Annotated in this window: 119 protein-coding genes and 1 riboswitch (2 of these 120 cut by a window edge); of the genes, 73 read left to right on the top strand and 46 right to left on the bottom strand. The window is 64.0% G+C overall.

Translation table 11 applies throughout. The features are described 5' to 3' along the window. The 30 genes from LB572_RS01145 to LB572_RS01000 all read left to right on the top strand — a co-directional run. Positions 1-228, top strand: the 3' portion of a protein-coding gene (locus tag LB572_RS01145) for a DUF2303 family protein (protein WP_224666363.1). Its footprint begins 708 nt before the window's first position; 228 of the gene's 936 nt are visible here — the last part of the coding sequence; its start codon lies beyond the left edge, outside the window; its stop codon occupies positions 226-228. Beyond that, the gene (locus LB572_RS01140) at positions 228-1,424 is read left to right on the top strand and encodes an MT-A70 family methyltransferase (RefSeq protein ID WP_224666362.1); all 1,197 of its coding nucleotides are present in this window, start codon (positions 228-230) and stop codon (positions 1,422-1,424) included. The genes LB572_RS01145 and LB572_RS01140 overlap by 1 nt, the downstream gene beginning before the upstream one ends. Further along, a complete protein-coding gene (locus LB572_RS01135; protein WP_224666361.1) occupies positions 1,421-1,957 on the top strand; it encodes a phage N-6-adenine-methyltransferase in 537 nt (178 codons plus the stop codon). Before LB572_RS01140 ends, LB572_RS01135 begins: the two co-directional genes overlap by 4 nt. After that, the gene (locus tag LB572_RS01130) at positions 1,954-2,703 is read left to right on the top strand and encodes a DNA-methyltransferase (RefSeq protein WP_224666360.1); all 750 of its coding nucleotides are present in this window, start codon (positions 1,954-1,956) and stop codon (positions 2,701-2,703) included. Before LB572_RS01135 ends, LB572_RS01130 begins: the two co-directional genes overlap by 4 nt. Next, positions 2,700-3,029 carry a hypothetical protein gene (locus tag LB572_RS01125; RefSeq protein ID WP_224666359.1) on the top strand — a complete coding sequence of 110 codons (330 nt, stop codon included), beginning with the start codon at positions 2,700-2,702 and terminating at the stop codon, positions 3,027-3,029. Before LB572_RS01130 ends, LB572_RS01125 begins: the two co-directional genes overlap by 4 nt. Continuing rightward, positions 3,026-3,361, top strand: coding sequence for a hypothetical protein (locus LB572_RS01120; protein WP_224666358.1), 336 nt, complete (start codon positions 3,026-3,028; stop codon positions 3,359-3,361). The genes LB572_RS01125 and LB572_RS01120 overlap by 4 nt, the downstream gene beginning before the upstream one ends. After that, positions 3,354-3,674, top strand: a complete 321-nt coding sequence (locus LB572_RS01115) for a hypothetical protein (RefSeq protein ID WP_224666357.1) — start codon at positions 3,354-3,356, stop codon at positions 3,672-3,674. Before LB572_RS01120 ends, LB572_RS01115 begins: the two co-directional genes overlap by 8 nt. Continuing rightward, a complete protein-coding gene (locus LB572_RS01110) occupies positions 3,671-3,964 on the top strand; it encodes a hypothetical protein (protein ID WP_224666356.1) in 294 nt (97 codons plus the stop codon). The genes LB572_RS01115 and LB572_RS01110 overlap by 4 nt, the downstream gene beginning before the upstream one ends. Next, complete coding sequence (locus LB572_RS01105) at positions 3,961-4,464, top strand: hypothetical protein (protein ID WP_224666355.1); 504 nt, start codon at positions 3,961-3,963, stop codon at positions 4,462-4,464. The genes LB572_RS01110 and LB572_RS01105 overlap by 4 nt, the downstream gene beginning before the upstream one ends. Then, entirely contained in the window at positions 4,461-5,009 is a 549-nt protein-coding gene (locus LB572_RS01100) for a hypothetical protein (protein WP_224666354.1), read from the top strand. Before LB572_RS01105 ends, LB572_RS01100 begins: the two co-directional genes overlap by 4 nt. Before the next feature lie 26 nt (positions 5,010-5,035). After that, positions 5,036-7,054 (top strand): DNA cytosine methyltransferase, encoded by a 2,019-nt coding sequence (locus tag LB572_RS01095; RefSeq protein ID WP_224666353.1) that lies wholly within the window; start codon positions 5,036-5,038, stop codon positions 7,052-7,054. Beyond that, a complete protein-coding gene (locus tag LB572_RS01090) occupies positions 7,051-8,154 on the top strand; it encodes a helix-turn-helix domain-containing protein (protein WP_224666352.1) in 1,104 nt (367 codons plus the stop codon). Before LB572_RS01095 ends, LB572_RS01090 begins: the two co-directional genes overlap by 4 nt. Further along, the gene (gene nusG, locus LB572_RS01085) at positions 8,123-8,782 is read left to right on the top strand and encodes a transcription termination/antitermination protein NusG (protein ID WP_224666351.1); all 660 of its coding nucleotides are present in this window, start codon (positions 8,123-8,125) and stop codon (positions 8,780-8,782) included. The genes LB572_RS01090 and nusG overlap by 32 nt, the downstream gene beginning before the upstream one ends. A gap of 127 nt (positions 8,783-8,909) precedes the next feature. Then, complete coding sequence (locus LB572_RS01080; RefSeq protein ID WP_224666350.1) at positions 8,910-9,203, top strand: HNH endonuclease; 294 nt, start codon at positions 8,910-8,912, stop codon at positions 9,201-9,203. Positions 9,204-9,257: 54 nt separating this feature from the next. Next, entirely contained in the window at positions 9,258-9,821 is a 564-nt protein-coding gene (locus tag LB572_RS01075; protein WP_224666349.1) for an AraC family transcriptional regulator, read from the top strand. Next, positions 9,808-11,511 (top strand): terminase TerL endonuclease subunit, encoded by a 1,704-nt coding sequence (locus tag LB572_RS01070; protein WP_224666348.1) that lies wholly within the window; start codon positions 9,808-9,810, stop codon positions 11,509-11,511. The genes LB572_RS01075 and LB572_RS01070 overlap by 14 nt, the downstream gene beginning before the upstream one ends. An 8-nt stretch (positions 11,512-11,519) precedes the next feature. Beyond that, entirely contained in the window at positions 11,520-12,773 is a 1,254-nt protein-coding gene (locus LB572_RS01065) for a phage portal protein (protein WP_224666347.1), read from the top strand. Beyond that, positions 12,770-13,624, top strand: a complete 855-nt coding sequence (locus LB572_RS01060; RefSeq protein WP_224666346.1) for a head maturation protease, ClpP-related — start codon at positions 12,770-12,772, stop codon at positions 13,622-13,624. Before LB572_RS01065 ends, LB572_RS01060 begins: the two co-directional genes overlap by 4 nt. Before the next feature lie 10 nt (positions 13,625-13,634). Further along, entirely contained in the window at positions 13,635-15,050 is a 1,416-nt protein-coding gene (locus LB572_RS01055) for a phage major capsid protein (protein ID WP_224666345.1), read from the top strand. 78 nt (positions 15,051-15,128) lie between these two features. Then, complete coding sequence (locus tag LB572_RS01050) at positions 15,129-15,566, top strand: hypothetical protein (protein WP_224666344.1); 438 nt, start codon at positions 15,129-15,131, stop codon at positions 15,564-15,566. 65 nt (positions 15,567-15,631) lie between these two features. Beyond that, positions 15,632-15,823 carry a hypothetical protein gene (locus LB572_RS01045; protein WP_224666343.1) on the top strand — a complete coding sequence of 64 codons (192 nt, stop codon included), beginning with the start codon at positions 15,632-15,634 and terminating at the stop codon, positions 15,821-15,823. Between the two features lie 15 nt (positions 15,824-15,838). Then, positions 15,839-16,426: a head-tail connector protein gene (locus LB572_RS01040; RefSeq protein ID WP_224666342.1), complete on the top strand. Its 588-nt coding sequence runs from the start codon at positions 15,839-15,841 to the stop codon at positions 16,424-16,426. 33 nt (positions 16,427-16,459) lie between these two features. Next, positions 16,460-16,870: a hypothetical protein gene (locus LB572_RS01035; protein ID WP_224666341.1), complete on the top strand. Its 411-nt coding sequence runs from the start codon at positions 16,460-16,462 to the stop codon at positions 16,868-16,870. Beyond that, positions 16,871-17,083 carry a hypothetical protein gene (locus LB572_RS01030; protein ID WP_224666340.1) on the top strand — a complete coding sequence of 71 codons (213 nt, stop codon included), beginning with the start codon at positions 16,871-16,873 and terminating at the stop codon, positions 17,081-17,083. Next, positions 17,061-17,405 carry a phage head closure protein gene (locus tag LB572_RS01025; protein ID WP_224666339.1) on the top strand — a complete coding sequence of 115 codons (345 nt, stop codon included), beginning with the start codon at positions 17,061-17,063 and terminating at the stop codon, positions 17,403-17,405. The genes LB572_RS01030 and LB572_RS01025 overlap by 23 nt, the downstream gene beginning before the upstream one ends. Next, positions 17,402-17,827, top strand: coding sequence for an HK97-gp10 family putative phage morphogenesis protein (locus LB572_RS01020; RefSeq protein ID WP_224666338.1), 426 nt, complete (start codon positions 17,402-17,404; stop codon positions 17,825-17,827). The genes LB572_RS01025 and LB572_RS01020 overlap by 4 nt, the downstream gene beginning before the upstream one ends. Further along, on the top strand, positions 17,824-18,213 hold the full coding sequence (locus tag LB572_RS01015) for a DUF3168 domain-containing protein (RefSeq protein ID WP_224666337.1): 390 nt from the start codon (positions 17,824-17,826) through the stop codon (positions 18,211-18,213). The genes LB572_RS01020 and LB572_RS01015 overlap by 4 nt, the downstream gene beginning before the upstream one ends. Before the next feature lie 36 nt (positions 18,214-18,249). Further along, on the top strand, positions 18,250-18,687 hold the full coding sequence (locus tag LB572_RS01010) for a phage tail tube protein (RefSeq protein ID WP_224666336.1): 438 nt from the start codon (positions 18,250-18,252) through the stop codon (positions 18,685-18,687). Then, entirely contained in the window at positions 18,687-19,094 is a 408-nt protein-coding gene (locus tag LB572_RS01005) for a gene transfer agent family protein (protein ID WP_224666331.1), read from the top strand. Before LB572_RS01010 ends, LB572_RS01005 begins: the two co-directional genes overlap by 1 nt. Further along, on the top strand, positions 19,094-19,252 hold the full coding sequence (locus tag LB572_RS01000; protein WP_224666329.1) for a hypothetical protein: 159 nt from the start codon (positions 19,094-19,096) through the stop codon (positions 19,250-19,252). The genes LB572_RS01005 and LB572_RS01000 overlap by 1 nt, the downstream gene beginning before the upstream one ends. On the opposite strand, the gene LB572_RS00995 is transcribed toward LB572_RS01000, so the two are convergent. Next, positions 19,253-19,495, bottom strand: coding sequence for a hypothetical protein (locus tag LB572_RS00995; protein WP_224666327.1), 243 nt, complete (start codon positions 19,493-19,495; stop codon positions 19,253-19,255). A gap of 26 nt (positions 19,496-19,521) precedes the next feature. Between LB572_RS00995 and LB572_RS00990 the strand changes: the two genes are divergently transcribed. From LB572_RS00990 to LB572_RS00915, 16 genes are all read left to right on the top strand, one after another. After that, a complete protein-coding gene (locus LB572_RS00990; protein WP_224666326.1) occupies positions 19,522-21,510 on the top strand; it encodes a phage tail length tape measure family protein in 1,989 nt (662 codons plus the stop codon). Then, positions 21,510-22,118, top strand: coding sequence for a hypothetical protein (locus LB572_RS00985; RefSeq protein ID WP_224666325.1), 609 nt, complete (start codon positions 21,510-21,512; stop codon positions 22,116-22,118). The genes LB572_RS00990 and LB572_RS00985 overlap by 1 nt, the downstream gene beginning before the upstream one ends. Continuing rightward, entirely contained in the window at positions 22,115-22,681 is a 567-nt protein-coding gene (locus LB572_RS00980) for a hypothetical protein (RefSeq protein WP_224666324.1), read from the top strand. The genes LB572_RS00985 and LB572_RS00980 overlap by 4 nt, the downstream gene beginning before the upstream one ends. A gap of 8 nt (positions 22,682-22,689) precedes the next feature. After that, positions 22,690-23,106 carry a DUF6950 family protein gene (locus tag LB572_RS00975; RefSeq protein WP_224666323.1) on the top strand — a complete coding sequence of 139 codons (417 nt, stop codon included), beginning with the start codon at positions 22,690-22,692 and terminating at the stop codon, positions 23,104-23,106. A 3-nt stretch (positions 23,107-23,109) separates the two neighbouring features. Then, positions 23,110-25,587 carry a hypothetical protein gene (locus tag LB572_RS00970; protein WP_224666321.1) on the top strand — a complete coding sequence of 826 codons (2,478 nt, stop codon included), beginning with the start codon at positions 23,110-23,112 and terminating at the stop codon, positions 25,585-25,587. Continuing rightward, a complete protein-coding gene (locus LB572_RS00965; RefSeq protein ID WP_224666320.1) occupies positions 25,587-27,017 on the top strand; it encodes a hypothetical protein in 1,431 nt (476 codons plus the stop codon). The genes LB572_RS00970 and LB572_RS00965 overlap by 1 nt, the downstream gene beginning before the upstream one ends. A 26-nt stretch (positions 27,018-27,043) precedes the next feature. Next, positions 27,044-28,720: a hypothetical protein gene (locus LB572_RS00960; protein WP_224666319.1), complete on the top strand. Its 1,677-nt coding sequence runs from the start codon at positions 27,044-27,046 to the stop codon at positions 28,718-28,720. An 11-nt stretch (positions 28,721-28,731) separates the two neighbouring features. Continuing rightward, positions 28,732-29,112 carry a hypothetical protein gene (locus LB572_RS00955; protein WP_224666318.1) on the top strand — a complete coding sequence of 127 codons (381 nt, stop codon included), beginning with the start codon at positions 28,732-28,734 and terminating at the stop codon, positions 29,110-29,112. Between the two features lie 39 nt (positions 29,113-29,151). After that, a complete protein-coding gene (locus LB572_RS00950) occupies positions 29,152-30,183 on the top strand; it encodes an acyltransferase family protein (protein WP_224666317.1) in 1,032 nt (343 codons plus the stop codon). A 155-nt stretch (positions 30,184-30,338) separates the two neighbouring features. After that, on the top strand, positions 30,339-31,436 hold the full coding sequence (locus tag LB572_RS00945) for a peptidoglycan-binding domain-containing protein (RefSeq protein ID WP_224666316.1): 1,098 nt from the start codon (positions 30,339-30,341) through the stop codon (positions 31,434-31,436). 103 nt (positions 31,437-31,539) lie between these two features. Further along, positions 31,540-31,833: a hypothetical protein gene (locus tag LB572_RS00940; protein ID WP_224666315.1), complete on the top strand. Its 294-nt coding sequence runs from the start codon at positions 31,540-31,542 to the stop codon at positions 31,831-31,833. Next, entirely contained in the window at positions 31,769-31,987 is a 219-nt protein-coding gene (locus LB572_RS00935) for a hypothetical protein (protein ID WP_224666314.1), read from the top strand. The genes LB572_RS00940 and LB572_RS00935 overlap by 65 nt, the downstream gene beginning before the upstream one ends. 19 nt (positions 31,988-32,006) lie before the next feature. Next, positions 32,007-32,348 (top strand): DUF1515 family protein, encoded by a 342-nt coding sequence (locus LB572_RS00930; protein WP_224666313.1) that lies wholly within the window; start codon positions 32,007-32,009, stop codon positions 32,346-32,348. A 48-nt stretch (positions 32,349-32,396) separates the two neighbouring features. Next, positions 32,397-32,654 carry a hypothetical protein gene (locus LB572_RS00925; RefSeq protein WP_224666311.1) on the top strand — a complete coding sequence of 86 codons (258 nt, stop codon included), beginning with the start codon at positions 32,397-32,399 and terminating at the stop codon, positions 32,652-32,654. A gap of 324 nt (positions 32,655-32,978) precedes the next feature. Further along, on the top strand, positions 32,979-33,863 hold the full coding sequence (locus LB572_RS00920) for an ATP-dependent DNA ligase (protein ID WP_224666310.1): 885 nt from the start codon (positions 32,979-32,981) through the stop codon (positions 33,861-33,863). Further along, on the top strand, positions 33,850-34,074 hold the full coding sequence (locus LB572_RS00915) for a hypothetical protein (protein ID WP_224666308.1): 225 nt from the start codon (positions 33,850-33,852) through the stop codon (positions 34,072-34,074). The genes LB572_RS00920 and LB572_RS00915 overlap by 14 nt, the downstream gene beginning before the upstream one ends. Here the strand turns inward: LB572_RS00915 and LB572_RS00910 are convergent. Together LB572_RS00910 and LB572_RS00905 are read right to left on the bottom strand one after the other, a co-directional pair. Further along, complete coding sequence (locus tag LB572_RS00910; RefSeq protein WP_224666306.1) at positions 34,071-34,280, bottom strand: hypothetical protein; 210 nt, start codon at positions 34,278-34,280, stop codon at positions 34,071-34,073. The two genes, LB572_RS00915 and LB572_RS00910, sit on opposite strands and share 4 nt — an antisense overlap. A 7-nt stretch (positions 34,281-34,287) precedes the next feature. Continuing rightward, the gene (locus LB572_RS00905; protein ID WP_224666304.1) at positions 34,288-34,467 is read right to left on the bottom strand and encodes a hypothetical protein; all 180 of its coding nucleotides are present in this window, start codon (positions 34,465-34,467) and stop codon (positions 34,288-34,290) included. A gap of 79 nt (positions 34,468-34,546) precedes the next feature. Here LB572_RS00905 and LB572_RS00900 point away from each other — a divergent pair, with 79 nt between their 5' ends. Beyond that, a complete protein-coding gene (locus LB572_RS00900) occupies positions 34,547-34,813 on the top strand; it encodes a hypothetical protein (RefSeq protein ID WP_224666303.1) in 267 nt (88 codons plus the stop codon). A gap of 25 nt (positions 34,814-34,838) precedes the next feature. Then, complete coding sequence (locus LB572_RS00895; protein ID WP_224666301.1) at positions 34,839-35,111, top strand: hypothetical protein; 273 nt, start codon at positions 34,839-34,841, stop codon at positions 35,109-35,111. Positions 35,112-35,289: 178 nt separating this feature from the next. Here the strand turns inward: LB572_RS00895 and LB572_RS00890 are convergent, their stop codons facing one another. From LB572_RS00890 to LB572_RS00880, 3 genes are read right to left on the bottom strand one after another with little or no spacing between them, the layout of a single operon-like run. After that, complete coding sequence (locus tag LB572_RS00890; protein WP_224666299.1) at positions 35,290-35,835, bottom strand: rhodanese-like domain-containing protein; 546 nt, start codon at positions 35,833-35,835, stop codon at positions 35,290-35,292. Positions 35,836-35,874: 39 nt separating this feature from the next. Next, entirely contained in the window at positions 35,875-36,690 is an 816-nt protein-coding gene (locus LB572_RS00885; RefSeq protein WP_224666298.1) for a quinoprotein dehydrogenase-associated SoxYZ-like carrier, read from the bottom strand. 18 nt (positions 36,691-36,708) lie between these two features. Continuing rightward, a complete protein-coding gene (locus LB572_RS00880; RefSeq protein ID WP_224666580.1) occupies positions 36,709-37,620 on the bottom strand; it encodes a quinoprotein relay system zinc metallohydrolase 2 in 912 nt (303 codons plus the stop codon). Positions 37,621-37,799: 179 nt separating this feature from the next. Between LB572_RS00880 and LB572_RS00875 the strand changes: the two genes are divergently transcribed. Next, positions 37,800-38,252 carry a hypothetical protein gene (locus LB572_RS00875; protein WP_224666296.1) on the top strand — a complete coding sequence of 151 codons (453 nt, stop codon included), beginning with the start codon at positions 37,800-37,802 and terminating at the stop codon, positions 38,250-38,252. A gap of 83 nt (positions 38,253-38,335) precedes the next feature. On the opposite strand, the gene LB572_RS00870 is transcribed toward LB572_RS00875, so the two are convergent. Continuing rightward, positions 38,336-39,325, bottom strand: a complete 990-nt coding sequence (locus LB572_RS00870; RefSeq protein ID WP_224666294.1) for a LysR family transcriptional regulator — start codon at positions 39,323-39,325, stop codon at positions 38,336-38,338. Positions 39,326-39,617: 292 nt separating this feature from the next. On the opposite strand from LB572_RS00870, the gene chvE reads away from it, so the two are divergent. The 5 genes from chvE to LB572_RS00845 all read left to right on the top strand — a co-directional run bounded on the left by chvE (position 39,618) and on the right by LB572_RS00845 (position 45,381). Beyond that, entirely contained in the window at positions 39,618-40,688 is a 1,071-nt protein-coding gene (gene chvE, locus LB572_RS00865; RefSeq protein WP_140802801.1) for a multiple monosaccharide ABC transporter substrate-binding protein, read from the top strand. 199 nt (positions 40,689-40,887) lie between these two features. Then, positions 40,888-42,420: a multiple monosaccharide ABC transporter ATP-binding protein gene (mmsA, locus tag LB572_RS00860; RefSeq protein ID WP_224666292.1), complete on the top strand. Its 1,533-nt coding sequence runs from the start codon at positions 40,888-40,890 to the stop codon at positions 42,418-42,420. Then, positions 42,417-43,709: a multiple monosaccharide ABC transporter permease gene (gene mmsB / locus LB572_RS00855; protein ID WP_140802799.1), complete on the top strand. Its 1,293-nt coding sequence runs from the start codon at positions 42,417-42,419 to the stop codon at positions 43,707-43,709. Before mmsA ends, mmsB begins: the two co-directional genes overlap by 4 nt. A gap of 202 nt (positions 43,710-43,911) precedes the next feature. Beyond that, positions 43,912-44,904: an AraD1 family protein gene (gene araD1, locus LB572_RS00850; RefSeq protein ID WP_224666290.1), complete on the top strand. Its 993-nt coding sequence runs from the start codon at positions 43,912-43,914 to the stop codon at positions 44,902-44,904. A gap of 24 nt (positions 44,905-44,928) precedes the next feature. Continuing rightward, positions 44,929-45,381, top strand: a complete 453-nt coding sequence (locus LB572_RS00845; protein ID WP_140802797.1) for a hypothetical protein — start codon at positions 44,929-44,931, stop codon at positions 45,379-45,381. Positions 45,382-45,394: 13 nt separating this feature from the next. Here the strand turns inward: LB572_RS00845 and LB572_RS00840 are convergent, their stop codons facing one another. After that, positions 45,395-46,489, bottom strand: a complete 1,095-nt coding sequence (locus tag LB572_RS00840) for a 2'-deoxycytidine 5'-triphosphate deaminase (protein WP_140802796.1) — start codon at positions 46,487-46,489, stop codon at positions 45,395-45,397. Positions 46,490-46,566: 77 nt separating this feature from the next. Beyond that, a riboswitch (SAM riboswitch) is annotated at positions 46,567-46,644 on the top strand. Positions 46,645-46,700: 56 nt separating this feature from the next. Between LB572_RS00840 and LB572_RS00835 the strand changes: the two genes are divergently transcribed. Then, a complete protein-coding gene (locus LB572_RS00835; protein WP_224666288.1) occupies positions 46,701-47,891 on the top strand; it encodes an O-succinylhomoserine sulfhydrylase in 1,191 nt (396 codons plus the stop codon). An 83-nt stretch (positions 47,892-47,974) separates the two neighbouring features. Here LB572_RS00835 and LB572_RS00830 read toward each other — a convergent pair whose 3' ends face one another. Continuing rightward, positions 47,975-49,120 (bottom strand): ceramide glucosyltransferase, encoded by a 1,146-nt coding sequence (locus LB572_RS00830; protein WP_224666286.1) that lies wholly within the window; start codon positions 49,118-49,120, stop codon positions 47,975-47,977. A gap of 320 nt (positions 49,121-49,440) precedes the next feature. Here LB572_RS00830 and apaG point away from each other — a divergent pair, with 320 nt between their 5' ends. Continuing rightward, on the top strand, positions 49,441-49,833 hold the full coding sequence (apaG, locus tag LB572_RS00825) for a Co2+/Mg2+ efflux protein ApaG (RefSeq protein WP_140802793.1): 393 nt from the start codon (positions 49,441-49,443) through the stop codon (positions 49,831-49,833). A 50-nt stretch (positions 49,834-49,883) separates the two neighbouring features. Here the strand turns inward: apaG and LB572_RS00820 are convergent, their stop codons facing one another. From LB572_RS00820 to LB572_RS00810, 3 genes are all read right to left on the bottom strand, one after another. Beyond that, positions 49,884-50,912, bottom strand: a complete 1,029-nt coding sequence (locus LB572_RS00820; RefSeq protein WP_224666285.1) for an Hsp33 family molecular chaperone — start codon at positions 50,910-50,912, stop codon at positions 49,884-49,886. 122 nt (positions 50,913-51,034) lie between these two features. Beyond that, positions 51,035-51,946, bottom strand: a complete 912-nt coding sequence (argF, locus tag LB572_RS00815) for an ornithine carbamoyltransferase (protein WP_140802791.1) — start codon at positions 51,944-51,946, stop codon at positions 51,035-51,037. 17 nt (positions 51,947-51,963) lie between these two features. Beyond that, complete coding sequence (locus tag LB572_RS00810; protein ID WP_140802790.1) at positions 51,964-53,163, bottom strand: aspartate aminotransferase family protein; 1,200 nt, start codon at positions 53,161-53,163, stop codon at positions 51,964-51,966. 357 nt (positions 53,164-53,520) lie between these two features. Here LB572_RS00810 and LB572_RS00805 point away from each other — a divergent pair, with 357 nt between their 5' ends. Further along, positions 53,521-54,039 (top strand): GcrA family cell cycle regulator, encoded by a 519-nt coding sequence (locus tag LB572_RS00805; protein ID WP_140802789.1) that lies wholly within the window; start codon positions 53,521-53,523, stop codon positions 54,037-54,039. A gap of 103 nt (positions 54,040-54,142) precedes the next feature. Here the strand turns inward: LB572_RS00805 and LB572_RS00800 are convergent, their stop codons facing one another. The 3 genes from LB572_RS00800 to LB572_RS00790 all read right to left on the bottom strand — a co-directional run bounded on the left by LB572_RS00800 (position 54,143) and on the right by LB572_RS00790 (position 57,429). Further along, positions 54,143-55,147, bottom strand: a complete 1,005-nt coding sequence (locus LB572_RS00800) for a magnesium and cobalt transport protein CorA (protein ID WP_140802788.1) — start codon at positions 55,145-55,147, stop codon at positions 54,143-54,145. Positions 55,148-55,332: 185 nt separating this feature from the next. Then, complete coding sequence (phoU, locus tag LB572_RS00795; RefSeq protein ID WP_140802787.1) at positions 55,333-56,055, bottom strand: phosphate signaling complex protein PhoU; 723 nt, start codon at positions 56,053-56,055, stop codon at positions 55,333-55,335. Between the two features lie 108 nt (positions 56,056-56,163). After that, positions 56,164-57,429 (bottom strand): sensor histidine kinase, encoded by a 1,266-nt coding sequence (locus tag LB572_RS00790; protein ID WP_140802786.1) that lies wholly within the window; start codon positions 57,427-57,429, stop codon positions 56,164-56,166. Between the two features lie 202 nt (positions 57,430-57,631). Between LB572_RS00790 and ppk2 the strand changes: the two genes are divergently transcribed. Next, positions 57,632-58,537 carry a polyphosphate kinase 2 gene (gene ppk2 / locus LB572_RS00785; RefSeq protein ID WP_224666283.1) on the top strand — a complete coding sequence of 302 codons (906 nt, stop codon included), beginning with the start codon at positions 57,632-57,634 and terminating at the stop codon, positions 58,535-58,537. A 146-nt stretch (positions 58,538-58,683) separates the two neighbouring features. Here ppk2 and LB572_RS00780 read toward each other — a convergent pair whose 3' ends face one another. The 3 genes from LB572_RS00780 to LB572_RS00770 form a co-directional block, all read right to left on the bottom strand. Further along, a complete protein-coding gene (locus LB572_RS00780; RefSeq protein ID WP_224666282.1) occupies positions 58,684-59,433 on the bottom strand; it encodes an enoyl-CoA hydratase-related protein in 750 nt (249 codons plus the stop codon). 11 nt (positions 59,434-59,444) lie between these two features. Beyond that, on the bottom strand, positions 59,445-60,083 hold the full coding sequence (locus tag LB572_RS00775; RefSeq protein WP_140802783.1) for an acyl-homoserine-lactone synthase: 639 nt from the start codon (positions 60,081-60,083) through the stop codon (positions 59,445-59,447). A 98-nt stretch (positions 60,084-60,181) separates the two neighbouring features. Next, positions 60,182-60,913: a helix-turn-helix transcriptional regulator gene (locus tag LB572_RS00770; protein WP_263497757.1), complete on the bottom strand. Its 732-nt coding sequence runs from the start codon at positions 60,911-60,913 to the stop codon at positions 60,182-60,184. A gap of 279 nt (positions 60,914-61,192) precedes the next feature. On the opposite strand from LB572_RS00770, the gene LB572_RS00765 reads away from it, so the two are divergent. Continuing rightward, positions 61,193-62,014 carry a transporter substrate-binding domain-containing protein gene (locus tag LB572_RS00765; RefSeq protein WP_224666579.1) on the top strand — a complete coding sequence of 274 codons (822 nt, stop codon included), beginning with the start codon at positions 61,193-61,195 and terminating at the stop codon, positions 62,012-62,014. Here the strand turns inward: LB572_RS00765 and LB572_RS00760 are convergent. Then, entirely contained in the window at positions 62,011-62,424 is a 414-nt protein-coding gene (locus LB572_RS00760) for a tellurite resistance TerB family protein (protein WP_140802780.1), read from the bottom strand. The genes LB572_RS00765 and LB572_RS00760 overlap by 4 nt on opposite strands. Before the next feature lie 211 nt (positions 62,425-62,635). Here LB572_RS00760 and LB572_RS00755 point away from each other — a divergent pair, with 211 nt between their 5' ends. Next, a complete protein-coding gene (locus LB572_RS00755; RefSeq protein ID WP_224666279.1) occupies positions 62,636-64,285 on the top strand; it encodes a lysine--tRNA ligase in 1,650 nt (549 codons plus the stop codon). Here the strand turns inward: LB572_RS00755 and LB572_RS00750 are convergent. From LB572_RS00750 to LB572_RS00740, 3 genes are all read right to left on the bottom strand, one after another. Further along, on the bottom strand, positions 64,248-65,105 hold the full coding sequence (locus LB572_RS00750) for a thermonuclease family protein (RefSeq protein ID WP_224666277.1): 858 nt from the start codon (positions 65,103-65,105) through the stop codon (positions 64,248-64,250). The genes LB572_RS00755 and LB572_RS00750 overlap by 38 nt on opposite strands. Before the next feature lie 10 nt (positions 65,106-65,115). Beyond that, positions 65,116-65,757, bottom strand: a complete 642-nt coding sequence (locus LB572_RS00745) for a helix-turn-helix transcriptional regulator (protein ID WP_224666276.1) — start codon at positions 65,755-65,757, stop codon at positions 65,116-65,118. Positions 65,758-65,884: 127 nt separating this feature from the next. Beyond that, complete coding sequence (locus LB572_RS00740) at positions 65,885-66,127, bottom strand: hypothetical protein (protein WP_224666275.1); 243 nt, start codon at positions 66,125-66,127, stop codon at positions 65,885-65,887. A gap of 337 nt (positions 66,128-66,464) precedes the next feature. On the opposite strand from LB572_RS00740, the gene LB572_RS00735 reads away from it, so the two are divergent. Beyond that, complete coding sequence (locus LB572_RS00735; RefSeq protein ID WP_224666274.1) at positions 66,465-68,114, top strand: hypothetical protein; 1,650 nt, start codon at positions 66,465-66,467, stop codon at positions 68,112-68,114. A 114-nt stretch (positions 68,115-68,228) separates the two neighbouring features. Here LB572_RS00735 and LB572_RS00730 read toward each other — a convergent pair whose 3' ends face one another. From LB572_RS00730 to LB572_RS00700, 7 genes are all read right to left on the bottom strand, one after another. Further along, positions 68,229-68,771 (bottom strand): thioesterase family protein, encoded by a 543-nt coding sequence (locus tag LB572_RS00730; RefSeq protein WP_224666272.1) that lies wholly within the window; start codon positions 68,769-68,771, stop codon positions 68,229-68,231. Positions 68,772-68,780: 9 nt separating this feature from the next. After that, a complete protein-coding gene (locus LB572_RS00725; protein ID WP_224666271.1) occupies positions 68,781-71,000 on the bottom strand; it encodes a 3-hydroxyacyl-CoA dehydrogenase NAD-binding domain-containing protein in 2,220 nt (739 codons plus the stop codon). A 13-nt stretch (positions 71,001-71,013) separates the two neighbouring features. Then, positions 71,014-72,222: an acetyl-CoA C-acetyltransferase gene (locus tag LB572_RS00720; RefSeq protein ID WP_224666270.1), complete on the bottom strand. Its 1,209-nt coding sequence runs from the start codon at positions 72,220-72,222 to the stop codon at positions 71,014-71,016. 33 nt (positions 72,223-72,255) lie between these two features. Beyond that, entirely contained in the window at positions 72,256-73,425 is a 1,170-nt protein-coding gene (locus LB572_RS00715) for an acyl-CoA dehydrogenase family protein (RefSeq protein ID WP_224666269.1), read from the bottom strand. After that, entirely contained in the window at positions 73,422-73,679 is a 258-nt protein-coding gene (locus LB572_RS00710) for a DUF559 domain-containing protein (RefSeq protein ID WP_318013972.1), read from the bottom strand. The genes LB572_RS00715 and LB572_RS00710 overlap by 4 nt, the downstream gene beginning before the upstream one ends. Positions 73,680-73,988: 309 nt before the next feature. Next, complete coding sequence (locus LB572_RS00705; protein WP_224666267.1) at positions 73,989-75,785, bottom strand: acyl-CoA dehydrogenase; 1,797 nt, start codon at positions 75,783-75,785, stop codon at positions 73,989-73,991. Between the two features lie 229 nt (positions 75,786-76,014). Then, positions 76,015-76,479 (bottom strand): MerR family transcriptional regulator, encoded by a 465-nt coding sequence (locus LB572_RS00700; RefSeq protein ID WP_224666577.1) that lies wholly within the window; start codon positions 76,477-76,479, stop codon positions 76,015-76,017. A gap of 453 nt (positions 76,480-76,932) precedes the next feature. Between LB572_RS00700 and LB572_RS00695 the strand changes: the two genes are divergently transcribed. The 4 genes from LB572_RS00695 to LB572_RS00680 all read left to right on the top strand — a co-directional run bounded on the left by LB572_RS00695 (position 76,933) and on the right by LB572_RS00680 (position 84,366). Further along, a complete protein-coding gene (locus LB572_RS00695; RefSeq protein WP_224666266.1) occupies positions 76,933-81,021 on the top strand; it encodes an SEL1-like repeat protein in 4,089 nt (1,362 codons plus the stop codon). Positions 81,022-81,213: 192 nt separating this feature from the next. Beyond that, positions 81,214-82,137, top strand: coding sequence for a sulfite exporter TauE/SafE family protein (locus LB572_RS00690; protein ID WP_140542037.1), 924 nt, complete (start codon positions 81,214-81,216; stop codon positions 82,135-82,137). Continuing rightward, on the top strand, positions 82,137-82,928 hold the full coding sequence (locus LB572_RS00685; RefSeq protein WP_224666265.1) for a TIGR02186 family protein: 792 nt from the start codon (positions 82,137-82,139) through the stop codon (positions 82,926-82,928). The genes LB572_RS00690 and LB572_RS00685 overlap by 1 nt, the downstream gene beginning before the upstream one ends. Before the next feature lie 181 nt (positions 82,929-83,109). Next, positions 83,110-84,366, top strand: coding sequence for an Hsp70 family protein (locus tag LB572_RS00680; protein WP_224666264.1), 1,257 nt, complete (start codon positions 83,110-83,112; stop codon positions 84,364-84,366). Between the two features lie 320 nt (positions 84,367-84,686). Here LB572_RS00680 and LB572_RS00675 read toward each other — a convergent pair whose 3' ends face one another. Next, complete coding sequence (locus tag LB572_RS00675) at positions 84,687-85,574, bottom strand: LysR family transcriptional regulator (protein WP_224666262.1); 888 nt, start codon at positions 85,572-85,574, stop codon at positions 84,687-84,689. Positions 85,575-85,629: 55 nt separating this feature from the next. Further along, the gene (locus LB572_RS00670; RefSeq protein WP_181179256.1) at positions 85,630-85,776 is read right to left on the bottom strand and encodes a hypothetical protein; all 147 of its coding nucleotides are present in this window, start codon (positions 85,774-85,776) and stop codon (positions 85,630-85,632) included. A 77-nt stretch (positions 85,777-85,853) separates the two neighbouring features. On the opposite strand from LB572_RS00670, the gene LB572_RS00665 reads away from it, so the two are divergent. Genes LB572_RS00665 through LB572_RS00655 form a run of 3 tightly spaced genes read left to right on the top strand, consistent with a single transcriptional unit; the run spans position 85,854 to position 90,460 of the window. Next, entirely contained in the window at positions 85,854-88,784 is a 2,931-nt protein-coding gene (locus tag LB572_RS00665; RefSeq protein ID WP_224666261.1) for a molybdopterin oxidoreductase family protein, read from the top strand. Further along, the gene (locus tag LB572_RS00660; RefSeq protein WP_224666259.1) at positions 88,781-89,515 is read left to right on the top strand and encodes a 4Fe-4S dicluster domain-containing protein; all 735 of its coding nucleotides are present in this window, start codon (positions 88,781-88,783) and stop codon (positions 89,513-89,515) included. The genes LB572_RS00665 and LB572_RS00660 overlap by 4 nt, the downstream gene beginning before the upstream one ends. A 9-nt stretch (positions 89,516-89,524) precedes the next feature. Further along, a complete protein-coding gene (locus tag LB572_RS00655) occupies positions 89,525-90,460 on the top strand; it encodes a dimethyl sulfoxide reductase anchor subunit family protein (RefSeq protein WP_224666258.1) in 936 nt (311 codons plus the stop codon). 5 nt (positions 90,461-90,465) lie between these two features. Here LB572_RS00655 and pdeM read toward each other — a convergent pair whose 3' ends face one another. The 5 genes from pdeM to LB572_RS00630 form a co-directional block, all read right to left on the bottom strand. Beyond that, on the bottom strand, positions 90,466-91,182 hold the full coding sequence (pdeM, locus tag LB572_RS00650; protein WP_140802764.1) for a ligase-associated DNA damage response endonuclease PdeM: 717 nt from the start codon (positions 91,180-91,182) through the stop codon (positions 90,466-90,468). A 22-nt stretch (positions 91,183-91,204) separates the two neighbouring features. After that, entirely contained in the window at positions 91,205-93,727 is a 2,523-nt protein-coding gene (locus LB572_RS00645; RefSeq protein WP_224666576.1) for a ligase-associated DNA damage response DEXH box helicase, read from the bottom strand. A 235-nt stretch (positions 93,728-93,962) separates the two neighbouring features. Continuing rightward, positions 93,963-94,823: an NlpC/P60 family protein gene (locus LB572_RS00640; protein ID WP_224666257.1), complete on the bottom strand. Its 861-nt coding sequence runs from the start codon at positions 94,821-94,823 to the stop codon at positions 93,963-93,965. A gap of 94 nt (positions 94,824-94,917) precedes the next feature. Then, positions 94,918-95,268 (bottom strand): MarR family winged helix-turn-helix transcriptional regulator, encoded by a 351-nt coding sequence (locus LB572_RS00635; protein WP_140782196.1) that lies wholly within the window; start codon positions 95,266-95,268, stop codon positions 94,918-94,920. Positions 95,269-95,324: 56 nt separating this feature from the next. Continuing rightward, positions 95,325-96,692, bottom strand: a complete 1,368-nt coding sequence (locus LB572_RS00630; protein WP_224666256.1) for a leucyl aminopeptidase family protein — start codon at positions 96,690-96,692, stop codon at positions 95,325-95,327. A gap of 124 nt (positions 96,693-96,816) precedes the next feature. Between LB572_RS00630 and LB572_RS00625 the strand changes: the two genes are divergently transcribed. Continuing rightward, positions 96,817-97,662 (top strand): tetratricopeptide repeat protein, encoded by an 846-nt coding sequence (locus LB572_RS00625; RefSeq protein WP_224666255.1) that lies wholly within the window; start codon positions 96,817-96,819, stop codon positions 97,660-97,662. A 216-nt stretch (positions 97,663-97,878) separates the two neighbouring features. Here LB572_RS00625 and LB572_RS00620 read toward each other — a convergent pair whose 3' ends face one another. The 9 genes from LB572_RS00620 to LB572_RS00580 form a co-directional block, all read right to left on the bottom strand. After that, the gene (locus tag LB572_RS00620; RefSeq protein ID WP_140802760.1) at positions 97,879-98,895 is read right to left on the bottom strand and encodes a type II secretion system F family protein; all 1,017 of its coding nucleotides are present in this window, start codon (positions 98,893-98,895) and stop codon (positions 97,879-97,881) included. Between the two features lie 13 nt (positions 98,896-98,908). Continuing rightward, positions 98,909-99,922 carry a type II secretion system F family protein gene (locus LB572_RS00615; RefSeq protein ID WP_140802759.1) on the bottom strand — a complete coding sequence of 338 codons (1,014 nt, stop codon included), beginning with the start codon at positions 99,920-99,922 and terminating at the stop codon, positions 98,909-98,911. 155 nt (positions 99,923-100,077) lie between these two features. Next, positions 100,078-101,583 (bottom strand): CpaF family protein, encoded by a 1,506-nt coding sequence (locus tag LB572_RS00610; RefSeq protein WP_140802758.1) that lies wholly within the window; start codon positions 101,581-101,583, stop codon positions 100,078-100,080. Between the two features lie 30 nt (positions 101,584-101,613). Continuing rightward, positions 101,614-102,897, bottom strand: coding sequence for an AAA family ATPase (locus tag LB572_RS00605; protein WP_181179262.1), 1,284 nt, complete (start codon positions 102,895-102,897; stop codon positions 101,614-101,616). A gap of 45 nt (positions 102,898-102,942) precedes the next feature. Continuing rightward, complete coding sequence (locus LB572_RS00600; protein WP_224666254.1) at positions 102,943-103,674, bottom strand: CpaD family pilus assembly protein; 732 nt, start codon at positions 103,672-103,674, stop codon at positions 102,943-102,945. A 14-nt stretch (positions 103,675-103,688) separates the two neighbouring features. Further along, positions 103,689-105,197: a type II and III secretion system protein family protein gene (locus tag LB572_RS00595; RefSeq protein WP_224666253.1), complete on the bottom strand. Its 1,509-nt coding sequence runs from the start codon at positions 105,195-105,197 to the stop codon at positions 103,689-103,691. After that, the gene (gene cpaB, locus LB572_RS00590; protein ID WP_140802754.1) at positions 105,194-106,006 is read right to left on the bottom strand and encodes a Flp pilus assembly protein CpaB; all 813 of its coding nucleotides are present in this window, start codon (positions 106,004-106,006) and stop codon (positions 105,194-105,196) included. The genes LB572_RS00595 and cpaB overlap by 4 nt, the downstream gene beginning before the upstream one ends. 254 nt (positions 106,007-106,260) lie before the next feature. Beyond that, positions 106,261-106,779 (bottom strand): prepilin peptidase, encoded by a 519-nt coding sequence (locus LB572_RS00585; protein ID WP_140802753.1) that lies wholly within the window; start codon positions 106,777-106,779, stop codon positions 106,261-106,263. Positions 106,780-106,936: 157 nt separating this feature from the next. Then, positions 106,937-107,116, bottom strand: a complete 180-nt coding sequence (locus tag LB572_RS00580; RefSeq protein WP_140802752.1) for a Flp family type IVb pilin — start codon at positions 107,114-107,116, stop codon at positions 106,937-106,939. A gap of 347 nt (positions 107,117-107,463) precedes the next feature. Between LB572_RS00580 and LB572_RS00575 the strand changes: the two genes are divergently transcribed. From LB572_RS00575 to LB572_RS00565, 3 genes are all read left to right on the top strand, one after another. Further along, positions 107,464-107,886, top strand: a complete 423-nt coding sequence (locus LB572_RS00575) for a pilus assembly protein N-terminal domain-containing protein (RefSeq protein ID WP_140802751.1) — start codon at positions 107,464-107,466, stop codon at positions 107,884-107,886. Between the two features lie 141 nt (positions 107,887-108,027). Next, positions 108,028-108,639 carry a TadE/TadG family type IV pilus assembly protein gene (locus LB572_RS00570; protein WP_140802750.1) on the top strand — a complete coding sequence of 204 codons (612 nt, stop codon included), beginning with the start codon at positions 108,028-108,030 and terminating at the stop codon, positions 108,637-108,639. Positions 108,640-108,680: 41 nt separating this feature from the next. After that, entirely contained in the window at positions 108,681-109,292 is a 612-nt protein-coding gene (locus LB572_RS00565; RefSeq protein WP_224666252.1) for a TadE/TadG family type IV pilus assembly protein, read from the top strand. Positions 109,293-109,296: 4 nt separating this feature from the next. On the opposite strand, the gene LB572_RS00560 is transcribed toward LB572_RS00565, so the two are convergent. Beyond that, positions 109,297-110,235 (bottom strand): phosphate/phosphite/phosphonate ABC transporter substrate-binding protein, encoded by a 939-nt coding sequence (locus tag LB572_RS00560; protein WP_224666251.1) that lies wholly within the window; start codon positions 110,233-110,235, stop codon positions 109,297-109,299. A gap of 132 nt (positions 110,236-110,367) precedes the next feature. On the opposite strand from LB572_RS00560, the gene LB572_RS00555 reads away from it, so the two are divergent. Next, positions 110,368-110,924: the beginning of a phosphopentomutase gene (locus LB572_RS00555; protein ID WP_224666250.1), read on the top strand. The gene runs 682 nt beyond the window's last position; 557 of the gene's 1,239 nt are visible here — the first part of the coding sequence; its start codon is at positions 110,368-110,370; the stop codon falls past the right edge of the window.

The following is a 110,924-nucleotide window of genomic DNA, read 5'->3' as shown; positions in this document are numbered from 1 at the left end:
CCCGGCATCTTCATGGTGTCGGTGCCGGCCTTCCTCGATGGCGATGCGGTGCGCATCCCGGCACGTCTGCGCTACCGGGTGAACGGCGGCAAGGTCGTCTGGTTCTATCAGCTCTACCGCTGGGAGTTCTATCTGCGCGAGCAGGTCGGCCACGACCTCAAGCGCGCCTCGGAAGAAACCGGCCTGCCCGCCTTCGAGGGCGCGCCTGAATCCGGCTCGCCGGCCTGATGGCGAAGGCCGTCGCCATCGCTGCCAAGCCGCTGCCGTCTCTTGTGAAAGAGGCGGCGGCGGCGCTTTCGCGCGCCACGACCGCCGCGGAAGTGCTCGACGCGCGCGACAAGGCTGGCGCCGTCTATGACGCGGCCAAGCGCGCCGCACGCCTGCAGAAGGCGAAGCGCGCGCATGACGAGATCATCGCCGCGACGCATCGCGCCGAGGCCGATGCGCTTGAGATCGAGGCGATGGCAAAGCGCCGGCTCGCCGACGAATATGACGCCGCGCAGGAACGCGGCGAGGTCCATAGGGCCGGCGGAAATCGCAAGATCAAAGTTCCAGACGGGAACTTTGAACCGGCGAGCGCAGCCGAGATCGGCATCCGTCGCAAGGACATCCACGATGCGCGCCAGGTGCGCAGCGCGATTGCCCGCAACCCGACGATCGTGCGCGAGGCGCTGGACGATATTTTGGCCAGCGGTGATGAGCCGACCCGGGCAGCGCTGAAGCGCGCCATCGCGCCGGCCGTCAAGACGCTGCGCACGAATGAGCAGGCCGCGAAAAAGGAACGCCGCTCGACGCGCGAGGTCGAGCTTGCGGCGCGTCAGGCGGCGCTTCCAGCGAAGAAATACGGCGTCATCTACGCCGATCCGGAATGGCAGTTCGATCCCTATTCGACCGACACCGGCATGGATCGCGCCGCCGACAATCACTACCCGACCAGCGACCTCAAGACGCTGATGAAGCGCGATGTCGGCGCGCTGGCCGCCAAGGATTGCGTGCTGTTCCTGTGGGCGACGGTGCCGATGCTGGTCGAGGCGATCTGCGTGCTCGACGCCTGGGGCTTCGCCTGGATCGAGCGCGACAAGAACACCGGCTATCTGGCGCCGAACAAGGCGCATGCCCGCTACGTCTCGCATTGGGCGTGGCTGAAGAACCGCGTCGGCACCGGGTATTGGACGCGGGGAAAACACGAAATCCTGCTGATCGCCACGCGTGGCAAGCCGGTCGCGCCGGCCATGGGCGACCAGCTCGAAAGCTGGTGCGACGACATGGCGGTGCCGGCCGACGTCGGCGCGCATTCCTCCAAGCCGGCCGTGTTCGCCGCCTGGATCGAGAAGCACTGGCCGAACACGCCGAAGATCGAACTCAACGCCCGCCAGGCGCGGCCCGGCTGGGACCGTTGGGGCTTTGAGGCGGAGGCGGCATGAATCAGGCCGCACTCAATTTCGGCATGGGCGGGCACCAGAATGCCGGCAACGGCGAGGCCGTGTGGCTGACGCCGCCGGCGTTGATCCGCGCGCTTGGTCCATTCGATCTGGATCCTTGCTTCTCCGAGCCGAGGCCATGGGCAACGGCAGCGACGCACTATGGCCCAGACGCGGCCGGCGGGCTCGGTGGACTTCATGCCCCGTGGAATGGCTTCGTATGGTGCAATCCGCCCTACGACCAATTCTTCGGTCTCTGGCTGGACCGTTGTGCTGATCATGGCAATGCCTTGGCGCTCGTATTTGCGCGCACCGAAACGGTGGAGTTCCATCGCACGGTATGGCGGCGGGCTGACGCCGTGTTCTTCTTCGAAGGCCGCCTTACGTTTCACCATCCAAGCGGCCAGAAGGCGTCCGCCAACGGCGGCGCGCCATCGGTTCTGGTTGCGTATGGCAGTGAAGCCATCCGGCGTATCGATGCGGCCAAGCTGCGCGGACAACTGATCCGGCTCGACCGGGCAACGGTGCCGGCATGAGCGCGCGCATCCTTCAAGGCGATTGCCGTGACGTCCTGGCCGAGTTCGCCGACGAAAGTTTCGACTGCATCGTCACTGACCCGCCATACGGCGAAACCTCTCTTGCCTGGGATAAGTGGCCTGATGGCTGGCCGGCTGCTGCTCGCCGTGTGTTGAAGCGGACCGGTAGCATGTGGGTCTTCGGCTCGATTCGCATGTTCCTCGACAACATCGGCGAGTTCGCCGGCTGGCGCCTTGCCCAAGACATCGTCTGGGAAAAGCACAACGGTAGCGGCTTACACGCCGACCGCTTCAAGCGTGTCCACGAATGCGCCGCGCAGTTCTATCGCGATGACGCTGCATGGGCACGGGTCTACAAGGCTCCGCAGTTCACCAGCGACGCGACGGCGCGCACGGTGCGCCGCAAGGGCCGCCCGCCGCACATGGGGGAGATTGGCGATAGTGCCTACCGTAGCGAGGATGGCGGCCCGCGCCTCATGCGTAGCGTCATATACGCCCGCTCAGAGCATGGCCGCGCCGAACATCCAACACAGAAGCCGATCGAGATTGTCGAGCCGCTGTTGCTCTATGCCTGTCCCATTGGCGGCACCGTCCTTGATTGCTTCGCTGGATCGGGAACGACCGGCGTCGTCGCGCGCCGCCACGGCATTGATGCGGTGCTCATCGAGGCCGACCCGAAATACACTTCAATTGCCGCATCTCGAATTGAGAACGATGCGCCGTTGCTTTCGCGGGTGTCGGCATGAAGCATGTCATCCTCGAAAGTCCCTATGCCGGCGACGTCGCGACCAATGAGGCCTATGCGCGCCGCGCGTTGCGTGACTGCCTCCTGCGCGGCGAGGCGCCGATCGCCTCGCATCTCCTCTACACGCAACCCGGCGTGCTCGACGACACGATCGCCGACGAACGCGCGCTCGGGATCGAGGCCGGCCTTGTGTGGGGCGCCCTTGCCGAGGTGACCGTCGTCTATGCCGATCTCGGCGTATCGCGCGGGATGCTGCAGGGAATGCAGCGGGCCATGGCTGAAGGTCGCCTTATCGAAGTCCGGCTGATCGGGAAGGTGCCGGCATGAGCGTCCCGTCCTTCTCGCCCGCCATGCTGCAGCTCTTCCTCTATGCCCGTTGCGTTGCCGCGCAGGCGCGCTCGCCGCGCCTGAAATTCCAGACCGCCGCCGAGCGCGAGAAGGCCCGGCTGCGCAAGCTGGCCCGCGTCACCGTCAACCAGATGCATTCGGCCTGGATGGGCCGACTGCCGACGCTGGAACCGCGCGCGCGGCTGTGGGCGGTGCTCGGTCACTTCCCGTCCGATTTCGGCGTGGTGCTCACCCACGGAGGGCAGGACTCCTCTGCCCCGTCCGTAAGCTCGCTCGCTGCGCTCGTCGCTGACGGGGGCCCCAATGGCTGAAATCGCCTTCCACCGCTTCGCCGACGCCTTCCAACAGCGGCTCGATCAGCTCGGCTATTCGCTGCGCAAGGCCGAGGACATCTGGCCGGAAACCGACCGGGCGATGCTGTCGCGCGCCATCAACGGCAAGACGCTGTCGGCCGGCAATTTCCTGCTGCTCTGCGAGTATGCCGGGCTCGATCCCTACCTCTATCTCGGGCGCAATCCGCGCCGCCGAACGACGGTAAAAACCATTCTAGATCATATGGTTACACCATCTGACAAACGTGAAACGCGTGACGAGATCGCCAAGCTGAGGGTCAATTCCAGATGACGCATTCCACCGAAAGCCTCGACCCGCATGTCAGGGCGATGCGCGATGCCGAGGACGATGCCGAGCGCGCCAACGTGCTGCTCACTGCGCCCGTGTTCACGCTGATGCGCTGGCGCGCGACCTTCGTCACCTATTGCCGCCGCGCCGCCTTCCGCGATGGCGAGCACTATCTCAATATGCTGGCCGATACGCTTTCAAAGGAACGCCATCGCGGCAATCTCGGCGGCACCATGCCGATGTCGGGGGCCACGGCGACCTTGCTCGGCATTCTGGAAAAGGCGGCACGATGAACGCGCATGCCCGCCGCCACGTCACCCCGCCGCCTCTGCATGTTGCGTTGCCCGGCAACCTCGCCGAAGAGGTTCGCGAGTTGGCCGAGACGCGCGGCGATCATCCGCAGGCGATGGTGGCGGAGCTGGTGCGGCGGGTGCTTGACGGCGACATGGCCGCTACGCTGCTTGCGCCGCAGGTCGATGCGCCGGCACCCGAACCAGTCGGCCAGGGCCGCATGTCGTTCCAGAATGTGCAGGGTACGCTGACCGAGCTGCAATGCGGCGTGATCTACGTGCTGGGCTTTCATGCCGATGATGACGGTGTGTTTCGTTTCCAGGCGACGAAGATCGGGCTGATCCTCGGCAAGGGTTCACAGAACCATGTCGCCTCAATTCTGTCGGTGCTGGTCGAGCGCGGCCTTGTCGAGCAGGTGAGCGGCCGACTGAAGAACCGGCACTGGAAACTGACCTGGCGCGGGCAATCCGTCTTCCGTGAATTGACGGAGGAACGGGAGTGAACGCGCACGCCCTTTCACCCGACGCCAAGCGCCTCCGCGAGATCAGGGACGCACTCGACTCGATCGCGCCGGCCGATTGGACGCGCGTGCACGACCAGAGCGGCGCCTTCATCGAGATTCGCGGAGCCATGGGCGAATTGTTCGTGCTGGCGCGCTTCGATCCCGGCGCGACGAACGAGGAAATGGCCTTCGCAACCGACGCGCCCGACATGGTGCGCTTTCTGCTGCGGCTGCTGGACGGTTCGTTCCAGACCATCCGCAAGCTCAAGGGCGTGCCGCCAGCCAACCAGGCTGCGGGCGAGCCGGCGGCGCACAAGAACTTCGCGGCCGAATGCGCGCTGAAATGCCAGGACGCGCGCTTCAAGGTCTACATCGAGGAGCGGCACGGGCTTGAGCGCCCGCTGACAGACGAACGCACCGCGCAGCGCGTGCGCACGCTGCTCGGCGTCACCTCTCGAAAACAACTCAACGACGGCGGCAAGCCGGCCGAAGCGTGGAAAGCGCTGCGGGCCGATTTTGCCGCATGGCTGAAGGCGCAGAGATGAACGCTGGATTTTTGCTCGATAACCGAATGACGGCTGTCCTTTTCGCCGGCATGGGTGGCGGCTGCGACGGGCTGGAGGATGCCGGCTTCCATGTGCATGTCGCCATCAACCATGATCCTGTGGCCGTGGCCGTGCACGAGCGCCGGCACCGCCATACACGACACCTGCGCTGCGATGTCTTCGAGGCTGATCCGCGACAGGTCACCAATGGCCGTGGCGTCCGCGTTTTGCATGCCTCTCCCGATTGCACTCATTTCTCGGTCGCCAAGGGCTCGAAGCCGGTCAGCAAGCGGCGGCGTTCGCTGGCATGGGTGATCTGCCGCTGGGCCGGCACCGTGCGGCCGGAAGTGATCACCATGGAAAACGTGCAGGAGATCACGACCTGGGGACCGCTCATCGCCAAACGCGATCCGGCGACCGGCCGGGTGCTGAGGCTCGACGGAACGGTCGCGGCGAAAGGCGAGCGCGTTCCGGTGCAGGAGCAATGGCTGATACCGGATCCTCGCCATAAGGGCCGCATCTGGCGCGCCTGGCTGAAGCATATGCGCGGGCTCGGCTACAGTTTCGAGCATCGCGTGCTTGTCTGTGGCGACTATGGCGTTCCGACGATCCGCAAGCGGTTCTTCGGTGTCGCGAAGGCCGATGGCGGGCCGATCGCATGGCCGGAGCGCACGCATGCGCCACGCAAGGTGGCCAGGCAGCTCGGACTCAAGCCATGGATCGGCGCGCACACGATCATCGACTGGTCTCTGCCGGTGAAGTCTATCTTCGGTCGCAAGAAGCCGCTTGCCGACGCAACGCTGCGACGCACCGCGCGCGGCGTCATGCGCTACGTCGTCGATGCGGCGAAGCCGTTCATCGTGCCGATCACGCATTCCGGCGGCGATCGGGTCCACGACGCGACTGAGCCGCTGCGGACACTGACGACGGCGCACCGCGGCGAGATGTCGGTTGTGGCACCGGCGTTGATCCGAACCGACCAGCAGAGCGCAGCCAAGCGCAACGGCGTCCAGTCGGCGGAAGAACCTGTCAACACGCTCCACACATCGTCAGGCATCGCCGTCATGGGCGCGACCATCGTCGGCGCCGGCGGCCGGGCAGCGCAGTCGTCGCCACGCGACCTAGAAGAACCGCTTGGCACCACGACGGGCAAGGAAGACCGCGTTCTCGTCGCCGCGCATATGACGAAGTTCAACCAGAACGGCGACGGCTATATGCCGACCGAACCGTTGGACACCGTCATGGCCGGCGCACCGCGTCACGCCGTCGTGGCTGCCAATCTCATCCAGGCTGGCTATGGCGAGCGCGAGGAGCAGGCGCCACGCAGCCTCGACATCCAGGAGCCGATCGGCGCGCAGGTTGCCGGCGGCGGCAAGCATGCGATGGTTGCCGCTTTCCTGGCGCAACATAACACGGGCGAGCCTGGCCGATCGGCCGAGGATCCATTGTCGACCATCGTGACGCTCGGCTCGACGCAGGGCGTTGCTGCCGTCAGCCTGCAGCGCCAGTTCGGTGCCAGTGTCGGCGCGGACGCCGAGGAGCCTGCGCCGACCGTCACGGTCGGCGGAGCGGGCAAGACCGCGATGGTCGCAGCGACGCTCGGCAACATGCACGGCACCAATCAGGACGGGAGACCGATCGACGAGCCCCTGTCGACGGTCTCCGCCGGCGGGAGCCATGCGCACCTCATCCTTGGCTTCCTCCAGCACTATTTCGGCTCGGGCAAGCAGGATGACGACGTGCGCCAGCCGCTCGGCGCGCTCACCGGCAAGGCGCGCTATGGCCTCGTCGAGGTGATGGTCAAGGGCGTGCCGCACTACATCGACGATATCGGTATCCGCATGCTGGAGCCGGAAGAGGGCGCCGCCGCCCACGGATTCAAGCCCGGTGCGCTGCCGGACGAGATCACCATCGACGGCAAGACGCGCCGCCTGACCAAGACCGAGAAATACCATCTGGTCGGAAACAGCGTGCCGCCCCTGATGATCAAGCTGTTGGCGGAATGCAACGTGCGCCGCGAGCTGGTGCTGGAGGCTGCCGAGTGAGCGGGCCTCGCCTTTCCATCATCCCGGCACGCGCGGCCACCGACAAGGCGCTGAAGCCGCGCGACCTGCAGGTTCTTTGCGTGCTCGGGCGTCACACCGATGAACTCGGCTGGTGCACGCGCAGCCAGGTCAAGATGTCGGTCGAAATGGGCTGCGCACGCTCGACCGTGTTCGAGGCGATCGAGCGGCTTGTGTCCGCCGGCTATCTCGAACGCCATGTCGTCGAGCAGTCGAACGGGCGCGACGCGCCGCACATCTATCGCGTCATCCTCGATCCCGTGCACCCGTCGCTCGGCGATCTGAGACCCGAGCCGGATGACGATTTGGACAGCGCTGACCCTGCCGACCAGTCGGCACCCCCTGCCGGTATATCGGCACCCCCTGCCGGTCCTGGACCGGCACCTAAGAACGACTCTCTTAGAACGAATCTGAGAGAGAGCGCGCGTGACGAGGAGGAAAAGGTTCGACGCTGGCTGAAGAAGACGCATCCGGCATGGCCGACCTATGTCAACGACAGCGACGTGAAGGCGCTGGTCGCGGCGATGAAGCTGACCGACGACGAGCGCGACACCGCGGCCGGCAGGCTCGCCGATTACGTCGAGACGGCCAAGGCCAGCGGCAAGGCGGCGGGCCGCACGACGATCTGTTCGTTTGCCGTCTACCTCGACGAGAAGCGCTGGGAGAAGCTGCCGGCGAAGTCCGTGCCTGTCGCCGCGGCGGATGATTACGCGGCGCCGTTCGGGCCGGTATGGATGGCATGGGTTATGGGCCACATGCTGGACGGCCCGGCCAATCCGAACGCCAGCGCCTTCGCTGAGCGTTGGCCGCAGCTCTTCAAGCTGTTCGACATGGCGCGCCACGGCAAGGGCTACCGCTTTGGCGAGCGCTGGCATGGGCTCAAGGGCCAGATGATGGCCGTGCCCGTCGACACGCAACAGTGGCTCGACTGGAAGGCCTGTTTCCAGCAACGCGGCTGGCCCTGGCTGCCGGATCCTGGCCGCGTCGCCTACTTCCCGGTTGGCGGACCGGACGGGCTTGAAGCATTCGAACAGACATTGCGAGGGAACCATGATGCGGGCGGACGTGAAGCGGCTGAATGAGGCTGAGAGTGTCGGCCCGACCGACAGGCAGACAGCCGCGCTCGACCGCGCCAGAGGGATGACCAGGCGCGCCGAGGCGCTGCTTGCGGCGGCTGGTCAGAGCGAATCGGCGATGCACTGGTATGTGCTCCGGACCGAGCCGCATGCCGAAATCGCTGTGGATAAACTTCTGCAGGATGCCAATGTCGAGCACTGGCTGCCGTTCATGAAGGTGGAAAAGCGGCGCCGCGGCGGTCGCAAAAAGCAGGCGAAAGAGGCCGTCTCGATGCTCGCCTGGCCAGGCTATATGTTCGTCCGCATCGTGCCCAAACCAGAAGCTTGGGCGGGCCTTCTGACCGTCAAGGGCGTCGTCGGCGTGCTCGGTGCGAACGAGAAGCTGTTTCCCGTAAGGCACGAGAAAGTCTTGCAATTGCAGGTCTTCCTCGAAGGCAATGTCCTTGCCATGGGTGAGATCGCCTCGGTGCTGCAGCTCGGTCAGATGGTGCGGGTGAATGCTGGCCCGTTTGCCAGTCACAACGGCACTGTCGTCGAGTGGGACGAGGATGCCGGGACCGTCGGTGTCGACGTGTACATCTTCGGTCGCGCGGTGCCGATCACGCTCGGGCTTGATCAGATCGACAAAGGATAGTAGCGAATCCGTCCCAGGACGCCCTGACAGAGTCGCACGCCGTACACGGTGGAAGCGCCAGCAGGACCCAGGCGAAGCGAAGGGCACGGCCCGGTATGCTTCCCCGCGATGGGAAAGATTCCAGACAATGAGCAGCAACGCAGCGCCTTGGCGGCGCTGGTATAAGACGGTGCGATGGCAGCGGCTGCGCGAGCGCATCCTGCTTCGCGACATGTACACCTGCCGCAAGACTGGCGTGCTGCTGATCGGTAAGCACCCTGCACCGAACAGCCCGGTCATCCACCACGACAAAGAGCATCGCGGCAATGAACTGCTTTTCTGGGATGAGGACAACCTGATGGCTGTCTCGAAGGAATGGCACGACAGCGAGGCGCAGAAGGCGGAGCAGGCCAGCCTGCAGCACCGCGGCGTCTGGTACTAGCCCCATCGCCTCGCCTTGTCAGCGTCGACGCTCCTTGTCAGGGCTCACCCTCGCATGGAGGGGGGTGGGTCAAAACTCCCCGACCATGGATCGCCTGGACCCGCGTCCCCCACATTCGGAGATTTTTTTCTGATGGAGCCGAATTTTGACCTGTTCGGTCATCCGGTTCGTGAGGGCTTCGGTAACCGCGGCCGTCCGCCGTATGAGCCGACCGAAAAAGATCGCAACAAAGTCAAGCTGTTGATGGCCTTGGGCTGGGTCAATAGCCGGATCGCCAACGCGATCGGGGTCTCTCCGGCGACGTTGAAGCGGTATTTTAGAGCCGACATGAAGCAACGCGACGCCATGCGCGATCGGCTCGATGCCAGGCGCTTCGAGATCGCCTTCGAGCAGGCGAACGCCGGCAACGTCACCGCCTTGCGCGAACTCGGCGCCATGATCGACCGCAACGATCGCATGACGATCGAGGCTTCCATGGGCAAAGGCAGCGACAGCGCTGCGCCTGCCTCCAACGACAGGCTCGGAAAGAAGAAGATCGACGAGCAGCGGGCCCATGCCGCCGATGCTGACCTGATGGCCGAGCTTGAAAGCGAAGCGGCACAGAATGCTCGCCACTGAGACAACGCCGCGGTTCGCTTGCCCTGATTGGTGGGAGCGCATCAAGGCCGGTCAGACGCCGATGGCCGACGTGCCGCTCAACCAGGCGAAAGCGGCAAAGGCGCTGGCGTTCTTCAATCGGCTCAAGCTGCCCGACGTTCCAGGTAACCCGCCTCTGGCGGACGCGTGCGGCGAGTGGTTCCGCGAAATCCTCGTCGCCTTCCTCGCCAGCGAGGATCCGGAGACAAAACAGCGCCTGGTCTGGGAACTGCTCTGCATGGTTCCCAAGAAGAACTCGAAGACGACTTACGTCGCTGCGCTCGGCCTGACCGCGCTGTTCATGGAGGAAGCGCCGAATCGGCAGATGCTGATCGTGGCGCCGAGCCAGAACATCTCGGAGCGGTGCTTCGACCAGGCGCAAGGAATGATCCGGCTCGATCCTCGGCTCGACGCCATCTTCAAGGTGCAGGATCATCTGAAATGCATCGAGCGCCGCAAGACCGGCACGCAGCTCGACGTGAAGTCCTTCGACACCTCGATCGTCACCGGCGAAATCCCGATCCTGACGATCATCGACGAGGTGCACGAACTGGGCAAGAAGAAGGGAGCCGCCGCCGTCATGCAGCAGATACGCGGCGGCGGCATCACCATGCAGGGCGGCCAGCTGCTGATGATCACGACGCAGTCCGACGAACAGCCGGCTGGCATCTGGAAGACCGAACTCGACAAGGCGCGCAAGATCCGTGACGGCAAGGGCGGCGAAGCGCCGATCCTGCTTCCAGTGCTGTACGAGTTTCCGGCCGACAAACAGCGCGACCAGGCGTTCTGGCGCGACCAGCGCAACTGGCGCTATCTGCTACCGAATATTGGCCGCTCGATCGACCCGCAACGGTTGATTGCCGATTATGAGAACAACGGTCGGGCGACGCAGGAAGCCGAGCAGATTTGGCTCTCGCAGCATCTTAACATCGAAATCGGCGTTGGTTTCGGCGACGACGGTTGGCGCGGCGCCGATTATTGGGAAGACCGGGCCGATCCGTCGCTGGCGTCGCTGGAAGCCCTGATCGAGCGCTGCGAGGTGGCGGTTGTCGGTGCCGACGGCGGCGGCCTGGACGATCTTTTCGGCGTGTGCGTCATCGGCCGCGAGAAGGTCACTCGCCGTTGGCTGGTGTGGGCACATGCCTTTGCCCATCCGAAGGTGCTTGAAGTGCGCAAGGAGATCGCGCCGCGGCTGCGTGACTTCGAGGCCGAAGGCTCGCTCACCATCTGCGGGGTGTCGACCTACATCGCCCGTATCGCCGAGATTGTCGCGCAGGTGCGCGACGCCGGCCTGCTTCCGGAAAAGAACGCCTTCGGCTTCGACCCGAACAACATCGCCGCGCTCGTCGACGCTCTGGCGCTGAAAGGTATCGCCGGCCCGATGCTGCACCGGCTCCGTCAGGGCCCGGCGTTGTCGCCGGCGCTATGGGGACTCGAGCACAAGCTTTCCGACGACACGATCAGCCATGACGGCTCGTCGATGATGGCGTGGGCGGTCGGAAACGTGAAGATCGAGATCAAGGGCAACGGCAACATGGCGACCAAGCAGGCCGCCGGCCGCACCAAGATTGATCCTGTAATCGCCATGCTGTGCGCGGCGATTCTGATGAGCTGGAACCCGGAAGCCTTCGGCAACAGCGTCTACCGCGAACGCGGCATCATGGCCCTTTAGGAGACCAAATGGCTTTCTGGTCAGGCTGGTTCGGAAAAGGCAGCGCGGTCGCAATAGCTGAGCCGCGCGCCGCGGTGCAGAGCGCAGGCCTTGGCCGGCTCATCACCACGTCCGCCGAACTCGAAGAGGCGATGCGTGCCGGCAGCTTTAGCTCTTCCGGCACGCTGGTCACGGCTGATACGGCCATGCGCTCGGCGGCTGTCTATGCCTGCACTCGGATTCGATCGAGCGTCGTTGCCAATCTGCCGATCGATGTGAAGCTGCGCGTGGATGACCGGACGCGCAAGGACGCGTCAGATCACTGGCTCTGGAAATTGCTGCGCCGCCGGCCGAACCGTTGGCAGACGCCGAGCCAATTCAAGCGCATGCAAGAGACGCATCTCCTGCTTCGCGGCAACGCCTATTCGCTTATCGTCTGGTCGCGTGGCGAAGCACTAGAACTGATCCCACTGCATCCGGATCGCGTCGAGTGCAAACAGGCCGACGATCTGTCACTGAGCTACGTCTACACCCGTAAGGACGGTCGCCAGGTCACGCTGTCGCAGAAGGAGGTGATGCACCTGGTCGGCTTGACGCTGGACGGCGTCAACGGCGTTTCCGTGCTGACCTATGCCCGCGAAACCATCGGACTGGATCAGTCGATGGCAAATCACGGCTCCACGATCTTCAAGAACGGTGCTCGCGTCAGCATCGTTCTCAAGCACCCGCAGAAGCTTGGTAAGGAAGGTCTCGATTTCCTCAAGGCCAGCCTCGATGACTATCGCAGCGGCGGCGAGAGCGAGGGCAAAGCGCTCATCCTCGAGGAGGGCATGGACACTTCGCCGTTGGCGATGACGTCAGAAGATGCCCAATGGATCGAGAGCCGAAAATTTTCGCGCACCGACATCGCCATGTTCTTTGGCGTACCGCCGCACATGATCGGCGACACGGAAAAGTCGACGAGTTGGGGCACCGGCCTTGAACAGCAGACGCAAGGCTTCATCACCTTCAGCGCCGAAGATGATCTCACCACTTGGGAAGAGACGATCACGCGGGATCTGATCCCAGCAGACGAGCCAAACCTTTACGTTCGGTTCAACCGGGCGGCCCTGGTGCGGGGTGATATCAAGACCAGGTGGGAAGCCTACAGCATCGGACGTCAGCTCAAGGTCATGTCGGCGAACGACGTTCGCGCGATGGAAGACATGAATCCGATCGAGGGAGGCGACGTCTACGAAAACCCCCTGATCACCGTCGACAAGTCAAAGGAAGTAACGAAATGACCCTGCGCAAGCTGCCTGAGGCCAAAACCTTCCAGCGCCCACAGAACTTTCAGTGGGACGCGCCGTCGGATGTGCTCGCCAAGTGGGCGGAGACGCCGCACGCCGCGGCTGCGGACGATCCGAACACCATCACCATCTTCGACGTCATAGGCGAGGATTGGTGGACCGGCGGCGGCTTCACGGCGAAGCGCATGTCGGCCGCCTTGCGCTCGATCGGTTCGAAGGATGTGACCGTCCAGATCAACTCGCCTGGCGGCGACATGTTCGAGGGCATCGCGATCTACAATCTGCTGCGCGAACACCCGGCAAAAGTGAACATTCAGGTGATGGGATGGGCAGCGTCGGCCGCCTCGATCATCGCCATGGCCGGCGACGATATCCGCATGGGCCTCGGCACCTTCATGATGGTGCACAACGCATGGGGCGTCGTCATCGGCAATCGGCATGACATGCGCGACGCTGCCACCCTGTTCGACGGTTTCGACAGCGCCATTGTCGACATCTATATGGCGCGCAGCGGACAGGACCGCCCGGCCGTCGAGAAGCTCATGGATGCAGAGACCTTCATGGGGCCGTCCGAAGCCGTGAAGAATGGTTTCGCTGACGCCGTCGATGAGGGCATTACTGTGCCCGATTCGAACACCAAGAACATGGATCGCGGGCTCATGGCCCGCAGACAGACGGAAGCCGCGCTCGCCAAGGCCGGCTTTTCCCGAGACAAGCGCTCTGAACTCCTTTCGGAGATGGGCGTCCTGGCGGCCCCGCGTGATGCAAGCCGCAAACCCGCCGCGCGAGATGCAGGCATCGATGAAGCTGCCGTCCGGCAGTTGATCAACACCCTCAAAAAATAGGACCCAAGCCATGAAAAAGGCTTTCTTTCTGGCGGTGCTTTGCGCCGTCATCGCGGTCGTTTGCGTCTCGTTCGCAATGCCGGCCGATCATCTCTCCCACGTCGCCGGCCTGGTGCCGCACGGCGTCGGCACCAGCATGGCCATGATGTGCGCTCCTGTTCTCAATCACCGCGCGCGCGGCCTTGTCGCCATCCGTAATGACGGCGGCGCGAGCGCGACCGCCATCCTCAACGAGCTGAAGCAGACCTTCGAGGCTTTCAAGACGGAGAACGACAAGGCCATCGCCGACCTGAAGAAGGGTCAGGCCGACGTGGTCCAGACCGAAAAGGTCGACCGCATCAACGCCGACATCGCGAAGCTGCAGAAGGCGATCGACGAAACCAATGTCATGCTCGCCGCTCTGAAGGTTGGCGGCACGGCCGGCAACACCGATCCGACCAACGGCGAGCACGCGAAGGCCTTCAATCGCTATTTCCGCAAGGGCGAGGTCGGCAATCTCGGCGAGTTGCAGGTCAAGGCGGCGCTCACCACTCAGTCGGATCCGGACGGCGGCTATCTTGTGCCAACCGAGACCGAAAAGACGATCGACCGCATCATGGGCACGACGTCCATCATGCGCCAGCTCGCGACCATCCTTCCCATCGGCACCAATGAATACAAGAAACTGGTGAACATGGGCGGCGCCGGTTCCGGCTGGGTCGGCGAAGAGGAAGCGCGCCCGCAGACCGGCACGCCGACGCTGCGCGAACTGATCTTCACCATCATGGAACTCTACGCCAATCCGGCCACGACCCGGAACATGCTCGACGACGGTATCATCGATATCGGCGCCTGGCTGGCCGACGAGGTGAACATCACCTTTGCCGAGCAGGAAGGCGCTGCCTTCGTGACCGGCAATGGCGTGAAGCGTCCGCGCGGCATCCTGGCCTATCCGACGGTGGCCAATGCCAATTACTCGTGGGGCAATCTCGGTTTCGTCGTCACCGGCGCGGCGTCTGACTTCGCTGCTACCTCGACGACGGTGAGCCCGGCGGATGCGCTGCTCGACCTGCTCTACTCGCTGAAGCAGGGCTATCGCAACAACGCTTCCTTCCTCATGACCGACATCACGCAGGGCAAGGTCCGCAAGTTCAAGGATGCCCAGGGCGACTATATCTGGGCACCGCCGACCGCCACCGAGAAGGTGCCGACCATCTTCGGCAAGCCGGTCTACACCGACGACAACATGAACGATGTCGGCGCCAACACCTTCCCGGTTGCTGTCGGCGACTTCAAGCGCGGCTATCTGATCCTCGATCGCCAGGGCGTCCGCGTCCTGCGCGACGAGTTCACCAACAAGCCGTACGTCCACTTCTACACGACCAAGCGTGTCGGCGGCGGCGTCTCGAACTTCGAGGCGATCAAGCTGCTGAAGTGCAGCACCTGATAGCAACGTGACGCTTCCTGGGGCGCCGCAAGTCGGCGGCGCCCATCGCTCTCCACTCATTCCAGAAGGAGCAGTCCGATGAAGGACCTGCATTCGAAACTCGCAATCGTGAACGCGTTCGGCCCTGTGGTGCTTGCGGCGGATAATACGCCGGCCGCCATCGACCTGCAGGGCTTCAATGCCGCCGAAATCGAGCTTGCGATCGGCGTCGGCGGCATCACATTCGATGCCACCAACAAGATCGAGTTCAAGCTCACCCACTCCGATGACAATGTGTCCTATTCGGCCGTCACCGATGCCGACATGCTTGGCGTGTCGGGTATCGCCAACGGCATCATCAAGTCGCTTGTCGCCGCTCATGCGGCGGCGGAATCGTGCCGATACGGCTACAAGGGCGGCAAGCGGTATCTCAAGCTTCTGGCGGATTTCAGCGGCACGCACGGCACCGGCACGCCGCTCTATGCCGCCGTGATCAAGGGCAGCGGATACAACAATCCGCAGCCGAACGCAGCCTGATCAACCCCAAACCAGCGATGAGGCCGCCAGCGTGATGGCGGTCTCCATTGCCAAGGAGACAACCCATGAAAGCCATTGTCGAAAAGGAATTCGTCGGCCGCCGTGACGATCACGGCGAATCCGAAACCTTCAAGGTCGGCGCCGAGATCGAGGGCAACCTCGCCGATGTCGCGGTCCGCGAAAAACTCGCCACCGAGATCGCAGCCGACGAAACCACGGACGATGCCAAGCCGTCCAAGGGCCGGCGCGGCAAGTAAGGAAAGGCGTTCCTCATGCTTCGACCCGTCCGCACCACGGCGCCGACTGCTGCCGTCTCCCTCGATGAGATCAAACGGCATGCGAATGCCGTCGATTTCACCGATGACGACGAGCTTCTCGGCATCTTGGTGCAGACGGCGACTGACCATCTTGACGGGTGGACCGGTGTCTTGGGCCGCTGCATCGTCAATCAAGGCTGGCGGCAGGATTTCGGATGCTGGCCGGCCTGTCGCGATCTCCGCCTGCCGTTTCCCGACGTGGCCAACATCGTCGTGAAGTATTCCGACACGGCCGATGCCGAACAGACGGTTTCGAACACCCTCTATGAGACATTGTCGGATGCGCGCGGCGCCTTCATACGGCTGCGCGATAATTTCGATGCACCGGCTCTGAACGATCAGCGCTCCGATCCGGTACGCATCGAATTCACTGCCGGGTTCGGCGCCGTAGATGCTGTGCCGTCCGCGATCAAAGTCGCGATCATGATGCTCGCCGCTCACTGGTATGCGAACCGCGAAGCCGTCGCGATTGGCGATTCCGCCGCGCCGCTTCCGATGGCCGTGGACGCCCTAATCGCTCCCTATCGCCGCGTCGGCGTTTAGCTATTTCCTCACCTCCAACGGAGCACCATTCCCATGGCCGACCTTTCCATCACCGCCGCCAGCGTCGTCGCTGGCGCGAATGCCGTCACCGATAGCGCATCTGCCGGCGAGGCCATCACGGCCGGGCAGCAGGTCTATCTCAACAGCACCTCGAAGAAGCTGATGAAGGCCGATTCGAATGCTGCTTCCGCCGAAGCCCGCAAGGCGATCGGCACGGCGTTGAACGGCGCTGCGCTCGACCAGCCGGTCAAGTTCCAGAAGGGCGGCGACATCACCATCGGCGCGGTGCTGACGCCCGGCGTCGCCTATTACCTGTCGGATACGCCAGGTGGCATCTGCCCGGTCGCCGACATCGGTACCGGGGAATATGTGCAGCTCGTCGGGCTCGCCAAGTCCGCTTCGGTGCTTGCGCTCGACTATCAGTATACCGGCGTTTCGAACTAAATGGCGTGGGTCCGCTTCACGGCTGACTTCGACTTCTCTCCTGCCACGTTCGGCGGCCGGAGCACCACGGCCTACAAGGCCGGCATGGAGTTGAACGTCACCCGCGAATGCGCCGCCGCGGCCAAGGCCGCCGGAAAGGCCGTCGCCGGCCGGAAGCCGCGCAAGGATGCAGCCTTCGAGGAAGTGAGCGATGCGCAAGCCGACGGCCGGTGAGCTCTTCTACAGCGTCGCCTTCGACAAGAAGGGCACGGCGTCAGACGGCGCCGGCGGCACCACGACGGCGTTTACCGAGCAGTTCGCCTGCCGTGCCGCCTATCTGCATCTACGCGGCGGCGAGAGCGTCCAGGCGGCGCGCCTCGAGGGACAGCACCCACAGGTGATCCGCGTGCGCGCCTCGACGCAAACGCGCGGTGTCACGACCGACTGGCGGATTCGGGACAAGCGCAACGGCGATGTCTTCGCAATCCGCGACATAACGCCGGGCCTCGATAGGCAGTTCATCGACTTTCTCTGCCAGAAGGGCGTTGCGCAGTGAAAATCAAGGGCAAAGACCAGTTTCTGGAGCAGATCGCGGCGCTGCCGCAGGCAATCCGCGATGAGGTCGCACAGGCGCTTGAAACATCGGCGGAAGAGACGACCGATCTGATGCGTCGTTTCGCGCCGAAGCGCACCGGCAGGCTGGCGGTGAGCATCGGCTATGGCTTTGGTGATGCACCGGCCGGGTCGCTGAACACGACAGCCGCCAACGCCCGCGCAGCCAAGGCCGAAAGCGGCCTGTCGGTAACGATGTATGCCGGCAGCAGCGAAGCCTATTGGGCGCGCTGGAACGAATTCGGCACGGTCAAGATGGCGGCCAATCCATTTTTCTACCCCGGCTTCCGGTTCGGCAAGAAGCGGGCGAAGGATCGGCTCTCTCGCGCCATCCGCAACGGCGCAAGGAAGGCCTTCGGCAAATGATCGGCCCCGAATTCCAGAAGGCGCAGTTCGCCGTGTTAAGCGGCGCGACCGACTGCGGCGCTAACGTGTTCGACCAAGTGCCCGAGAGCAACCCGTTCCCGCGCATCACGATCGGCGATGAGCAGGTGATTGACGACACCAACACCTGCCAGGCCGCGTGGGAAGTCTTTTCGGATGTGCACTGCTGGTCGCGACCGGCAAGCGGGTCGAAGATCGAGGTCAAGACGATTGCCGCGCAGGTCGTGACTGCCGTGCTCGGCATCACCGCGGTAGCCGGCTTCACGCTGGTGGAGATCGAGCATCAGACGACGCGGTTTTTCCGCGACCCAGACGGCCTGACAGAACATGCCGTCGTTTCCTTCCGGGCCTTGATAGACCCGGCATAACCCGGCCCGGACGGGCACAACCATAGGAGAACCATCATGACCGCTGTGCCTCGCGTTACGGGGTCGAAGCTGCTCGTCCAGATCGGCAACGGCGCAGTCCCCGAAGTCTTCGATCACGACTGCCTGATCAATACCAAGCGTGGCGTGCAGTTCACGTCGGAAACCAACGAGACAATCATGCCGGATTGCGACAATCCGGAGGATCCGGCGTGGAAGTCCGTCACAAAGGATGGCCTGCAGGCTACGATCAGCGGGGCCGGCATGCTCTATGCCGCTTCGCTCGGCGAGTGGTGGGACTGGTACAATGGCGACGACGCCAAGAACGTCCGTTTCAACGTCACCACGGCCGGTTACTGGCTGGGTGCGTTCAAGCTCACCCAGTTTGAGGTGACGGCCGACGGCAACAAGGATACCGCGACGTCGACCGTGACGCTGGTCTCCGACGGCGCGGTCACCTGGACGGCGAACCCCTGATGAGCCGGCACGCCGCAATCGATCTCGAATGGGCGGGAGGGTCGCACACCTTCCGCCTCGGCCTTGCCGAGATCGAGGAGTTGGAAGCGTCCGTCGATATGTCGGTTTTCCTGCTCTATGCCGCCATGAACGCGCAGGTGCCGTTCTCACGCTTGAAGCATTATTCCGAGACCATCCGGCTCGGGCTGATGGGCGGCGGCATGAAGCCGGTCGAGGCCCGGATGCTGGTCAAGCGCTATGTCGACGAGCGTCCGCTCGCCGAGAGCGTGGCGCTCGGCGAGGTCATCCTGCGTGCGGCGATGGAACGTGTTCACGCGCCATCGCTCGAGGATGACGCGCCGGGGGAACAGCAGGCGCCGAAGTCAAGCGGCTCGACTTCGGCGCAATCCACGGCAACGCCGTCCTGATGGGTATTCCGGACGTCGGCGCGCTGTCGCTCGGCCAGTGGACGGCAATCGTCAAGGCATGGAATGCCGCGCATGCATCGGAAGATACGCCGCCAGCGCCGCCGACGGTGGATGAATTCGAGCTCGCCTATGCCAAGGCGAGGGGTATGTTGAACTGATCAACTCTTGGGTTGCTTTGAGGCCCAATATTCGTCGGCGGTGATCAGGCCTCGGCTGAGGCAGTCTTCGCGCAGTTTGATCAGTGTATCGCTTGTTGCCTGCAGAGCGCCATTGCAAGCGAGGACGTCCAAGGCCCGTTGTTCGGCTGCGTCGCGCGCCCGTTTGGCCCGAAGCTCGCCGACAAGAAAATAGCCACCCGCGACGATGATGACGATGCACGCCGCCGCGATCAGCGCTTTCAACCAACTTTCCAAGGTAATCCTCCCCCATGGCGATCGAAGCCGAGCGTCTGCTGGCGATCTTTGAAGCGAAGTTCGACGCGCTTGACAAGGCCCTGGCCAAGTCGCGCGCGGCGGCGAACGAGAACTTTGCCGGTATCGAGGCGGCTGGCACGCGCGCTGAAAACACGCTCGCGCGCGTCGGCTCGCGCGGTACGCCAAGTTTCGACAAGATGTCGAAATCGATCCAGAACACCTCGTTCCAGACCGGAAATCTTGCCGCGCAGCTCAACGATATCGGTGTTCAGCTTGCCGGCGGCCAGTCGCCGTTCCTGATCGCCATCCAACAGGGAACACAGATTCAGCAGGCGCTCGGCTCGGCCGGCGCCAAGGGAGCAATCACCGCTGTTGGCGGCGCGTTTGCTTCCTTGGTCAATCCTGTCGGGCTGGCGACGATCGCGATCATCGCGCTTGGCGGCACGGCCATCCAGTATTTCGCGTCGCTGGCAACCGGGGGCGAGAAGTCCGAGGAAACGCTGAAGCGCGAAGCCGACCTTATCCAGAAGGTCGCCTCGCAGTGGGGCGCTGCTTTGCCTGCGCTCAAGGCTTACGCCGACGAGCAGGCCCGGCTTGCCGACCAGCAGGACAAGCTGAATGCTCTCATCGCCGCCAGGGAGAATTCGGGCGAGCCGCTTGTGCAGGGGTTCGCTGATGCCACTGCGGAGATTGCAGACCTTCAGGACAAGCTCAACACGCTCGGTCAGAACGCTGCCGCGCAGGATCTCCGCGACAAATTCGAAGAGCTGAAGAAGCAGGTCGAGAACGGCACTGTCACCCAGCAGGATTTCAATGACGTCATGGACGCGGCGAGGTCGACATTCGCCGATGCGAAGCTCAACGGCGACGGTTTCATCGCCATGCTGGAAAGCCTCGCCGGGCGCGCCGCGGCCTTGATACCGACGATGGCGTCGCTTGCCGGCGAGGTCGACAAGGTGTTCGGTGGTTCGGGGTCTCCGAATGGCCGCTCGCCGACTGGAAAGACGCTTGGATACGATCCGCGTTTCAGTCTGCCGGATAGCGCGCCCACGCCCGACAGCGCGCCGAACCGCGAGGATGTCCTTGCCGCACAGGAGAAAGCTGCGGCTGCAGCTGCTCGAAGGGCTTCGAGGGGCCAGCGAGCAACCGCCGACGATCGCATCAACGAAGACATCCAGTCGATCCGCGACCGCACGGCGGCGCTTCAGCAGGAAGCCTCGATGCTCGGGCTCTCCTTCGAGGAGCAGCAGCGCCGAAAGATCGCGCTCGATCTCGAACAGCAGGCGCTGAAGCAACTGCGCGAGGAGGCCGTCCGCAAGGGGCAGACCGATCTGGATTCGATCCACCTCTCGCCCGAGCAAGTTGCGTCGATCAATGCCGTTGCCGACGCCTATGCGCAGCAGGCCGAGGCGTTGAAGGAGGCGCGCGAGGCGCAGGCGCTACAGCGCGATATCCTGCAAGGCGCATTTGGCGATCTGCGCAGTGCGCTCGATGACGGCAAGCTCGACTGGCAGGATCTCGGCAACATCGCGCTCAACGCGCTCGACAAGATCATCGACAAGATCGAGAACGATCTGATCGATGCCATCCTGCAGGCCAACAGCGCGGCGGGCGGCGGTGGCGGCATTTTCGGCAGCCTGCTCGGCGCTCTCGGGCTCGGCGGCGGCAGCGATCCCGGCATCATCTCGGCGCTTGGCCTGCGCGCGGCCGGCGGCCCGGTGCAGGCCGGCAAGCCCTACATCGTCGGCGAGAAGCGGCCGGAACTGTTCGTGCCGAACCAGTCGGGAACCATCCTGCCGTCGGTGCCATCGGTGCAGAATGCCGGCAGCTCCGCCTCCGGCGCCACCATCAGCCCCGTGTTCGCGCCGCAGATCAGCATGAACGGCAATGGCGATACGGAGGCGGTGCTTAGCCAGATGCGCAAGTTCCTCGACAAGGAATTCCTGCCGCGCACGCTGAAGGCGCTGCGCCAGGCCAAGATTCGCGGCATGGACCTCGGCTGATGGCAATCGCGCTTCCTGCTGTCGGCTTCCAGCATGCCTATCCGCAGTTGGTGGAATCGGTGTCCGTGTCGCGTTCGGGCACCAAGGCCATGGCGTTCGTCGAATATGCCGACGCCTATTGGTCGATCCAGATGCGCACCAAGCCGCTCAAGGCTTCCGAACGCCTGCTCGTCGAGGCCTTCAAGGATGCCTGTCGCGGCGGCCTGACGACTGTGCTCTATACGCCGAAGCACATGTGCGTGCCGCGCGCCTATTGGGGTGATGCCGGCAACGCCGCGCTCGCCAATGCCGGCAACCTGGTGTCGATCACCGGCAACCAGCTTGCCATCAACAGCGTCGACAACGGTCTGACGCTCGGCCCGGGCGACCTGATCTCGGCGACGACGGGCGATTACAATTCGCTGTTCCGCATCCAGTCGGGCGGCATGGCGGCCGGCAACGCCATCACCGTCACGGTCGAGCCGGCCGTGCCTGCCTATATCACGGCCAGCGCCGTCATAGCGTTCAAGAACCCCGTCGCCAACATGCGGCTCATGCCCGGATCGTTTTCCATTCCCGACGAGCCGAAGCCGGTTGCGACCTTCACGCTTGTGGAAATCCCGAAATGAGCTTCCCGACGCGCCTGCAGACGCTTCTTTCCGAAGGTCGGGCGGTGATCCGTTCCGGCATCAAGATCGCCTGCACGACAGGCACATACGGCTTCTGGAACGGCAAGGGCGATGTCACGGTCGACGGCCTGGTCTACTGGCCGAATTCGCTGATCGATGTTTCCGAGCCGGTCTACGGTCTCGGCACCGCCGCTTCCACCTTCACCGCCGAGCTGCCAGCCAAGCGCGATTCCGGCCTGACGCCGGACAAACTGCTGCTGATCGAGGATGAAGGCTATAAGAACGGGCCGGTCACGGTCTTCGATTTCTATTTCGATCCCGACGATCGGTCGTTCCTGCATGCCGAGCCCGGCGCCTATGGCTTCATGGATACCGTCGACCATTCGCGCGAGGACGGCGACAAGAAGCTGATCGGCAATGTGCGGTCCGGCGCCATCGCCAATCATCGCGACGGCTACCGCACGGCGAGCCATCAGGATCAGCAGCTCGTCTCGCCAGGCGACCGCTTCTTCGAGTTCGCCTCGACGGTGAAGCACGAATATTTCGACATCAAGTTCGACTGAGAGTTTCCATGCTCGACCTCACACGGTTGCCCGATTGGGACCGCCGCCTCGCGCGCGTGGTCAATCGACACATCAGCCTGCCCGGCGAATGGGGCGTCGCCGATTGCCTGCTCACCTTCGCCGACGCCGTCGAGGCGGTGACGGGCACGGATCCTGCAGCGTCGATCAGGGGCAGCTACAAGACAGCCCGGGGCGCGCTCGGTCTCATCAAGCGCAAAGGCTTCGACGATGTCGAGGCAGTGCTTGCCAGCCTGTTTCCGCCGGTCGGGCGGCTTCTGGCGCAGCGCGGCGACGGCGGCATCGTCGAGCGTGACGGCATGCTGGCGGCGGGCTTCATCTGCGATAGGGGCTTTGCCATGAAGGTCGAAACCGGCCTGCTCTTCCTGCCGCAGACCGAAATCAAATCGGCGTTCAAGGTCGGCTGACCGATGCCGTTCCTTGCCCCGCTCATCACGGTCGTCACGACGGCCATCAGCGGCGTCGCCAGCTGGCTTGGCGCATCGAGCGTCATCGCCGGCCTTGCCAAGTTCGGCCTCGGCCTGGCGCTCAAATATGCGCTTGGCGCCGTGCTCGGCCAGCAGAAGCCGCAGGCGCAGGCGGCGCAGCTCGACACCAGCTATGGCGAGGACCTGGCGCGCACCGTCGGCCTCGGCTTCTATGGCACCGCCGGGCAGCACGTCTATCGCAATGCCTATGGCAGCGGCAACCGGACCGTGCAGGACGTCTATGTCTTGTCACATTTCCGGATTGCCGGCGTCACGCGCGTGCGGGCCGAAGGCGAATGGCGCTCGCTCGGCGGCGTCGAGGATGCGCTTCGGGGCTTTCGCGTGCAGGGCACCAAGGGCGAAATCTGGCTCAAGGTCTATATCGGCACCATGGACCAGGCCGCCGATCCCGAGCTTATCCAGAAGGCCAATCCTGCCGGCCGCTGGACCGAGGATCATCGCGGCGCTGGCGTCGCCTATGCCGTCGTCACCCAGCAGCTCGACCGCGAGAAGATGCAGCAGCCCTGGGACGCCTTCTTCGAAGTACAGGGCGCGCCGCTTTACGACTGGCGCAAGGATAGCTCCGTCGGTGGCACCGGCGCGCATCGCTGGAACGACCAGTCGACTTGGGAATTCAGCGAAAACCCGGTGCTGATGCAATACGCGCTGGAACGCGGCTTCTTCAACGGCACCGAAATGATGGTCGGCAAGGGCGCGCCGGCAGCGCGCCTGCCGCTCGGCGAATGGACGCTTGGCGCGAACGTTAGCGACGAGACGATCGGCCTGCTGAGGCGCTATTCGGCCGGCATCATCGCAGCGGCCGGCGCGGGCGTAACCCACGACCAGAACATGCAACCGCTGTTCGAGGCCTGTGCCGCGACATGGGTCGAGGACGCGTCCGGAGAGTTCCCGATCGTAGGCGCCGCGCAATCCACGGTGCTGACGTTCACCGACGACGATGTCATGATCGACGAGCCGTTCCGCTTTTCATTGAAGCGCACGACGTCGGAATTGATCAACACGCTGTCCGGCACCTATCGCGATGCCGACAATTTCTATGAGCAGACGCCCTTCGCCGTGCGCATCGACCCCACGGCGCTTGCCGAAGACGGCGAGCGCCTGGCCGTCTCGATCCCGTTCGGCGCGGTCAACAGGGCAGCGGTTGCCGATCGCCTGGTAGATATCGCTTTCAAGGCCAGCCGTTTTCAGGCCAATGGCGAAATCTGCATCCACCCGAAATATCTGGCGGATGCAAAGGTCGGCCGCTGGGTGGAATGGAACTCAGCCGAGTTCGGCGACCGCAAGTTCCAGATTCTCGAAAAGCGCCTCGGCCCGCTCGGCGACAAGGCGGCACGCAACATCTATCTGACGCTGCAGGAAGTCGGCGACGGCATCTTCGACGGCACCGATTACACGACGGTGCCGCCCGTTCCGGAACTGCCCGGACCGCCGGATTACCAGACCGCTGCCGTGAACTTCCTCGCCGCCGGCATCAGCCAGCAGATCGCCGGCTCGACCGAGCGCATTCCCGGCCTGCGCTTCACCTGGAATGCCTTCACCGACATCACCATTGTCGCGGTCGAGGTCGAATACCGGCCGCAAGGCCAGACCAACAGCATCGTCAAGCGGGCCGACGTGCCGTCGCAATTGCTCATCACCAGCGACGGCGTGCTGGCGAACTCCACCTATGAGTATCGCCACCGCATCATCGCCGATCCGCCGCGAGAGACCTTCTTCACCGACTGGGCGACGGTCGACACGCCGGCCGCGACGTTGCCGTCAGTGTCGGTCGGGCTCGGCCAGGTGCAGGCCGATATCTACGGCCTGTTCCAGTCGCTGGTCGCAGATATCGAGAATGCTTATGACAGGCTCGACCAGCTCGCCGCGGCGGCGATCGATGCGGGCGGCCGGGTCGCCAAGGACAATTCGGTCGCGGTTCGCTTCCGCAACGCCACGGCGACGGCGCTGCGCGAGATGTCGGCCTCGATCGAGGAAACCGAGGCAGGCCTTGTCGCGCAGGCGGAAATCCTCGACGCCGTGCAGGCGACCGTCGGCGATGCCTCATCCGGCATCCTGTGGCGCATGCGCGCGACGGCCGGCGCTGGCGATGTCGTGGCGCAGGTGCTCCTAGAGGTGCGTGCGTCAGTAGATGACGACTGGGTGACGGCCTCGACGCTCTGGCAGGCGGGCTTTGTCGGCGGCGATCCGCTGCAGCCCTTCTCGCGCTTCGTCGTCAAGGCTGATCAGTTCATCGTCACCGACGGAACCAATGATGGTACGCCGCTGGTGTACGAGGATGGCGAACTGAAACTGCAGGTCGCGCGCATGGCGACCGCAATCTTCGAAGTGTTGAAGTCGGCCAACGAAAAGCTGGTTCTGACCGGTAGCGGCACAGAAGCCAAGATCGAGCTGTTCGCCTGATGGCCACGCGCGGGTTCCTGGGGCTGAAGAGCGGGTTTCCGGTTCTCAAGATCATGGCGGACGCCGCCGACGATCCGGAGGCGACGAGCAACACGGACTGGGAGAAGTTCCGCTTCAATTCCGAGACGACGGAATACAGCTATATCGACGACATCATCGAATGGCCGATGGGCACGACGACCTATTATCCACCCGGCTCCAATTCATCGAACTACGTCCTGAAAAACGAGGTGATCAGCGGTTACGACTGGGTGTTCTGTCATGCGGCGCGCGCCATTGCCTATTATGGCTTCCTGCCGCTGATTCTGCATCGCAGCTACGATCCGGCCACCGGCAAGATCTACTATTTCCGGCTTACCAGCGCCGGCCTCAACGGCAATCCGCTTGCCATGGGCAAGGTCAAGAACATCACGTCGTCGGCGTGGCTCTCGGCCTTCTTCAACAGCAGCGGCACCGGCCATCCTGACGAGATGCTATGCGGCTATCCGCTGACGGACTTCGGCTATGCCAACATGTCCGTCGTCACGCGCTTTCCATGCGATCGGGATTACACCGCCCTGACGGGCGTGCCGGTTCCCGGCGATTGCTTTGCCGTCTTCGACGAGAAGACCGGCAAGGCGCGGGTCGCGCGCGGCGGCTTTGACGCCCGCACGGCCTCGCGGACGCAATGTATGATCCATGAGGACCAGCGGCCGATCGGCGTCGTCACGCAAGGGTTTGCATCCAGCATCGCGGCCGGCGCCACGGTGACGATCCCGACGGGCGTCGATGTGCCGGACGGCGCGTTTCCGTTCCTGATTGGCGCGAACTCTTCCGGCAACATGGCGTCGCTTTCGACGCCGACCGCCTCGTTCGTCACGCCTGGCATGGCTTTCGAGGCGGAGATCGTCGGCAACGACGTGAAGATCACGAACCGCAACAACCAGGCCGTCTCCTGCTTCTATCTCGTGCTTGTCGAAAGCAAGGACCCGCCGACGTCGGGCGGTGGCGGCAAGATCCTCTATACCGAGGACGGCGAGATCAAGATCATGCGCCCCGGCGCCGATGTCTCGGCGCCTGTGCCGGCCGACATCTTGCTTTGGAGCCAGTATAAATATTGCCCTGTCGTCGCCTATGGAAAGATCGCCGGCACGTCTTTCGCCGGAACGCCGGGAAGCCTCACGCTTCGCACCTATGACCTGACGATCCCTGCTCTGGACAATCCGCCGATCATCCTGACCGCGATCCAGAAAGTCGGCGCCAGCGCCAACATGAACGACGGCGATATCTTGATCGATGGCCGCTGGACGGCAGGATTCACGGGCGCGCCGCTCTGGCTCTCCTACTATTGGGAATATGACGCGTCGGCGGACAAGGTGAAGTTCACCGTCTACGACGAGGATAACGGCAACTGGGTTCTCCGCTACTACGTCCTTGCCGTGCCGAACTGACATCGCAGCCTCAGAGGCCTTTTCACATGATATCGATCTACCTGAACGGCACGGTCTCCGTGACGAACGGCGACGGCGTGGTGACAGGATCCGGCACGGCGTGGGCCGTTGCCGGCGTCAACGGCGGCATGTTTTCCAGTGCCGGCGTGTCGGTGCCGATCCTCTCGGTCGAAAGCGACACGTCGCTGACGCTTGCCTATCCGTGGCCGGGCACGACGGCGACCGGTGCTGCCTATGCCATCCAGCGCGACAATTCCGACGCCGCCAGCGTGGTCGATCTCTATGACCGGCTCTCGCGCGTCCTGGTGACACTGTCGCTTGTATCGATAGACCCGGACGCATCTGGAACGCTCGCCGAGCGTGACGCGCTTGTGCTTTCGACCGACGACGAGGGCTTCTGGTTCTGCCATGCCGAATTCGGTGTCGCTTTCGCCTATTACCGTTGGACCGGAACGGCATGGGAGGGGCCGTTCGACCCCAAGGGTGAGCAAGGCGTGCCGGGCGTTGGCGTGGGTGGCTATGGCCTGCCAGCAGGAGGCGCGACCGGACAGTTTCTGCTCAAGGCGAGCGGGACCGATGGCGACGCCGAGTGGGCTAACACGGTCTTGCTGTCGCCGGGGTCGGCATCAGGGCCAAGTTTGGCTTTCGATGGCGATGCCGATACGGGCATATATTCTCCAGACGCTGACATAATTGGTTTTTCGACCGCCGGCGTCCTCGCAGGCGTTATCGACACGGCCGGGAGATTTAATCTCGGCAACGACGAATCGATATCAATGAACATCGTTGGCTCGCATCCGAAATTGCAAGTCCACGGTACTGACACAGACACTACGACAATTGCGCAATATCGCTGGCAAAACACCAGTACCGGCGTCCAACATTATCTTAACCACAGCAAGAGCGCGACCATCGGCGCCCACGCTGCGCTTTCGAATGATGACGGCATCGGCTCTTGGATTGCCGCCCTGTCTGATGGCACAAAGTTCATCGACGGAATTAGTATTCAGGCTGTTGCTGATGGCGCTCAAGCAGTCGATAGCACGCCTGCTGCTATCAATTTCCGCACGAATTCCGGCGGGACGGCAACCACCATCAAAGGTCGGCTCACGGCGGCCGGCCAATGGCTCTTCGGCCATATCGCCTCGGTGCCTGTGGGCGCGACCAACAACCAATCCCCTATTCTACAAGTCCACGGCCTAGGGACTGATGCGCAGGCAGACATTTACCGCTGGGCTGCATCGACAGGCGGCGCGACGCTAGGTCTCGCCAAGTCACGCGGCGCGACCGCCGGGACGAGAGGCATTGTCTCTTCTGGAGATACGCTTGGCTCGATCCAGGCTTTTGGCGATGACGGAACTAATTTCCCGCCTGCTGCTCGCATACAGGTCGTTGTTGATGGGACTCCTGGTGCAGGCGACATGCCCGGCCGCATCGAATTGGCCACGACGCAGGACGGCTCAACCACGCTAAACGAGCGCCTTCGGATCGACAATGCCGGCGTCATCAGCCATCGGGCCAACGCGCAGGTCATCGTTGATGCCAACTCTCATCTCCATCTGCGTAGCTACACAGTGGCCACGGTCCCAAGCGCCTCCGTGTCGGCGCAGATGATCTATGTCTCTGACGGTACCTCGAACAAACGCCTCGCCATCAGCGACGGAACCAATTGGCGCTGGCCCGATGGCATCGTCGTTTCTTAAGGAGAACTCACTTGGCAAATCCTAGCTACTACGTTGAAGAATTCCTTTACCGTGGCCGACGCAGCGACGATAAACGTCCGACAGCATGGCATGTCATCCTTGGTCTTGAGGGAGCCGATCCGGCGGGGCGACCGCATCCGCCGCTGCCGATCATGTCTTCCGAACAAGCGGTTGCTTCTGGCTGGGATGTCCCCGCGATCCTATCGGCCATTAACAGAGAGACCTTGGCCGAGCTTGAAGCAAGCAGGGCTGAGGGAGCGCAACTGAGGAAGACGATCGATAGCCTCAACAGCGCCATCGGTGCGGCCGAGCAAAAGACGGCTGCGCTGTCCGAGGCGAACGACAAGTTGCTGGCCGATTTGGCGGCTGCTTCATCTGGCGCCGAAACTTAGTGTTCAACAGAATCTCCAAGGCTGCTATAGGTGCCGGCGATGTTCGGCGCCCTGCGACTGTTTCTGGCAATATTGGTAGTCTACACCCATATCGGGCCACCTCACGGTTCGTCACTGGGAAAGCATGCTGTCTTTGGGTTCTACGTGCTCTCCGGTTATCTGATGACGCGCGTCCTGAATGATGTCTACAGGTTCCGAGCGGGACCATTCGCCTTGAACAGGTTTCTGCGGCTCTACCCGATGTACTTGGTTGTTGCCCTTCTCTCGGTGCCTGCGGTGCTTTGGCTGCCAAGCCCAGGAGAGTTTAACAATCGCTATTATATGCCTGAAGGAGTTTGGCCTTGGCTGCAGAGCTTCCTGCTCCTGCCGACTGTCAACATGCCTCCGTTTCGCCTTGTGCCAGTAAGTTGGTCAATAGCCGTTGAGTTGGTCAACTATGCGATCCTATGGGCCTTCACGGCCCGCAGCTCGCGTGGTGCCTGGGTGGCCTTTGTGATCTCGACGGCAGTTCACATCGCCGCATTTGCCGTAACGGCTGATCACAACGTTCGCTATTTTCCTTGGTATGCAGCGATGCTGCCTTTCTCGATCGGCGCCCTCATTTATTTCCATGGAGAACAGGCTGTAACTTGGTTCGCCAAGGCACTCGGCAGGTCTTGGAGGATTGTCATCGGCATTATTTGGGCAGCTGTCTTGGCGTTGACTTTTCACCTCGGCGCCATCGATCGTTTGGCCCCTGAGGTCGTCTCATATGTCGGCATTGCAACCATGGCCGCCCTTGTCATCGCACTTGGCGGCCTTAGGTCAGGCGGCTTGGACAAGGCATTGGGAGAACTGGCCTATCCGGTCTTCCTGACACATTATCTTGTAGCCATTGTCGCGCATAAACTTTTGCTGAACGGGTTGCCTCGCGGCCTTATCCTGTTCTCTGTTTCACTGTTTCTGATGCTGGTGCTGTCACAGATACTGGTGACTTTCCAGACCCGCTTTATCGATCCGATAAGAGATCGCATTCGCAACAGCGAACCAAAGTCGAATGCATCGCCTGTGCCTATTGGTTTCGCCAATTAGCACAACGCCGCGACGGCATTTTGTAACCCGTCTGACAGGCTAACAAGCGGCGGTCCTTTCTCCCTTGGAAGCTCGTCTAGATCGGGCGGACATGCGCCTGAAACTCCGAAATCTCACCCCCTGAAAACTGCCCTTGCGGGCGGAAAGGACATGCCATGGACAAAACCGTACCTTCGGGCGCGGCGATGCTGCTTGCCTTCATCGGCGGCATCGAGGCGCCGCACGGCTTCGATACCGTGTATGGCAACAACCAGGCCAAGCTGGCGAAGCCGCTGACCTCGATGACGATCGACGAGGTGATCGCCGCCGGGCCGCGCTGGACCAGGTCGTTCGGCAGCTCGGCCGCCGGCTTCCTGCAGTTCATGCGCGCCACGCTGCTGCGCCTGAAGAAGAAGCTCCGCCTCTCGGGCAAGGAACTTCTCGACGGGCCGATGCAGATGGCGCTCGGCCACGAGCTGCTTAAGGAACGCGGTTTCGACGAGTTCATGGCCGGCTCGAAGTCGCGCACCGCCTTTGGCCTTGGCCTGGCCCAGGAATGGGCATCCTTCCCGGTGCTGACGCCGACGGTGAAGGGCGCGGGCAAGGCCGCCCGCACGCTGAAGCGCGGCCAGAGCTACTATGCCGGCGACGGCTTGAACAAGGCCTTGGTGGCGCCGGAGAGGGTCGAGGCGATGCTCGACAAGCTGAAGGCGCCGGCCGCCGCGCCCGCGCCTGTCCTCGATGTCGCCGCGGTGACCGCGCCCGACAAGGCGACGGTCGAGCGCGTGCAGCAGCAGCTCAAGGATCTCGGCTATACCGAGGTCGGCGGCGTCGACGGCAAGGTCGGCACCATGACGGCGACGGCCATTCGCGCCTTCCGCGCCGACAACGGCCTGCCGGCCGGCGACGGCATCGACGACGACATGCTGCTGGCCCTGCAGAAAGCCAGGCCGCGTACGATCGCGCCCGAGCGTGCCAATGCAGCGCCTGAGGTCGTGCGCGACAAGGTGCCGGAGGTCAAGGCGAACTGGCTGTCCAAGGTCGGCGGCTATATCGTCGGCATTCCGGCGGCTGCCGGCGCGCTGCTCAAAGGATCGCTCGACAACATCCCCGTCGCCCGGGATTACATCGATCCGCTCACCTCGATCGCCAGCGACGTTCCCGGCTGGGTGTGGCTGGCCGGCATTGCCGGCATTGCCGGCGCCCTGGTGCTCGTCTCGCGCCATGGCGAGGCCAAGGGCGTCGAGGCGTTCCAGACCGGGGCGCGACGCTGATGCGACCGATCCTCGAGGCGCTGATCGAACAGGCGCTGCCTGTCGTCGCCGGCTTCCTTGTCGGTGTGGCGGCCGGCATCGGCCTCATGTGGTGGGTGTTCCTGTGAGCACGGCAATCACCCTCATCGCCGCCCTGGTCGGCGGCAACCGGATGCTCGCCGGCATCATCGCGTGGGGCGTCATCGCGCTAGCCGCCTCCGGCACTGCCGTCGGCGTCTACGAGCTCATCAAGCACAAGGGCGCCGACGAGGTCCGCGCCCAGATCGACAAGGAGAACCAGGATGCGGTCAACAAGGGCATTGAGGCCAGCCGGTCTTTTCGCGATTGCAACGATGCTGGCGGGCTGTGGGACTTCCGGCGTCAGCGGTGTTCCCGCGCTGCGCTCGGCCATCGGTAGCAGCCTCGCCGGGGCGCAGGGCAAGACGCTCGTCGACCAGAACAAGATCGACGAGACGATGGCCTCCGGCTGCGCGGTGAAGTTCTACACGCCGGCCGAATGCGACCGGCAGACCAAGGCCAGCGCCGAACGCCGGGCCGAATTGAAATCCTAGCAGTGCATCGGGCGGGGAAATGTCGGAAAGCAGCGTCGAGCGCACGCTCGGACTCCTACTGGGAAAGCTTGAGGCGATCGAGGATCGGCTTGAGCGGGCCGACGAGAGCCGGGCCAGCATTCACAAGCGGCTCGACGAAGTGGTGATGCGCACCACGCATCTGGAGGCCGACATGTCCTCGGTGAAGCGGAAGACGGATGCCATCCAGTCCGTTACCGACGATGTCGTGACGCTGCGCAGCCAGGCGCAGGGCGCCGGCACGCTCGGCCGCTGGCTGATCCGGATCGGTATCGGCGTGGTGGGCGCGGCCGGATGGGCACTCAGTGTCTACACCTACCTGACCGGCCGGCCGCCACCTTGACCATCCGCGCCCGGCGGTTCCGGGCAATCTCCCATGAAAGGACACACCATGACCAGAATGCGCGCCAAGATGCGCATCACCGCCGTCACGCCCTATCCGGCCGAAGGCGAACCCAGCCAGGAGACGCTGCAGTTCCACGCCGTCGCCAAGGATGGCCCGTATCCATCCGACGGCAGCGACGAGGACAATTCCTATGCCAAGTTCTCGCCGTCCGGCGAGCTGAAGCTGACGGTCGCCAATCCAGCGCTGATCGGCAAATACAAGCAGGGGGATACGTACTACGTCGACTTCACGCCGATCGGTTGATTGTCCTCTCTTGAGGCGAAAAGGCCCGCTGCTCACCCGCCGCGGGCCTTTTGCGTTTCAGGCATCCATTTCCAGCGGCTCGTGTTGCGGCTGCTCATGCCAGATCACCTGGCGCAAATCCCGTCGATCGACCGGCTGCCCGCAAGTGCGGCACCTGTAGAAATGATCCTGCGATGACGGCGAATCTCCGCCGTGGCGCCGGCCGACGATCGGCGGCCCGAGATCAGAAAGCTTCGTCATAACGCTTCACACATACAATTTTGCTAAAATGTCCGGAACCGTTGGAGCCGTCTTGGCTTGAATCGCGGTTGTTGGGTGCTGTGCATGCGTAACGAAGATGTCCGGCTGAAGTTCATCAAGCCGATGGAGCCCGAGCGGTTTGACAATCCGCCGGCCGGCGCCGAGTGGAGCCACGAAATCAAATTCGACGGCTACCGGACGCAAGTGATCAAGGATGTCGACGGCATACGCCTCTACACGAAGAGCGGCATTGACTGGACGGCAAAATACCGGGCGCTCGCCACCGAAGCCGGAAAGCTGAACGCCGAAAGCTTCATCATCGAGGGCGAGACGATCGTGCTCAACGAGAAGGGCCTTTCGGACTTCCATGCGCTCCGCTCGGCCATCACCCGCCGACCGCAGGGTCTCTATCTCGTCACCTTCGACCTTCTCCTCCTCAACGGCCACGACCTGCGCGACATGCCGCTGAAGGACCGTCGCGAGGTGTTGCAGGCGCTTGTGCCGGCCGGCGGCCATATCCAGTTTTCCGAAGCGCTGCCGGGCACTGGCGACGCGGTCTACCATCTTGCCTGCGAAGCCAATCTCGAAGGCATCGTCTCGAAGCGGCTGGACAGCGCCTATCGCAGCGGGCCGACGACGATCTGGCGCAAGATCAAATGCTTCGACGAAAAGGTGATGGACATCATCGGCGTGCAGCGCGAACGCGGGAAGCCAGCCATGGTGCTGATGGCCGACAAGGGCCGCTACATGGGCGGCGCGTTCGTCACCTTCAAGGCGGACAAGCGCCAGGCGCTCTGGGACCGTGTGCAAGGCAAGGTCGGCGCGCCGCCGCCCAAGGGCCTCAAAAAGGAAAAGGCGGAGTGGCTGAAGCCCGGCCTTTCGGGCAGAGTGCGGTTCCTGAAGGGCGAAGAGATGCTTCGCCACGCAATGCTGAAGGATTTCTGGGAGGAAGATGATGGCGGTCGCTAAGAAGGACCAGGAGCGCGTCGCCTATGCCTGGATGTATGGCCACCAGGCGCGCAAGGACGGCAAGGAACGGACCGTGCCTGACTATTGGGCCGAGCATGCGGGAGCGTGGCTGCAGGGCTTTGACGGCGTGCCTATTGGGAGCGAGCCAAAGCCGGTGAGCGAGGGGCTGGAAGCCGAGCTTGACGAGAGCGCGGTAACCAAATCAGACTAGTAGTTGCCGTTCTTGTCGACCCTATCAACGAATGTCTGCAGCCCTGCGATCAACAGTCTAGCGCCTGCAGCGTGCAGAGAAAATGATTTCACGCCTTCGGCCGTTCGAAGACCAATTAGGCATTGAGTCGGCCGGCTTTTGTCGTCGATATCGATCTGCAACCCGTTGACCGCCGGGAGCATTTCATCCTTTGGCTTCTTCGCCATGCTTGCCTCACAAAAAGCGCTCGCCTTCGCCGCGGTGCTCGTAGCAAAACCAGTGAGATGGGCGCTTCGGCTTGGCAAAGCCCCAGCCGGCATCTTTGCCGCAGCCGGCATGCTCGCACACATGGCCAAGCGGGCCGCGCTCGCGCGGAATTGCCGGTTCGCCAGCGCCTATGGGTTCGTCGCTCATGGCGAAAAGATTCCACAAACCGGCTTGACGAGCAAGGAATTTGTTCTCATTTCGTTCATGTATGTCAGGAGAACGAACCATGCCCCGCAGGCGCCGCCATGACGATATCTCGGAAGGTCATCTCGCATCGATCGAGCAGCAGATGCACCGGCTTCGCAGCGCATTGGACAGCGCGCAGCTGTCGCTGACGCCATTCCGGCCGCACTATGATGCGATCACCGGTCTGAAACGGCACATGGTCGAGGCGATGAACCTGCTCATGGACCGCCCGATAGACTACGAGCGCCCGCACGCCGCGCCGATGTCAGGGCCCGGCCTGCCGCCGCCGAGTTCCAAGATAAGCTAATGCACCCGATTGGCCGGGCTCACACATGGCGATCGAGACGGTCAGGGACGTCTGGCAGGCGGGAGGCCGCATCCATTTCCGCTGCACCTGGGGCCGTCGGGCTGGGCTAAAGACAATTCGCGAGTGCGGCTTCCGCTATGATCTCGACCTTATGACGCTGATGATCACGCGCGGTCGCGCCTGCCTGATTTCAGATTTGCATCGGAAGGTGCGCTGCCCGATGTGCGGCTCGCACGACGTTGCGATCGGCATCTCATTGCCAGGCAACGCCGGCGCGGCGGCGATGTTGGGTCGGTGAAAACAGGCGCGGCAACGTTTTACAGAACCTCCGTAACCCATTGATTTGATTTGCGCGGATTTTGCTCTGTTTTACAGGCAAGTCGCTGGAATCGCTCTGAAAGGGCTAGCTTCCCAAGCTGAACGCGCGGGTTCGATTCCCGCTACCCGCTCCAGCTGGCGGGCAGGATTTGCGCCTCTTATTTGGGCGCGGCTGCGCTCCAACCGGCCTCCGGCTTGACCACAGCGGTCTCGTGCTTCTCCTGCCAGCCGTCTATGCCGGCGGGAAACCAGCCGACATTGGTGTAGCCTTTCATCACCAGCCGCTTGCCGGCGTTCCAACTGCCCCAGCATTGCGGGCGGCAGAAGGTCACGATCGGCCTGGCCTTGTCCTCCTGCGTCAGAGCCTCGATGCGGCGATAGAACATCTCCTCCTGCCCATCCCCGAGAGACGCCGCTCCGGCGCCCGGCATCCACACTGCCCCGGGCATTGAACGATGGGTTGGAAGCCAGAGCCCGTCCTTGGGGAAATCGTCCGGCTTCCTGTCAGCCGGACCGACATCGAGAAGGATCGGCTTCCTGGTCATCAGCGCCTCGAGGGCGGCGAGGTCGAGCACCCTTGCGCCTGAGAGCGTCGCCGGCGTCTCGCCATGCATCGGCCCACTCCACAAATCGCTGGGCTCTGCGACCGGATCGGCGCGAGCCATATTAGGGAGGAGCGCCACCACGGCAACGATGGCCGCCATCCTGGCAATTTCAACAATGGAACGCATCGCCGGGCCCGATCAGTTCATCGCAGCCGGCATGTCGAAACCCTGCTCCCAATGGCCATCCTTGGTGTCGGAAGCAACGACCTTCAGCGGCTCTCTCCCGTTCTGGACGAAGGAGAAAGTGATGACCGGATTGGTGGAGAGCGAGATATCGGCTTCGAGGTCGAACACCTTGGCATTGCCGGAGGAGACCGACATCTTGTCAATGTAGCGCGGCGGCGTGAAGTATTGCGTTATCGGGTTCTTCTGCATCCCGTTGAAATTGGGATGGCGGATCATGAGCGTCGCCTCTACCGGCTTGCCTGCCGCGGCGCCCTCGGCGAATTTCATCCGCATCTCGCCCATGCCCGCCATGGCCTTTTCGTCGCTCGCCGCAACCGGCGCCGAGCAGCCGCCGGAGGCCTTCACGAAGGCGGCCGTCTCGAAGAGCCTGCCGTCCTTGGTCTCCGCCACCGCGTGAACATTCGTGTAGGTATCGACCCTCACGCGCAACTGCACCGACCCGGCATCCGCCGCAGGACCGAAGGTGAATTTGGCCGCGAAAGGTGCCGGGTTGTCGTCGATGACCAGATAGACCGACTTGATCTCGTTCTTCTCGGGCATCGTCAGCGTCATCGGTACGAGCGCGGCGTCCTGCGCGCGCTTGGGCGCGTCGAGCTTGATCAGCGTTTCGGTCGGCTCGATCTTGCGGTCGCCGAACAGATACTGAGCGATCTGGTTCCAGCGTTCCTGCCGCTCAGGCTCCATGTTGACCGGCTCCGAGGCCGATGCTCGCGTGAGCGGCACCCCGGCAAGGACGGCGAGGCATATGGCAAGCGGCAGAATCTTCATGGTCTCCTCCTCGTCGGCCTACTCCCACTCAAGCTCCTTGTAGGCCTGGATGACATTGCGCTCGTTGTAGTCGTCGAACAGCACCCAGCGGTCCCGCTCCGATTGCGCGACGGAGCGGGCGGCATCCTCGATCGAAACGCCCGAGGCTATCGCCTTGCGCGTGCCGTCGCTCAAGGTGGACAAGTAACGTGTCAGGTCAGCCATGGCGGGAGCCATATCCACGATCGGCGGGCCATGGCCCGGCACGGCTCGAGACGCGCCGAGCGTCTTGAGCTTGTCGAGTTCGGCGAGCCATCCCGGCAAGCTGCCGTCAAGCGAAGGAACCCGGTTTACGAAAAGCAGGTCGGCCGGGAAGAGCAACCCGGTCTCGACATCCAGCATCGACAGGTCGCAATCCGTATGGGCCGTCGCGTGCGCGCTCAGCCGGACAATGCGGCCCCCCAGGTCGATTTCCGCGCCGTCCTTCACCTCCTGGGTGGGATAGACAACACTGCCGGCGCTCTCGGCGCCGAGGATCTCCGCAAGTCGCTTCTGGTAGAACTCGCCGCGCGCCTCCAGCGCCGACCGCAGCGCGTGGTGTCCGACAAAGGCCGGCCGGTCCGCGGCGAAGGCCGCCGCGCCGAAAGAATGATCCGGGTGCACATGGGTGATCAGAACATGGCGGATGGGCTTGTCCGTACGCTTCCTGATCTCGGCCCTCAGCCACTCGCCATCCGTGAGGCTGCCGCCGGAATCGGTGACCAGCACGCTATCGCGCCCGACGACAAAGCCGATGTTCGCAATGCCTCCGTGGTTGGCGGCCGCGGCTTCCTCGTGCGGGGCTGCGCGAATGAAAATACCCGGCCCCACCTCCGTCATGGTCGCGGCAGCGGTGCTGCTCGGCAAACAGCAGAGGCAGAATCCGCCGATCAGCGCGGCGCGTCGTGACATCTGAAGGGCCGACACAGCCCCGATGCCGGGCTGGCCTGACACATCCTTCAAAAAGGACGAAATATGCATATGCGCGTATAGCATGCCGGCTCGCAGCCGGCATATTGGCCAAAATGCCAACTGACGAGACAAGGCGCGAGCGACAGGCAGATCGCCGGATGCCGGCGCCGGCAAGGGTGATGACGGTCTACATCAAGGAAACTCGGATCTTGCGCAGATGCGCAAGATCCGAGCTCAACGTACCCCGGCGAGTGACGCCGTTACAGCCAGACATTGATCCAGAAGCGCTCACGCCGGCAGCGGCGGCGCCAACGGCCATGATGCCAGTAGCGGCGGCAGACATGCCTCCAGCCCCGCCGGCGACCGCGACGACGGTGGCGCCAGCGCCAATTCCCGTGTCCGTGACGGCGATGGTGACGATGGTGCGACACCAATTCCACTTCAGCCGGATCCTCGCCATCGAAGACCGCGTTTTCCGGCTTGTCGAGCTCGTCCAGAATTCCGTTACCGGCGGGAATACCGGCAACGGCCTTGCTGGGTCCGGCAAGGCTTGCAAGTGCCGCCGCCCCCGCAACGCCAAGCATTCCAGTCAGAAACAATCGACGTTCCATCAAAACCTCCCGAGCTGTTGAGCATCGGCAGCTCTTCCCTCACCCGCAACGGGCTCCAGCGAGCGGCCGATCGGTTTGAACGTACAAGTAGCATTGTCGTTCCATTACCCCACTTCGCGCAAGATGAAGTCGTGCAACATTTTCGCGGCCGGCGAGAGCACGCGATTCTTGACCGTGATCAGGCTGTAGGGCCGGACTTCGATATCGAACTCGGTCTGCACGACGTCGATAGCGCCGGCCAGCCCGTCGCCGCCTTGAATGAACTTCGCGACCTGGATCGAGACCGGCGCGATGGCGTCGGACTGCGCCACCATCACCAAGGTGAGCAGGAGCGAAGAGGTGTTGAGGATACGGTCGGGAAGCGGAATGTCACGGTTCAAGAAGTTGCTTTCCATCGCCTGGCGCAGCGGCGAGCCGCCGGACTGGAACACCCAATCATAGCCCGCCGTTTCTTCCAGCCGCACCATCTTGCCGCTCGCCAAGGGGTGGCCGCGGCGCACGATGAGGCAGGCCTTCTCGACGCCGATGACGCGCGATTCGAAGAGCCGCGGATTGAGGTCGTCGGGGATGCGGGCGATGATGAAGTCGTGGCGCGACGCGATCAGTTCGCGGGCGAGCACGTTCGAGGTCTCGACCTGCATGGTGATCTCGATGCGCGGGTAGATGCGGCGGATCTCGCGGATCGCCGGCACAGCCAATTCGATCGCCGGCGCCGTCACCGCGCCGAGGAACACCGAGCCGCCCTTGCCGGCCTTGAGCTCGGAAATCTCGCGGTCGGCCTCGCGCATCTCGAGCAGGATCGAGCGGGCGCGGCGGGCGAGAGCCTGGCCGTAGGGGGTCAGCGTCACGCCGCGCGGCAGGCGCTCGCACAACTTGACGTCGAGCACCGCTTCCATCTCGGCGATCATGCGTGAGGCGGCCGGCTGGGAGATGTTCATGACCTGGGCGGCGGCGCTCACCCGTCCGTGATCGTCAAGCGCTGTGATCATGCGCATGTGGCGAAGGCTGAGGCCGCTGCGCAGCAGGGTCTCGCCGTCTCCCGGCAATTTCTCGTAACTGCCTGAAATCGCTTCTGGATCGCGTAGTGCCGCCATGGATTGAAGCCTCTCCGCCGTGTTTCCATCTGCCGTTTTATCTATACCGGTTTCGATATAGCAACCAGCAAAGATCGCATTTGACAGTTATGTCAAAGGAACCCACCCTTCGTGCGTTCCGAGGCGCAGGGGTCGGTAACGAGCAAATTCGTATCGATTGAAACTGCGTCGCGGGACCGATTGGGAGGATACCGGAGATCGATAAAGCCGACAGTTGCGCGCCTGCGCATCTGCTCGACTGCGCGGCCCGCGAAGCCCCGAGGTGTCGCGTCCATCAACCAGGGAGAGTAATGTGAAGATCATCAAGACGCTGGCCGCCATCGCGGCCCTTGGCATTGCCGCCACGACCTATTCGGCGCATGCCGCCGACAAGGGTCTCGTCGGCGTGCTGATGCCCACCAAGACCTCGCAGCGCTGGATCAACGACGGCGACGCCGTCAAGTCCCAGCTCGAAGCGCTCGGCTACACCGTCGACCTGCAGTATGCGCAGGATGACATCCCGAACCAGCTCAGCCAGCTGGAAAACGAAATCACCAAGGGCCCGAAGGCGCTGATCATCGCTTCGATCGACGGCACCACCATGGCCGACGCGCTGCAGAAGGCCAACGACGCCGGCGTCGTCGTCGTCGCCTATGACCGCCTGATCAAGAAGACCAAGAATGTCGACTACTACACCACTTTCGACAATTTCGGCGTCGGCGTGATCCAGGCGAATTCGCTGGTCAAGGGCCTCAAGGAGCGTTTCCCGAACACCAAGCCGTGGAATGTCGAGCTGTTCGGCGGCTCGCCGGACGACAACAACGCCTTCTTCTTCTACAATGGCGCGATTTCCGTCCTGCAGCCGCTGATCGATGACGGCTCGATCAAGATCAAGTCCGGCCAGACCGGCATGGACAAGGTCGGTACGCTGCGCTGGCTCGCCGCCACCGCCCAGGCTCGCATGGACAATCTGCTTTCCGCCAACTACTCGGACGGCAGCCGCGTCGATGGCGTTCTGTCGCCCTATGATGGCCTGTCGCGCGGCATCACCGCCTCGCTGCGCGCCGTCGGCTACGGTACGGATGCACAGCCCTGGCCGATCGTGACCGGCCAGGACGCAGAGACCGCCTCGGTCAAGCTGATCATCTCGGGCGAGCAGTACTCGACGGTGTTCAAGGATACCCGCGAACTGGCCAAGGCCACCGTGCAGCTGGTCGACAAGGTGCTCTCCGGCGGCAAACCCGATGGCCTCGACGAAAAGACCTACAACAACGACGTCAAGGTCGTTCCCTCGATCCTGCTGACGCCGCATGAGGTCGACAAGTCGAACTACCAGGCGCAGGTGGTCGACTCCGGCTACATCAAGGCCGACGAGCTGAAGTAATACAGCCTCAAAGGAAGGGGTCCTGCGCGACGCAGGGCCCCTTTTCGTTCACAAGCGACCCCGGTATTGTCTTGCCGGCTTCTGCAGCGTCACGCGCCGAACCGAAAACGCGAAGCCCGCCGCAGTGTATTGATTTCGCGCATAGGCCTTTCCACAATCGATGCCGATTTGGGAGCCGTGCGCCAGGGAGCAGATCCTGATGGCCTCGACGATTTTGGAGATGCGCGACATCACCAAGACGTTCCCCGGCGTGAAGGCGTTGTCGAACGTCAACCTCAGCGTCGAGGAAGGTGAGATCCACGCCATCGTCGGCGAGAACGGCGCCGGCAAGTCGACGTTGATGAAGGTGCTGTCGGGCGTCTATCCATCCGGCACCTATGACGGCCAGATCATCTTCCGCGGCCAGGAATGTAACTTCAAGGGCATTCACGACAGCGAGCATATCGGCATCGTCATCATCCACCAGGAGCTCGCCCTGGTGCCGATGCTGTCGATCACGGAAAACATCTTCCTCGGCAACGAGCATGCCAGCTACGGCGTCATCGACTGGGACGCCAACGAAACGCGCACGGCCGCCCTGCTCAAGAAAGTCGGGCTCAACGAGGACCCCAAGACGCTGATCACCAATATCGGCGTCGGCAAGCAGCAGCTGGTCGAGATCGCCAAGGCGCTCAGCAAGGAAGTGAAGCTCTTGATCCTCGACGAGCCGACCGCCTCGCTCAGCGAAAAGGACAGCCAGGCGCTGCTCGACCTCCTGCTCGAGTTCAAGCGCCAGGGCATGACCTCGATCCTGATCTCGCACAAGCTGAACGAAGTGAACCGGGTCGCCGACAAGGTGACGGTGATCCGCGACGGGCGCACCATCGAGACCCTGCCGAGGAAAGATATCTCGGAAGACCGCATCATCACCTCGATGGTCGGCCGCTCGCTCGACGACCGCTATCCGCCGCGCGAGCCGCAGATCGGCGAGATCATCTTCGAGGTCAAGGACTGGTCGGTGTACCACCCGATCCATGCCGAGCGGCAGGTGATCAAGAACATCAACCTCAATGTGCGCAAAGGCGAGGTGGTCGGCATCGCCGGACTGATGGGCGCCGGCCGCACCGAATTCGCGATGAGCCTGTTCGGCCGCTCCTACGGCCGGCATATCAGCGGAGAGGTGTCGCTCCGAGGCAAGCCTATCGACCTCTCGTCAGTGAGCAAGGCGGTGGCAGGTGGCATCGCCTATGTCACCGAGGACCGCAAGACCTACGGCCTCAACCTCATCGACCACATCAAGCACAATGTGACTTTGGCCAATCTGGGCGGCGTTTCGAGCCGCGGCGTCATCGACGACATGCGCGAGATGAGCGTCGCCAACGACTATCGCAAGAAGACCAACATCCGCGCCTCCAGCGTCTATCAGTTGACCGGCAACCTCTCGGGCGGCAACCAGCAGAAGGTGGTGCTGTCGAAATGGCTGTTCGCCGATCCGGAGGTTTTGATCCTCGACGAGCCGACCCGCGGCATCGACGTCGGCGCCAAGTACGAAATCTACACGATCATCGCGCGCCTCGCCGCCGAGGGCAAAGCGATCATCGTCATCTCGTCGGAAATGCCTGAATTGCTCGGTATCTCCGACCGCATCTATGTCATGAACGAAGGGCGTATCGTCGGCGAAATGGCGGCGAGCGACGCAAGCCAGGAAAAAATCATGCGCGCCATCGTTCGGGGAGAAGGAAAAGCATCATGAGCACAGACAGCGCTCCCGCGCCGCAAAGCGGCGTCGCCGAGGACGTCAAGCAGGGACAGCGCGTCGCCGTCTCGGCGCTGACGACGAACCTGCGCGAATATGGCCTGATCATCGCGCTGATCGTCATCATGCTGTTCTTCCAGTACACGACGTCGGGAACACTGTTCAAACCGGTGAACCTCAGCAACCTGGTGCAGCAGAACTCGTTCATCATCGTGATGGCGCTCGGCATGCTGCTGGTGATCGTCGCCGGCTATATCGACCTCAGCGTGGGATCGGTCGCCGGCTTCATCGGCGCGCTCGCGGCGATGATGATGGTGATCTGGCCGCTCGGGATATTCTCGAATCCGCTGGTGGTCTCGATCGTCTGCCTGATCGTCGGCGGCCTCATAGGCGCGGCGCAGGGTTACTGGATCGCCTATCACCGGATACCGAGCTTCATCGTGACGTTGGCCGGCATGCTGATCTTCCGCGGCATCTGCCAGGCGCTGCTTGGCGGCGGCTCCTCGGTCGGCCCGCTGCCGGACAGCTTCAAGGCGCTGAGCTCCGGCTTTATCCCGGACGTCATCGGCCCGCTCGTGCTGATCCCGCCGACGGTGAATGCCGCCGGCAAGACCATCCTGGGCAGTGGGCTTACGCTGCATATGACGACCATCGTGCTCGGCCTGATCGCGGTGCTCGCCTACGCCTATTTCGGCTTCAGGACACGGCGCAAGCGCGAGCGCCATGGCTATGAGGCGGAGCCCTTCCCGCTGTTCGTCATCAAGACGCTGGTCGGCAGCGCGCTGGCGCTGTTCCTGGTGTTCCAGTTCGCGAGCTACCGGGGCCTGCCGGTCGTGCTCCTGGTGATGGGCGTGCTGATCTCGCTGTTCGTCTTCGTCACCAAGCGCATGACCATCGGACGCCGCATCTATGCGATGGGCGGCAACGCCAAGGCCGCGCAGCTGTCGGGCATCAACACCGAAAGGCTGACGCTGCTCGTCTTCATCAACATGGGCGTGCTGTCGGCGCTGGGCGGCCTGATCATCGCCGCGCGCCTCGGCCAGGCCGTGCCGGCCGCCGGTCTCGGCTCAGAGCTCGACGTCATCGCGGCCGTCTTCATCGGCGGCGCCTCGGCAATGGGCGGCGTCGGCCAGGTAATCGGCGCCGTGGTCGGTGGTTTCATCATGGGCGTGATGAACAACGGCATGTCGATCATGGGCGTCAATGTCGACTGGCAGCAGGTGGTCAAAGGCCTGGTGCTGCTCGGCGCCGTGATCTTCGACGTTTACAACAAGAACAAGGCTTAAGGGCCGGAACAAAGTTCAGGAGGCATACGGGTTTCAGATCGCGAAGCTGCCGGCAACCCGTCGGCATCAAGAAGTCCCGACAAGGACCAGGCTCGCGAGCGCAATCCGGACGAAGAATTTCAACCGTGTCGTGGATCGCTCCACGCCACGCCGGGTAAGGCTTGCCCCGCAGGCAGCCGCTAAATGAGAGAGGATTCGAAACATGCTGATCTCCCAGATCCTCGACGACGCCGAGACGATCCGCGTCGTCGCCCGCAATGGCGGCGGCAAGACCAGGGTCATCAACGGCGCGCGCAGCGTCTATTCGCTGGCGATGGAGGCCGCGCGGACCGGCACGGGGCTCGAAGCGCTGATCGAACGCAAAGGCTATGGCGAGACGGTCGATCTCGATGCCGCCTACAAGAGGGGCAGGCTGGTCTCGCCGATCAACCATCCGGACCCCGCGCATCTGCACCTCACGGGCACCGGCCTGACGCATCTCGGTTCCGCGGCGACGCGCGATTCCATGCACAAGAAGCTCAATGACGGCGAAGAGCAGCTCACCGATTCCATGAAGATGTTCCGCATGGGGCTCGAAGGCGGCAAGCCGGCCAAGGGACAGGCCGGCGTGCAGCCGGAATGGTTCTACAAGGGCAATGGCACGATGGCGGTGGCGCCCGGCGCGCCTCTGGTGTCGCCGGCCTTCGCGCAGGACGGCGGCGAGGAGCCGGAGATCGCCGGCATCTATGTGATCGGCGACGACGGCGCGCCGTTCCGCGTCGGCTTTACGCTGTCGAACGAGTTCTCCGACCATGTGACGGAGCGGGTGAACTATCTGTTCCTCGCCCATTCCAAGCTGCGCAACGCCTCGTTCGGCCCCGAGATCCTGATCGGCGACCTGCCTGCCGACATCCGCGGCGCATCGCGCATCTGGCGCAACGGCAAGCTGTTGTGGGAAAAGCCGTTTCTCTCAGGCGAAGCGAACATGTCGCACACCATCGCCAATCTCGAGCACCACCATTTCAAATATTCGGCCTTCCGCCAGCCGGGCGACGTGCATGTGCATATGTTCGGCACCGCGACGCTCTCCTTCGCCGACGGCATCAGGACCGAGGCCGGCGACACGTTCGAGATCGATGCGCAGGATTTCGGCCTGCCGCTGCGCAACCCGCTGGAGATCGAAAAGCCGGTGAAGGTGGCGGTGAAGGCGCTGTGAGGTAGCGCCAGGCCTGGAGGATAAATGGATCGCAAGCGGATCGGCATTGTCTTGATGGGGGTGATGCTTGCCCTCGCCTGCACTTCCTCCGCGGCTTACGGCGCCGCGAAATGCAGCCCGCAGTCCTACCGCCAAGCTCAAGCGACGATGACGAGCCGGCTTCTGGCCACCGGTTACTCGAAGCCGCAAGCGATCTTTCTGATGCGCAACGCGGATCGCATGACGTCGGCGCTGCGCGCCGACCAGCTAAACGACAAAGCCAGGGCCTGCGGTATCGACTCCGCGCGAGCCTATGTGCTCGCATGCCTCGACAAGCAGTTGTTCCCGTTAAGCGCGGGCCCAGGCTCACCGCTTGATGAAACTAAGCAGACCAAAGGATTTTGGGGCAGAAAGCGCCTGACTGAACGCGAGCTGCTCTTTGTCAGCGACTTCCATGCCTGCCTTGGCGCGGCGAAAGAATTTCTGTTTCGCGGCTGACAAGGCCAGCGGATCAGCGCGCGGCGCGGAAATGCTTGGAGAGCTTGAGGCCCTGCGCCTGATAGTTCGATCCTAGATCGGTGCCGTAAAGCGCCTGCGGCCGCTTCAGCATGTGCTCGTAGACGAGACGGCCGACGATCTGGCCGTGGTCGAGGATGAACGGCACCTCGTGGCTGCGCACTTCGAGCACGGCGCGGCTGCCGGTGCCGCCGGCGGCGGAGTGGCCGAAGCCCGGATCGAAGAAGCCGGCATAGTGGACGCGGAATTCGCCGACCAGCGGATCGAAGGGCGTCATCTCGGCGGCGTAGAGCGGCGGCACGTGCACCGCCTCGCGCGAGACCAGGATGTAGAACTCGTCCGGATCGAGCACCAGCTCGCCGGCGCCGCTCTTGTAGATCGGCTCCCAGAAATCGACGACATCCTGCGCGGCGCGCTTGTCGACATCGACCAGGCCGGTGTGGTGCTTGCCGCGATAGCCGACAAGGCCGTCCTTATCGCCGTCGAGGTCGATGGAGAGCGCGATGCCGCCGCCGGAAATGTTGGGCGGCTCGGTGGCGACCAGCATCTCGGCGCGGTGCAGGTCGCGCAGCTCGTTCTCCGAGAGCAACGCGTTACCAGTGCGGAAACGGATCTGCGATAGCCGCGAGCCGGCGCGCACGACGATCGGGAAGGTGCGCGGGCTGACTTCGAGATAGAGCGGCCCACGATAGCCGGCGGCGATCTTGTCGAACTCGTGGCCGCGATCGGTCATGACGCGGGTGAAGATGTCGAGCCGGCCGGTCGAGCTCTTCGGATTGGCCGAGGCCGATACGTTCGCCGGCAGCGCCAGGCTTTCGAGCAGCGGCACTATGTAGACGCAGCCCGTTTCCAGCACCGCGCCCCCGGTGAGATCGATCTCGTGCAGCTTCAGCCGCTCGAGCTTGTCGGCGACCAAGTGGTCCGGACCAGGCAGGAAGGAGGCGCGCACGCGAAACGCCTTGTCGCCGAGCCTGAGATCGAGGCTGGCCGGCTGGATCTGATCGGCATCGAGGGCGCGCGGCGACTTCAGCGCACCGGACTGGAACAGCGCGGAAATATCCTGGTCGGGGAGAATGCCTGTCTGCCGCAAAGTCTTACTCCGCTCTGCTGGTACAAACCTCTTAATGGAGCCGGCAATTGACGCAAGCGCGGCGCTCATTTAAAGGGTCGTTATCCCGTGGTGATTTGGCCGGTCGGCTTGCAGCCACGTAAAACAAGTCGCTAAAGGACCGTCGAGCCGCAAGGCTATATGGACCGGTTGCGACTTCGCGGCCGGTTTTTTTGTGTCTGGAAGCAGGGCTATGAGCACCAAGAAGCGTAACTGGAAACCTCAAACGGCACTCGTGCATGGCGGAACGCTGCGTTCGCAGTACGGCGAGACCGCCGAGGCGATGTATCTCACGCAGGGCTATGTCTACGAAACGGCGCAGGCCGCGGAAGCCCGCTTCAAGGGCGAGGAGCCGGGTTTCATCTATTCGCGCTACGCCAACCCGACCGTCGATATGTTCGAAAAGCGCATGTGCGCGCTGGAAGGCGCCGAGGATGCCCGCGCCACCGCCTCCGGCATGGCCGCCGTTTCCGCCGCCCTGCTCTGCAGCGTCAAGGCCGGTGATCATATCGTTGCGGCGCGCGCGCTGTTCGGTTCCTGCCGCTGGGTGGTCGAGACGCTGGCGCCGCGCTACGGCATCCAGGCGACGCTGGTCGACGGCACCGACATCGCCAATTGGGAAAAGGCGGTAAGGCCGAACACCAAGCTGTTCTTCCTGGAAAGCCCGACCAATCCGACGCTGGAAGTGGTCGATATCGCCGCGGTCGCCAAGCTCGCCAATTCGATCGGCGCGCGCGTGATCGTCGACAATGTCTTTGCAACGCCGCTGCAGCAGAAGCCCTTGCTGCTCGGCGCCCATATCGTCGTCTATTCGGCGACCAAGCATATAGACGGCCAGGGCCGCTGCCTCGGCGGCGTCATCCTGTCGGACAAGAAATGGATCGACGAGAACCTGCACGACTATTTCCGCCACACCGGCCCGAGCCTGTCGCCCTTCAACGCCTGGACGCTACTGAAGGGCCTGGAGACGCTGCCGCTGCGGGTGCGCCAGCAGACCGAGAGCGCCGGCAAAATCGCCGATTTCCTGGCCGGACGGCCGGAGATCGCACGCATCATCTATCCGGGCCGCGCCGATCATCCGCAGGCGGATGTCGTGAAGAAGCAGATGTCGGGCGGCTCGACGCTGATCTGCCTCGACGTCAAGGGCGGCAAGCAGGCGGCCTTCGCCTTGCAGAACGCGCTCGACATCGTGCTGATCTCGAACAATCTCGGGGACGCCAAGAGCCTGATCACCCATCCGGCGACGACGACCCACAAGAACCTGAGCGACGACGCGCGGGCAGAGCTGGGCATCGGGCCAGGCACGCTCAGGCTCTCCGTCGGCCTTGAGGACGCCGACGATCTGCTGGAGGACATCGAGCAGGCGCTGAAGGCGGCCAAATAGAAAGCCACTGCCAGTCGCGGCCTGAGCCTTCCAGAGCCGCAATCCCGGGCGGAAAAGCGCCACACACTTTTCCTGGAATTGCTTCAGGCGAGCTCTTCCAGTTCGGTCATCGCCTTGGTGCGGATGGTCATGGCGTTGCCGCGCCATTCCACGGCGCCGCCGAACCAGGCGCGCGCCCAGATGGCGGGCAGCATGAAGTCGCGCGCGATCATCGCGGTGACGCTGCGCGGCGACAGGTACCAGCCCTTGGCCGACGCCAGCAGGCATTCCGGCAAATAGGCGATCGCCAGCACGCATAAAGCCGTGCCGGGCAGGCTGACGCCGGCGCCTGCCGCGGCAACCAGCGCCAGCAGCAGCGCCATCGCCGCACCGGTCAGGATCTCCGGCGCGAAGAACAGCGGGAAGGTGACCCGGCGCAGCCGCGCCCAGCGCGCCTGGCGCGACCAGATTTCGGCGCGCGAACGCTGGCCGAGCGGCTGCTCGAAAGGCGAGGCGACGAGATTGACGCGCAAGCCCAGGCTGTTGACCAGCTTGGTGGCGGCCGCGTCCTCGGCGATCTCGGCGGCCAAAGCCTGGATGCCGCCATTGGCGTCCAGCATCGGCTTGTTCCACAGCATGCTCTTGCCCTGGGCGAAGCCAAGGCCGAGCGCCTCGCCGGCATATTGCCAGCGCGCCTGCAGGGTGTTGAGAAACGCGCATTCGACTTCGGCCCAAAACCCGTCCGGCCGCGAGCCGATCGGCGTCGAGCAGACGAGGCCGGTATCCGCGCGCCACGCCGCCATCAGCTGCTGGACATAGTCCCTCGGCATCAGCACGTTGGAATCGGCGAGGACGACCCAATCGTGCCGCGCCGCCTGCCAACCCTTGACGCAGTTGTTGAGCTTGGGATTGGCGCTGATGCGGTCGTCTCCTATCAGCAGCCGCGCCGGAACCTTCGGGTAGCGCGCGATCGCCGCATTGACGAGCCTGACGACCGGGTCTTCGGCGTGCGCGACGCAGAAGATCAGCTCATAGCGGGGCCAGTCGAGCGAGAAGGCGCGCTGCAAGGTCTCCTGCGCGAACGGCTCGACGCCGCGCAAGGGAACGATGATCGAGACCGGCTGGGTGCCTGCTGCGGGCGGCGCAATGACACGCCGCCGTCTGAGCCGCGACGAGGCGAGCAGGATGCTGGCGAGATTGGATAGGAGAAGGGCTGACGAAGCCAGGCCGGCTGCGATAGTCGGTTCCATCGAGATCTGGTCACTCCCGACAGGGCGTTTCACCGTTTCAGCGAAAACGGCGAACCGCTCTATCTCTTTGTTTTCACGCGATCCCGGACGGGAAACCGCTCACACTTTTCCTGCAATTGCTTCAGGCCACAGCGGCCGTTTCATCCGTCGACAGAATGTCCGAGTCGCCCGGCACGGTTTGTGCACACCAACATTGTCATGTGTCACTTAAATGACATTGTTTTTCGGCACCTGCGCCTACAAGGCTGGCAGGACGGTCGGCGCTGCGCGTCAAACAGCGAAGCGCGACGAATGTTCCGCGGCGGCAACCGGAGTGGCCCATGTATCGCGCAGTGACGCGCAACATCGAAGTCCTGGTCAGGCCCTTCTATCTGGAGGACCGCTCCGATCCGTCCGAGAACCGCTATGTCTGGGGCTACCAGGTGACGATCGACAACCGTTCCGATGAATTCGTGCAACTTCTGTCGCGCTACTGGCATATCACCGACGGGCGAGGCCGGGTCGAGGAGGTGCGCGGCGCCGGCGTCGTCGGCGACCAGCCGGAACTCAATCCCGGCGACAGCTATCAGTACACCTCAGGCTGCCCGCTCTCGACGCCGTCGGGCATCATGGTCGGCCACTACACGATGCGCAACGGCCGCGGCGAGACGTTCGATATCGCCATTCCGGCTTTCTCGCTCGACATGCCGGGGACGAGGCGCACGGTGAATTAAAGAACTCGAGTTCCTAGCCCCACGAAGTGGGGAGAGGAACCGGAGCTTTCTTACTTCACGAATTCGGCCGGATCGAAGTCGTATTGCGTCGAGCAGAACTCGCAGGCGACATGGATGCCGCCGTCCTCGGTCGAGTCCTTGATCTCCTGCGCCGAAAAGCCTTCGAGGATGCCGTGGATCTTCTCGCGCGAGCAGGAGCACTGGTCGGCGACCGGCACGCCGCGGAAGACGCGCACGCCGTGTTCGTGGAACAGCCGGTAGAGCAGCCGCTCGGCGCCCACCGTCGGGTCGATCAGCTCGGTCGGCTCGATAGTGCCGAGCAGCGCCAGCAATTCCTGCCAGGAATTGTCGGCCGGCTGATGCGTAACGTCCCGCGGATCGCCGTCGCCGCCCGAAATGTCGGGCACGCGCATGCGCTCCGGCGCCTGCGGCAGGAACTGCGCCAGGATGCCGCCGGCGCGCCACTGCTCGCGCGCGCCGGCCGGGCCGGGCGTGACCAGCTTGGCGACCGACATCTTGATCTCAGTCGGGATCTGCTCCGACTGCCGGAAATAGGTGCGCGCGGCATCCTCCAGCGAGGTGCCGTCGAGCTGCACGATGCCCTGGTAGCGCTGCGTATGCGCGCCCTGGTCGATGGTCAAAGCCAGCACGCCGTCGCCAAGCAGCACCTGCTGCGAGGTCTCGCCGGCGGCGATCAGCGCCTGCAGCCGGTCGGCATCGAAGCGCGCATAGGCGCGCAGCGCATCCGGCGTGCTGAAGTCAGCCACCAGCATATCGACCGGACCGTCGGTGCGGGTCTGCAGGATGAACTTGCCTTCGAACTTCAGCGAGGTGCCGAGCAGCACGGTGAGCACGCAGGCTTCCGCCAGCAGGCGGGCGACCGGCTCGGGATAATCGTGGCGGCTCAAGATGGCGTCGAGCATCGGCCCGAGCTGCACGGTGCGACCGCGCACATCGAGCGGCGCGACCTCATAGGGCACGACGTGATCGTCGCCGGCGAAGCCGAATTCACCGAGTTGGGGTTTATGCTCAGCCAAGGTATGGGTTTCCAACATGACAAAACTCCGGGGCGCAGCCATGCAACCCGATGAGCCGCATGCGTCGAAGCGCGTTCAATTTACGTGATGGCCCGCAAATAGGCATCACATATCCCCGGATCAAGTTTACACCGATCGGGCCGGAGCCATCGGGTCGGCCCTTCTCAAGCGCCCAGGCACCAGGCCAGCACCGCCTTCTGGGCGTGCAGCCGGTTCTCGGCCTCGTCGAAGACCACCGAATGCGGCCCGTCGATCACCTCGTCGGTGACCTCCTCGCCGCGATGCGCGGGCAGGCAGTGCATGAACAACGCATCGGGCTTGGCCTTGGCCATCAGCGCCGCATTAACCTGATAGGGCAGGAAGACGTTGTGGCCACGGGCGCGATGCTCCTGGCCCATCGAGACCCAGCTGTCGGTGACGACGCAGTCGGCCTGGTCGACGGCCTCTTCGGCGGACCTGGAAAACCTGACCTTGCCGCCATTGGCCTTCGACCAGTCGACATATTTCTCGAAAGGCTCGCTGCCTTCGGGCACCGCGACATTGAGATTGAAGCGGAACCGTGCCGAGGCTTCGAGCAGCGAATGCAGCACATTGTTGCCGTCGCCGGTCCAGGCGAAGGTCTTGCCGGCCACCGGACCGCGATGCTCCTCATAGGTCATGATGTCGGCCATGAGCTGGCAGGGATGCGTGTCGTCGGTCAACCCGTTGATGACCGGAACGGTGGCGTTTCCGGTGAGCTCCAGCAGCCGGTCATGCGAGGTGGTGCGGATCATGATGGCGTCGACGTAGCGCGACAGCACTTTTGCTGTGTCGGCGATGGTCTCCGAACGGCCGAGCTGCATCTCGGTGCCGGTCAGCATGATGGTCTCGCCGCCGAGTTGGCGCATGCCGACGTCGAAGGACACGCGCGTGCGCGTCGACGGCTTGTCGAAGATCATGGCCAGCACCTTGCCGTCGAGCGGTTTGGAACGCTCACCCGCCTTGAGCCTGGTCTTTCGCGCCATCGCGTCGTCCAGCATGATGCGCAGGTCGCCCGCGGAAACGGCGGATAGATCGGTGAAGTGGCGAACACTCATCGGCAGGTTTCCAGAAATTATTTCGCGGCTTCGGCCGCAATCGCGTCGGTCAGCCCCTTGGCGCCGGCGCGAATGCGCTCCAGCGCCTCGCCGATCTCCCCGTCGGCAACGGTGAGCGGCGGCAGGAGGCGGATGACATTGTCGCCTGCCGGCACGGCAAGCAGGTGCTGGTCGCGCAGCGCCATGTTCACCTTGGTGTTTGGCATGGCGCATTTCAGGCCGAGCATCAGGCCGGTTCCCCTGATGCCCTCGATGACATCGGGAAACTCGTCCGCGACCCCAGCCAGCCCCTGTTTCAGAAGCAGCGCCTTGCGCTGCACGTCCTCGAGGAAGCCATCGGCCAGAACCACGTCGAGCACCGCGTTGCCGACCGCCATCGCCAGCGGATTGCCGCCGAAGGTGGTGCCGTGCACGCCGGCCGTCATGCCGGCCGCCGCCTCATCCGTGGCAAGGCAGGCGCCCATCGGGAAGCCGCCGCCGATGCCCTTGGCGATCGCCATCAGGTCGGGCGTGACGCCGGCCCATTCATGCGCGAACAGCTTGCCGGTGCGGCCGATGCCGCACTGGACTTCGTCGAAGATCAAAAGCAGGCCATGCTGGTCGCAAAGCTGCCGCAGCCGCTTCAGCGATTGCGTCGGCACCGGGCGGATGCCGCCCTCGCCCTGCACCGGTTCGATCAGGATCGCCGCGGTCTCCGGCGTGATCGCCTTTTCGGCCGCGTCGATGTCGTCATAAGCGACCTGGTCGAAGCCTTCGACCTTCGGGCCGAAGCCTTCGAGATACTTGTACTGGCCGCCGGCGGCGATCGTCGCCAGCGTGCGGCCATGGAAGGCACCCTCGAAGGTGATGATGCGGAAACGCTCGGGATGGCCCTTGACGAACTGATAGCGCCTGGCCGTCTTGATGGCGCATTCCAGCGCCTCGGCGCCCGAATTGGTGAAGAACACCTTGTCGGCAAAGGTGGCATCGACCAGCCGCTCGCCCAGCCGGCGCTGTTCCGGGATCTCGTATAGATTGGAGACGTGCCAGAGCTTGGCGGCCTGTTCGGTGAGCGCTGCGACCAGATGCGGATGGCTGTGGCCCAACGAATTCACCGCAATACCGCCCGCGAAGTCGAGATATCGCTCGCCCTTGTCGGTGACCAGCCAGGTCCCCTCCCCGTGGTCGAAAGCCAGGGGTGCGCGAGCAAAGGTCTCGTAAAGCGCCGAACCGCTCATTATATGCGTCTCCGGAACCGGAAAATCAAAAAAGCCGCCAATGCGGCGGCCTTTGCGGCTTATCATGTTTTTCGGCCATGAAGTCAACGAAAACGTCACGCAGAAGCGCGTGGCCAACCCCCGACGTCACGCCGGCTCATGAGTAGACCGGCAAGTTGGGGAAAACCGAAAAAACCGAATCGTGTTGCCCTGGGGACTCTTGTCACCGAGTCAGCGCATAAGGTATTTGTAGTCGAGAAATAACTAGATTTCGTGCGGCGGACCTAAATCACCCGATATATGTGGTGTTGTTTGCCCGGCGGGAGCCGGGTCGGGAATGGATTCTGACTACGCACGCCTCAGCAGGAGCGCGGCCCCATGAATTGGACTGACGAGCGGGTAGAACTTCTCAGGAAATTGTGGTCGGAGGGTCTGAGCGCCAGCCAGATTGCCGCACAGCTTGGCGGAGTGAGCCGCAACGCCGTCATCGGCAAGGTGCATCGCCTGAAGCTGTCGGGCCGCGGCCGCGCGACGGCCGCCCCGGCGCGCCAGAAGAAGACGACGCAAGGCGCCTCGATGCAGAAATCGGTGACACGCGCCGCAAGCGCCACACGGCATGTGACGGCCACCATCGGCGCCACCGCGCTGCAGGTGCAGTTCGACGCCGAGCCGGTCGCGCGTCATTACCTCCGCCCGGTCGAGAACGTCGTGGTGCCGATCTCACGCAACCTGCAGCTTGTCGAGCTGACCGAACGCACCTGCAAATGGCCGAATGGCGATCCGCTCTCGGAGAGCTTCAGCTTCTGCGGCAACGACGCCGCCGAAACGGGACCGTATTGCAAATATCATTCCCGGGTTGCGTTCCAGCCGGCGGCGGAACGGCGCCGGGCACGCTGAGCGAATAGCGAATAGCGAATAGAACGGCTTGGCTTCTGCGACAGGGAGCAAGCCGTTTTCGTTGCTCCCTATTCGCCGCTCCCTATTGGCTATTCGCTTCCGCTCACAGCCATCCGTTCTTCTTGAACCGCCAGTACAGGAACGAGCAGATCGAGGCCATCACCAGCAGAATGACGGGATAGCCATATTCCATCTTCAACTCCGGCATGTCTGAGAAGTTCATGCCGTAGATGCCGGCGAAAGCCGTCGGCACCGCCAGGATGGCGGCCCATGAAGCGAGCTTCTTGGAGATGGCGGTTTCCTGGCTCTGTCCGACGAGAAGGCTGGCTTCGAAGGCGAAGGCCAAGACCTCGCGCAGGCTATCGATCTTTTCCTGCACGGTGCGGATGTGGTCGGTCACGTCGCGAAACAGCGGATGCATGGCGGCATGGACCTGCGGCAGGTCGGCGCTGGTCAGCCGACGGCACACCTCCACCAGCGGCAGGGCCGCGTTGCGCAGCCGCAGCAGATCGCGGCGCAACATGTAAAGCCGCTCGATATCGGCGCCGGTCATCGGCTTCAAAAGCACCTTGTCCTCGATCGCCTCGACCTCGTCCTCGATCTGCTCCAGCACCGGCATGTAATTGTCGACGATGAAATCGAGGATGGCGTAGAGGACGAAGTCCTCGCCCTTGGCGAGCGAATGCGGGCAGCTCTCCCAATGCTGGCGCACCGCGGCATAGGAAGTCGACGGCCCATGCCGGACGCTGACGATGTAACCGGTGCCGACGAACAGATGCGTCTCGCCGAACGTGACGCGGCCTTCGATCAATTGCGCGGTGCGGGCGACGATGAAGAGGGCGTCGCCATATTGCTCGATCTTAGGGCGCGCATGCGGATGCTCGGCGTCCTCGATCGCCAGGTCATGCAGGTGGAATTGCGCCTGCACCCTGAGCAGCAGGTTGCGATCGGGCTCGAGCAGGCCGATCCAGACGACATGGCCGGGTTTAGCCGCCCATTCGCCGGCCTGTTCGATCGCGATGTCTGCGATGCGCTTGCCGCCCGAATAGACGCTGGACGCTATGATGCCCGACGTTGCGGCCGGGGTCAGGTTCCGAACTTGCTCCATCGCAAACCTCCCGAGACTGCGACTGACAAATCGCTGTGCCTGGAACGTTTCACCGTTTCATGGAACGGCGAACCGCTCCGCCTCCCTGTTTCACACAATTCCGGACGGAAAACCGTATTACACTTTTCCTGGAATTGCTCGGAGAAGCTTAGCCTATATTAGGAAACCGTTCGAGAGGCGCCGGTTCACTTAGCCGGCACCGGGCCGGGAAGCACGACCTTGTCGGTCTTGTCGCCCTTCGGCCGGTCGGCCGGCATCTGGTCGCCCGTGACGATGTAATAGATCGTCTCGGCGATATTGGTGGCATGGTCGCCGATGCGCTCGATATTCTTGGCGCAGAACAGAAGATGCGTGCAGGGCGTGATGTTGCGGGGATCTTCCATCATGTAAGTCAAAAGCTCGCGGAACAGCGAGGTGTACATGGCGTCGATCTGATCGTCCCTGTCGCGCACGAAGCCGATCCTCTCGACCGAGCGCGAGGCATAGATGTCGAGCACTTCCTTGAGCTGCGTCAGCGCCAGGTTGGCAAGGGCCTCGAGGCCGCGGAAAAGGCTGTTCGGCTGGCGGCCGTCGACCGAGGCCACGCGCTTGGCGACGTTCTTGCCCAAGTCGCCGACACGCTCGATATCGGCCGAGATGCGGATGGCGCCGACGATCTCGCGAAGGTCCGTCGCCATCGGCTGGCGCCTGGCGATGATGATGATCGCCTTGTCGTCGATCTCGCGCTGCCCCTCGTCGAGGACGAGATCGTCCTGGATGACCTTCTGCGCGAGGCCATGGTCGACGTTCACCAGTGCCGCGACCGCCTGTTCGACCATGCGCTCCGCATGCCCGCCCATCGCGGCGATGCGCTTCGACAGGAATTTCAGTTCTTCATCATAGGCACTGACGATATGGACGGACTGCATGGATATGCCTTCCCGGTTTTTACCGGCTGGTGCGTTCCCTCAATCCGTCGCTGATACGCGAACCGCATGACAGAAAGAAGAAAATCCCGGTTGGCAACCTGTACACGATCAGCGAGCCGGCAAATGAACTGTGAACGCCGCGCCCTTGCCGACTTCCGACTTGATGGACAGTCTTGCGTTATGACGGGTCAATATATGCTTGACGATCGAAAGGCCAAGCCCGGTGCCTTTCTGGGTGCGGCTGTTTTCGACATCGACGCGGTAGAAGCGCTCGGTGATGCGCGGGATGTGTTCTTCGGCAATGCCCGGACCATAGTCCCTGATCGTGACGTCGAAGCCCGGCTGTTGGCTATCCTCGGCGCTGGCGATCGATACGGCGACGCGCCCGCCCGACTGGCCGTATTTGCAGGCGTTCTCGAGGAGATTCTCGAATACCTGGAACAGCTCGTCGCGATCGCCGGGAACAACAAGCGGCCCATTGGCGAACTCCCGCTCGATGACGATGCCGTTCTCGCTGGCCAGCGGCCCGAGCGAATCGATGACGCTGTCGATCGTCTGGCGAAGATCGACCTCCGTGCCCGGCCTCAGATAGGGTTTCATCTCCAGCCGCGACAGCGAGAGCAGGTCGTCGATCAGACGGGCCATGCGGCCGGTCTGGTTCTGCATGATCTGCAGGAACTGGTCGCGCGCCGCCGGATCGTTGCGGGCCGGCCCGCGCAGCGTCTCGATGAAGCCGGCGATCGAGGCCAGCGGGGTGCGCAGCTCATGACTGGCATTGGCGATGAAATCGGCTCGCATGCGATCTATGCGACGCGTCTCGCTCTGATCCTTGAACACCAGCACGTAAAGGCCGGTGGCATGGCCGACCGTGGACGCGCTGACGCGATATGTGCGTTCCACTGGCAGCTTTTCGGTGTAGTCGACCGCATCGGCCGCGACCTGCCCCGACAGGATGCCGTCGAGTAGCGCCTGCATTTCCGGCGCGCGAAACTTCAATGCCAGCGACATTCCGGGCGCCAGCCCGCCGAAGGCGGCGAAGGCGGCGGCGTTGGCGTGCACGATGGCGGCGGAATCCTCGAAGATGATCAGCGGATCGGCGACCGCGGCCGCCAGATACTCGCCGGAGAGCCTCTGCAGCCCGCTTGCCTCGATCGCTGCCCCCGTATCGGCTGGCTGGCGTCCGGCATCCGCGGGCAGCATCGCCGCGGCCGCCAGCGCGGCCAGGGCCAGCACCAGCACATAGACGGAGGCGCCGGCAAAAAAATAGACGGCAAATACCGCAAGAACACCCGCGCCAAGCAGCCAGCGGTTGCGCGACAGCCGCGCCGCCAAGGCTTGCCCCTTGCTGTTTCGTCCCGCGCCCGTCTCTGCCATAGGCCCCGCGCCACCCCGCATCCCGTTCGACCGGCCAGCGGCTTGCTGGACCGGCCTGACGCATGGGACCCTGAAAATCAGGATCGATTTTCGCGAAGGTTCATGCGCAAAATCAATATGCTACAGCGTGTTTGCGCCCGAATGCGCGCTGCGCTGCACAGGCTCCATAGCATGAGTCCGCAAACTGGAAAGGTTCGTCTGGATGAAAAAGGCCAAGGAAGCAGCTGAAGCGGTGCCGGCCACGGCGCCGATCAAGATCAAGATCGGCGGCAAGGAGCGCGAGTTCGACATCGACAATCCGGCACTCCCTGACTGGATCGAGGACAACAAGCTCACCACCGGCGGTTATCCTTACGACAAGAAGATGAAAGGCGAGGAGTACGAAAAGGAGCTCGAGGCGCTGCAGATCGAACTGGTCAAGGCGCAGGCCTGGCTGCAGGCGACCGGCAAGCGGGTGATGGCGCTGTTCGAGGGCAGGGACGCCGCCGGCAAAGGCGGCACGATCTTCGTGCTGCGGCAATATATGAACCCGCGCACGGCTCGCAACGTCGCGCTGACCAAGCCGACGCCGACCGAGGCGGGGCAATGGTACTACCAGCGCTATGTCGACCATTTCCCGACCTCGGGCGAGTTCGTGACCTTCGACCGCTCCTGGTACAACCGCGCCGGCGTCGAGCCGGTCATGGGGTTCTGCACGCCCGAGCAGCACGAGAAATTCCTCGACGAGACGCCGCATTTCGAGCGGATGATCGCCAACGAGGGCATCCATTTCTTCAAATTCTGGCTGAACATCGGCCGCGAGACCCAGCTCGAACGGTTCCATGACCGTCGCTGGTCGCCGCTGAAGAACTGGAAGTTCTCGCCGATCGACATCGCCGGCGTCGGCAAGTGGGAAGATTACACCAAGGCGCGCGACCAGATGATCGAACGCACGCACAAGGAGTTCTCGCCCTGGACCATCGTGCGAGCCAACGACAAGCGCCGCGCCCGGCTCGCGGTGATCCAGCGTATCCTGCTTTCCCTGCCCTATGACGGCCGCGACCTCGACGCCGTCGGCAAGCCCGACAAGAAGATCATCGGCGAGGGACCGGAATTCCTGAAAGACTGACGCACATCTCCCGAAAGCATGCCCTCGGACTCGACCCGAGGGTGCGCGGCGGTTTTGGGAAGACGACATGCTCCACGCAAAGACCGCGGATTACAGCGCCGCGCGGCCTTCGGCTCGCGCGGCGCTGAGACTTTCATGTCGGCCGCTCAGGCAGCCAGGCGAGCGATCCGCTGCAGCCGCTTCAGCGTGGTGTCGTCCTGAAGCGCCTGCTGGAACAGCGTGATCTCATGGTCGATGCGGTCGCACAGCACGTCCGTATCGCCCTTGAGCAGGCTGCGCGTCTGCAGCAACGCCGCCACAGGCTTCTTGGCCAGCTGTTTCGCCCTTGCCAGCGTCGCTTCCTCGGCGCTGCCCTGCATCACGATCTCGCCGACCAGACCTAGCGCCCTGGCGTCTTCGACGCCCAGCGTGTCGCCCAGGCAGAAGAAGCGGAAGGCACCGGCATAGCCGAGCTTCTGGGGCGCCAAAATGCTGGTCGCCGCGTCCGGCACCAGGCCGAAATCGACGAACGGCACCCTGAAGGTGCTGCCCCTGGAAGCGATCACCATGTCGCAATGGAACAGGATGGTGCAGCCGACACCGACGGCATCGCCGTCGACACAGGCAAGGACCGGCTTGGGGAAGGTCGCCAGCATGCGGAACATGTCGGTGACGGCGGCGATCAGCTCCCGGTGCTTGGTGGCGTCGAGGAACTCCGAGAAGTCACCGCCAAGACAGAAGCAGCCGGCAAGGCCGCGCAGCATGACGACGCGGACCTCATCATTGACAGCCGCCTCGTGCAAGGTCCTGGCAAGGTTCGCATAGGCGTGCCTGTCCAGTACCGGCCGGCCGTCATGCGAGGACACCGTGACGACCAGCGTGTGGCCGCGCAGTTCCGGTTCGGGATGGAAACTCATGACCGCCTCCATCACGATGCCTGCCTGAGGCCGAGCTGGCCCGGATAGCCCCAGGTCAGCACCGGCAGATGGTGGTTGCGGCGCTGGCGCACGACATCGAGCGTATGCTCGGTGAAGGTGAGCAGCGTCGCCACGACCTGCTGGTTGCCGTAGGTGCGCTGGTAGCCGAGCGGCTTGGCCAGGAAGTGCAGCTGCAGCGCGCGCAGGACCCACATCGGCTCGAACTCGATGATGACCTGGTTGACGTTGCGCTTCAGGCCCCATTCGACGAAGCCGGCGATCAGTTCTGTGCCGACCGTCGAGACGCCGCGCTTGCCGTCACGAAAGCCCGGGGCCACTGCGTAGCGGGTCAGCTCCCAGACATTCGGCCCCGTGGGGGATGGTCCCTCGCAGAGGTCGTACAACACGTCAGTCAGAAGATGCGGCCGTGTGGTCGGCAGCATGCGCTGGTAGCCGGCCAGCTCGCCGTTGCGGATGACGAGGTGGTGCTCGGCCTCGTCATGATCGAACTGGTCGATCTCGAGATGGTCCGGGCGATCGAGATCGGTCCATCCCATCTCCTCGACGAAGATCTTGTAGCGCAGTCGATGGACCGCCTCCCACAGGTCGGGACGTTCCATCAGTTCCTGAGTGGTAAGGGCAAAAAGCATTAGCCGTCTCCTAGGCTTAAGAGGAAGATACGGCCGTGATGTCCCTTAAAATATTGCGCGAATGCGCAGGCAAGAATTTCTAGGTCGGCACGGCCGACCTAGCTAATATAGCCACGTCTAATCGCCTCCGCGACTGCCTGGACCCGGTTGGCTGCGCCCAGTTTGCTCTTGGCGTTAAGAAGATGTTTCTCGGAAGTGTGTTCCGAGATGCCTAAAATTTGAGATATCTCCCATTCGGACTTGCCGACGGCGGCCCATTGCAGGCACTCCCGCTCACGCGCCGTCAATTCTATGTGATCGATGACGCTGTCGGCCTTGGTGTGCAGTTGCATGGCGCGGCCGATCGCATAGGTCGACGCCAGCGAGACCATTCCGAATTCCTCGTCGGACAGCTCGACGGACTCGCCGCCCAGCGAGACCATGACGATCTGGCCGTCGAGCGTGACCAGCGGAAGCGCCAGGCCGTCGCGCAGCTTGAACTCGCGCGCGTCGCCCATGACTTCGTCGCTGCTCTTGTCGATCAGGGTATTCCTGGAGGCGTCCCGCCATTGGAACGGCGCCTGAAGCTGCTTCATGTGACTGACGACCGGATCGTGATCGACATAGTTGCGCGCCACATAGCGCTCCAGCCAATTGCCTGGCCAATCGCAAAGCAGCACGTGCTGCTTCTGCTGGCCGCGTGGCGTGCCCGGCTGCGGCACCGTTCCCGCCATCAGTGCGGTCAGGCCGAAGTTCGAGGTGACGCCGAGCAGCCGCTCGCAGACTGCGGCCGCAGTGCCAGCATGCTGCAACTGGTCTATGTATTCCAGAGTTCTGTCGAACAGGCCCATCGCAACATCTACCCCATGTTGCTTCTGCTTTTTCATTACCGACGATAGATGGACGAACACCCCGTCGCCATCAACCCCCACTTTGCAATCTCCTCAGCTATGCCGGCAGCTTCCCCCTTCCGGCGCGCAGGTCATTTGCAAACGAGCTAAACCATACGCTTAATTTGGCCGCTTGAAATCAAAAACCGTTGTGCCTGCCCCATTTTCATACGAAAAGCCAAGGAACGGGGACAGGCGCGGAGCCATATCGTGATGTTGCGGCGGATATTTCTGGCCCTGATGTCGGTGCTGGGCGGCGCACTGCCCCTTGCCGGCGCGACTCAAGGTGCGGAGCCGCAGGTGCCGGTGCTTTGGGACGCCAAGGAGCGGCTGCCGAAGCCCGACCTCTCGGCGCTGCCGCGGCTCAGATTCCTCACCACCACCGATTTTCCGCCCTTCAACTTCCTCGACGGCTCAGGCCGCCTGTCGGGATTCCACATCGATCTGGCGCGTGCGATCTGCGCGGAACTGGGCGTCGTCGAGAAATGCCAGGTCCAGGCCTTGCCGTGGAACGAGTTGGAGGATGCCCTCCAGAAAGGCGAAGGCGAGGCGATCATCGCCGGCATCGCCGCGACCCCGGAGAGCCGGGAGAAATACGCCTTCTCGCGCTCCTACATGCAATTCCCGGCGCGCTTCATCATGCCCAAGGCAAAGGCCTTCGCCGAGCCGATCCTGGACAAATTGCGCAGCAAGCGGGTCGGCGTCGTCACCGGCTCGGCGCATGAGAAAATGCTGCGCGACTATTTCAAGACCGTGCAGGTGGTTACGTTCGACAAGCCGGAGGACCTCTATGCCGACCTCAAGGCCAACAAGATCGACGCCGCCTTCGGCGACGGCATGCGCTTTTCCTTCTGGCTGGGCGGCTCGGACGCCGCCGGCTGCTGCCGCTTCGCCGGCGGTCCTTATCTAGCGCCAGAGTATCTGGGCTCGGGCATGGCGATCGCCACCCGCAAGAGCGACACTGCGCTTGCCGCCGCCTTCGACTACGCGCTGCAGGAGATCTCGATCAAAGGCACCTTCGCCGAGTTTTATCTACGCTATTTTCCGGTGAGCTTTTTCTAGGTCAGCGTGCGCAGGCGCGCCTTGGCCGCCCGCGCGATCGCGGCCACGGTCAGCGTATCGAGATCGAGCTTGAGGCGGATGAGCTGCAGCACCCTCACCTCCTCCATGCGCATCTCGAGATCGACGGCGGCGACCTCGAAAGCGGCGGCGTAGGCCGTGTCGCGCAGCCGCTCCGGCAGCGCATCGGCAACGCGCGCCAGCACGCCTTCCAACCCATCCTTCTCATGCAGCGCCTTCTGGCAGGCCTGCGCCACGGCAACCAGCCTGTCCTGGTTGAAATCGACGAACACCGGCCAGGAGCGGACGACGTCGCCGATCCGCGCAAGCTCGACATCGGTCATGTCGCGGTCGGAAGCGGAGGTGATGACCATCAGGTGGATCAGGGCTTCGTGCGGCGTCAATAAGGGCATTCAAAACTCCTGGAAGCGTGCATGTCGTTTCCCCAAACCACGAGGCACTTTGGGGCGGCATGCACAGGATAATCGCGCTCCAACGTAGGGACCCCATTATGGCGTCGCAAGGAAAACCGGCGCAAATCGTTGACGCTCCGGTCTCGCGCGCCTAGAGACCGGTCGACAAACTTTATTTCGCCGCGCAGACGGCCATGACTGGACCTTTGACATGACGGGATCAAACCTCATCGATCTCAATCCCGAGATGCTTGCGGCGGCGGCCGAGAGCAAGGCCTGGCCGTTCGAGGAAGCCAAGAAGATTATCGCCCGCTACAAGGGCAAGGATTTTCCCGAAACCGTGCTGTTCGAAACCGGCTACGGCCCCTCCGGCCTGCCGCATATCGGCACCTTCGGCGAGGTGGCGCGCACGACCATGGTGCGGCATGCCTTCCGGGTGCTGACGCAAGACAAGGTCAAGACCAAGCTCCTGTGCTTCTCCGACGACATGGACGGCATGCGCAAGATCCCGGAGAACGTCCCGGACCGCGCCGCGCTCGAGCCCTATCTGCATATGCCGCTGACCTCGGTGCCCAATCCGTTCGGCGGCGACTATGCGAGCTTCGCGGACCACAACAACGCGATGCTATGCCGCTTCCTCGACACGTTCGGCTTCGACTACGAGTTCGCCAGCGCGACGCAGTACTACAAGGCCGGCCGCTTCGACGAGATACTGCTGCGCGCCGCTGGGCACTATGACGAGATCATGGGCGTGATGCTGCCGACGCTCGGGCCGGAGCGTCAAGCGACCTACAGCCCCTTCCTGCCGATCTCGCCGAAGAGCGGCCGCGTGCTCTATGTGCCGATGATAAATGTCGACGCCAAGGCTGGCACCATCACCTTCGACGATGAAGGCACGGAGACGACGCTGCCGGTCACCGGCGGCCATGTGAAGCTGCAGTGGAAGCCGGATTTCGGCATGCGCTGGGCAGCGCTCGGCGTCGATTTCGAGATGTTCGGCAAGGACCACCAGACCAACGCGGCGATCTACGACCGCATCTGCAACATCCTCGGCGGGCGCGCGCCGGAGCATTTCGTCTACGAGCTGTTCCTCGACGAGGAAGGCCAGAAGATCTCGAAGTCGAAAGGCAATGGCCTGACCATCGACGAATGGCTGACCTACGCGCCGACGGAGAGCCTCGGCCTCTACATGTACCAGCGGCCGCGGCAGGCGAAGAAGCTCTATTTCGACGTCATCCCGAAGGCGGTGGACGAGTATTACGCTTTCCTCGGCGCTTATCCGCGCCAGGACTGGAAGGAGCGGCTCGGCAATCCGGTCTGGCATATGCATGACGGCAACCCGCCGGCCATCGACCTGCCGGTGCCGTTCGCGCTGCTGCTCAACCTGGTTAGCGCCTCCAACGCGCATGACAAGTCGGTGCTGTGGGGCTTCATCTCGCGGCATGCGCCGGGCGTGACACCGAAGACGCATCCGGAACTCGACCGGCTGACCGGCTACGCGATCCGCTATTTCGACGACTTCGTGAAGCCGACCAAGGTTTTCCGCGCCGCCGACGAGGTGGAGCGCGAGGCGCTGGCGAAGCTTTCCGACACGCTCGGCGCGCTGCCGCAAGGCGCCGACGGCGAGGCGATCCAGAACGCCGCGCTCAATGTCGCGCGCAAGATCGAGCGCTACCAGGACCATTCCAAGCAGAGCCCGGAGGGCGGGCCCGGCGTGTCGGTCGCCTTCTTCCAGATGATCTATCAGGTGCTGATCGGCCAGGAACGCGGGCCGCGCTTCGGTTCGTTCGCGGCACTTTACGGCATCGCCGAGACACGGGCGCTCATTGAGCGGGCGCTGGCTGGTCAGCTGGCGGCGTAACGTCGCCGCCATCGGCCGGCAGGATCGAGTCCGGCGCCACGGGCGCCGGTTCCGATGCGGCCGGCAGCGCCGGCAGGCCGTCGAGGTTCGGCGCCGGCCCGAAAATACCCTTCCTTGCGGTGCGGGCCTTGCTCTCGGCCTCGACATAGGGGCCGCCTTGCGCGGCGCGCGCCCAGCCGTTCTCGACCAGCCACTGGCCGATGTCCTGATTGCCGATATGGCATTCGGCGGAAATGGTGTCGCGACCGCCCTCCGGCGGCACGGTGCAGGCGACGGCACGGCCACGCAGGAAAGCGCGGAACGCTGTCCTGGCGCGCGCGCCGCAGGCCCAGCTCTTGCCCTCGTCGCTGCAGGTTTCGTCCGCCTTGACGACATCCACGCCCGACACGGCGACCGCGTAGCCCTTCGATTCGATCAGCCCGGCGGCGGTGGCGACCGGCTGGAACAATTTCGTGCCGTTCCAGTCGCCTGGCATCTTCGTTTTGGGCGGCTTGGGCGGCCCGGCCAGCGCCAGATCGCTGAGCGGCGCGCGCGGTTCCACCCGTTCGAGCTGATTGTCCGAAAGAGCGGGCGGCGCCACCGTTTCAGGATCGATGGCTCTCGAATGAACGGGGGGCTGCGGAGCGGCGGGCGCGGGAATGGCCGAGGTCGCCGGCTCTTCCGGCGGCGTCTCAGTGCCTGGATCTGCAAGCGCGTCCGGATCGATCTGATCCACCGCGATCGTGCTCTCATGGCCTTTGACTGCGCGGCCGCCGGCAACGACGAGCGCCGCCATCACCGGAATTGCCAGAACCGCCAGGGCTGTTTGAAGAAGCCGCACCAGTCCGGACCTACTGGCTCGCCCAGACGATGCGCGCCACCCATTCGATATCGCGCGTCGGGATGTCACGGTCCGGGTGAGCGGGGTTGAGCGAAACCAGCACGATCGATTTCACCGTTTGCCGATCGAGCACCTTAGCCATCACCTCGCCGGCCGTGGTCTTGACCACGACACGGTCGCCCTTGCGCGTCGGTGCGCCCGGCTCGACGATCAGCACGTCGCCGTTGCGGTAGAGCGGTAGCATGGAATCGCCCTGCACCTGCAGCGCGTAGGACGTCTCGGTCGCCCGCGCCGGAAGCTCGACCAGATCCCAGCCCTGCCCCGCCGGATAGCCGGCATCGTCGAAGAAGCCGCCCGCGCCGGCCTGGGCGAAGCCAAGCAGCGGGACGGCGCTGCGATGCTGGGCGACGGAGGCGCCGCCGTGTCCTTCGACCAGCCCGGTGAACTCCTCCAGCGAAGCGCCGGTGGCTTCGATGATCTTGGCCAGCGACTCGGTCGAGGGCCAGCGCGGCCGGCCGTCGGAAGACAGACGCTTCGACTTGTTGAAGGCCGTCGAATCGAGGCCGGCGCGCCGGGCAAGGCCGGAAGCCGAAAGCGAGTAGCGCTCGGCGAGAGCGTCGATTGCGGCCCATACGCGGTCATGTGAGAGCACGCGCGCTCTCCTTTAAAACAGGAAAAAATGCCTCAAGCCTGTCTAGCGCGCAGTCACGCCCTTGTCCACCGGCGCAGCCGGCGGATCGTTAAGAATGCTCCATCCCCTTCCCGTTCGGACGCAGTACCTATCCGATCCCGGCCAGGGCCTTCGGCAGGCCTTTCCTGAGTTCCTCGGCATTCATGACCGGCACGAAATCCACGGCGGCGTTGAAAGCCAGGAAGAACCGCTCGCCGAAATGCGGCATGTCGGAACTGTCCTTTATGTCGACGAACAGGTAAGCCGTTCGTTGACCCTTTTCGGCGGTGAAGTAGGCGGCCTCCGGCTTAAGCTCGGACAGTGTGTTCGATGAACTTCCCCATGCTGCCATCCTTGAGTGCCTTGTTGCCTTCGACGGTCGGAACGGTAACTTTCAGCATCATGCGCATGATAATCGCTCCTCAACACTTCTGTTAGCGATAGCTAATCTATCATTCCGACCTGTTGCAAAAAAGCTGGCGGCGCCCTGCTCATGAAAGCGTGATCGGGCCGGCGGCGACCGCGCCGGATTGACCTTGGACGCTGAATGCCCCTAAGGTCCGGCCCGCGGTGCAGGCCGCATCCGGGTCCGCGGGAAGGGTTGAACCCACTTGCTTCGATGAGCTGACAGCCAAACCTTTGTGCAGCCGGATTTGCGGACCTTCGGCGAAGAACGCACGGAGGTTTTCATGAACCAACTCCCCAACCGTCCCAATCTCGACCTGTTGAAGAAACAGGCCAAGGACCTGCTCGCGGCCTACCGGCGCGGCGAGCCGGACGCGCTCGCCCGCTTTCGCCAAAGCCTGCCTTCAGCGGCGGGCAGGGACGATACGGCAATCGCGGCGCTCGGCCTTCGCCTGCATGACGCCCAGTCCTGCCTGGCGCGCGAATACGGCTTCCCGTCCTGGCGCGACCTCGACAGCTTCGTCGCCGCGCAGCGCGCCTATGGCGCCGACCGCGCCGCCTCGATCCGCAACTGGGCGGGACTCGTCTATGCCGGGGACATCACCGGCAGCACCGACCGGGCGCACCCCGAGGCCGCCGCGCGCATGGCCGAAGACCATCCCGACCTCGTCCGGGGCGACGCCTATCTGGCCTGCGCGGTCGGCGACGAGACGGCATTGCAGGAGGCGACGAAGCGGGACGCCGGCTGGCTCAACCGCCCGGGCGGCCCGCTGAACCTGCCGCCGCTGGTGGCCGTGACCCATTCGAGCCTGGTGCGGCTGCCGCGCTTTCGCGACGCGCTTCACGCCGCCGCCAGACTGCTCATCGAGGCCAGCGCCGATCCCAATCAGGCGACCGGCAGCCGCAGGCCGCCGGCCTCGCTGGCGAAGCCTTCGGACCAATATCCATTGTCGGCGCTCTACGGCGCGGCCGGGCAGAACCATGACCCGGTCATGACCAAGCTGCTGCTCGATGCCGGCGCAGATCCGAATGACGGCGAGTCGCTCTACCACTCGCTGGAGAACCCGGCCTGTACACGGCTCCTGCTTGCGGCCGGCGCTCGTGTCACCGGCTCCAATGCGCTTTATCGTGTGCTGGATCTCGACAGCCTGGAGGCGCTGAACCTGCTGCTTGCCGCGCCGGATGCGGATCCGAACGAACCAGCCGGCAGCCAGCCGACCTCCGACTGGGGCAGGCCGCTTCTGTGGGCGATCCGGCGGCGACGTTCGCCGGCGCATATCGAAGCGCTGCTTGGCGCCGGCGCCGACCCGTCGGCGCGAACGCCCGAGGGTTTGAGCGCCTATCAGGTCGCCTTGCGCTTCGGGCTGCCGGATGTAGCCGCGCTGCTGCGGCAAGCTGGAGACGACGCCCCGCTTCCCGACGATGAGCGCTTCATCGCCGCCTGCGCGGCCGGCGACGAGACGACGGCGCGCGCGATCAAGGCTCGCCGGCCCGACCTGCCGGCTTCGCTGTCGGACCAGCAATTGCGGCTTCTGCCCGAGCTTGCCGCGCAAGGCTGCGGCGACGCGGTGAAGGCGATGGTCAGGCTCGGTTGGCCGATCGCCCGGCGCGGCGGCGACTGGGACGCCTCGGCGCTGAACCATGCCGTCTTTCGCGGCGATACTGACCTCACCGCCTTCCTGCTGGAGTACGGCGCGGACTGGAAAGAGAAGCATGGCTTCGGCGGCGACGTGCGTGGAACGCTCGGCTGGGCATCGGTCAACGAGCCCGAACCCGGTGGCGACTGGGTGGGTTGCGCCGCAGCGCTGGTGGCGCACGGGATGCCTGCCGGACGGCCGGATCCGCAAGGCAGGCGAGCCGTTGTCGCCTTTGATGACGATCTGATGGTCTTTTCGGACGAGGTGGCCGACTTCCTGCTCGGCAAGGCGGAATGAGCCGAGGGCGTTTCACCGTTTCACGGAACCGGCGAACCGCTCTAGCTCCTTGTTTTGACGCAATTCCGGACGGAAAACCGCGACACACTTTTCCTGGAATTGCTCCAAGCGCAATCAGGCCGCCTTGGCCTGTTCGCGCAAATTCCGGTGCGAAAGCATGAACGCCCGCTCGGCTTCGGTCGGCGGGCGTGGGCTGGCGGCGTGGCCGAGCGCTGCGACGACCTCGTCGATGTCGAGGAAGCGGCGGCCACCACGGTCATAGACGCCGCCGGTGGTCAGGATCAGCGCCGCCGTCTCGCCGCCATCGAGGACGAAACGGTGCCTGCCGATGACGGCCGTGCCTTCCCAGGTCTCGATCGACGACACCACCTCGAAGCGGCGCCACAGCTTGATCTCGCGTACATAGGCGACCTGCAGCCCGCCGATCGTCGGCGCCCAGCCATTCTTGCGCGCCAGCGCGATGAGCCCGACGCGCAGGAAGATGTCGATGCGGCCGAGATCGGCCAGCATCATGTAGCGGGCGTTGTTCAGATGCAGGTTGAAATCGATGTCGATCGGCAGACAGCGAAAGGCCAGCCGGCTGCCGTCGCCGACCCTATAGGGGCCACGGCTCGACGCCGTGGCCATGGTGCGGGCCATTCGCCCCCAGACATACATCCCGATTCGTCAGGCCGCCTCTTTGACCTCGCCCTTCTGGTAAGGGTCGAAGCGCTGGTAGAAGGTCTCGCCCTTCTCGGCCATGTCGAGGAGAAGCTTCGGCGCCTTGAACTCGGCGCCATACTTCTTCTGCAGACCCTTGGCGATCTTGACGAAACGCTTGGCGCCGATGCCGTCGATATAGGACAGCGCGCCGCCGGTGAAGGGCGCGAAGCCGAAGGCGAGGATCGAGCCGACATCGGCTTCGCGCGGATCGGTGACGATGCCCTCTTCCATCACGCGGGCCGCTTCCAGCGCGATGGTGACCAGCAGGCGCTCTTTCAGCTCCTCATAGTCGACCTTCTCGGGGTTCAGCTGCGGATAGAGATCCTTCAGCCCCGGCCACAGCTTCTTCTTCGCCGGTTTGGCCGGATAGTCGTAGAAGCCCTTGCCGTTCTTGCGGCCGAAGCGGCCATGCGTGTCGACCATGGTGTTGATCAGCGCCATCTGCCTGGGATCGACGGCCTTTTCGCCGAGATCCCTGATGGTCTGCTTCATGATCTTCTGGGCAAGGTCGACGGCGGTCTCGTCGGTCAACGCCAGCGGCCCGACCGGCATGCCGGCAGCCTTGGCGGCATTCTCGATCATCGGCGCAGGCACACCTTCAATCAGCATCTTATAGGCTTCCGACATGTAGCGCAGCACGCAGCGGTTGACGTAGAAGCCGCGCGTGTCGTTGACGACGATCGGCGTCTTCTTGATGGCGCGCACGAAGTCGAAGGCGACGGCCAGGGCCTTGTCGCCCGTCTTCTTGCCGAGGATGATCTCGACCAGCGTCATCTTGTCGACCGGCGAGAAGAAGTGGATGCCGATGAAGCTTTTTGGCCGCGCCGAATTCTTCGCCAGCGCGGTGATCGGGATCGTGGACGTGTTCGAAGCGAAGATCGCCGACGACTTCAGCGCCGCTTCGGCCTTCTCGGTGGCATCCTTCTTGACGCCCGAATCCTCGAAGACCGCCTCGACGACGAGATCGCAGCCGGCAAGGTCGGCATAGTCCGCCGTCGGCGTGATCAGCGACAGGAGCTTGTCCTTGTCCTCCGGCTTGGCACGGCCCTTCTTGACCTGGTCGGCCATCAGGCCGTCGGAATGCGCCTTGCCCTTCTCGGCCGAGGGCAGATCGCGGTCGAGCAGCACCACCGGGATTCCGGCGCGTGCGGTGACATAGGCGATGCCGGCACCCATGAAGCCGGCGCCGAGGATGCCGATCTTCTTGAACTTGGTGTCGGGCACGCCGGCGGGACGGCGCGCGCCCTTGTTCAGTTCTTGCAGCGAGAGGAACAGCGAGCGGATCATCGCCGCCGCTTCCTTCGACTGCATGATCTCGGTGAAATAGCGCTGCTCGATCCTGAGCGCGGTGTCGAACGGCACCAGCAGGCCTTCATAGACGCATTTCAGGATCGCGGCCGCGGCCGGATAATTGCCGTAGGTCTCGCGGCGCAGGATGGCGATGGCCGGCGGCCAGAGATTTGCGCCGGCCGCCGAATAGATCGGACCGCCCGGCAGCTTGAAACCCTTCTCGTCCCAGGGCGCTACCGGCTTCAGGCCGTTCCTGATCATCGCCTTGGCGGTCTCGACCAGTTTCTTCGGCTCCGCGATCTCGTGGATAAGGCCCATCTGCTTCGCCTTCTGCGGCGAAAGGTTCTGGCCGGTGGTCAGCATCTGCAGCGCCTGCTGCTGGTCGGTCAGCCGCGGCACGCGCTGGGTGCCGCCGGCGCCGGGGAAGATGCCGATCTTCACCTCGGGCAGCGCCATCTTCACCTTGTCGGAATCGGCCGCGACGCGGCCATGGCAGGCGAGCGACATCTCGAAGGCGCCGCCCATGCAGGTGCCGTTGATCGCCGAGACCCACGGTTTCCCGCATGTCTCGATCTTGCGGAACAGGCCAGTCATATAGCCGGCATTCTCGAACAGCGCCCTGGCCGCCTTGTCGAGATCCTTCTCCTTGTCGACGGCGAAGGTCGCCAGCATCTTCTGCAGCATGGTGATGTCGGCGCCGCCGGAGAAGGAGTCCTTACCCGAGGTGATGACCGCGCCCTTGATGGCGGCATCGCCGGCCACCTTATCGACGATGGCGTTCAGCTCGCGCATCACCTCCTCGGTGAACACGTTCATAGAACGGTCCGTCATGTCCCAGGTGATCAAAGCAATGCCGTCGGCGTCCACGTCGAGGGTGAAATTGGTGTAGCTCATCTTCTTGTCTCCCTCAGACGCGTTCGATGATGGTGGCGGTGCCCATGCCGGCGCCGATGCAGAGCGTGACAAGCGCAGTGTTCAAGTCGCGGCGCTCCAGCTCGTCCAGCACCGTGCCCAGGATCATGGCGCCGGTGGCGCCGAGCGGATGACCCATGGCGATCGCCCCACCGTTGACGTTGATCTGGTCATGCGGGATCTCGAACGCCTGCATGTAGCGCAGCACGACCGAGGCGAAAGCCTCGTTGAGCTCGAACAGGTCAATGTCCGACAGCTTCATCTTGGCGCGCTTCAACAGCTTCTCGGTGACGTCGACCGGACCGGTCAGCATCAGCACCGGTTCCGAGCCGATATTGGCGAAAGCGCGGATGCGAGCGCGGGGCTTGAGCCCCATCGCCTTGCCAGCCTTCTTGGAGCCGAGCAGCACGGCGGCGGCGCCGTCGACGATGCCGGAGGAATTGCCGGCGTGGTGGACGTGATTGACCTCCTCGACTTCCGGATGCTTCTGCACGGCGACCGCGTCGAAGCCGCCCATCTCGCCGGGCATGACGAAGGACGGGTTGAGCGAGGCCAGCGACTGCATGTCGGTCGAGGGCCGCATGTGCTCGTCATGGTCGAGAATGGTGAGGCCGTTCTGGTCCTTGATCGGGATCACCGAATTCTTGAAGCGGCCCTCGCCCCAGGCCTTGGCCGCACGCTTCTGGCTCTCGACCGCATAGGCGTCGACGTCGTCGCGGGAAAAGCCGTATTTGGTGGCGATCAGGTCGGCCGAGATGCCCTGCGGCACGAACCAGCCGGGCAGGCCGACGGACGGGTCCATGAACCAGGCGCCGCCCGACATGCCCATGCCGACGCGCGACATGGATTCGACGCCGCCGGCAATGACGATCTCGTCCGCGCCCTGCGCGATCTTGGCGGCGCCGAAATTGATGGCGTCGAGGCCCGAGGCGCAGAAGCGCGAGATCTGCATGCCGGGCGCCTTGGTGTCGTAGCCGGCTTCGAAGGCCGCGGCACGCGGAATGACCGAGCCAGCCTCGCCCACCGGGTCGACGCAGCCGAAGATGATGTCGTCGACATTGGCGGTCTCAAGCCCGTTGCGGTCGCGCAGCGCTTCCAGCGTCCTTGCGGCGAGCCGCACCGCTGGCACCTCATGCAGCGAGCCATCCTTCTTGCCCTTGCCGCGCGGCGTGCGCACGGCGTCGTAGACGTAAGCCTCAGTCATTTTGGTGCTCCTTGGCTTTGCCGGCCGCCGCGCTCACAGGGAGCGCCCGATCAGCAATTTCATGATCTCGTTGGTGCCGCCATAGATGCGCTGGACGCGGGCGTCGCGGTACATGCGGGCGATCGGATATTCATTCATGTAGCCATAGCCGCCATGCAGTTGAACGCATTCGTCGACGACTTTGCCCTGCAGGTCGGATAGCCAGTACTTGGCCATCGAGGCGGTGACCGGGTCGAGGCCGCCATCGATGTGGCGGGCGACGCAGTCATTGTAGAAGACGCGGCCGATCGTGGCCTCGGTCTTCAATTCGGCCAGCTTGAACTGGGTGTTCTGGAAATCGATGACCGCCTTGCCGAAGGCCTTGCGTTCCTTGACGTAGTCGATGGTGAGCGCCAGCGCCCGCTCGATCATGGCGATCGCCCCGGTGCCGATCTGCAGCCGCTCCTGCGGCAGTTGCTGCATTAGCTGGACGAAGCCCTTGCCTTCCTCGTGGCCGAGCAGGTTCGAGGTCGGCACCCGGACGTCGTTGAAGAACAGCTCGGACGTGTCGTTCGATTTCAGCCCGATCTTGTCGAGGTTGCGGCCGCGCTCGAAGCCCTCGACCTCGTCCGTCTCGACGACGATCAGCGAGGTGCCCTTGGCGCCCTTGTCCGGATCGGTCTTGGTGACGACGATGATCAGATTGGCGAGTTGGCCGTTGGTGATGAAGGTCTTCGAGCCGCTGATCTTGTAGTGGTTGCCGTCCTTCTCGGCGCGGGTCTTGACGCCCTGCAGGTCGGAGCCGGCGCCGGGTTCCGTCATGGCGATGGCCCCGATCAGCTCGCCGCTCGCCAGCTTGGGCAGCCATTTCTGCTTCTGCTCCTCGGAGCCGTAATGCAGGATGTAGGGTGCCACGATCGAGTTGTGCAGGCCGATGCCGAAGCCGTCGACGCCGACGTGGCCGATCGCCTCGATGATGGCGCTCTCATGCGCGAAGGTGCCGCCCGAGCCGCCGTATTTCTCCGGCATCGAGGCGCAAAGCAAGCCGGCGGCCCCCGCCTTCAGCCAGCTCTCGCGGTCGAACATCTCGTTCTTCTCGAACTCGTCGTAGCGCGGCGCAATCTCTTCGGCCATGAAGCGGGACGCCATGTCATAGAGCATGCCGACCTCGTCCGCCGCCCAGGCGGGCTTCGGCAGGCCAAGAATTTCGGCTGGATTTGTCATGCTATTTCCTCCGCTGCGCCAGCGTCCCCCTCCCCCTTGAGGGGAGGGTGGCCGCGAAGCGGTCGGGTGGGGTCGCCGGCGACACGCTCGGCCTTTTCTTTAACGAACTGCGCCACATGCCATGCACTGTTGATGACATCCGGTTCGTCGATCCGGAGAATGACGTAGCCGAGCGACCGCAAATAGGAGTAACGATTCGCGTCGTGACGCTTGCCGGCCTCGGTTTCATACAGGTCGCCGTCGACCTCCACGATGAGTTTGACCGACGGGCAAACGAAATCGACAATGTGCGGGCCGATCGGCGATTGCCGCCTGACTTCAGGCCATCAGCCTTCAATTCCCGCAATTCGTACCACAGCAACGACTCCGACTTCGTCGCATGGAGCCGAAGCGAGCGAGCCTTCTGCCGCATCTCGAAACTGACCCGCGTGCGGGGCATTGCGGTGGTCCTCCTCCTAGCGCACATCCGTCAAAATTGGCGTCGAGATCGTCGCGGGCGACCCCACCCGACCAGACTTCGTCTGGCCACCCTCCCCTCAAGGGGAGGGGGACGCCGAGCATTTCTAGAACGCTTCCGCCGGCAGCGCCATTAGCGTGTCCGCGCCACTCGATATGCGGGCAAGACGCGTCGCCGTTTCCGGCATGATGCGCTCCATGAAGAAGCGCGCGGTCACCAGCTTGGTGTCGTAGAACACGCTGGCGCCATTGGCGCCTTCCGCGAGCTTCGTCTGCGCCGACTTCGCCATCTGCGCCCACATGTAGCCCAGCGCCACCAGGCCGAAAAGATGCATGTAGTCTGTCGAGGCCGCACCGGCATTGTCGGGCTTGGCCATCGCGTTCTGCACCAGCCACATGGTTGCCGCCTGCAGGTCGTTGAGGCCCTTCTTCAGCACCTTGGTGTAGGGCGCCATCTTGTCGTCGGCGCGGTTTTCCTCGCAGAACTCGCCGACCTCCTTGAAGAAGGCCTGCACGGCGCGGCCGCCATTCTGCGCCAGCTTGCGGCCGACAAGGTCGAGCGCCTGGATGCCGTTGGCGCCTTCATAGATCATGGCGATGCGGGCATCGCGCACGAACTGGCTCATGCCGTGCTCTTCGATATAGCCGTGGCCGCCGAACACCTGCTGCGCCATCACAGCGTGATCGAACCCCTTGTCGGTGAGCACGCCCTTGACCACCGGCGTCATCAGGCCGGTGTAGTCGTCGGCCGCCTGGCGGTCCTTGTCGTCGCCGGAGCGATGCGCGACGTCGGACTTGATCGCCGTCCACAGCGCCAGCGCGCGGCCGGCCTCGTTGAAGGCCTTCATGGTCATCAGCGAGCGACGAATGTCGGGATGGACGATGATCGGGTCGGCCTTCTTGTCCGGAGCCTTGGCGCCCGACAGCGAGCGGCCCTGCAGCCGGTCCTTGGCGTAGGAAACGGCGTTCTGATAGGCGATCTCGGAGACCGAAAGCCCCTGCAGGCCGACACCGAGGCGGGCCTCGTTCATCATCGTGAACATGGCCTTCAGGCCGCCGTTCAATTCGCCGAGCAGCGTGCCCTCGGCTTCATCATAATTCATGACGCAGGTCGAGTTGCCGTGGATGCCCATCTTCTCCTCGATGGAGCCGCAGGAGAGCGTGTTGCGCTCACCGGGATTGCCCGAGGCATCGAGCTTGAACTTCGGCACGATGAACAGCGAGATGCCCTTGACGCCTTCCGGCGCGCCCTCGGCGCGGGCCAGCACCAGGTGGACGATGTTGTCCGACATGTCGTGCTCGCCGGCGGAGATGAAGATCTTCTGGCCGGAAATCCTGTAGGTGCCGTCGCCGTTGGGGACGGCCTTGCTGCGCAGCAGGCCGAGGTCGGTGCCGCAATGCGGCTCGGTCAGGTTCATCGTGCCGGTCCAGGTGCCCTCAATCAGCTTCGACAGCCAGGTGGCCTTCTGCTCGTCCGTGCCGTGGGTGACGATTGCCGCGATCGCGCCTTGCGTCAGGCCGGGATACATCATCAGCGCCATGTTGGCGGAGATCATGTATTCGGAGACGGCAGTGTGGACAGCGTAAGGCAAGCCCTGGCCACCGAACTCGGCAGGCGCGGCAAGCCCCATCCAGCCGCCCTCGCGATACTGGTCGTAAGCGTCCTTGAAGCCCTTGGGCGTCGTCACCGAGCCGTCGTCATGGCGCACGCAGCCTTCCATGTCGCCGACACGGTTCAGCGGATGCATGACGTTCTCGGCGAGCTTGGCGCCTTCGGCGAGGATCGCCTCGACCACATCGGGCGTCGCGTCCGAGAAGCCCGGAAGATTGGAATAGCGCTGATAGCCCAGCACGTCGTTGAGCAAGAACAGCGTGTCCTGGATCGGCGCCCTGTAGGTCGTCATGCCTTCCTCCACCCTTACAGTCCCGGCCGGCCAGCACGTTGCCTGTCATGGACAGGAGGCCGGGCCAATGTCGACGTCCCGATAGCAAATATTGACGTTTGCGTAAACGTCAACTTCGTCGCAGCCAAAAATTTTTGTGAGCGGCCAGGCATTGTGGCGACAAAAAAGCCGCGCGGCTATAGCCACGCGGCTTTCCATTTCCGGGATTGTCGCTGTCGAACGCGAGCGGTCAGCCGGCGGCGCTGGCCTGCGGCGCCGCAGTGCGCTCGACGAGCATCTGGCGCACCGCCGTCATCGACGTGCTCAACTCGTTGATGGCGTCGTCGATCAGCGCACGCTGCTTCTGCAGGCGGGCGAGCTGCTTCTCCGACTTGTCCAGCGCCAGCCGCAACTGCTTGGTGTTGGTGCCGGTCGGATCGTAGAGATCCATCATCTGCTTGACGTCGCGCAGCGAGAACCCGACCTTGCGGCCGAGCAGGATCAACTTCAGCCGAGCCTTGTCGCGGCGCGTGTAGAGACGGGTCGAGCCGTCGCGATGCGGGTTGAGCAGGCCCTTGTCTTCATAGAAACGCAGCGTGCGCAGCGTCACGCCGTATTTCTTGGCCATCTCGCCGATGCGGACGAATTCCTCGCCTGCTTCAGTTGGAATGTCATTGGTATTGGCCGCGGCCTCGCCGGGCGAAACAAGTTTCATGGTCACTGGCTTTCCCCTGGTGGCGTCGCGGTCGCGGACCAAGCGTCGCCTGAATGGAAGCGGGGGCGTGCTTCCAATCGTGGTTGCAACAAATCAATCGCAAGAGGCACGGCTTCGCACCTTTTACGTTTACGTCAATTCTATATCGACAGCCGCGGGGTGACGCAAGGGCGTTGTCGAAACCGACCTTTATGCCGCACCCGGCAGGCGGCGCATGATTTATGCGCGGCTTCTTAAGCTTGGTTAACGCCTTGTTTACCACGTTGGGCGAAATGTGCGCATGTCGGTCACCCGTGTTTATCCTGTAGCGAATTTTTCACGGTTTTTCGAAGCGTGGGTGAAAACCCGGGAAGCCCGTCTTCCTCCGCGGCAAAACCGCTCGGCTCGCTTCGTTCCCGGCAGGCTACTGGGGAAACCGGCCTTAGGCCGGCCATTCTGAACACGGGCGCATCGATGAACAGCAAGCGGTCCTATCTCGATACACTCAACGCCGGCAGGCAACGCCGGCCGCAGCCCTCGCTCGAAGAACTGAATCGCTCGCTCGAAACACTGGAGCAGCGGCTGGACCGGACGCGCGCCGACATGCCCGATCGCCCCGACCTGCGGCGGCCGCCGGCCGCGCCGCGCTATCCAAGCACGCAGCCTTACGACCAGCCGCGCTGGTACGAGGATACCTATCCCGCGCAGAGGCCGCAGGACCGCGCCCCGCAAAACCCGGCGACGCAGGCTCCCGGCGCGCAGAATCAGCGGCCGCAAACCCGCCCGCCGCAAAATCCGGCCCCCGCCGCGCCTGCCTTCGGCCAGAGCTATCAGGCGATCGCGCGTGACATCGACCGGGTGCGCGGCCAGGAAGACAGCGTCGCCATGGTCGGCAAGATCGCCGTCGAACTGCGCGGCCTGCGCGAGGAATTGCGCCACCAGATGACCGTTGGCCTGCAGCGCGAATTCGAAGCGTTTCGCCAGGACATCGATCGCGCTATGCAGGCCAACAGCCAGCACGGCGCCCCGTCGAACGGCATGCCGGACAAGAGCAGCGCCGAGCTCGGCCTCGAATTCGAGCGGCTTTCGGGTGCCATCCAGACGCTCGCCGAAAAAAGCGACGACCGCAGCGTCAATCTGCTGCGGCTGGAACTGGAGCAGGTGAAGGGCGCGCTGGACACGCTGGCGCGCGAGGAAAGCCTGCAGAAGGTCGACCGCCGCTGGGACGATTTCGATCGCCGCTGGAGCGCCTTCGAGGACCGCGTCGACGCCGATCAGCGCAAGCGCGCGGAAGGCCCGGGCCTTTCGGCGCTGACCGACCGGCTCGAACAGATCAGCAGCGCCGTCAACAACCTGCCGGAATCGCTTTCGCTGCGCTCGCTGGAGGAAAAGGTGCGCACGCTTGCCGGCGCGGTCGACCGTTTCGCCGGCCAGCAGACCGCGCGCGGCGGCGAAACGCTCGCCATGATCGACGAGCGGCTGGACGAGATCTCCCGCGCCATCGTCGCCTCGACCGTGGCCGCGCAGGCCAATGCCTTCGACCCCGAAACCTTCGGCCGGATCGAGAAGCGCATGGCCTCCCTGGCGGTTCAGATCGAAGAGGTCGCGCAGTCGCGGCCGGGCGCGGAAGTCCTCGACCACCTCAACCTTCTCACCAGCCGCGTGGACCAGTTGGCCGGCCGCGCCGACCTGCCCGAACAGGCCATGGAGCGGCTCGGCAAGCAGATCGCCTTGATCACCGACAAGATGGAACGCGCGCCGGCCATGCCCGACGCCGACCATATCTTCCAGGGCCTGGAACAGCGCTTCGACGCGCTGTCGATGCTGCTCGAGCGCCGCCAGGGCGATGCGATGGAACAGGGCAGTATGCTGTTTCGCGATCTCGAGCGGCGGCTGGACGAGGTCGCGGACCGGCTCGACCAGCGCATGCGCCAGGACGAAAGCGTCGGCATCATGGAAGCGATCGACGCCCGCTTTACCGCCTTGGCCCAGCGCATCGAGACGCGCACGCCCGATCCCGCCAGCGAGATGGCGATCCGCGGGCTGGAAAGCCGGCTCGAGGACATTTCCAGCCGGCTGGAATCGTCCGCGCAGCAAGTCGCGGGCATCGATCCGGCGCTGATCCGCAGCCTGGAAGCGCAGGTCGCCGGCCTGTCGGCGCATCTTTCCAAGCCCGGCGCGCCGCTGCCCGAGTTCGAAGACATCAGCCCGCGCCTCAACGAAATCGAGAAATCGCTGGCCGGCACGCGCGATTCCATCCTGAGCGTGGCGCGCGAGGCGGCCGAGAGCGCCGTCAAATCGCTTGCCGACTCGACGTCCAGCACGGCTCAGACCAATGCGACCGCCGTTGCCGGCCTCGCCCAGGACCTGAAGACGCTCGAAGCGCTCACCCGACGTTCCGACGAACGCAACTCGCGGACATTCGAAGCCATCCACGACACGCTGCTCAAGATCGTCGACAGGCTCGGCTCGCTGGAATCGACCGAGACCAGCGAAGCGGTCAGCGAGCTGGTCGACCCGCAACCGGCCGGCAAGCGCGGCGGCCGCGGCGGCAAGATCGCGGTGCAGGACGCCCCTTCGATGGACATCGACCAGCCGCTGCCGCTTGGCGGCGACATGGCTGATCTCGAAGGCCGCGCCGCGGCCATCATGCGCAGCGAGCCCGCCTCGGGGCGAACGCCCGCCGAAGCGGCGGCCGAAGCCGCGATGGCGGCCCTCGGGCCGGACGTGGTCGGCGACAAGAGCGAGACGGCCGGCCGCAAGAAATCGATGTTCAGCGGCCTGGCGCGCGCTTTCAAAGGCAAGAAGGACGCGGATACGCAGCTGCTGGCTGGCTCGGCGCCGGTCGGCGACGTGCCAAGCGTCGACATTGACGAGCCGCTCGACCCCAAGGCCGCCAACCGGCCATTGGAACCCGGGTCCGGCGCGCCGGACCTCAACGCCATCATGAAGCGCGTGCGCGACGAGCGCAGCGGCCAGCCGGCTCGGCGCACCGAGAGCGATGCCGCCAAGTCCGATTTCATCGCCGCGGCCCGCCGTGCGGCCCAGGCGGCGGCGGCGGAAGCCGACACGCTGAAGCGGCAGTCGACCATGACCGGCCCGGTGAAGGCGCTGAGGATAGGCGACCTGCTCAAGGCGCGGCGCAAGCCGATCCTGATGGCGGCCGCCGCGATCATGATGGCGCTGGCCGGCCTGCAGCTGGGCAAGGCCTTCTTGTCCGATCCCGTCGAAACGGCCAACAACCAACCCACCCCGATCGTCTCCACGCAGACGGTCGACACGGCTTCGCTCGATGTCACGGCCGCACCGAAGGCCGACACGCAAAAGGCCGACGCGGAAACCGCGCAGGCCGAAAGCGCCCCTGCCGTCAGGCAGGCCGAGCCCGTCAAGGACGCGGCACCGGCCGCTTCCATCCCTGCAAGCCCCGAGACTGCCGCCGCTATGCCGGCCGAGCCGGCGCCCGCACCGATGGCGCTTGCTGCGCCTGCCCAGCCCGCCCCGGCCCCGATGGCCTCGGCGATGCCGTCCGAACCCGCCGCAGCAGCAGCCTCCGCGACAGACACGGATGGCGACGCGCAGCCGATGGCGAAGGAGCCGGCGACGGCCAGTCCGGCGGCCGACGGCGCCGCAGCCAGCGCGCCGGCGGCCACCTCCGCCGACACGACAGGCGCCGTGCCGCCTGCGGCAAGCCAGGCGGCCGCGGCCAAATTCGATATTCCCGCCGAAATCGGTCCGGTGGCGCTGCACGACGCGGCCGCCGGCGGCGACGCCAAGGCGCTGTTCGAGGTCGGCTCGCGCTACGCGGAATCGCGCGGCGTGAAGGAGGACATGAAGGCGGCCGCCAAATGGTATGAGCAGTCGGCCGAGCTCGGCTTCGCGCCGGCCGAATACCGCATCGGCAATTTCTACGAAAAAGGCATCGGCGTAGCGCGCGACCTCAAGAAGGCCAAGACCTACTACCAGCTCGCCGCCGAACAGGGCAACGCCAGCGCCATGCACAATCTGGCGGTGCTGTTCGCCATGGCGGCGGACGGCGTGACCGACAATGAATCGGCCACGCACTGGTTCCAGGAAGCCGCCGACCTCGGCGTCAAGGACAGCCAGTTCAACCTCGGCATCATGGCCGCCAAGGGCGTCGGCATGAAACAGAACCTGGAAGAATCCTACAAGTGGTTCGCGCTCGTCGCCAAGACCGGCGACAAGGACGCCGCCGCCAAGCGCGACGAGATCGCCAACGCGCTGCGGCCCGAGCAGCTCGAACGGGCGCGCGCCGCGACGGAATTGTGGAAGGCCAAGCCGCTCAACGCAGCCGCCAACTCGGCCGACGTTCCGGAGTCCTGGCAGGACAGCGCGCCGCAGACCACCGCCGGCATCGACATGAAGAAGGCGGTGAAGAACATCCAGCTGATCCTGAACAAGAACGGCTATGATGCCGGCGGCGCCGACGGCGTGATGGGCGGCAAGACCAAGAACGCCATCATGGCTTTCCAGACCGACAACAAGATGAAGCCGACCGGCGAGGTCGACGCGCCGCTGGTCAAGGCTCTGTTGGCGAAGAAATAACGGCAGGCGCGTCGCATACACGACGCCTTGCCACACATTTGCCTGTTAACTGATTGAGATGGTTTTTGTTTCGGCGCGGCGGCGGGGCTTGAACCTGCCGCCGCGCCGGCGCAATAAAAAATTGGCTTTTCGGTGCTTTAGTGTCCAGGGACGGCACTATAGGCCGACAGACAAACTGATCGAGACAGACGGGTGGGCATCTATCTCCCGATCGCGGAAATTTCCGTCAACGTCTTCGTGCTGCTGGCAATGGGCGCGGCGGTGGGTTTCCTGTCGGGCATGTTCGGGGTCGGCGGCGGCTTTCTGATCACGCCGCTCCTGATCTTCTACAACATCCCGCCGGCGATCGCGGTGGCCACTGGCGCCAACCAGGTCATCGCCTCCTCCTTCTCCGGCGCGCTCTCGCACTTCAAGCGCGGAACGCTCGACTTCAAGCTGGGCGGGGTGCTTCTGGCCGGCGGCATCGTCGGCTCGACAGCCGGCATCTTCGTCTTTGCGCTGTTGCGCCGGCTCGGCCAGTTGGATCTGTTCATCTCGCTGCTTTACGTTGTGCTGCTCGGCACCGTCGGCGGGCTGATGCTGGTCGAAAGCGTCAATGCGCTGCGCGCCAGCCGCAGCGGCGCCGCGCCGGTATTGAAGAAATCCGGACAGCACAACTGGATCCACCGGCTGCCGTTCAAGATGCGCTTCCGCGCCTCGAAGCTGTTCGTCAGCGTCATCCCGGTGCTCGGGCTCGGCGTCGGGATCGGCTTCCTGTCGTCGATCATGGGCGTCGGCGGCGGCTTCATCATGGTGCCGGCGCTGATCTACCTGCTCAAGGTGCCGACCAATGTCGTCATCGGCACCTCGCTGTTCCAGATCATCTTCACCTCGGCCTATACGACGCTGGTGCATGCCACGACCAACCAGACGGTCGATGTGATCCTGGCCTTCCTGCTGATGGCCGGCGGCGTCGCCGGCGCGCAATATGGCGCCAAGGCCGGCCAGAGGCTGCGCGGCGAGCAATTGCGCGCGCTGCTGGCGATGCTGGTGCTGGCCGTCGCCATCCGCCTTGCCGTCGATCTCTTCGTGACGCCGCCCAACCTCTATTCGCTTACCGCCGCGGGCCTCAACTGATGGCGGCACGACGAGCATTTGCAGCTGCCGTCTCGTTGTCGATGCTCTTTGCGCTTTCACCGGCGACGGCGCAGACGCCGCCGGTCGAAAGCATCCAGATCGGCCTGTCGACCGACGCCATTTCCATCACGGCGGGCTTCTCCGGCGCCGACCTCACCATCTTCGGATCGCTGGAAAATCCCGATCCGCTGGTCGCTCGCCAGGGACGATACGACGTGGTCGTCGTGCTCGAAGGACCGCCACGGCCGGTTGTCGTTCGGCGCAAGGACCGGGTGCTCGGCGTCTGGATCAACCTGGAGTCGGAGACGTTCGAGAACGTGCCGGTCTCCTATTCGGTGGCGACGACGCGGCCACTGCAGGACATCGCCGAGCCTGCCAAGTACAAGCAGCTCTCGCTCGGCGCGCAAAACCTCTACATGAAGCCGGCCGACGAGACCGACAGCCCGGCCACCATCGAGGAATTCACCGCGGCACTTCGCGACCGCAAGGCCGCGACTGGCCTCTACAGCGAGAATGTCGGCGGCGTGCAGTTCCTGTCGCAGAACCTGTTTCGCGCCACCGTGCGGCTCGCGCCCAACGTGCCGGTCGGAACCCATAAGGCCCGCGCATTCCTGTTCAAGAGCGGCATGTTCGTCAAGGAAAGCTCGGCCCAGCTCGAAATCCGCAAATCCGGTTTCGAACAGTCGATCTTCCGCGTCGCGCACGATTATTCCTTTCTCTACGGCGTGTTCGCCATATCGCTCGCCATGCTGACAGGCTGGCTGGGCCGGCTGATCTTCCGCAAGGATTGATGCCTCGGGAATCCATTTCCCGTGAAAAGAGGGTTCCCCTTTTCCCGGTTTTGCGATACATCGCCGCCTCCCAGCCCTAGGGACAAGCAACACATTCAATTTCGATAGAGCGGTCCGGCCTTCCGGATGACGGCGCGCAACGCGTCGGCTTGCCGCCATGAAACAACGACAGGAGGCTGCGATGCGATCGGCATTCGGCGGCATCGATTTCGGCACGTCCAATTCCACCGTTGGCGTGATCCGTGACGGCCGGGCGCGACTGGTGGCGCTGGAAGGCGAGCAATCCACTCTGCCAAGCGCGGTGTTCTTCAACTTCGAGGACGGTTACACCTATTTCGGCCGCCGTGCGATCAGCGACTATACCGACAGCATAGAAGGCCGTCTGATGCGCTCGCTGAAGAGCGTTCTCGGCAGCTCCTTGGCCAACGAGAAGACACGCATCAAGGCGCGCCAGATCGGCTTCATCGACATCATCGGCCTGTTCATCGATCATCTGAAGAAGCGGCTGGAAGAAGATGCCGGCGGTCCGGTCGAGAACGTGGTGCTTGGTCGGCCGGTGCAGTTCGTCGACGACGATGCGGCCTCCGATGCAAAGGCGCAGGGCGAGCTGGAAAAGGCCGCCCGCGCGCAGGGTTTCAAGCACATCGCCTTCCAGTTCGAGCCGATCGCGGCGGCGCTCGACTACGAGCAGAAGGTCGCCCGCGAGGAGCTGGCGCTGATCGTCGACATGGGCGGCGGCACCTCCGACTTCTCGATCGTGCGGGTCTCGCCGGAGCGCGCCCGCTCGACCGATCGCAAGGCCGACATCCTGGCCAATCGCGGCGTCCATATCGGCGGTACCGATTTCGACCGGCTGCTCAGCATCGCCCATGTGATGCCCGAGCTCGGCTATCTGACGCGGACCAAGGATCACAAGCGCAACCTGCCGGCGGCCTACTTCATCGACCTGGCGACCTGGCAGCGCATCAACCTCGTCTACACAGCCAAGGCCATGAACGACCTGCGGCAAATCCGCTACGAGGCCGAGCGGGCCGACCTTGTCGACCGCTTCATCCATGTCGTCGAGCATCGCTATGGCCATGCGATGGCGGGCCTGGTTGAAAGGGCGAAGATCGCGCTGACCGACCAGCCCTTGGCGGAGGTGAAGGTGTCGCTGCCCGGCGCGCGCTTCGCGGCCGAGATCACGCGCGCGGGTCTGGAGGAGACCATTGCGGGCGATATCGAACGCGTGACCGCGACAGTCAAACAGACGATCGCGGACGCTGGCGTTGATGCCTCGGCCATCACGGCCGTGTTCCTCACCGGCGGCTCGACCGCCATCCCGCTGGCGAAGCGGGAGATCCTCTCGCTAGTGCCGCAGGCCTCGGTCATCGAAGGCGACATGTTCGGCTCGGTCGGCCTCGGCCTCGCGCTCGACGCGCAGCGCAAGTTCGCGTGAAAATCAGGTTCTTTGCCCTAAGTTTAGCGAACCACCTGCGTACGAGATTGGCCAAAACGCCCGTCTCTTCGTCATCCACGGGCGGAGCAAGGAGCGAAGCGACGCGGCGCAGACCCGAGGATCCATGCCGTGACTTCAAAGCGCTGCTACGGCGCAAAATTCTGCTCCGCTGCAGCCGTCGGCCGGGGTAACGGAATGGATCCTCGGGTCTGCGCTCCGCTTCGCGTCGCTCCGCCCGTGGATGACGAAGTTCGCATGCTTCGGCCAATCGCGAACGTTCGCGATGCTACCCAACAACGCAATCCGGCTGCGCCCTGAGATCAGGCGACCTTTCCGCCCAGATGCGCCTTCAGCGCCATCTGGGCGAGGCTCGCCTGGCGGTCGCGGTGCGTGATCATGGCGAAGTCGCGCTTCGGTAGTTCGACCGGCACGGCCCTGAGACTGCCCTCAGCCAGGGAGCGCGCGACGACGAGTTCCGAGATGATCGTGGCGCCCGCGCCGGCCTCGACCGCCTGACGCACAGCCTCGTTGCTGGGCAGGACCAGGAATATCTGCAGCTCCGCCGGCGGGACCCCCTGACTGAGCGCGAAATCCTCCAGCGCCTCGCGCGTGCCCGATCCGCCTTCCCTGATGATCCAGCGCAACGCCCTGATGTCGAGGTTGCCCGCCCGCGTCATCGGAATTTCGGGATGCGAGCGCGCCACCACCAGCATCGGGTGGTCCTCGTCGACCGTGGCGCGGCGCAGGATGTCGGACTCGGTGCGACCCTCGACCAGGCCGAAATCGGCGCGGCCGTCCAGCACATTGGCCTCGACCTGCCTGGTGTTGCCGATCGTCACGCTCAGCTTCACGGCGGGATAGGCTTCGTGGAAGGACGCCAGGCGACGCGGCAGCCAATAGCTGGCGATGGTCTGGCTGGCCGCGATCGACAGGCTGCCGGCGACGGTCTGCGAGACATCCTCCAGGACGCCGCGGGCAGCCGCGGCGCGATCCAGAACCGCCTTGGCCTCCGGCAGGAAGCGATGACCGGTCTGGGCCAGTTCGATGTTGCGGCCGACCCGGTTGAACAGGCGCACGCCATGCTGGCTTTCGAGCGCGCGGATGGCCGCCGACGCAGCCGACTGCGAGATGCCGAGCCGCTCCGCCGCCTTGGTCATGTGGCCGTGCTCGGCGACGGCGACGAATATGCGCAGCTGATCCAGGGTCATGGCGCAACTAAGAAGCAAAATCGATCGGAATTACAAGAGCCGCTTGTTAGACGGATTAATTGCTTTGTTCTAAGTTTTTCACTGAAGTTGGAAAAAATTGGTCGTCAAAGGCCAAGAGTGGGAAATGGTTGGGCGCTTCAAATCCCTGTTCGCGCATTGGGGCCGTCGGCTGAAGCGGCAACTCGCCGGTGAGCGTTATCATCCCGAGCTCCATTACATGCGCGGCCCGGGACCCAAGACGAAGGCCAAGATGGCGAACGGCAAGAGCGGTCGCGGATCATGAGCAGAGCCGCGCCGCGCGGCGCCAATTCCGCCCCTTCGCAGCGGCCGCTGGCCGACAGCCGAGCGCCGAATGAGGGTGACGGCGTCGAGACCTCGCCGAGCGTCTCCGACCGCATCGCCAAGACCACCTGCTACATGTGCGCCTGCCGGTGCGGCATCGACGTCCATATCAAAGACGGCAAGGTCCGCTACATCAACGGCAACAAGGACCATCCGGTGAACCGCGGCGTGATCTGCGGCAAGGGCAGTTCCGGCATCATGCAGCATTACAGCCCGGCACGGCTGAGGAAGCCGCTGCTGAGGACAGGGCCGCGCGGCTCCGGCGAATTCCGCGAGATTGAGTGGGACGAAGCGCTGACCATCGCCACCGAAAGGCTCTCGGCGATCCGGCGCACCGATCCGAAAAAACTTGCCTTCTTCACCGGACGCGACCAGTCGCAATCGCTGACCGGCTGGTGGGCGGCGAAATTCGGCACGCCCAATTTCGCCGCACATGGCGGCTTCTGCTCGGTCAACATGGCGGCGGGCGGGCTCTACACGATAGGCGGCTCGTTCTGGGAGTTCGGCGAGCCCGACTGGGACAACACCAGATATTTCATGCTGTTCGGCGTCGCTGAGGACCATGATTCCAACCCGATCAAGATCGGCCTCGGCAAGCTCAAGGCGCGTGGCGCCAAGGTGGTTTCGATCAACCCCTGCCGCACCGGCTACAACGCCATCGCCGACGACTGGATCGGCATCCGGCCGGGCACGGACGGCCTGTTCGTGCTGGCGCTGGTCCATGAACTGCTCAAGGCCGGGCGCGTCGATCTCGACTACCTGCTGCGCTACACCAACGCGCCGGTGCTGGTCGTGCAGGAACCGGGGGCCGCCGATGACGGGCTGTTCGTGCGCGACGGCGACGGCAATCCGCTTGCCTGGGACAGGGTGGCGAAGCGGCCGGTCAATGCGGCCGGCCCCGAAGCGAAGCCGGCGCTAACTGGCAGCTATCAGGTCGGCGGCCGGCGCTGCGTGCCTGTGTTCCAGCTCATAGCTGAGCGCTATCTCGGCGAGGCCTACGCGCCGGATGCCGTGGCGGAACGCTGCGGTGTTTCCGCCGACACGATCCGCCGGATCGCGGCGGAACTGGCGCATGTCGCCTTCGAGCAGACGATCGAACTGCCCGTCGCCTGGACCGACTGGGCGGGCCGCCGGCACGAGACGATCAAGGGCCGGCCGGTCTCGATGCATGCGATGCGCGGCATCTCGGCCCATTCCAACGGTTTTCATACCTGCCGCGCCATCCACCTGCTGCAGGTGCTGCTCGGCACGGTGGACGTTCCAGGCGGCTTCCGCTTCAAGCCGCCTTACCCGCGCCCGGCGCCGCCAGGGCCGAAGCCATGCGGTAAAAACGCCCAGCCGATGACGCCGCTGGACGGCATGCCGCTCGGCTTCGTCTGCGGACCGGACGATCTTCTCGTCGACGAGGCCGGCCGGCCCACCCGCATCGACAAGGCCTATTCCTGGGAAGCGCCCATGGCCGCGCATGGGCTGATGCACACAGTCATCCGCAACGCCAGGGCCGGCGATCCTTATCCGATCGACACGCTGATGATGTACATGTCGAACATGGCGTGGAACTCGTCCATGAACACGGTCGAGACGATTGCCATGCTGACTGACAAGGACGAGGCGGGCGCCTACAGGATCCCGTTCATCATCTATTCCGACGCCTACTACTCGGAGACGGTGCCGTTCGCGGACCTGGTTCTGCCCGACACCACCTATCTCGAGCGGCACGATTGCATCAGCCTGCTCGACCGGCCGATCAGCCACGCCGACGGGGCTGCCGACGCCATCCGCCATCCGGTGGTCCAGCCGGACCGCGACGTGCGGCCGTTCCAGTCGGTGCTGATCGAGCTCGGCGCGCGGCTCGGCCTGCCCTGCTTCGTCAAAGACGACGGCTCGGCGAAATACCGCGACTATGCCGACTACATCGTCAACCATGAGCGCACGCCCGGCATCGGCCCTTTAGCCGGCTGGCGTGGCAAGAATGGCGGCGCGATCGGCAGGGGCGATGTCAACCCCGACCAGCTGCAGCGCTACATCGACAATGGCGGCTTCTGGCACCACGATTTTGCCGACGACCAGCGCTACTACAAGATGGGCAACCGCTCTTACCTCGACTTCGCGGTCGAGATGGGCTTCATCGCCAAGGCCGAGCCCATCGTTTTCCAGCTCTACTCGGAGCCGATGCAGCGCTTTCGGCTTGCCGCGCGTGGTCATGGCAAGGTGCAGCCGCCGGACGCCGAGCGCCACCGCATCGAAGCCTATATGGATCCGCTGCCGTTCTGGTACGCGCCCTTCGAGGACGACACCGTCGACTTCGAAAAATATCCGCTGCATGCGCTGACGCAGCGACCGATGCATATGTACCACTCCTGGGGCTCGCAGAATGCGTGGCTGCGGCAGATCACCAACCAGAACCGCCTGTTCGTCCATCATCAGACGGCCGCTGGGCTCGGCCTTGCCGACGATGACTGGGTGTGGATTGAAAGCGTCAACGGCCGGGTGAAGGGCCAGATCAAGCTGGTCGACGGCGTGAACCCGGACACTGTGTGGACCTGGAATGCGATCGGCAAGCGCCGCGGCAGCTGGGGCCTGAAGGACGATGCGGCGGAGAGCAATCGCGGCTTCCTGCTGAACCACATCATCGGCGACCAGACGTCGGCCGACGCCAACGGCAAGCGCTACTCGAATTCGGATCCCGTCACCGGACAGGCGGCGTGGTTCGACGTGCGCGTGCGCATCGCAAAATGCGCGCCCAACGAAGCCGGTTTCACCGAGCCGCAATTCGAGCGTTTTGCCCAGCCGCCACATTTCGCAACTCCGCCCGACGTGCTGCGCTTTGGCGCGGAGTTCCATGCAAAGAGGGAAGCCGCCGAATGACCTGCCTTCCTTCACATACCGACAAGAAACTCGGGCTCGTCATCGACCTCGACACCTGCGTCGGCTGCCAGGCCTGCGTCACCGCCTGCAAGGAATGGAACACCGGCGGCCATATGGCGCCGCTGACCGATATCGATCCCTATGGCGGACATGTCGATGGCGTCTGGTTCAACCGGGTGCATAGTTACGAGCATACGACGGAACTGGGCGGCCGCACGGTGAACTTCCCGCGCTCCTGCCTGCATTGCGAGACGCCGGCCTGCGTCACCGTCTGCCCGACCGGCGCCTCCTACAAGCGCTCCTCGGACGGCATCGTGCTGGTCGATGAGGACAAATGCATCGGCTGCAAATTGTGCAGCTGGGCCTGCCCTTACGGCGCGCGCGAGTTCGACACCGATGTCGGCGTGATGAAGAAATGCACGCTCTGCGTCGACCGCATCTATAACGACAATCTGGCGGAAGAGGACCGCGTGCCGGCCTGCGTCGCAGCCTGCCCGACCAGCGCCCGGCATTTCGGCGATCTCGGCGATCCGGCCTCGGCGATCTCGCAGCTTGTCGAGGAGCGTGGCGGCGTCGCGCTCATGCCCGAACTCGGCTACAAGCCGACCAACAGATATCTGCCGCCGCGCGCCCGCAGCCAACGCGCGGCGAAGGTGGACGCGCCGGCGCTGGAGCCGATCCGGGCCGAGGGCGGTTTCCTCGGCTGGATCGACCGCATGCTTTCGAACTAGCCGATCATCATGCACCCTGCTTTCTCGGTCGTCTTCTTCACCACCGCCACTGGGGCCGGCTACGGCCTCTTGGCGCTGCTCGGCCTGCTTGGCGGGTTTGGCGTGATCCCGGCCGATTTCTGGTTTGGCCTTGTCGGCATGGCGCTGGCGCTCGGGCTGATCGCGGCAGGGCTTTTGTCCTCCACTGGCCACCTGGGCCGTCCCGAGCGAGCCTGGCGAGCCTTCTCGCAGTGGCGCAGCTCATGGCTGTCGCGCGAAGGCGTGGCCTCGGTCGCGACCTTCATTCCAGCCGCACTGTTCGGCATCGGCTGGGTATTTCTCGGCCGTAATGGCGGATGGGTGGCCGTCGCCGGGCTGCTGGCTGCGGCGGGCGCGCTCGTCACAACCTGCACGACAGGCATGATCTACGCCTCGCTGAAGCCAATCGCGCAGTGGCACAGCCGCTATACTTTGCCGGCTTATCTTATCTTCGCGGCGATGACCGGAAGCGTGTTGGGGAACGCCTTATTCCAATGCTTCGGCGCAGCCTCGACAGCGGTCCTGATCGGCGGATTGCTGGCAACGCTTGCCGGTTGGGGCTGGAAACTTGCGACCTGGAACTACAATGACCGGCTGGAGATTCCGACCACCGCCAACACGGCGACCGGACTTGCCGGCGGCACGGTCCGGTCGATCGAATGGCCGCATACGGAAGAGAACTATCTGCTGAAAGAGATGGGCTTTAGCATCGCGCGCAAGCACAGCGCGAAGCTGCGGCCGGTCACGCAGGCGCTGGCCTTTGCAGCGCCGGCTTTCCTGCTGGCAATCGCGTTCTTCCTGCCATGGCCTTTGGGCGTGATCGCATCCGTGCTTGCTGCCGTGGTGCAGTTGGCCGGCATGCTGGTCGAGCGGTGGCTGTTCTTCGCCGAGGCGAAGCATACGGTCGCGCTCTATTACGGACGATAGAAGGATCAGCCCGGCCGCAGCATCGAGCCTGATATGGCGAAGATGCGGTCGGCGCCGAGCATATAGGCTACCAGCGTTTCCAGCCTAAACAGTCCGGCATAGGCGCGGTCGAGCACGTTGAGCGAGCCGGTATAGGCACCGAAGGCCGGCATGATCATGCGGCCGCCGTCGCCGGCAAAGCAGCGCCGCCGGACCGAGCGGCCGCGCTGGACGATGCGCGCGCAGGGGTGGAGATGGCCTGATATCTCGCCCTCGACCCGCGTCTTCGACGGCTCGTGGCGAAAGAGCAGCGAGCCGATGGCGAGTTCCCGCACCGTCTCGCCCGGCAGATCGGCGGGCGCTTCCGGGTCATGGTTGCCGGCAACCCAGAACCAGTCGCGGCCGGCCATCATCGCCTCCAGGCGTTCCCGGAAACTTGCATGCATGCGCTCGGCGCCGCCGCCGTCATGGAAGGAGTCGCCCAGGCTGACGACGATCCGCGGCTGGTAATCGGCAATGACCGCCTGCAGTTGCAGCAGGGTAGCACCGGTGTCGTAGGGCGGGATCAGCGCGCCGCGCTTGGCGAAGGACGAGCCCTTCTCGAGATGCAGGTCGGAGACGGCGAGCAGCCGCAGGTCGGGGAAATAGAGCACGCCACGCCGGTCGCAGACCGCGCGTTCGCCGGCGATGCCGACAAGATCGGCCTCGGCGATCAGCGTTGCACGCGACAGCGAAAAATTCATCCCCTCCTGGCCTCTCGGTTCGTCACGCCCGGCCGCCCATGGCTTCCTCGACCAGGTCGGCGGCTTCCATCAAAAGCGTGTCGTTGGCGCCGCCATTGACCGATTCCTTGCCGATCTCCAGCATCACCGGCACCGCCAGCGGCGAGATCTGATCGAGATGCTTATGCATGATTCGACCGCGCACACGCGAGAGCATCTCGCCAAGTCTGCTGACATCGAGCAGACCGGCCGAGGCGTCGGTGCGCGTCGCCTGCAGCAGGATATGGTCCGGCTCATGGCTGCGCAGCACGTCGTAGATCAGGTCTGCCGAGACCGTCACCTGGCGCCCGCTCTTCTCCTGGCCGGGGTAACGCTTCTCGATCAGCCCGGCGATGACCGCGCAGGTGCGGAAAGTGCGCTTCAGCATCCAGCTCTCGTTCAGCCAGTCCTCCAGATCGTCGCCCAGCATATCCTCGTCGAAAAGCGCGGCCAGCGATGGCTTCTTCGCCCTAAAGAGTGCCGCCATGTCGTCCAGCGCCCACACCGCCAGCGAATAGTCGGTGGCGACGAAGCCGAGCGGCCTCGCATGGGCTCGCTCCAGCCGGCGGGTCAAAAGCATGCCGAGCGTCTGGTGCGCCAGCCGGCCCTCGAAGGGATAAGCCACCATGTAGTGGCGGTTACCGCGCGGAAAGGTCTCGACCAGAAGGTCGCCGCGCTTGGGCAGCACGGACTTCTCCTGCTGGATGCGAAGCCAGTCGGCCACCTGTTCGGGCAGGAGTTTCCAGCGGTCGCTGTCGGCCAGCATGCCGCGCACCTGCTCGGCCAGATAGGTCGACAGCGGGAATTTGCCGCCGGCATAGGACGGCACGATGATGTTGGCGCCGGCGCCGTTGGAGACGACGCACTCGTTCTCGCGGATGCCTTCGAAGCGCAGCACCTTGCCGGCGAAGAGGAAATTGTCTCCCGGACGCAGCGTCTCGGCGAAATACTCCTCGATCTTGCCAAGCACCGGCCCGCCGCGGCCGGCCATGCCCCGGCCCTGCCGGACGTAACGGATATTGAGCTCGGGCATCTCGACGATGGTGCCGACATTCAGCCGATACTGCTGCGCCACGCTCGGATGCGAGACGCGCCAAAGCCCGTCCTTGTTTTTGCGGATGCGGGCATAGCGCTCATAGTTCTTCAGCGCGTAGCCGCCGGTGGCGACGAAGTCGATGACGCGGTCGAAGGTCTCGCGCTCCAGCGCGGCATAGGGGGCCGCACTGCGGACCTCCTCGAACAGCAGGTCGGCATCGAACGGTCCGCCGCAGGCGACACCCAGCACATGCTGCGACAAGACATCGAGCGCGCCCTTGATCAAGGGCGGCGTGTCCTGCGCGCCGAGATAGTTGGCGTCGAGCGCGGCGCGGCATTCCAGCACCTCGAAGCGATTGGCCGGGATCAAGATCGCCTTCGAAGGCTCGTCCATGCGGTGGTTGGCGCGGCCGATGCGCTGCGCCAGGCGACTGGCGCCCTTCGGCGCGCCGACATGCACGACCAGGTCGACATCGCCCCAGTCGATGCCGAGATCGAGCGTCGAGGTGGCGACGATGGCGCGCAGCGCATTGTCGGCCATCGCCTTCTCGACGCGGCGGCGCTGGCCGACATCGAGCGAGCCGTGATGCAGCGCGATCGGAAGCGAGTCCTCATTCGCCCGCCACAGCTCCTGGAACAAAAGCTCGGCCTGGCTGCGGGTGTTGACGAAGAGAAGCGTGGTTTGGTGCTCCTTGATCGCCTCGTAGATTTCGGGAATGGCGTAGCGGGCCGAATGGCCCGACCACGGCACGCGCTCGCGCGAGTCCAGGATCGAGATGTCCGGCTTGGCGCCGCCGGCAACCGTGATCAGCCCGGCCATCTCGCCAGGTGGATTCTGCGCCACCAGCCAGCGCCGCAATTCGTCCGGCTCGGCCACGGTGGCCGACAGGCCTATGGTCTGCAATCCGGGGACGAAGGCGCGCAACCGCGCAAGACCGAGCGCCAGCAGATGCCCGCGCTTGGAGGTGACGAGCGAATGCAATTCGTCGAGCACGACATAGCGCAAATCCTCGAAGAAGCGCTTTGCGTCGTTCGAAGCGATCAGCAGAGCGAGTTGCTCGGGCGTGGTGAGCAGGATGTCGGGCGGCGCCAGTTTCTGCCGCTGGCGCTTGTGCGAAGGCGTGTCGCCGGTGCGGGTCTCGATGGTGATCGGCAGTCCGATCTCCTCGACCGGCTTACCGAGATTGCGCTCGATGTCGACAGCCAGCGCCTTGAGCGGCGAGATGTAGAGCGTGTGGATGCCGCGATGCGCCTGGCCCGGCTTTCGCTTGGGTGGATTGGCCAGTTCGGTCAGCGACGGCAGGAAGCCGGCCAGCGTCTTGCCGGCGCCGGTCGGCGCGATCAGCAGCACCGATTGGCCGCTTTGCGCCTTCGCCAGCAGCTCGAGCTGATGAGCGCGGGGCGACCAGCCCTTTTCGCCGAACCAATTGACGAATGGTTCGGTCAGCAGGACGGCGGCATTCTGTTCGGCAAGGCGCGGTTGCTCGGTCACGCGCAAGAGGTAGCGCGGCGGCACGAAATCGCCAAGGAAAATCGGAACAAAAGGGGATCATGCAACTCTTCCCCTTCTCCCCTGTGGGAGAAGGTGGATCGGCGCGGCAGCGCCGAGACGGATGAGGGGTGTTCCAGCTTGGCGCCAAGCTTACCCCTCACCCGGATTGCCAACCGAATTGCGAAGGGCAATTCGGGGCAATCCGACCTCTCCCACAGGGGAGAGGTAAAAGGCGCTACGGTCTCCTGAACCCAGTCGGGCCGCCATAGAGATAGCCGATGCGGTCGACCGCCTCCGTCAGCCCTTCGCGCGAGACCAGCATGGTGTGGCCGTTGGCGTGGATCATGTCCTTTTCGTCGGTCATCACAGCGACATGGCCTTTCCAGAAGACGAGGTCGCCGCGTTGAAGTCCTGAATAGTCAGGTCCCGGCTCGAACGGCGTGCCTATCGATGCCGCCTGCATGTCGGAGTCGCGCAGCACTTGCCTGCCCGTCATGCGCATCGACAGCTGCACGAGGCCTGAGCAGTCGATGCCGAAACCGGAGACGCCGCCCCAGAGATAGGGCGTGCCGAGGAAACTCTCGGCGACCGTGACGTAATCCTTTGCCAGCTCGGCGATCGGCCGCAGATGGCCGGCGATGATCGCCTGGCCGGAGGGCAGCAGCGCGTAATGCGTGCCGCGCGTTTCGGCCGAGCCGGTCACCGTGACGGTCGAGCCCATCGACAGCTGCCCGCCTATCGGGAAACGCAGATCCGGCCCGGGATAGAGGAAGGTGCGCGGCACCGAAACGATGTGCGTGGGTGCATGCTCGCGCGCGCCCAGGAGATTGTCGGCGACATAGCCGACATAGCCGTCGCGCTCGGCCTGCACCCAGGCCCAGCCCTCGGCATCCTCGAAGACCAGCACGTCGTCGCCGAACAGCGCCTGCGTGTTCACGCCCGCATCGGGGCGCGGCGCCTTGCGCAGATCGGCGACCGAGGCCGTGATCCGCGCCGGGCGGCCGCTGACGAAACGCTCGGCTGCGACCTCGCCCTTCAGCCTCGCATCGGCAAGGTCGGAACGGAAAGCATGAAGGCGGGCATCCCTGGCGGTCAAATCGATAATCCAGTCATTTTTGTTGGAGCATGATCTTATCCGAAAACCGGTTCCCACTTTTCGCTGACGCCGTCCTTCGGTTCGGGATCATGCTCTAGATGGGCAGTTCGTGCGCCCTGGCGACGATACCATCGCCGAAGCGCTCGACAAAGAGCGCGCCTTCCACCGTGCGCCGGATCAGCACGTTGCGCTTGTCGAGCTCGTCGCGGTGGCGCGAGACCAGTTTCAGCGCGCCCATCGTATCCAGCGCCCGGGTGATGACCGGCTTGGTGACGTTGAGCTTGGCGGCCAGTCCGCGCACCGTATGCGGCGGCGGATCGAGATAGATGGTGAACAGGATTGCCGTCTGGCGCATGGTGAGATCCGGCGCGCCGTCGCGCACCTGGGCCAGCATCACCTGCTGCCACAGTCGCAAGGCCTGGCTCGGGCGCATCGAGATCGACATCGCCCAAGCATGCCGGCAAATTGTTTCGGTTCCGTTTCAGTGGCGGCGTTTCGCCGCTACGCTCCAAAACGCCCGACGATGACGCGCTCCAGCGCACGAATGCCTTGCGCCTCGCCACCGGTCAGCCCGTAGGGGCGATCGGCAGGGTTCCAGGCGAAGATGTCGAAATGCGCCCAGCTCGCCGTCTTCTCAACGAAGCGCTTGAGGAAAAGGGCGGCGGTAATCGATCCGGCAAAGCCGTCCGTGGTCACGTTGTTGATGTCGGCAATCTTCGAGGAAAGCTTTGCATCGTAGGGGCGCCATAAAGGCATGCGCCAGAGCGGATCTTCCACGGCAAGCGAAGCGGCGGCAATGTCAGACGCCAGCGTGTCGTCGCCAGTGTAGAAAGGCGGCAGATCAGGTCCCAGAGCGACGCGCGCGGCGCCGGTCAGCGTCGCCATGTCGATCAGCAAAGCGGGCTGTTCCTCGTCGGCCAGCGCCAGCGCGTCGGCCAGGACCAACCGCCCTTCGGCGTCCGTGTTGCCGATCTCGACTGTGATGCCCTTGCGGCTGCGCAGCACGTCGCCGGGCCGGAAGGCATTGCCGGCGATCGAATTCTCGACGGCGGGGATCAGCACGCGCAACCGGACATTCAGTTTCGCCGCCATGATCATCGAGGCGAGGCCCAGCACATTGGCGGCGCCGCCCATGTCCTTCTTCATCAAAAGCATGCCAGACGAAGGCTTGATGTCGAGGCCGCCAGTGTCGAAGCAGACGCCCTTGCCGACCAGCGTCACCTTCGGCGCGTCGCTCGGGCCCCAGCTCATGTCGACCAGCCGCGGCGCGTCGGTCGAGGCCCGGCCGACCGCGTGGATCATCGGGAAATTCCGCGCCAGGAGATCGTCGCCATGGATGACGGAGATGTCGGCGCCATGGGCGGCCGCCAGCTTTCGGGCGGCTTCTTCCAATTCGACCGGACCGAGGTCGCTGGTCGGCGTGTTGACGAGGTCGCGTGCCAGGAACACGCTGTCGGCGACGCGGCGGACATGCGCAGCGTCGGCGCCTTCCGGAAGCGCAAAGCGCAACGGCCTGCCGGGCTTCTTGCCATAGCGGGTGAAGACATAGCCACCGAGAACCAGAGCGAGCGCTGCCAGATCGGGCTGGCGCAAATCCGACGCAAAATGCCAATCGCCTTCCGGCAACGCCCTTGCGAGCGCGCCGAGGGCAAGAACGCTTTCGCCGTCGCCCGTGCCGAACAGCGCGCCGGCAAGGCCGCCGCCCTCGTCTGGCAGGACCAGCGTGCGCCCTGCCTCGCCGGAAAAGCCGTTGACCCTTGCCCAGGCGATGGCGGGCGGCGGCAGCGCCGCGGCTTCAAGCGCGTCCCTTGCCACCAGATAGACAGGCAAGGCGGCTTGCGGCTTCTGCTCAACGAATTCGACAGGCATGCGATGATCTCCGGCCGAACAGATGAGTCGGCGCTTCTTAACGGTCCGTTAGGGTTAACAGAATATTTCTGCGGGAGGGAAGACGGCCAGCCAATGGCCGCACAGGAATGGAGACCGGGCGCCGATGCCGACCGAAGCGTTGAACCTTACAGCCAAGCGCCTGATCACCACGGTCTTCATGGCTGCGCTGGCGGCCAGCGTGGCGGGTTGCGGCAGCACCAGCAAGCTCACCACAGGCTCCATCTCCCGCTCCGACAGCAGGCCGCTGGAAACGATGTCGGCCGGCGAATTGCGCGCCGCCACGTCCAGGCTCGGCGAATCCTATGCCCGCAATCCGAGCGACAAGCGCATCGCGATGAATTTCGCGGCGGCGCTGCAGATGGACGGCGACGCCGACCAGTCGCTGGCGGTGATGCGCAAGCTGGCGATCGCCTATCCCAAGGATCGCGAGGTGCTTGCCGCCTACGGCAAGGCGCTTGCCGCCAATGGCCAGTTCGAGCCGGCCCTCGATGCTGTGCGGCGCGCGCAGACGCCCGAATATCCGGACTGGAAGCTGGTGTCGGCGGAAGCCGCCATTCTCGACCAGATGGGACAGAAAGACGAAGCGCGGCAGGATTATCGCAAGGCGCTGGAACTGAAGCCGAACGAGCCTTCGGTGCTGTCCAATCTCGGCATGTCCTATGTGCTCGAGGGCGACCTGCGCACGGCCGAAACCTATATGCGCTCGGCCGCGCAGCAGCCCGGCGCCGACAGCAGGGTGCGGCAGAACCTGGCGCTGGTCGTCGGACTGCAGGGCCGCTTCGACGAGGCCGAGAAGATCGCCTCGCAGGAGCTGTCGCCCGAGCAGGCGCAGGCCAACGTCGCCTATCTGCGCCAGATGCTTGCCCAGCAGAATGCCTGGAGCCAGCTCAAGGATCAGGACAAGGGCAAGGCGAAGGTCGCGGCGGCGGCCCCGACCGCGACCAACTGATCGCGGGCGACGCCGCACGCCCACCCCACATCAAAATCACAAAGCCGCGCGGCATCCACGCGCGGCGTTATGATTTGATGGGAACGACTGGAGCAATTCCGGGAAAGACGCGAGCGGTCAGGCTCGGCGACTTCGCCGTAGCCTTCCGTTCGAAATTGCGGGGAACAAAGAGATAGAGCGGTTCGTCGTTTCCGTGAAACGGTGAACCGCTCTGGCCTACTGGCTCGATGAGCTGTGCTGGTCGCCGAAGATGCCGCGCTGGCTGACCTGGATGCCGGCCGGCCCCAGAATGATGGCGAACAGAACCGGCAGGAAGAACAGGATCATCGGCACGGTGAGCTTCGGCGGAAGCGCCGCGGCCTTCTTTTCGGCCGCGTTCATGCGCATGTCGCGGCTTTCCGAGGCAAGCACGCGCAGCGCGTGCGCCACCGGCGTGCCGTAGCGTTCGGCCTGGACCAGGGCCTGTGACACCGACCTCACCGATTCCAGGCCGGTGCGGCTTGCCAGGTTCTCATAGGCGACCTTGCGATCCTGCAGATAGGAGAGCTCGGCATTGGTGAGCACGAATTCCTCGGCAAGCGGCACCGACTGCGCGCCGACTTCGTCGGCAACCCTGCGCAAGGCCGCTTCCACCGACATGCCCGATTCCACGCAGATCAGCATCAGGTCGAGCGCGTCCGGCCATGCCAGCTGGATCGACTGCTTGCGCTTGGTCGCGCGGTTGTTGACGTAGAGGATCGGCGCGTAGAAGCCGCCATAGGCGACAACGACACAGACGAACAGCTTGATGAAAGCCGGTTGCTGCGGCAGGCCGCCGAGCACGAACAGATAGATGGCCGCCAAGGCAAAGCCGACGAATGGCAGGACGAGGCGGAAGAAGAGGAAACGCGTCAGCGGGTTCTGGCCGCGGAAGCCCGCGACCTTGAGCTTCTGGATCGTGCTTTCGTCGGCAAGCGCGCGCCTGAGGTCGAGGCGGTCGACGATGTTGCGCATGCCTACGGACTGTTCCTCGCGCAGGCCCTTGCGGCGGCGGTCGGCCTCGTTGGCCAGCCGCGCACGCTGCTCGGCGCGCAATTTGTCGCGTTCGAGCGCCACGCTCTTCATGCGCGACTTGAGCGACGTGCCGCCGAACGCCGGCATGAGCGTGAAGACGGTCGCGAACACGGCGATGCCGACCAGCATCGCGATCAGGAAAGAAGGGTCGGTGAGTGTTTTGACGACCTGCTCTGTCACTGGATCCGAGCCCCTACACTTCGAAGTTCATCATCTTGCGCATCACCAGGATGCCGATCGACATCCACACACCCGAGCAGCCGAGGATCAGGTTGCCGACATTGGTGGTGAACAGCGGCATGATGTAGTTCGGGCTCGACAGATAGACGAGGAAGGCGACGACGAAGGGCAAGGCGCCGATGATAACGGCGGATGCCTTGGCTTCCATCGAAAGCGCCTGGACCTTGGCCTTCATCTTCTTGCGGTCGCGCAGGACGCGCGAAAGGTTGCCCAGCGCTTCGGACAGGTTGCCGCCGGCTTGCGACTGAATCTGGATGACAATGCCGAAGAAGCCGGCCTCGGTGCATGGCATGGTCTCGGACATGCGCATGGCGGCTTCGGGCACCGACAGGCCCATCTGCTGGGAATCGACGATGCGGCGGAACTCCGACCGGACCGGTTCGGGCGATTCGTTGGCGATCAGGCGGATCGCATCGTTGAGCGGCAGGCCGGACTTGACCGCGCGCACGATGATGTCGAGCGCGTTCGGGAACTCTTCCAGGAAGGCCTTGACGCGGCGTGTGCGCCGAAACGACACGAACCAGCGCGGCAGGCCGAGGCCACCCGCCAGCAGGGCGCCGGGCAGAGCCCACAGAGGCGCGCCGGCGAAAAAGAGAAGGCCCGTCAGCACGGCGCCGCAGACGGCGGAGTAGAGATAGAAGCGTTCGAGCGAAACCTTCATGCCGGCCTGACGGATCTGAGCCTTCAGCGGCGGTTTCTTGACGTTGCGGTCGTTGGTCTTCTGTTTCTCGTCGAGCTGCTTGAGGGTATCCTGAAGACTTTTGCGCCGCTTGACCGCTTCCGCGGCGCGGTCGCGCGTGGCTTTCACCACCGACCGGTCGGTTTCGGCTGTCTTGATGGTCTGAAGCCGCTTGCCGGCCTGCTTCTCGTTGTCGATGCGCGTGAACAGGAAGGCATAGGCCACCGCGCCGGCGCTGAAGCCGGCGAGCACGATGAAAGCCAGTACGGTGGTGTCAACTCCGAACATCGACCGGGATCCCCAGGGCATTTCGCCGTTTCAAAGAAACGGCGAGCCGCCCCATTTCCTTGTTTTGACGCAATTCCGGACGGAAAGTTCCGGCGAAGTCGCCGAACCCGACCGCTTCACACTTTTCCTGGAATTGCTTCAGACCTCCAGATGCATCAGTCAGCGCGTTTCTCCATCGCCTCGAGCGCGTTGGCGAGGCGCTGCTCCTCGCCATAATAACGGGCACGGTCCCAGAAATGCGGGCGGCCGATGCCTGTCGAGACATGTTCGCCGACCAGCCGGCCGCTCGAGTCCTCGCCCTTGATATTGTAGAGGACAATATCCTGGGTGATGATGACATCGCCTTCCATGCCGACCACTTCGGTGATGTGGGTGATGCGGCGCGAGCCGTCGCGCAGGCGAGCCGCCTGGATGATCACGTCGATCGAGCCGACGACGATCTCGCGCACCGTCCGCTGCGGCAGGGAATAGCCGCCCATGGCGATCATCGATTCGATACGGTTGAGGCATTCGCGCGGGCTGTTCGAGTGGATCGTGCCCATCGAGCCGTCGTGACCGGTATTCATCGCCTGCAGCAGGTCGAACACTTCCGGTCCGCGCACTTCGCCGACGATGATCCGCTCCGGCCGCATGCGCAGGCAGTTCTTGACCAGGTCGCGCATGGTCACCTCGCCCTCGCCCTCCAGATTGGGCGGCCGGGTTTCGAGACGGACCACATGCGGCTGCTGCAGCTGCAGTTCGGCCGAATCCTCGCAGGTGATGACGCGCTCATCGCGGTCGATATAGTTGGTCAGGCAATTGAGCAGCGTCGTCTTGCCGGAGCCGGTGCCGCCCGAGATGACGACATTGCAGCGGACGCGGCCTATGATCTTGAGGATTTCCGCGCCTTGCGGCGAGATGGCGCCGAACTTGACCAGCTGGTCCAGCGTCAGCTTGTCCTTCTTGAACTTGCGGATGGTGAGCGCGGTGCCGTCGATCGACAGCGGCGGCGCGATGACGTTGACGCGCGAGCCGTCGGGGAGGCGCGCGTCGCAGATCGGGCTCGATTCATCGACGCGGCGGCCGACCTGGCTGACGATGCGCTGGCAGATGTTGAGCAGTTGCTGATTGTCGCGGAAGCGGATGCCGGTCTGCTCGACCTTGCCATTGACTTCGATGTAGACGTTCTTGGAGCCGTTGACCATGATGTCGGCGATGTCGTCGCGGGCCAGCAACGGCTCCAGCGGTCCATAGCCCAGAACGTCGTTGCAGATGTCCTCGAGCAGCTCTTCCTGCTCGGAGATCGACATCGCGAAGTTCTTGATCGCGATGATGTCGTTGACGATGTCGCGGATTTCCTCGCGCGCGCTCTCGGGATCGAGCTTGGCGAGCTGCGACAGGTCGATCGTGTCGATGAGCGCCGAAAACACCTGGCTCTTGGTGTCGTAATAGGTCTCGCTGCGTTCGCGCGGGACCCTTCTTGGCGGCTCCGGCGCCATGGGCGGCGGCTCGACGGGGCGGCGCGCAGCCGGCGCGGCGGGCGTGGCCGGCGCGCTGGACGGCGGCGCGGCCGGTCGTTCGGCCGTCATCGTTCCCGTTGGAGCGGCGGCGGGAGTGGACGCCGGCGGGCGGAATTCGGGCGTTGCCCGGCTGCCGTCGTCTTTGCCTCTTTTACCAAACATGATCCACTACCCGATGCCGCTCAATCAGCGTCACTTCTTGTTGCGCGAGAGCTTGCCGAGGATCGAGCCCAGGCCTGCCTTCTTCTTTGCCTTGATCTCGCTGCGCCCGGTCAGCACATGCGCTACCTCGTTGATGGTGGTGACGACCGGACTCTTGGCGTCCATCTCGCTCAGCATGCGGCCATTGTTGGCGGCGTTGCCGAACAGCAGCGGTTCGAAGTTGATCACGGCCATCGGCGTGATGCCGAGCGGTTCGGCGAAATCGGAAGCGGCGATCTCCGGCCGCTTCGGCACGCCCGCCTGGTTGATGATCAGCTTCGGTGGCGGATCGTTCGGACGCAGCCGCTTCAGCATGTCCACCATGTTCTTGGTGTTGCGAAGATTTGCGAGCTCGGGCGTCGCCGTGATGACGATCTCGTCCGCCTTGATCAGCGTGCTCTTCGTCCACCCGCTCCAGACGTGAGGGATGTCGAGGACCAAAAGAGGCGCGCTGCGCTGCGCCGTCTCTATGATCTGCGAGAAGGCCTCGGCGTCGAAATCATAGACGCGCTCGAGCGTGGAGGGAGCCGCGAGCAGCGACAGATGCTCGGCGCATTGCGCGAGCAGACGGTCGAGATAGACCTCGTCGACCCGCTCGGGCGAAAACACCGCCTCGGCGATGCCTTGCGCCGGATCCTGGTCGAAATTGATGTTGGCGGTGCCGAAGGCGAGATCGAGATCGGCGATGACGACTTCGGACTTGAACAGGGAAGACATCGCCCAGGCGACATTGTGGGCGATGGTCGACGAGCCGACGCCGCCCTTGGCGCCGATGAACGCGATCGACCGGCCGATCGGCTCCGATTCCGGATCGACGAAGATCGACGACACGACGCTGACGATGTCGGTCATCGAGACCGGCGCGATGACATATTCGGAAATGCCCGAGCGGATAAGCTCGCGGTAGAGCCCGACATCATTGTAGTGGCCGATGACCACGACCTTGGAGGAGGGATCGCAATATTCCGAGAGCTGGCCGAGTTGCTCGAGCAGCTGCTGCGGTTCGCTGCGCGATTCCAACAGGATCAGGTTCGGCGTCGGCGCGGACTGGTAGAACTCGATCGCGGTCGGGATGCCGCCCATATGGACCTTGAGATGGGCCTTGGCCATCCGGCGATCCTCGCCGGCGCGCTCGACGGGGTTGGCGACCCCGTCGGTCTCGCAGAAAGCCTGGATCGAAATGCGCGGCACGGGACGCAGCGCCTGCATGGCGGCGATGTCCTGCTGCGAAAGGTCGCCGGTTTCCGCGGGCGTGTCGTAGGCAAGATTGCTCATCGTCATGCTCTTTCCGTGACTGCTTTCTTCGTCGTCCGGCGCGGCTTAGTAAGTCACTTCCGAATTGCCCAAGAATTCGTTCGAAATGCCTCTCGAGCGATAAAGGTCGATTACCGCGCCCCGGTTCTCGGCATCGATATCGGACTGCTTGCGCGGCCCGAGCAGATCGTTGGGATTGGCCACCTGGGCGGCGAGGTTGTTCTGGTACGAGCAGCCGAAGTCGGCATAGTGCTTGTTCTCCGACGTCTCCGTCAGATCATCTGGCCAACGCCCGCATTTGTCGGTCTGGGCCCTCACCGCGACGAAGGCGACGCGCACCGGCGCGGACGCCTCCGGCACATCCGACTGATAGGACGTCATGACGATACGGTTGCGCTTCACGCCCGCCGCCATGGCGACCCGTGCGAAGTCGCGTCCCACGACCAGTGCCGCCACCTCGTTGGCCGAGCCTCGCGGGATTGCGATGGTCAGCGACGGGGCGGCTCCCTTGTCGTAGCCGTCGAGGAAGCCAAGCAGCGTGTCGCGCTGCGCGCCGGTCATGCCGCGATCGCCGGCGCCGACCGGCAGGTCGATCTTCTGGTTCTTCTCGGCGATGACGATCGGATGGGTCGTGCGGTAATCGTCCGGTATCGACCCTACCGTGACGCTGTCTCGGTTGGCGCAGCCTGCGAGCGACGCCGCAAGCATGACCGCCAGTGCCGGGACCATCTGCCGACGGATCCTTGCGATGCCGGATGCTGTCCGGACCGTCATGACCTTCGATGCTGCCTTGGACATATCCGCATTCCCACTCATTTGTAGATGAAGCCCACGACACCGTGGTAGCGGCCGGCCGGCTTGTCCGTCTGCATGGTGCCGTAGACGCGGTTGACGCGGCCTAGGAACATAGCGGCGCCGTCGCTCGCGGCATTGAAATTGTCGTCCGGCTTGGCCAGGTCGTTGCGCGCCACCGGCCGCGACAGATAGGGCGTGATGATGATGACGAGCTCGCTTTCGTTGCGCACGAAGTCCCTGCTGCGGAAGAGCGTGCCAAGGACAGGGATCTTGGTCAGGCCGGGCAACCCGGTGACAGCCTGCCTGACATCGTCGCGCACGAGGCCTGCTATCATCATCGAGCCGCCGGAAGGCAATTCCACCGTCGTATCCGCCAAGCGTTTGCGCAGCGATATGATATTCGTGTCGCCCAACGCGAACGAGCCTTCCGTGGTCGGCTCTGAAACCGCGGTTCTTACCTTCAGGCTGATGCGGCCGGCAGATAACACCACCGGCTGGAACTCCAACCCGATGCCGTATTCGACCTGGCTTGCCGTCCAGGTCCTTTCGCCAGTCTGATTGTCTGTCGATTTGTTGTTGGTGACGCTGCTCACCATATTGTATTCGCCACCAACCTTGAACGTCGCCTTTTCGCCCGAAACAGCGGTCAGTGTCGGCTCTGCCAGCGTCTTCATGACGCCAGATTGCTCCATGGCGTTGATGGTGCCTTGCAGAGACGAACTTTTGAAGTCGAGGCCTGAACTGGACAACGGTTTGCCGAGGCCGGGATAGGTGTCGACAGTGGAGCCGAAGGTTATGCCGTTGGCACTGCCATTGCCCACCATGTTGACGCCGAGTTGCTTCATCACCGAGCGGCTGACTTCGGCGACGGTCACCTTCAGCGTCACCTGATCGTCGCCGATGATCTGCAAGAGGTTGACGATCTTGGAGGTGCGGCGTTCCTGGTCGGGGTTGTTGATGTCGACGCCGCCATTGACCGAGCCGCCGGCGGCGGTCTGCGAATATTGGCCCGTCGTCGCTTCACCGCCGGACACGAAGATGGTCGCCAGGTCGACGGCGCGCTTGGAATCGAGCGGCGTGTCGACGGTGCCCGTCAGGACGACGTTGTCGTTGAGAAGCTCGACCTTGATCTGCGAGGACGGGATGAAGCGCTTCAGATAGTCCTCCAGCCCGGCGACGTCGCGTTCGACGGCCAGATCCAGGCTGACGATCTGCTCGCCATTAGGGCCGAAAACAAAGATGTTGGTTTCGCCGACCGCCTTGCCGAACAGGTAGATGCGCCGCGCCGTGCGGGTCACGGCATCGGCAACCGCCGGATTGGCGACAAGGATATCATAGGCGTCGCTCGGCAAGTCGATGACCACGGATTTGTTGAGGCCGAGCTTGACGCGCTGCGTGGCGACGGAGGCCGACACGCCGGCGCTCGCGGCCTTGGCTTCGGCCAGTTCCGGTGCGCTGGTGCCGACCAGGAAAAAGCCGATCGCCGCGGCGGCCAGGAAGGGGAGCAGTCTACCGTTTAGCCTCATTTCCTTGCTCCCACCTCGGAAACCTCACCGGACTTGATCAGCCGCACGGTCCCGCGTCGGCCGTTGCCGTTGACCAGGTAGTCGGCTTCGTCCGTACTCTTCTCATGGATGTCGGTGATCGGGCGCAGCGCCAGCGTCAGGCGGTCCGCCATCTGCTGCGCCACCGTGATGATCTCCGCCTGCTGTGGCGTCAGCTCCAGCGTCGCTGTCTGGCCGACCCTGGTCTTCTTGCCTTCCTCGTCTTCCTGGATGGTCTGGTCGATAGCCAGCACGCGGATGTTCTTGAGGATCGTCTCGGTGTTGAAGCCGCTGCCGCCATTGCCGGTATCGGCGCGGCGGGTCATGATGACGTCGACGAAGTCGTTGGGCAGGATGAAGCCGCCGGCGGACGTGTCGGCCGATATCGCGGTGGCGACGGCGCGCATGCCGGAAGGCAGGATCGACGACATGAAGCTCTGCCCCTCGCCGACCAGCTTGGAGCGGCGCATCGGCTCGCCGGTGTACATGGCCACGCGGGCGACCGAGCCCTTGAGCTTTTCGACTGCGTCAGGCTCGGCGGCGCGCGTGATGAAATTGGCGTTGACGCCGTCGGCCGGCCATTGTTCCCAGCTGATGTTGGTGCCGAGCTGACTGCCCATCGGCACGTCGCCGGAAAGCACCAGCACATCCTGCAATGCGATTGCCGGCTGCTTCGGCGCATCGACCACGACCTGGGGCGGCGGCGCCACGACCATGTTCTTCGCCACGTAGCCCGCGCCACCCGCCGCGACCGCAGCCACGCCCAGAATAATCAATCGGGATGCTGGCATTCGTCCGAAACCCTTCGCCTCAAGGCAAACCACCTCGCCAGGCCGGACTTTGCAGCCGCAATCGTCAAAACAAGGTTAATGCAATGCTTACGATCGTGATTAATTTAAGGTTTACTCAAATTGGATGGAACGGCCCGCCGTTAACAAAAAAGGCGGCAAGGCCGCCTGGTATCTAGCAAAAGGCGGCCAGGCCGCCCTGGGATCTAGAAGAAGCGGCAATGCCGCCGGGATCGCCGACACCGATGTCGCCAGGCCTATGTCGTGAGCCTCTGCAGCGCCCAGACCATCAGCGGCGAATCCGGGAAGGTGATCAGTCCGCCCGCGCCCAGCGCTATGGCATACGGGACGCCAACGCTCTCGTCCGCGAAGTGGCGCAGAAACCGGCTGTGGCCGGTGTACATGGCGAGCGGCGATTTCCGGTAGGCAAGGATTGCCAGGGTAAGCAGGCCGCCGATGAAAGCCGACGTCACCAGATAGCCGATCAGGTTGATGCTGAGGCCCATCCACAGGGCGGTGGCGGCCAGAAGCTTGGCGTCGCCGCCGCCCATGCCGCCAAGCGCAAAAAGACCGAACGTCACCGCAAGCACGAGGGCGCCGGCTGCGAAGTGCCAGCCATAGGTCGCCCAGTCCATACCGGTGAGCGGCGCGACAAGCGCGAATGTCGCCACCAACAGCACGGGAACACGGTTGGCGATCGTCATCGACAAGGTGTCAGAGACCGCAGCGAACAGCATGCAGAAAGGAAAGACGACGAAGATCACGGCTTCAAGCATCGATACGGCGCGCCCATGACAATTTCCAGCGGCATCCTAGGCGCGCTGGATTAACGATCGATGAGGCCGGACGATCAAAGCCGGCCGACCGCATGAAAAAAGGGCCGCCAACTGGCGGCCCTTTTTCTCTATCGAAAGATGCGATATCGCGTCCTTATCACGGAGCGTTGGCGCCGTTCAGGGTGGCGGCGATGTTCGCGAACTTGCTGTTCAGCGCGCTGCCGAGCTGGGTAGCGCCAACCATGATGGCGAGCGCGATGAGGGCGGCGATCAGACCGTATTCGATAGCGGTCGCGCCGGATTCGTCCTTCACGAAACGTGCAATGAGATTAGACATTCGAGAGCTCCTACTCCACGTGTTACAGCACTTCCGTCAACTTCTCTTTTCGGTTGATCGGATGCTGCAAATCTAGGGAGAAGCCGTTTCGATCGGCTTAATAAACAGCCTTACCGATTCCTTTCCGGCGGCGAACGCGCTGTGTGGTTAACCGCGGCCTAAACAACGCCAGCCAACTCGGGCCCCCGGGAAACCGGCGCTTGTGCAATATTCCTAAAACAGTAAGCGCCACCGACGCATGACGCGCCATGCAGGCCGATCCTTAATCATGCCGGGCCCGGCTTAACCGTTGCTTCACCAATCTCGTTCATGTTCCGTTGAAGAATCTGCCCGCCGGGAGCGCTTCAATGACGTTGTCGAGATCGTTGTTTCCAGTCGCCGCGCTGCTGGCAACTGCCGCCTTGGTCATGCCGGCCAGGGCCGGCGCCGGCATAGAAGTCACCATGAACCAGGCAAAGATCGTCAAATTGTCACGCGCGGCCGACACGGTCGTCATCGGCAATCCGGCGATCGCAGACGCTTCCGTGCAGGACGCCTCGACCATCGTTCTCACCGGCAAGGGCTTCGGCGTCACCAATATGGTCGTGCTCGATTCGGACGGCAGCCCGATCATCGACGAACAGGTAACCGTCGTGCGACAGGCGGCCTCCTCGGTACGCATCTACCGACGCGCCGAAGTCCAGACCATGTCCTGCACGCCCTATTGCGAGAGCGCGTTCAAGAGCGATGCCGAGAAAGCTTCCGAATCCGAAATGAGCGCCGGGCACTGAGCTCTGCGAGGGGCGAATCCACGGGCATTAAAGACCGCTTAAAGCTTGTCCGACGAATTTAACGATCATCCAAACCGGAACTCAATGGGTTTTCGCTAACCTTGCCGCCGGTACCGCAAAGGGGATCGGCAGGAACGCGATATGAGCAAGGATGCGACATCCGGCGACGGCATGGACAGCAAGGCGCGCGCCAAAGCCCGCCCTGGCTTCTTCAGCGACAGGCGCGGCAGCACGGCGATGGAATTCGCGATGCTGGCCATCCCGTTCGCGCTTCTCGTCTTCGCCATCCTCGAGAGCTGCATTTCGTTCGCCGGCCAGGAGGTGATGGCCAACGTCACCGACGATGTCGCCCGCCAATTGCGCACCGGGCAGCTTCAGCAGAACAACGTCACCGAAGCCTCGATCAAGCAACTGATCTGCAATCGCCTGCAGATCATGGTTTCCAACAACTGCACCGATACCGGGCCAAATGCTCCGCTGCTGGTCGATCTGCGCGAATATTCGAGCTTCGCGGACGCCGCGACGGCGGGCTTCAAGATCGTGAGCGGCGATATCGTGCTGACGCAGGGCGCGAGCACGGTGTCTCCTACTGTCTCGCCCGGACTGGCGGAGTCCATCAACATGCTGCGCGTGTTCTACAAATGGCCGGTGATGACCGATTTCATGGCCAAATCGATGGCAAATCTGAAGGACAGCAAAACGCTGCATTTCGCGTCCGTGACCTGGCAGAACGAACCATTCGACGACAATTGAGTGAGACTGCTCGACGGCTAAGCCGCGGCATGGAGGACGATATGCATAGTGCGGGGGCACTCCAGGGGATTTCGGCGAAGGTGGAGCGGTTTTGCCGCGATCGCCGGGGCGTCGCGGCGATCGAGTTCGCCTTCATCGTGCCGGTACTCCTGATCATGTATTTCATCACGATGGAGGCCTCGCAGGCCATCGAGACCAGCAAGAAGGTCAGCCGCATCGGCAGCATGGTCGCGGATCTCGTCACGCAGCAGCAGGCCGTCGTGAAGGCGAACCTCGATGCCATGATGAAGATCGGCACATCGACGCTGCAGCCCTACAACCGTTCATTGCCGACGATCATCATCACAGGCATACAGATCACGGACGAAGCGGCGCCGAGGGTGCAGGTCGCATGGTCGCGCAAGGTGGTGGGCACCACCTATAGCGCCGACGCGGCCGTGAACGCGATCACCACGGTGCCGGCGGCGCTGAGAATCCGCAACACCTTCCTGATCCGCGTCGAGAGCGACCTCGGCTACAGACCGATCATCACCTGGTCCGCCAGCAATTCGCAGGGGCTCGGGCTGACCTCGGCCTTCAGCAACATATCGATGAGCGAAACCTATTATCTAAGGCCCCGCCGGAGTCCGACGATTCCCTGCAGCGACTGCTGACACGCTATTCCTGCCCGGCCGTTTCCTGCCGCACGATCGCCACCGCCATCGCATAGTCCTTCTGCACGGCCGGCCCAAAGCCGCCGGAATGCGCTCCCTCCAGCAGGTCGTACACATCGGGCGTCTGCGACTTGAGATTGGTCAGGAAGACCATCAGCCGGCGTTTCGCCTCTGGATCGAGATCGCTGCGGACGGCGTGCGGCCCGTAACGCAAGAGGTCCGAGGTCCACAACACCCGAAGCGACGCTTCAGGGATCCCGGCAGCCTCCAGCCGCGCGACCGTACCGTCGGAATGGGTGGATCGGCCGTCGGCATCGGCCGGTTCCCAGCCGAACAGGGCGTCCGCCTCGCCGCCGCTCAGCATCGTTTCGGCCGCAGTGGCCGAAGCGGCGCGCGCCAGGAAGGGCGAATCCCGCGTGATCTTGACGCCTTCGGCGGACAGCGCCGCCAGCGGCAGCAGCGCGCCGCCGACATTTTCGGCCGGCGCTATCGCGATCCGGTGCGAAGCCATGGCGGCAAGGTCCGGAAGCCTGCCGTCGCGCGTAACCAGGACGGAACGGATGCCGACGGCACCGTCGGCATCGACCGGTGCCACCAGAGGTTCGACGCAGCCGCAGCGTTCGGAGGCCACGGCATAGGCGACAGCCGAATAAACCGCATATTGCACACGCCCACTCGCCTGCGCCTCGATCAGTGCCGCGTAGTCGCGCGCAACGACGAACTCGACCTTCATGCCGAGCGCATTGGCATAGGCGTCGGTCAGGCGCGCGAGCCCCGGAACGGTGTTGCCGCCGCCGGGTTCAGCAACGACGCCGATACGGAACGTGCCGATGCCGTCACGCCAGTCGGCGCGTGCCGGCGAGCAGGCGACGCCGAACGCCGCGAGAGCGGCCGCGCACATCTTCACGGCCTGCCTTGCCGCGGTTTTGCCGCGCCTTGCCATCCCTGCTTCGCTCCCGCCGCATCCGCGCCTCGCCGCAACTATGGCGCCAAGCCGTTGCGGTTTGGTTTCCGATTTGCCAACACCGCCCGGGAACCTTATGTCTGGCAGCCAGGACTGACAACAAAGATACCCATGGCGCGCGCGTTCCTGTTCGTTCTCGATTCTTTCGGCATCGGCGGCGCGGCCGACGCCGAACGCTATGGCGATGCCGGCGCCGACACGTTCGGACATATTTTTCAGGCCTGCGCCGATGGTCGCGCCGATCGGGAAGGCTTGCGCAATGGGCCGCTGACTGTGCCCAACATGATGTCGCTCGGACTTGGCCGGGCGGCGCAAACCGCGACAGGCCTCAGAACCGGCATCGACGCGTCGCCGATCGCCTCGGCCTTCCACGGGGCCGCCCAGGAAGTGTCGAGCGGCAAGGATACGCCCTCCGGCCACTGGGAAATCGCCTGCCTGCCGGTGCGCTTCGACTGGGGCTATTTCCCCGACACCGTGCCTGCCTTCCCGGCCGAATTGACCGAAGCGATCATCCGCGAGGGCAAGCTGCCGGGAATCCTCGGCAATTGCCATGCACCCGGAACCGAGATCATCGAGCGGCTCGGCGAAGAGCATATCCGCACCGGCAAACCGATCTGCTACACGTCGGTCGATTCCGTGCTGCAGATCGCCGCGCATGAAACGCATTT

It is taken from the genome of Mesorhizobium sp. BH1-1-5 (assembly GCF_020165615.1).
In the GTDB taxonomy this organism is placed as follows: domain Bacteria; phylum Pseudomonadota; class Alphaproteobacteria; order Rhizobiales; family Rhizobiaceae; genus Mesorhizobium.
The sequence above is the reverse complement of the archived record's forward strand: the minus strand, read 5'-3'. Positions and strand labels throughout refer to the sequence as shown.

Excerpts from the sequence above, each read along its gene's own strand:
- LB572_RS01140 (WP_224666362.1), top strand. The coding sequence starts at position 228 with ATGGCGAAGGCCGTCGCCATCGCTGCCAAGCCGCTGCCGTCTCTTGTG.
- LB572_RS01135 (WP_224666361.1), top strand. The coding sequence starts at position 1,421 with ATGAATCAGGCCGCACTCAATTTCGGCATGGGCGGGCACCAGAATGCC.
- LB572_RS01130 (WP_224666360.1), top strand. The coding sequence starts at position 1,954 with ATGAGCGCGCGCATCCTTCAAGGCGATTGCCGTGACGTCCTGGCCGAG.
- LB572_RS01125 (WP_224666359.1), top strand. The coding sequence starts at position 2,700 with ATGAAGCATGTCATCCTCGAAAGTCCCTATGCCGGCGACGTCGCGACC.
- LB572_RS01120 (WP_224666358.1), top strand. The coding sequence starts at position 3,026 with ATGAGCGTCCCGTCCTTCTCGCCCGCCATGCTGCAGCTCTTCCTCTAT.
- LB572_RS01115 (WP_224666357.1), top strand. The coding sequence starts at position 3,354 with ATGGCTGAAATCGCCTTCCACCGCTTCGCCGACGCCTTCCAACAGCGG.
- LB572_RS01110 (WP_224666356.1), top strand. The coding sequence starts at position 3,671 with ATGACGCATTCCACCGAAAGCCTCGACCCGCATGTCAGGGCGATGCGC.
- LB572_RS01105 (WP_224666355.1), top strand. The coding sequence starts at position 3,961 with ATGAACGCGCATGCCCGCCGCCACGTCACCCCGCCGCCTCTGCATGTT.
- LB572_RS01095 (WP_224666353.1), top strand. The coding sequence starts at position 5,036 with ATGACGGCTGTCCTTTTCGCCGGCATGGGTGGCGGCTGCGACGGGCTG.
- nusG (WP_224666351.1), top strand. The coding sequence starts at position 8,123 with ATGATGCGGGCGGACGTGAAGCGGCTGAATGAGGCTGAGAGTGTCGGC.
- LB572_RS01080 (WP_224666350.1), top strand. The coding sequence starts at position 8,910 with ATGAGCAGCAACGCAGCGCCTTGGCGGCGCTGGTATAAGACGGTGCGA.
- LB572_RS01075 (WP_224666349.1), top strand. The coding sequence starts at position 9,258 with ATGGAGGGGGGTGGGTCAAAACTCCCCGACCATGGATCGCCTGGACCC.
- LB572_RS01070 (WP_224666348.1), top strand. The coding sequence starts at position 9,808 with ATGCTCGCCACTGAGACAACGCCGCGGTTCGCTTGCCCTGATTGGTGG.
- LB572_RS01065 (WP_224666347.1), top strand. The coding sequence starts at position 11,520 with ATGGCTTTCTGGTCAGGCTGGTTCGGAAAAGGCAGCGCGGTCGCAATA.
- LB572_RS01060 (WP_224666346.1), top strand. The coding sequence starts at position 12,770 with ATGACCCTGCGCAAGCTGCCTGAGGCCAAAACCTTCCAGCGCCCACAG.
- LB572_RS01055 (WP_224666345.1), top strand. The coding sequence starts at position 13,635 with ATGAAAAAGGCTTTCTTTCTGGCGGTGCTTTGCGCCGTCATCGCGGTC.
- LB572_RS01050 (WP_224666344.1), top strand. The coding sequence starts at position 15,129 with ATGAAGGACCTGCATTCGAAACTCGCAATCGTGAACGCGTTCGGCCCT.
- LB572_RS01045 (WP_224666343.1), top strand. The coding sequence starts at position 15,632 with ATGAAAGCCATTGTCGAAAAGGAATTCGTCGGCCGCCGTGACGATCAC.
- LB572_RS01040 (WP_224666342.1), top strand. The coding sequence starts at position 15,839 with ATGCTTCGACCCGTCCGCACCACGGCGCCGACTGCTGCCGTCTCCCTC.
- LB572_RS01035 (WP_224666341.1), top strand. The coding sequence starts at position 16,460 with ATGGCCGACCTTTCCATCACCGCCGCCAGCGTCGTCGCTGGCGCGAAT.
- LB572_RS01030 (WP_224666340.1), top strand. The coding sequence starts at position 16,871 with ATGGCGTGGGTCCGCTTCACGGCTGACTTCGACTTCTCTCCTGCCACG.
- LB572_RS01025 (WP_224666339.1), top strand. The coding sequence starts at position 17,061 with ATGCGCAAGCCGACGGCCGGTGAGCTCTTCTACAGCGTCGCCTTCGAC.
- LB572_RS01015 (WP_224666337.1), top strand. The coding sequence starts at position 17,824 with ATGATCGGCCCCGAATTCCAGAAGGCGCAGTTCGCCGTGTTAAGCGGC.
- LB572_RS01010 (WP_224666336.1), top strand. The coding sequence starts at position 18,250 with ATGACCGCTGTGCCTCGCGTTACGGGGTCGAAGCTGCTCGTCCAGATC.
- LB572_RS01005 (WP_224666331.1), top strand. The coding sequence starts at position 18,687 with ATGAGCCGGCACGCCGCAATCGATCTCGAATGGGCGGGAGGGTCGCAC.
- LB572_RS01000 (WP_224666329.1), top strand. The coding sequence starts at position 19,094 with ATGGGTATTCCGGACGTCGGCGCGCTGTCGCTCGGCCAGTGGACGGCA.
- LB572_RS00990 (WP_224666326.1), top strand. The coding sequence starts at position 19,522 with ATGGCGATCGAAGCCGAGCGTCTGCTGGCGATCTTTGAAGCGAAGTTC.
- LB572_RS00985 (WP_224666325.1), top strand. The coding sequence starts at position 21,510 with ATGGCAATCGCGCTTCCTGCTGTCGGCTTCCAGCATGCCTATCCGCAG.
- LB572_RS00980 (WP_224666324.1), top strand. The coding sequence starts at position 22,115 with ATGAGCTTCCCGACGCGCCTGCAGACGCTTCTTTCCGAAGGTCGGGCG.
- LB572_RS00975 (WP_224666323.1), top strand. The coding sequence starts at position 22,690 with ATGCTCGACCTCACACGGTTGCCCGATTGGGACCGCCGCCTCGCGCGC.
- LB572_RS00970 (WP_224666321.1), top strand. The coding sequence starts at position 23,110 with ATGCCGTTCCTTGCCCCGCTCATCACGGTCGTCACGACGGCCATCAGC.
- LB572_RS00965 (WP_224666320.1), top strand. The coding sequence starts at position 25,587 with ATGGCCACGCGCGGGTTCCTGGGGCTGAAGAGCGGGTTTCCGGTTCTC.
- LB572_RS00960 (WP_224666319.1), top strand. The coding sequence starts at position 27,044 with ATGATATCGATCTACCTGAACGGCACGGTCTCCGTGACGAACGGCGAC.
- LB572_RS00950 (WP_224666317.1), top strand. The coding sequence starts at position 29,152 with ATGTTCGGCGCCCTGCGACTGTTTCTGGCAATATTGGTAGTCTACACC.
- LB572_RS00945 (WP_224666316.1), top strand. The coding sequence starts at position 30,339 with ATGGACAAAACCGTACCTTCGGGCGCGGCGATGCTGCTTGCCTTCATC.
- LB572_RS00935 (WP_224666314.1), top strand. The coding sequence starts at position 31,769 with ATGCTGGCGGGCTGTGGGACTTCCGGCGTCAGCGGTGTTCCCGCGCTG.
- LB572_RS00930 (WP_224666313.1), top strand. The coding sequence starts at position 32,007 with ATGTCGGAAAGCAGCGTCGAGCGCACGCTCGGACTCCTACTGGGAAAG.
- LB572_RS00925 (WP_224666311.1), top strand. The coding sequence starts at position 32,397 with ATGACCAGAATGCGCGCCAAGATGCGCATCACCGCCGTCACGCCCTAT.
- LB572_RS00920 (WP_224666310.1), top strand. The coding sequence starts at position 32,979 with ATGCGTAACGAAGATGTCCGGCTGAAGTTCATCAAGCCGATGGAGCCC.
- LB572_RS00915 (WP_224666308.1), top strand. The coding sequence starts at position 33,850 with ATGGCGGTCGCTAAGAAGGACCAGGAGCGCGTCGCCTATGCCTGGATG.
- LB572_RS00910 (WP_224666306.1), bottom strand. The coding sequence starts at position 34,280 with ATGGCGAAGAAGCCAAAGGATGAAATGCTCCCGGCGGTCAACGGGTTG.
- LB572_RS00905 (WP_224666304.1), bottom strand. The coding sequence starts at position 34,467 with ATGAGCGACGAACCCATAGGCGCTGGCGAACCGGCAATTCCGCGCGAG.
- LB572_RS00900 (WP_224666303.1), top strand. The coding sequence starts at position 34,547 with ATGCCCCGCAGGCGCCGCCATGACGATATCTCGGAAGGTCATCTCGCA.
- LB572_RS00895 (WP_224666301.1), top strand. The coding sequence starts at position 34,839 with ATGGCGATCGAGACGGTCAGGGACGTCTGGCAGGCGGGAGGCCGCATC.
- LB572_RS00890 (WP_224666299.1), bottom strand. The coding sequence starts at position 35,835 with ATGGCGGCCATCGTTGCCGTGGTGGCGCTCCTCCCTAATATGGCTCGC.
- LB572_RS00885 (WP_224666298.1), bottom strand. The coding sequence starts at position 36,690 with ATGAAGATTCTGCCGCTTGCCATATGCCTCGCCGTCCTTGCCGGGGTG.
- LB572_RS00880 (WP_224666580.1), bottom strand. The coding sequence starts at position 37,620 with ATGTCACGACGCGCCGCGCTGATCGGCGGATTCTGCCTCTGCTGTTTG.
- LB572_RS00875 (WP_224666296.1), top strand. The coding sequence starts at position 37,800 with ATGACGGTCTACATCAAGGAAACTCGGATCTTGCGCAGATGCGCAAGA.
- LB572_RS00870 (WP_224666294.1), bottom strand. The coding sequence starts at position 39,325 with ATGGCGGCACTACGCGATCCAGAAGCGATTTCAGGCAGTTACGAGAAA.
- mmsA (WP_224666292.1), top strand. The coding sequence starts at position 40,888 with ATGGCCTCGACGATTTTGGAGATGCGCGACATCACCAAGACGTTCCCC.
- mmsB (WP_140802799.1), top strand. The coding sequence starts at position 42,417 with ATGAGCACAGACAGCGCTCCCGCGCCGCAAAGCGGCGTCGCCGAGGAC.
- araD1 (WP_224666290.1), top strand. The coding sequence starts at position 43,912 with ATGCTGATCTCCCAGATCCTCGACGACGCCGAGACGATCCGCGTCGTC.
- LB572_RS00845 (WP_140802797.1), top strand. The coding sequence starts at position 44,929 with ATGGATCGCAAGCGGATCGGCATTGTCTTGATGGGGGTGATGCTTGCC.
- LB572_RS00835 (WP_224666288.1), top strand. The coding sequence starts at position 46,701 with ATGAGCACCAAGAAGCGTAACTGGAAACCTCAAACGGCACTCGTGCAT.
- LB572_RS00830 (WP_224666286.1), bottom strand. The coding sequence starts at position 49,120 with ATGGAACCGACTATCGCAGCCGGCCTGGCTTCGTCAGCCCTTCTCCTA.
- apaG (WP_140802793.1), top strand. The coding sequence starts at position 49,441 with ATGTATCGCGCAGTGACGCGCAACATCGAAGTCCTGGTCAGGCCCTTC.
- LB572_RS00820 (WP_224666285.1), bottom strand. The coding sequence starts at position 50,912 with ATGGCTGCGCCCCGGAGTTTTGTCATGTTGGAAACCCATACCTTGGCT.
- argF (WP_140802791.1), bottom strand. The coding sequence starts at position 51,946 with ATGAGTGTTCGCCACTTCACCGATCTATCCGCCGTTTCCGCGGGCGAC.
- LB572_RS00810 (WP_140802790.1), bottom strand. The coding sequence starts at position 53,163 with ATGAGCGGTTCGGCGCTTTACGAGACCTTTGCTCGCGCACCCCTGGCT.
- LB572_RS00805 (WP_140802789.1), top strand. The coding sequence starts at position 53,521 with ATGAATTGGACTGACGAGCGGGTAGAACTTCTCAGGAAATTGTGGTCG.
- LB572_RS00800 (WP_140802788.1), bottom strand. The coding sequence starts at position 55,147 with ATGGAGCAAGTTCGGAACCTGACCCCGGCCGCAACGTCGGGCATCATA.
- phoU (WP_140802787.1), bottom strand. The coding sequence starts at position 56,055 with ATGCAGTCCGTCCATATCGTCAGTGCCTATGATGAAGAACTGAAATTC.
- LB572_RS00790 (WP_140802786.1), bottom strand. The coding sequence starts at position 57,429 with ATGGCAGAGACGGGCGCGGGACGAAACAGCAAGGGGCAAGCCTTGGCG.
- ppk2 (WP_224666283.1), top strand. The coding sequence starts at position 57,632 with ATGAAAAAGGCCAAGGAAGCAGCTGAAGCGGTGCCGGCCACGGCGCCG.
- LB572_RS00780 (WP_224666282.1), bottom strand. The coding sequence starts at position 59,433 with ATGAGTTTCCATCCCGAACCGGAACTGCGCGGCCACACGCTGGTCGTC.
- LB572_RS00775 (WP_140802783.1), bottom strand. The coding sequence starts at position 60,083 with ATGCTTTTTGCCCTTACCACTCAGGAACTGATGGAACGTCCCGACCTG.
- LB572_RS00770 (WP_263497757.1), bottom strand. The coding sequence starts at position 60,913 with ATGGGCCTGTTCGACAGAACTCTGGAATACATAGACCAGTTGCAGCAT.
- LB572_RS00765 (WP_224666579.1), top strand. The coding sequence starts at position 61,193 with ATGTCGGTGCTGGGCGGCGCACTGCCCCTTGCCGGCGCGACTCAAGGT.
- LB572_RS00760 (WP_140802780.1), bottom strand. The coding sequence starts at position 62,424 with ATGCCCTTATTGACGCCGCACGAAGCCCTGATCCACCTGATGGTCATC.
- LB572_RS00755 (WP_224666279.1), top strand. The coding sequence starts at position 62,636 with ATGACGGGATCAAACCTCATCGATCTCAATCCCGAGATGCTTGCGGCG.
- LB572_RS00740 (WP_224666275.1), bottom strand. The coding sequence starts at position 66,127 with ATGGCAGCATGGGGAAGTTCATCGAACACACTGTCCGAGCTTAAGCCG.
- LB572_RS00735 (WP_224666274.1), top strand. The coding sequence starts at position 66,465 with ATGAACCAACTCCCCAACCGTCCCAATCTCGACCTGTTGAAGAAACAG.
- LB572_RS00730 (WP_224666272.1), bottom strand. The coding sequence starts at position 68,771 with ATGTATGTCTGGGGGCGAATGGCCCGCACCATGGCCACGGCGTCGAGC.
- LB572_RS00725 (WP_224666271.1), bottom strand. The coding sequence starts at position 71,000 with ATGAGCTACACCAATTTCACCCTCGACGTGGACGCCGACGGCATTGCT.
- LB572_RS00720 (WP_224666270.1), bottom strand. The coding sequence starts at position 72,222 with ATGACTGAGGCTTACGTCTACGACGCCGTGCGCACGCCGCGCGGCAAG.
- LB572_RS00715 (WP_224666269.1), bottom strand. The coding sequence starts at position 73,425 with ATGACAAATCCAGCCGAAATTCTTGGCCTGCCGAAGCCCGCCTGGGCG.
- LB572_RS00705 (WP_224666267.1), bottom strand. The coding sequence starts at position 75,785 with ATGACGACCTACAGGGCGCCGATCCAGGACACGCTGTTCTTGCTCAAC.
- LB572_RS00700 (WP_224666577.1), bottom strand. The coding sequence starts at position 76,479 with ATGAAACTTGTTTCGCCCGGCGAGGCCGCGGCCAATACCAATGACATT.
- LB572_RS00695 (WP_224666266.1), top strand. The coding sequence starts at position 76,933 with ATGAACAGCAAGCGGTCCTATCTCGATACACTCAACGCCGGCAGGCAA.
- LB572_RS00685 (WP_224666265.1), top strand. The coding sequence starts at position 82,137 with ATGGCGGCACGACGAGCATTTGCAGCTGCCGTCTCGTTGTCGATGCTC.
- LB572_RS00680 (WP_224666264.1), top strand. The coding sequence starts at position 83,110 with ATGCGATCGGCATTCGGCGGCATCGATTTCGGCACGTCCAATTCCACC.
- LB572_RS00675 (WP_224666262.1), bottom strand. The coding sequence starts at position 85,574 with ATGACCCTGGATCAGCTGCGCATATTCGTCGCCGTCGCCGAGCACGGC.
- LB572_RS00670 (WP_181179256.1), bottom strand. The coding sequence starts at position 85,776 with ATGATAACGCTCACCGGCGAGTTGCCGCTTCAGCCGACGGCCCCAATG.
- LB572_RS00665 (WP_224666261.1), top strand. The coding sequence starts at position 85,854 with ATGAGCAGAGCCGCGCCGCGCGGCGCCAATTCCGCCCCTTCGCAGCGG.
- LB572_RS00660 (WP_224666259.1), top strand. The coding sequence starts at position 88,781 with ATGACCTGCCTTCCTTCACATACCGACAAGAAACTCGGGCTCGTCATC.
- LB572_RS00655 (WP_224666258.1), top strand. The coding sequence starts at position 89,525 with ATGCACCCTGCTTTCTCGGTCGTCTTCTTCACCACCGCCACTGGGGCC.
- pdeM (WP_140802764.1), bottom strand. The coding sequence starts at position 91,182 with ATGAATTTTTCGCTGTCGCGTGCAACGCTGATCGCCGAGGCCGATCTT.
- LB572_RS00635 (WP_140782196.1), bottom strand. The coding sequence starts at position 95,268 with ATGTCGATCTCGATGCGCCCGAGCCAGGCCTTGCGACTGTGGCAGCAG.
- LB572_RS00630 (WP_224666256.1), bottom strand. The coding sequence starts at position 96,692 with ATGCCTGTCGAATTCGTTGAGCAGAAGCCGCAAGCCGCCTTGCCTGTC.
- LB572_RS00625 (WP_224666255.1), top strand. The coding sequence starts at position 96,817 with ATGCCGACCGAAGCGTTGAACCTTACAGCCAAGCGCCTGATCACCACG.
- LB572_RS00615 (WP_140802759.1), bottom strand. The coding sequence starts at position 99,922 with ATGTTCGGAGTTGACACCACCGTACTGGCTTTCATCGTGCTCGCCGGC.
- LB572_RS00610 (WP_140802758.1), bottom strand. The coding sequence starts at position 101,583 with ATGTTTGGTAAAAGAGGCAAAGACGACGGCAGCCGGGCAACGCCCGAA.
- LB572_RS00605 (WP_181179262.1), bottom strand. The coding sequence starts at position 102,897 with ATGAGCAATCTTGCCTACGACACGCCCGCGGAAACCGGCGACCTTTCG.
- LB572_RS00600 (WP_224666254.1), bottom strand. The coding sequence starts at position 103,674 with ATGTCCAAGGCAGCATCGAAGGTCATGACGGTCCGGACAGCATCCGGC.
- LB572_RS00595 (WP_224666253.1), bottom strand. The coding sequence starts at position 105,197 with ATGAGGCTAAACGGTAGACTGCTCCCCTTCCTGGCCGCCGCGGCGATC.
- cpaB (WP_140802754.1), bottom strand. The coding sequence starts at position 106,006 with ATGCCAGCATCCCGATTGATTATTCTGGGCGTGGCTGCGGTCGCGGCG.
- LB572_RS00585 (WP_140802753.1), bottom strand. The coding sequence starts at position 106,779 with ATGCTTGAAGCCGTGATCTTCGTCGTCTTTCCTTTCTGCATGCTGTTC.
- LB572_RS00580 (WP_140802752.1), bottom strand. The coding sequence starts at position 107,116 with ATGTCTAATCTCATTGCACGTTTCGTGAAGGACGAATCCGGCGCGACC.
- LB572_RS00575 (WP_140802751.1), top strand. The coding sequence starts at position 107,464 with ATGACGTTGTCGAGATCGTTGTTTCCAGTCGCCGCGCTGCTGGCAACT.
- LB572_RS00570 (WP_140802750.1), top strand. The coding sequence starts at position 108,028 with ATGAGCAAGGATGCGACATCCGGCGACGGCATGGACAGCAAGGCGCGC.
- LB572_RS00565 (WP_224666252.1), top strand. The coding sequence starts at position 108,681 with ATGCATAGTGCGGGGGCACTCCAGGGGATTTCGGCGAAGGTGGAGCGG.
- LB572_RS00560 (WP_224666251.1), bottom strand. The coding sequence starts at position 110,235 with ATGGCAAGGCGCGGCAAAACCGCGGCAAGGCAGGCCGTGAAGATGTGC.